This window comes from Streptomyces sp. NPDC091289, from assembly GCF_044757365.1.
Lineage (GTDB): Bacteria > Actinomycetota > Actinomycetes > Streptomycetales > Streptomycetaceae > Streptomyces.
In genome coordinates, this window is sequence record NZ_JBIVUT010000011.1 from 114,215 (window position 1) to 226,336 (window position 112,122).

Sequence of the window (112,122 nt, forward strand, 5' to 3'; positions counted from 1 at the left end):
CGTCGGTGCGCCGATCACCCCGTCCGTCGTGGTCACCGCTCTGCGGGACCTGGGGATCGCGCCGCTGAGGCAGGCGGTGAAGGAGATGGGGGATGCGGGGGCGGCGATGCTCGGGCCGATCCGGATTGCCGGATGCGGCGTAGAGGTCGATGTCACCCTTCCCTCCGGCGTTGCTACCGACGAAGTGCAAAAGCGCCGGCGGAAGCTCGCGGAGAACCTGAACCGGCACGAGCACGAGGTGTTCATCACCATTGCGCAGGCCGCCCGCACGGTCCGGCTGTGGATCGCGGACAGCGGCGCGCTGGACGAGCCGATCGGCCCGTCCCCGCTGATGACGGACACCACCCTGACCGCCGACTACGCCAAGGGAAAGGCCCCGTGGGGCCAGGACCTGCGCGGGGACGCCGCCCTGATCAGCCTCTACCAGCGGCACATGCTCATCACCGGCCTGTCCAACCAGGGCAAGACCGCCGCCCTGCGCGCACTGGCCCTCTGGCTCGCCCTCGACCCGCGCGTCGAGTTCCGGGTGGCGGACCTGAAGGGTGTTGGGGACTGGGGCATGTTCGACGGGCTTGCCACTGTGCTGATCCAGGGGCCTACCGATGACCATGTCATCGAGGCGACCGAGATGCTGGAAGACCTGGTCGACGAGATGGAGCGCCGCATCCAGGCACCCCCGGGCACCGTCTTCACGCCGTTGATCGGCATTGTCGACGAAGCGCAGGTCGCGTTCATGTGCCCCGTGGTCGACGGGGAGAAGCGTCCCTACGGCGGGACCCGGGCCACGTCCCGGTACTTCATGGCCGCACGGAAGATCCACAACCAGGGCCGGGCGGTGGACGTGCTGCTCTTCCAGGGCACGCAGGACCCCACCGACCAGAACCTCCCCAAGCTGGTCCGTGAAGGCGCCCACACTCGCGCGTCCCTCGCGCTCGGCACCGAGTCGCAGGCCCGCATGGCGCTCGGGGACAAGGCGGTCGACGGCGGGGCCGCGCCGAACCTGCTGCGGCCGGGCCTGGACAAGGGCACGGTCGTCGTCGCGTCCGACGGGATCAAGATTCCGACCGGGCAGGCCGCCTTGACGGTGCGGACGCACTACATCAGCACCGACGACGCCGCCGAGATCGCGGAGCGGGCCAAGGCTCTGCGTGACGGCGTCACCACCCTCCACACCGACGACCGTGGTGAGGAGCGCGACCCGCTCATGGACGTCATGACCGTCCTGGGAGACGCGTCCCGCGTCCTCACGACGGACGTCCTGAAGCGGCTGACTGCGCTGAGCGAGGACGCCTACGGGAAGTGGTCGCACCTGGACCTCAAGCGGGTCCTGGACGGCACCGGGGCCGAGCCCTACAAGTCCGACGGCCGCATGGTCATCGCCCGGGACCGGCTCTTCCGCCACCTCGCCAACCGCGACACCGACGGTTCCGCTTCCGCCGCCGAGTAACAGGGAGCCGACCCCACCGGGGTCAGGGAGGCAGGGAGAAGTCCCTGACCCCCTCCCTGACCCGCCTCCCTGACCCTGACCAGCCAAGACGACCTGTCAGGGAGGCAGGGAGGCACCGCAGGTCAGACCCCCGAAACCCCCTCCACACGCACCCCCACAGGGGGTGCCCACGCCTCCCTGCCACATCGGCGGCAGGGATTCCGCTTCTGCCTCGACAGGAGAGAGCGACAGCATGCCGCGACTGCGTATCCAGCTCCGAGGATGGGCCCGCCGGACCCTGATCCTGACCGACACCCCCGACCCCGACTGCCCCCGCTGTGACGGCGAGGGTGGGTTCGCCTACGACTACGGCGACCACGAAGGGGAGTACGCCGGCACCGAGTGGGACCCCTGCACCTGCTGGGACGAAACCCGCTACTGGATCCTTCTGCGGCTCCCGCGCCTTCCTCGCCGCCGCCGGGACGTACCCGACCCGTGGAGCGACGAACCGCCCTTCTGACCGAGGAGCACCCCATGGCCGTACGCCGATGCGTGTGCTGGGTCGCTGTCTGCGACATCTGCGGCACCACCACCGACACCGACGAGTACACCCCCCACTTCGACACCCCCGGACAGGCCGTCACCAACGCCACCCACCGGGGCGACCCCACCACCGGCTGGACCCTCACCCCCGACGGCCGTCTCATCTGCACCGAGGACGACCCCGCCCACCGGGCCGCGACCGGGCACCTGCCCGGCCCGGACGCCATGACCATCACCTACGCCTGACGCATGGAGGCCGCGGGCGCCTCAGGCCGATGCCACAACAGGCGCCCCTCCCTGCTAGGAGGTGGCTACCGGGACGCGGCTGGCGGGAATGGTCACGCTCTCGGTCCAGTGCTGGCGCCAGTGGGCAGCGAGCCAGACCTCGTGCTCAGGCCGCAGACTGACCAGGGGAACCTTGCCGTGCAGTTCGGCGTACGCCGGATAGCCCAGGAGCTCGTCGTCGACCTCGATGCACCCGGTGTCGGGGTTGACGCCGATCTGGCCGCGGTCGAAGAGGCTGTGGACGTCATTGCGCAGGAGCAGACCACCCCATTCGTGGTGCTCTTCCTCGTCGGCATAGCTGTACAGATGTGCCGCCTGAAGAGCCCCAGCCGGCGCGGGTCCGGTGAACGCGCACACCTGGCCGTAGTCGTCCAGCAGTTGCTGCCGGAAGGGCCCCTGCCCCACGCGAGCACGGACCTTCGAGATGCGGTGCCCACCCGCAATCTTCCTCCGCTCCCTGCCGCCTGCCGGGTTCCCGCGGTCGCCCTCGTTCTCGTCATCGTCCAAGCTCAGGTCGCTGAAGTCGACTCCGTCGAGCGCGAGGAGGGCATCGCGCAGCTTCACCCAGCGGGCGGGGCGCATGCTCAGCTGGGAGTCGGGCGAGTCACACAAGGCCCGCAACTGCTTGCCGTCAAGCAGGCCCCGTCCGTCCATCCATACCTCGCCGTGGCGCGACCGGTACGTGACCACACGCTTCTGCTTGCTGCCGGGTTCCTCGAACATGGCGGGGCACTTGTTGCAGCGCCACGTCGGCTTCAGCCGCTTGCGCCGCTTGAAGTCGGCCTTCTTGCACTCCGGGCAGAAGTAAAGCGTCTTGATCTCGCTCCCGGTCTCAATCCCGGAAATCACTCCGAGACCGAGCAACTGCTTCTTGTCCCACAGCGCGATCACGTCCCCCACAGCGATACGCGCGTGGTTGGGGACCGTGTCGTCCCAGCTGTAGTGCTGCGACGGGTCGTCGTCATACCCGTCATTGCCCCCGTGCTGCCGGTCCTCGTCGCCCACAGCCAGCACCAGCCATGCCGTCGTCACTGCGCCCCCTTCACGTCCCAATGAGCCGGGGGCAGCCGCCCCTCTCACCAAAGAAACGCGGCTGCCCCACACCCCCAGCCCACTCAACAGAACTGGAGAACACCAGGATGCCGTACCCCACTGACACCCGGGCCCGAACAAGGCCCAAGCCGCGGTTACTCGACCTGTTCTGCTGCCAGGGCGGCGCGGCCAAAGGCTACGCCGATGCCGGCCTCGACGTCACCGGCGTCGACACCGCACCGCAGCCCCGCTACCCCTTCCGGTTCGTCCAGGCCGACGCCATCGCCTACGTGCTGCAGCACGGCGCGGAGTTCGACGTCATCCACGCCTCCCCGCCGTGCCAGCACGACAGCGACTGCCAGCGCCTCCAGGGCAACACCCACCCCGACCTCATCGCCCCCACCCGCGCCGCCCTGAAGACCACCGGGCGGCCATGGGTGATGGAGAACGTACGCGGGGCGGTGCCGAAGCTGGACCGCCCGGTGATGCTGTGCGGGCCGATGTTCGGGGTGGAGACCTACCGGCACCGGTACTTCGAGACCGGCGGCGGCCTCACCCTCAACCAGCCCCACCACCCCGCCCACCTGGTGCCGCAGGCGAAGATGGGCCGCCCCATCCCGCCTGGCCACTACGGCCAGTTCGTCGGGAACTTCTCCGGCGTCGACCTGGCCCGCCGGGTGATGGGGGTGCCGTGGATGAACCGCGAAGGCATCCGCGAATGCATCCCCCCGGCCTACACCCAGTTCATCGGCACCCAGGCTCTTGCCCTGCTGGCCGCGTCCGGGCTGGGGGTGGCCGCGTGAACGCGCGTGTGCTGCCGTTGCGCAAGCCGAACGGGCTGCGTGTGCTGGACCTGTGCTGCGGGGCCGGTGGCCTGTCCATGGGCTACTACCTCGCCGGATACGACGTCACCGGTGTGGACGTGCACCCGCAGCCCCGCTACCCGTTCACCTTCCTCCAGGCCGACGCCCTGACCTTCCCCCTCGACGGGTATGACCTGGTCCACGCCTCCTGGCCCTGCCAGCACTTCGCCCGCGTCACCGCCTGGCGCGGCACCCAGAACAACCATCCTGACCTCCTCGCCCCCGGCCGCGAACGCCTCCAGGCGTCCGGCATCCCCTACGTGATGGAGAACGTCCCCGAAGCGCCGCTGCGCCCGGACTACCTGCTGTGCGGGTCCCAGTTCGGGCTGAACGTGCGCCGGCACCGGGCCTTCGAGACCTCCTGGGGCGGCGGCGGTGACCTGGTCCCGCCCTGCTGGCACCACAAAGGGCTGCTCGCCTTCGAGCACAAGGGCGAGCGGGCCTACGCGGACGCCATGGGCTGCACCTGGATGACCAACGTCGAAGCCCGCCAGGCCGTACCTCCCGCCTACACCCAGTGGATCGGCCACCAGTTCCTCACCCACGAAAGGACGGCCGCAGCATGAACACACCCCATCTCACCGCCGCCCTCGACCTGGCGAACCGGTCCGTTCCCGTCCTGCCCCTGCGGGCGGGCAAGGTCCCGTTCGGGAACTGCCCGGACTGCCGGGACAACGCCTGCGGCGGCCGGCCGAACATGAAGACCCCCGGCCCCTGCACCTGCCCCCGCCCCTGCCACGCCTGGGCCGCCGCCACCACCGACCCCGCCATCCTCACCGGGCCCACCTGGTCGACGGCGTGGAAGCAGGCGGCGGCCGTGGCCTACCACCCCGGCGGGATCGGGCTCACCGTCGTCGACCTAGACCACGCCGACGCTGTCGCGTGGGCCCGTCGGACGCTGCCCGCCACGCGGACCGTGGCGACGACGCGGGGCGAGCACTGGATTTACCGGGGCGCGATGCCCTCCGTGAACGCGGTCCGCGATGGCGTCGACATCAAGTCCACGATGGCCTACGCCCGGTGGCTCGGCCCCGGCACCGGCACCACGACCACCCTGCCCGACGTGGTGCGAGCCCTGGTCGTCAAGAAGCCGTCGCCGGTCCGGCCCGTCACCGTGCCTCTACCGGCCAGGGGCGGGGACTGTCGTCACCGCACCCCCGCTTACCTGGAGCGCGGTATCGCGATGGCCGAGCAGCGCATCCGTGAGGCGGCCAGCGGGGTGCACGCAACCGTGTATCGCACGTTCCTCGCGGTGCTGTCCGCGCACGGCCGGTGCGGGTGTCTGACGGCTGCCCACGCCGCCCGGTTGTTCGCCGCCGCGCAGGCCAAGGGCGAGAGCGCCCGGCACTGCACGGACGCCTGGACCAACGCCCGCACCGCACTGGGGATGTGAGTCATGTCCGAGGACGAGAAGAACCCGGCACGTGAGGTCATCAGCGACTACGCGCAGTCCCACTTCCGGTACTTCCGCACTGCCGACGGCACCGTCTACGCACAGAAGAACGGCCACCCCGTGGCCCGGCCGATCCGCTCCCAGGGCACGACGGGCAGCCACCGGCAGGAACTCATGGTCGGCATGTTCCGCGACGGGGTCGGCGTCTTCAACGGCACCGCGCTCAAGGAGGCGCTGGACCTGATCGAGGCGCTGGCGATGACCGAGACCACCCAGGCCGTACACATCCGCGTCGCCCCCGGCTTCGACGGGGCCACCTGGCTCGACCTCGGCCGCGCCGACGGGCAGTCGGTCCGTATCCACCCCACCGGGTGGGAGATCACCGTGCCGGACCCGCGAGAGGTGTGCTGGCGGCGCACCCAGCTCACCGGGGAACTGCCCCTGCCGGCCAAGGACACCGACGGCAAGGGCATCGACCTTCTGATGCGGCTGTGCAACTTCGCCAACGCCGAAACCGAATGCCTCGCCATCGCGTGGCTGATCGGCTGCCTGGGGCCGGGCGTGCCCGTCCCCGCACCGTTCCTCACCGGCCCGCAGGGCGCTGGGAAGTCGACCGGGGGGCGGATGCTGGTTCGGATCGTGGAGGGTATGAGCGGGGACCTGCGCCGGGCGCCGAAGGACGAGGAGAACCTGATCGCGGCCGTCGCCGCCGGATGGGTCACCGCCCTGGACAACCTCTCTCATATGACGCCGGACCTGTCCGACGCCATGTGCTGCATCGTCACCGGAGCCGAGAGCGTGAAGCGGGCGCTGTTCACGGACGGGGACGTGCACCGGGCCCGCTACCGCCGGCCGCTCCTCCTGACAGGGATCGACGTGGGGGTCATCCGGCCGGACCTCGCGGAACGGCTTCTGCCGCTGCGGTTGGAGCGGCCCACGGTTCGTAGGACCGAGGCGGAGCTGTGGGCGGAGTACGAAGAGGTACTGCCCATCGTGCTCGGGTCTCTCCTCGATCTCACGGTCAAGGTCCGGGCCGCCGAAGCAGAGACCCCCACCGATCTACGGATGGCGGACTTCGCCCACCTCTGCGCCCAACTCGACGTCGCCACCGGGCTCGGAGCACTGCACGCGTACCGAGTGAGCCTGGACGACCTGAACGACGACGTCATCGAAGGCGACCTGTTGGCGCAGACCGTCCTCCAGCACGCCGAGACCCTCGACCCCGGCCGCGAGCAGCGCATGACGTCCACGGACTGGCTGAACGCCCTGAGCCGCCACTACAGCGGCGAGGAGCTACGGCCCCTGCCTAAAGGGTGGCCGACCACCGGCAAAGTCCTCTCCGACCGCCTCAAGCGCCTTCAACCCACCCTCGCCGCCCGGGGCGTCCTCATCGACACCGGACGCACCAAAGCAGGCCGCTACCTCGAAATGACCCGCCCGGCCGCATCCCCGCCCCCTGAGCAACCAGAGCAGGCGGCGGCGTTCTGACCGCACCGGTCGCCCCGGGGACAAGCAAGAGGAGCACCCCCCGCCACGCCGACGGGTGCTCCTCTTGCTGTTCGGCGGAACGCCGCCCAAAAGGCGTGCCCGAAGGGCCCCTCACTTCGCCTGAAGGATCACCGCCACTACTACAGATACCCCCCTTCCTTTCCTAAGTAGGGAAGGTGTGCGTCACCTGCGTCACCCGGGACAGAAAACGGCCCTTGACCTGCACCGGAAGGGGTGACGCAGACGGCGAATCCTGCGTCACCCCTGCGTCACCCGCGTCACCCCCGCGTCATCCGGTGACGCAGAAGGTGACGCACGGGTGACGCACACCCAATCGGCTGCGTCACCCAAAACCGCAGGTCACACCCCCTAGGTGACGCGGGTGACGCGGTGACGCAGAAATCCACACCTCGGACAACCACGCCGCCCATCGCCGCCCCCTGGAGACCCCGTGGCACCGAAACCCGACCCCCGCGCCACCCTCCGGGGCGGCCTCCCCGACCGCTACCTCACCCCCGAGGACATCGCCGCCCTCCTCTCCGTCCCGCTCGAAACCGTCTACGCCTGGCGCAAGAAGCGCACCGGCCCGCCCGGCTTCCGCATCGGCAAGCACCTCCGCTACGACCCCACCGCCGTCCACGCCTGGATCAACACGCTCACCGAAGCCGACCACGACGCGGCCTGACCCACACCAAAACCACTCGCAGGGGCGCGACCACCGGTCGCGCCCCTGCTGCATCCCCGACAGGAGCCCCCTGTGGCCGGCCACATCCAAGACCGCTGGTACAAAACCGAACCCGGGCCCGACGGAAAGGCCCTCCGCGTCAAGAGCGACCGTTACGGCATCGGACTCCGCTACCGCGCCCGCTACGTCGGCCCCGACGGCACCGAGAAGTCCAAGTCCTTCCCGGACCGACAGAAGCGCCTCGCTGAGAACTGGCTGACCAACGTCGCTTCCGACATGTCCCGAGGCCAGTACATCGACCCGCGCGCAGCCCGGGTCACGTTCAAGGGCTACGCCGAGAAGTGGCTGAAGGCGCACAGCGCGGACCTGTCGAGCCAGATCGTCACCGAGCAGCGGCTACGCCTGCACGCCTTCCCCATCCTCGGGTCGCGCCCGCTCGACTCCTTCCGGCCGGAACACCTTCGCGACCTGGTGAGCGCCCTTGAGTCCAACCCGGGCGTGAGCGGGGCGTACGCGCGCAACATCTACGGCGACGTTCGAGCCGTACTGAGTGCGGCCGTCGACGACGGTCTCCTCCCCCGCAACCCATGCTCCGCGAAGTCCGTGCGCCCGCCATCGGTCGAACGGCGGCGGGTCACCCCGTGGCTGCCCTCACAAGTGCAAGCGGTCCGCCAAGCCCTTCCTGAGCGCTACCGGACCATGGTGGACACAGGCGCTGGCTGCGGGCTCCGGCAGGGGGAAATCGTGGGCCTCGCTGAGGATGCCGTCGATTTCGAGGAGGGCATCCTGCGGGTCGTTCGGCAGGTGAAGCTCATCCAAGGCAAGGCCGTGTTCGCCCCGCCGAAGTGCGGCAAGGAGCGAGACGTCCCGCTCCCGTCCTCGGTGGCCGAAGCCGTGCGAGCGCACATGGACAACTGCAAGCCGGTTGAGGTCACCCTGCCGTGGCGGAAGCCTGACGGCCCGAAGGTGACGGCTCGTCTCCTGTTCACGAACACCGCGTCCGGAGTCGTCTGGCGGAGTAACTTCAACATCCAGGAATGGAAGCCCGCCCTCGCGCTGGCTGGCCTCATCCCGAGCGCCCGGGACGGGAAGTACGAGTCCGCCCGCGAACACGGCATGCACGCGCTTCGGCACTTCTACGCATCGGTGTTGCTGGACGCCGGCGAGAGCATCAAGGCGGTCAGCCAGTACCTTGGGCACACCGACCCCGCACTCACGCTGCGGGTGTACGCGCACCTCATGCCGTCGAGTCAGGAGCGCACCCGGAACGCCATTGACGGGCTGTTCTTGCCCTCCCCCGACGTGGCTGACGGCCCAGAGACGGCCCAGTAGCACGCGAACGGCCCCTGTCGAGCACCAAACGTGCTGGTCAGGGGCCATTCAATGCCGGATCGCCGCCAGTTCTCCGGGCTTAGGCATGGTTCATCCAGTGTCGCAGACAGACGGGTGAGGGCCCGCCGCCCTGTGGACGACGGACCCTCACTCGTAGAACGTGCAGGTGGGACAGGGTGCGGGAGTCCGGGAACGTCAGCCGGATCCGACGAACAGCACCAGCAGCAGCCAGACGACCGGTGCGGTCGGCAGGAGCGAGTCCAGCCGGTCCATGATGCCGCCGTGGCCGGGGAGCAGGGTGCCCATGTCCTTGATCCCGAGGTCCCGCTTGATCATGGACTCGCCCAGGTCGCCGAGGGTGGCGCTGGCGGCGACCGCGAAGCCGAGCAGCAGGCCCTGCCACCAGGCGCCGCCGTCGATCAGGAACTCCATGCACAGCGCGCCGGCGACCATCGCGAAGCCCACGGCTCCGAACAGGCCCTCGCGGGTCTTGCCGGGGCTGATGCGCGGGGCGAGCTTGTGCTTGCCGAACCGCCAGCCGACCGCGTAGGCCCCGGTGTCGCTGACCACGGTGAGAACGAGGAAGGTCAGGACCCGCCACGACCCGTCGTCCGCCGTCAGCAGCAGGGCGACGAACGTGGCCAGGAAGGGGACGTAGAACGCCGCGAAGACCCCGGCCGTGACGTCCTTGAGATACCCGTCCGGCGGCTCGGTCATCCGCCAGACCAGCACCGCGAGGGCGGTCAGGGCCATCGCGATCCAGGCCCCCTCGGGACCCCGTGCGTAACCGGCGACGACCATCGCGGCTCCGCCGACGGCCAGCGGCACCAGGGGCGCCTTGATGCCCTTGCTCTCCTGGAGGCGGGAGGTCAGCTCCCACAGGCCGACGACGACGGCGATCACTATCACGCCGATGAAGACGGCCTTCACGATGAACAGCGAGAGGCCGATGACGGCGCCGAGACCCACACCGACCCCTATGGCGGCGCGCAGATCACGCCCCGCACGCTTCTTCTGCGGCGGGGGCGGCAGCGGGGTGGACATGGGCTCCTGCGGCATCTCGTCACGGAACAGGGGGCCGCTGACGTGAGCGGCATCCCTGTCCCGGTCGTCGCGGTCGGCTGCGTCTCTACCTGCGTCGGGAACGTCCGGCACGTTGGGCATGGGCCGAGTCTGCTGGGCGTCACGCACATCGTGGGCAGGACCCGCCGGGGCAGCGCTCATCTCGGGCGTGCCCCAGTAACCGGCTCCTTGCGGGGCGCCCCAGGAAGAGTCGTTCATCAGACTTCGAGCAGCTCGGCTTCCTTGTGCTTGAGCAGCTCGTCCACCTGCGCGACGTACTTCGCGGTGGTGTCGTCGAGCTCCTTCTCGGCGCGGCGCACCTCGTCCTCGCCGGACTCCTTGTCCTTGACGAGCTTGTCGAGGGTCTCCTTGGCCTTGCGGCGGATGGAGCGGATCGAGATCTTGGAGTCCTCGGCCTTGGTCTTGGCGACCTTGATGTACTCCTTGCGGCGGTCCTGGGTGAGCTCGGGGAACGTCACCCGGATGATGTTGCCGTCGTTGCTCGGGTTGACGCCGAGGTCGGAGTCGCGGATCGCCTGCTCGATGTTGCGCAGCGCGGTCTTGTCGAACGGCGTCACCACGGCCATCCGCGCCTCGGGAACCGAGAACGAGGCCAGCTGGTTGATCGGGGTCAGCGCGCCGTAGTAGTCGGCGACGATCTTGTTGAACATCGCCGGGTGCGCACGGCCGGTACGGATCGCGGCGAAGTCCTCTTTCGCGACGACAACGGCCTTCTCCATCTTCTCCTCGGCCTCGAGGAGGATTTCTTCGATCACCACGTGCTCCTGCGTGTCTTGAGTGGGTCCGGCGTCGTCATCGCCGAGCCCTGCGGGTCCTGCGTCGCGTCCTCACCTGCACGGTGTCCGACCGGCAGGCCGTTGTCCATCCTGGGGGCCGTCAGGCCCGGGTGCTCACGTCGCCCACGAGCGAGCCGATCTTCTCACCCTTGACCGCGCGAGCGATATTGCCCTCGACGGTCAGCTCGAAGACGAGGATCGGGAGCTGGTTGTCACGGCAGAGCGTGATGGCGGTGGCGTCCGCGACCTTCAGATCGCGGGTGATCACCTCGCCGTACTCCAGTGCGTCGAACTTCACCGCGTCGGGGTTGGTCTTCGGGTCGGAGTCGTAGACCCCGTCCACGCCGTTCTTCCCCATGAGCAGCGCCTCGGCGTCGATCTCCAGGGCGCGCTGGGCGGCGGTGGTGTCGGTGGAGAAGTACGGCATGCCCATACCGGCGCCGAAGATCACCACGCGCCCCTTCTCCAGGTGCCGTACGGCACGGAGCGGGATGTACGGCTCGGCGACCTGACCCATGGTGATGGCGGTCTGGACGCGCGAGTCGATGCCCTCCTTCTCCAGGAAGTCCTGGAGCGCCAGGCAGTTCATGACGGTGCCGAGCATGCCCATGTAGTCGGACCGGGCCCGGTCCATGCCGCGCTGCTGGAGCTCGGCGCCACGGAAGAAGTTGCCTCCCCCGATGACCACCGCGATCTGGGCGCCGTCGCGTACGACGGCGGCGATCTCGCGCGCGATGGTGTGCACGACGTCGGGGTCGACGCCGAGGCCACCGCCGCCGGCGAACGCCTCACCGGAGAGCTTCAGCATGAAGCGCCCGGAACCCTTGTCGTCGTGCTTGCCGTCGGCCTGAATGGCGTCCGCGCCCTTGTCCATGGAAATTCTCCTCGTGCACATACGAAGAAGGCCATTGCCGGTGGGTCTGGTGTCCCTACAGCGGCAATGGCCTCCTCGTCAGATCTGCGGTCGTCCGGCGTGGGTGCGGCCGTCGACTGCACCAGACCCTATCGGGTCCGGTGCTGTTCGCCTGGACGGACTCAGATGCCGACCTTGATGCGCGAGAAGCGCTTCAGGGTGACACCGGCCTCGTCCAGGACCTTCTGGACCGACTTCTTGGCGTCCAGCGCGTACGGCTGGCCGAGGAGCGTGGCCTCCTTGAAGAAGCCGTTGACGCGACCCTCGACGATCTTCGGGAGCGCGGCCTCGGGCTTGCCCTCGGCGCGCGTGGTCTCCTCGGCGACGCGGCGCTCGGCCTCGACGACCTCGGCCGGGACGTCCTCGCGGGAGAGGTACTTCGGGGCGAAGGCGGCGATGTGCTGCGCGATGCCCTTGGCCAGCTCGGCGTCGGCCTTGTCCAGCTCGACCAGAACACCGATCTGCGGGGGCAGGTCGGGCATGGTGCGGTGCATGTACACACCGACGAAGGCGCCGGTGAACTGCGCGAAGCGGTCCAGGACGATCTTCTCGCCGAGGTTGGCGTTGGCCTCGTCGACGTACGCCTGAACGGTCTTGCCGGCCTCGATCTCGGAGGCGAGCAGCGCCTCGATGTCGGCCGGGGAGGTGGCAGCGACGTGCGCGGCGAGCGTGTTGGCGACGGTCTGGAACTTGTCACCCTTGGCGACGAAGTCCGTCTCGCACTTCAGCTCGAGGATGACGCCGGACGTCTGGTCCTCGGAGATGAGGGAGACGACGGCACCGTTCTCGGCAGAGCGGCCCTCGCGCTTGGCGACGCCCTTCTGGCCCTTGATACGGAGCGCCTCGACGGCCTTGTCGACGTTGCCGTCGGCCTCGTCGAGCGCCTTCTTGCAGTCCATCATGCCGGCGCCGGTGAGCTCGCGGAGCTTCTTGACGTCAGCGGCGGTGTAGTTCGCCATGAGTCTTTATGTCTCTCTCGAAGTCTGAGATCTACGGGTGAACGGCGGGGGCGACGCTTGTGGCGTCAGCCCCCGCCGTCAGCAGCCGTGACGGGTGTCAGGCCTGCTCGGCGTCCGCGTCGGCGGCCGGGGCGTCGGCGGCCGGAGCCTCGACAGCGGCCTCGGCCTCGGCGACGGCCTCGGCCGGCTTCTCGGCGTCGGCGACCTTCTCGGTCTCGGCGGAGGACTGGACCTCGGCGGCAGCCGCGGTCTCGTCCTTCTTGTCGCCCTCGAGCAGGTCGCGCTCCCACTCGGCCAGCGGCTCGCCGGCGGCCTTCTCGCCCGGCTTCGAGTCACCGGTGGCGGCACCGGAGCGGGCGATGAGGCCCTCGGCGACGGCGTCGGCGATCACGCGGGTGAGCAGGGTGACGGAGCGGATCGCGTCGTCGTTGCCCGGAATCTTGTAGTCGACCTCGTCGGGGTCGCAGTTGGTGTCGAGGATCGCGACGACCGGGATGTGGAGCTTGCGCGCCTCACCGACGGCGATGTGCTCCTTCTTGGTGTCGACGATCCAGACGGCGCTGGGCACCTTCTGCATCTCGCGGATACCACCGAGGGTCTTCTCCAGCTTGGCCTTCTCACGCGAGAGGACCAGGAGCTCCTTCTTGGTGAGGCCGGAGGCGGCCACGTCCTCGAAGTCGATGAGCTCGAGCTCCTTCAGACGCTGAAGGCGCTTGTAGACGGTGGAGAAGTTGGTGAGCATGCCACCGAGCCAACGCTGGTTGACGTACGGCATGCCGACGCGCGTCGCCTGCTCGGCGATGGCCTCCTGGGCCTGCTTCTTCGTACCCACGAACATGATGGAGCCGCCGTGGGCGACGGTCTCCTTGACGAACTCGTAGGCGCGGTCGATGTACGACAGCGACTGGAGCAGGTCGATGATGTAGATGCCGTTGCGCTCGGTGAAGATGAAGCGCTTCATCTTCGGGTTCCAGCGACGGGTCTGGTGACCGAAGTGGACGCCGCTTTCCAGCAGCTCCCGCATCGTGACGACGGCCATGGCCGTACTCCTTGAGGTGCTCGGTTATCGCGACCGCAGGTTTGCGTTCGCGCCTGACGCCCCGACGCGCCGTGCCACGAGGGACCGAGGAGCGCGGCCACCTCCGAGAAGAGGGAGGTGGCGGGGCGTGCGAAGTCGACCCGGTGACCCGGATCGCCGTAAGAAGTGTACGGGACCGGCTGAGTGCCGGGTGACCGCGATGTCCACAACCGGCGAGTAGTCCACAGGAACGGGCCGTGATCCCCGGAATCCCGACCTCCGGGACATCGTGGCGGGCATGCGCCATCAGCCCGGCCCACGCCGCTCCCCCGCTCTCCGCGCCCTGTCCCTGCTGCTCCTGCTGCTCCTGCTGTACGTGCTGTTCCCAGCCGGGCCGTCCGTGCCGGTCGGGGCCATCGTGCCCGGCGGAGCCGTCGCCCCGACCGGGGCAGTGGCCTCCGTGCCGGGGCCGGTGGCCGGGACGGGGGCGGGGGCGGACACCGATGCCGACGACGACGGCGGGCGGAGCTGGCCGCTGGCGGGGAGACCCGCGGTGTTACGGGGATGGGAGCCGCCCGCCGGTCCGTACGGACCCGGTCATCGCGGCGTGGACCTCGCGGCGGGGCCGGGCGCGCGGGTGCTGGCGGCGGCCGACGGCCGGGTGTCGTTCGCGGGGCGGGTGGCGGGACGCGGGGTGCTGGTCATCGAGGTGTCCGGCAGCGGTTCGCCGCCGCTGCGCACCACGTACGAACCGGTGCGGGCACGGGTCGAGAAGGGCGCGACCGTCCGGGCCGGACAGCCGGTCGGGGTGCTGGAGGACGGACCGTTCCACTGTGCGGAGGGCTGCCTGCACTGGGGGCTGCGGCGCGGGGAGGCCTATCTGGACCCCCTCTCGCTGCTGCCGCCCGCACTGCTGCGCGGAGGCCCCTCACGGCTGCTGCCGGTGTTCGGGGTACCCGAGCCGCCGGAGCCGGACGCCGTCCGGGTCAGCCGCTCAGGCCGCCGCTCACACCGCGCAGGACCATCGCGACGACGGTGTCCGCGATGACGCCCGGCTCCTCCGCGACTCCCAGCTCGATACGGCGCACGGCGGCGTCGACCGAACCCTGCAGGAGCATGGCGGCCAGCCTCGGCTGCGCGTTGCCGAGATCGCCCAGCGCTTCGACGATCATGGCGATCAGCCCGCCGTGCGCGGCCCGGATCTTCTCCCGGGCTCCCGCGTCCAGCTCGCTCGCGGAGATCGCGACGACCGCGCGGTGGCGGCGGTCCCCGACGAGGTCGAGCTGCCGGCGCACATACGCCTCGATCTTCGCCTCGGGCGTCTCGGCGCGCTCCATGGCGTTCTCGACCTCGGCCGCCCAGACGGGGAAGTCGACGGCGCACAGCTCCTCGACGACGGCGGCACGGGAGCGGAAGTACTCGTACACGGAGGACCGGGCGAGGCCCGTGCGCTCGGCGAGTGCGGGGAAGGTCAACGCCTCCGTACCGCCCTCGGACAGCAGGGAGCGCGCGGCGTCCAGGAGGGCGCCGCGCTGCATGGTCCGGTGCTCGGCCACGGAGGCCGCTCGAATCCTGGGCACGTATCCACTCTACGGCGGCAGACGCGCGAGGGAAGGGCACGGCCTCCGACCGGTTGGCCGGAGAGAGCCGGGAAGAACGCAGGAGGGGGACGGGAGGGGGGCAGGAAGGGTGCGTCAGCGGCCCGCGTCGGCCAGCTTCGCCCGGAGCTGCAGCACGGACTTGGTGTGGATCTGGCTGACCCGGCTCTCGGTCACCCCGAGGACGTTGCCGATCTCCGCGAGGGTGAGGCCCTCGTAGTAGTAGAGGGTCACCACGGTCTTCTCGCGGTCGGGGAGGGTGTTGATGGCCCGCGCGAGCAGTCTTCTCAGCTCGCGGTCCTCGGCGACCTCCACCGGATTGTCGGCGGCGGTGTCCTCCAGGGTGTCCATCAGGCTCAGCCGGTCGCCGCCTTCGCCGCCGACGTGCAGCAACTCCTCCAGGGCGACCACGTTCGCCAGCGACAACTGGCTGAAAACAGCGTGCAGTTCCTCCAGCGCGATACCCATCTCCGAGGCGACCTCGGCCTCCGACGGCGTGCGCCGGAACTGCGCCTCCAGCGTGGCGTACGCGCGCTCCACGTTCCGTGCTTTCTGTCGCACGGACCGCGGGATCCAGTCCAGCGCCCGGAGTTCGTCGATCATCGCGCCGCGGATCCGGGTGATCGCGTACGTCTCGAACTTGATGGCCCGTTCGATGTCGAACTTCTCGATGGCGTCGATCAGTCCGAAGACCCCGGAGGAGACGAAGTCGGCCTGCTCGACGTTGGACGGCAGCCCCACGCTCACCCGGCCCGCGACGTACTTCACGAGCGGCGAGTAGTGCAGGATCAGCTGCTCCCGCAGCCGCTCGTCGCCCGTGGTCTTGTAGGAACGCCACAACTCGTCGAGGGAGGAGGGAGCGGGAGGGCGCACAGTGCCACGCGCAACCGGTGGTACTGCCGCGCGGTCAGACCCGGAGGTGTGCTGGGGCATGTGGTGCCTTGAGCCGTTCTGCCGTGAAGTGCTGGGGGACTTTTGTCTGGGGCGGAATCCTTGTGAGCGTAGCGTGACTGCGGCGTCGCAGTCCGCGCAGGACGGGAGATCCATGCCGCGTGATTACGTGTCGCCGTTCAGGCTGTCCGCGCCCGCCGGGGGCCGGGGCCGCGGGCGCGGGCCCCGGGCAGGTCACCGATCGATCGTGCGAGGTCATCGGCTTACCTTTTCACCCGAATGCTCCAGGTCAAGTATCGCCTCGCCGCGCGTCGTCGTTGCGTGCCGAAGGAAGCGTCAACCGCCAGCCGTCGCCTTCCCGTTCGACGAACCCCAGTGAGTGCAGTTCGTACAGTCGACCGAGCGTTTCGTCGGCGGACGTCCCCGCGGTGCGGGCGAGGTCACGGGGGTGGGTGACACCGTGGTAGGGAAGCGCTTCGAGGACTCTCGCGGTGACCGCGTCCAGCTGGTCCCTGGGCAGCACCGGGCCGCGCCGGACCGGCGGGAGGTCGCCGATGTCCCCGACCAGCTCGACGACTTCGTCGGCATCGGTGACGAGCACGCCCTCGCCGCGCAGCAGCTCGTGGACCCCTGCCGACAGGCCGCTGGTGGCGGGTCCTGGCACCCCCATCGCGAAGCGGCCGAGCCGTTGCGCCTGGCGGGCGGTGACCAGCGAACCGCTGCGGTATTCGGCCTCGACCACGACCGTTCCCCTGGTCAGTGCGGCGATGACGCGGTTGCGCAGAACGAATCTGCTGCGGGTGGGGTGGGAGGACGGCGGCAACTCGGCGACGACGAGCCCTTGTTGGGCCAGCCGCCCGAGCAACTCGGCGTGCCCGCGCGGGTAGGGCACGTCGACACCGCAGGCCAGCACGGCGGTCGTCGCCCCGCCCGCCGCGAGCGCGCCCCGGTGGGCGGCCCCGTCCACCCCGAACGCCGCACCCGACACCACCACCCAGCCGCGCTCCGCCAGCCCGGAGCCGAGGGTCGCCGCCATGTGCGCCCCGTACGGAGTGCAAGCCCTCGCGCCGACCACCGCGACCGAGCGCAGGGACCACAGCCGCAGGTCGGGCCGCCCCCGCACCCAGAGCCCGATGGGCCGCGCGTCGCCCAGGTCGTCGAGCTGGCTCGGCCACTCCCGGTCCCCCGGGCAGACGAAGCGCCCACCCACCGCGGCGACCGCGGCCAGGTCCCGCGCCGGCTCCACGACGGCCGCACGCAACCGGTAGCCGCCGAGCCGCTGGGCGGTCATCCCCGGCAGCCGCTCGGCGGACCCGTCCTCGACGGTGAGCCTCCGCAGCAGCTCCACCGGACCGGTCAGCCGGAGCCAGCGCCCGGCCCGCTCGTCCCCCGGCTCCATCACCCGCGTCAACGCGGCCCTGGCCAAACGCTCCCGCTCCCGGTCCTCGCCTGGGCCGCCGCCGAAGTCCTCGCCCCGGTCGCGGCCCACGCCCCGGTCGCCGTCCCCGTCCCCGTCATCCGGGCCGGGCGCGTGCCCCCGGCCCGGACGCCCACAGCGACCACGGTCCGGGGCGGGCTCCGGCGTGTGCCCCCACAGCGGCTCCGGCAGGCACGCCTGCTCCACCTCCGGCACACGCACCCGCGCCGGCTCCGCCCCGCACTCCCGGTCCGCCTCCGCGCTACTCTCTCGTCCCGGTCCGCGCCCCGACTCGTGCTCCCGCCCCGGGTCCGCCCCGCACTCCCGGTCAAACCCGTGCTCCCGGCCCACATCACGTTCCCCGTCCCGTTCCGGCCCGTGCCATCGCTCCCCCAGCACGCCGGTCACCGCTCCCCCGCCCCCATCGGCACCCCGCGCTGGATCCCCGTCCGCAGCTCCAGGGCGACTGCCACGTCGGAGGCGTCCGGGCGGTCAGCGCCCCGCAGGTCCGCCACGGTCCACGCCACCCTCAGCACCCGGTCCAGGCCCCGGGCCGTGAGCATGCCGCGCTCCAGGTCCCGCTCCGCCGCCGCCAGCGCGCCCGGGGCCGCGAGCAGCCGGGTCCGCAGCTCATGGCCGGGCACCTCGCTGTTCGTGGTCCACGGGGTGCCGGCCAGCCGCTGGGCCGCCCGCGCCCTGGCCTCCCGTACCCGTGCGGCGACGACGGCCGTCGACTCGCCCCGGTCGCCCTGCCCCAGGAGGTCCGCCCGGTCGACCGGCTCCACCTCGACCCGCAGGTCCACCCGGTCGAGCAGCGGCCCGGACAGGCGCGCCTGGTAGCGGCGGACCACCGAGGGCGGGCACTCGCAGCCCGCGCCGGTGAGGGTGTGCCGGCCGCAGGGGCACGGGTTGGCGGCCAGCACCATCAGGAACCGGGCGGGCAGCCGCACCACTCCCGCCGCCCGCGCGACCACCACATGACCGGACTCCAGGGGCTGGCGCAGCGCGTCGAGCGCCTTGCCCGAGAACTCCGGCGCCTCGTCCAGGAAGAGCACCCCGCGGTGGGCCAGGGACACCGCTCCGGGCCTCGGCATCCCGTTGCCCCCGCCGACCAGGGACTGCATGGTCGCCGAGTGGTGCGGCGCGCAATAAGGCGCCCGGGAGACGAGCGGTTCACCCGGGGGGAGGATGCCCGCCACGGAGTGGACCGCCGTCACTTCGAGGGATTCCTGCCGGGTCAGCGGCGGCAGGATCGCCGACAGCCGCTCGGCCAGCATGGTCTTGCCCGCTCCCGGCGGGCCCGAGAACAGCAGATGGTGTCCTCCGGCCGCGGCCACCTCCAGGGCCTGGCGCGGGCGCGGCTGCCCCGCGACGTCCGCCAGGTCCGGCCGGTGGGCGTCGCCCCGCGCGGCCGTCGGGGCGAGCCCCGCGCCGAGGCCCGTGCCGGGGATCATGAGCCCGGCCAGCATGGCGTCGGGGCGTCCCTGGTCGTCCGCGGGCTCATCGGGCACCGGTTCGTCGCACAGGACGGCGATGAGCTGGCGCAGGCTCCGGACCCCGAGGACCGAGACGCCCGGCACCAGGGCCGCCTCCCCGGCCGACTGCTCAGGGACGACGACCTGCTCGTACCCCGCTTCGGCCGCCGCCAGGACGGCCGGCAGCACGCCCCGTACCGGACGGACGCGGCCGTCCAGACCCAGTTCGCCGATCATCACCACATCGGCGATCGTGGCGGGGTCGATCCGCTCGGCCGCGCCGAGGACCGCACACGCTACGGCGAGATCGAAGCCCGAGCCGCTCTTCGGCACGGAGGCCGGGGAGAGCCCGACCGTGAGCTTCTTCTGCGGCCACTCGGCCCCCGAGTTGACCACGGCGGCCCGCACCCGGTCCCGGCTCTCGACCAGGCTCTTGTCCGGCAGTCCGACCAGGGTGAAGGCCGCCACTCCCGGCTCCAGGTCCGCCTGGACCTCCACCACCACGCCCTCGACGCCGACCAGCGCCACGGAACACGCTCGCGCGAAACCCATCAGGACACCCCCCGGGCGTGCTCCGTGACCGGGGCTCCGCGCCGGGGCACGATCACCCCGATCAGGTCGATGCGGACCCCGCCGGACGGTGGCCCGCCGTGCCGGTCGAGCCAGATCTCGGCGAGCCGTCGCAGCCGGCCCGCCTTGACCGGGCCGACTGCCGCCATGGGGTGTTCGAAAGCGTCCGACCTGCGGGTCTTCACCTCGCAGAAGACCAGTGCGTCGCCGTCCCTGGCCACGATGTCGATCTCTCCGGCGCGACAGCGCCAGTTGCGCTCGACCACCGCCATCCCGGCTTCGGCCAGCAGCCGCGCCGCCAGATCCTCGCCGTACCGCCCGAGTGCCCCCCGTGCGTTCATATCGGCACCACCTCCGGCACCGACTGTGACCCGGCCCGGCCAAAGATGTGGATCTTGGTGGACAACTTCGCGGATGTGGAAAACCCGGTCACCCACACGGGTGACCGGGTCGCTCACTGCAACGCGCGTATCGGCGGCCCGGCGGCACGGGCCGCGCGGGGTCAGCCTCCCGGAAGTTCCAGATCGCTCTTGTTGAGCTCTTCGATGTTGACGTCCTTGAAGGTCAGCACGCGGACCTGCTTGACGAACCTCGCGGGCCGGTACATGTCCCAGACCCAGGCGTCCGCCATGGACACCTCGAAGAAAACCTCACCCTGGACGGAGTGCACCTGCATCTCGTAGTCGTTGGTGAGGTAGAAGCGCCGTTCGGTCTCGATCACATATTTGAACAGACCGACGACATCGCGGTACTCCCGGTAGAGCTTCAGCTCCATCTCGGTCTCGTACTTCTCGAGGTCCTCGGCGCTCATGGCATGTTTCCCCTTCAGCCGTGCGTGCCCCCCATTGTGCGTCAGCCTCCGGCACCCCTGGACGATTAGACGATTTCGGGGGCCAGAACCAACGGATCACGCGGGGGACCCTCGTCGAGAAGCGTGCGCAGCAGCTCGGCGAGTCTGGTCGGGTACACCGTCTCACGCGTCGCGAGCAGTTCGGCGGAAGTCCACCACCTCAGACCGGCGACGCTGCGCAGCTCCAGGTCGGTGAGGCCCTGCGGGGCGGTCGCGGTCTGCGCCGTACGGGCCAGGTAGTACCACTCGTCCTGGTCCCAGCGGCGTCCGTCGAACGGGAAGGAGCAGATCCGGGTCCAGAGCAGCGGGCCCAGCTCGATGTCCGTGATGCCGGTCTCCTCGGCGAGCTCGCGGCGGGCCGCCTGCTCCCGGGTCTCGTCGCCTTCCAGGCCGCCACCCGGGGTGAACCACCAGGTGTCGGCCGGATCGTCCGGCTCATGGCCGTGCAGCAGCAGAACGCGGTCGTCGGGGTCCAGGAGGACCACCCGGGCGACCCTGCGGGCCTCCGAGGTCATCGGGCCCCTCCGGCGGTCGTCTTCCGGCGGGCGAGGCGCGCCGCCACGGGCCCGTACACCGCGCCGCCGAGGATCAGTACGACGCCCACCAGGATCGCGCCCAGCTGGAGCGGCAGCGGGCCGGCGGAGGACACCCCGCCGGGCAGTGCGGCGAACGAGGAGGGCCGGTCGATCATGCCGTTCATCGGCCAGGCCACCGCGTCCACCCGGGCCTGCACGGCGCTCAGCGGTACGGACCCATCGCCACCGTCCTGGAGGTGGACCCGGGAGTCCAGGGAGGTGGCCCGTTCGTCGCCGAGCAGGAAGATCTGGCCCTGGGGCACGGTGGCGGAGAAGTCCTGGGGCGAGGCGGGCGCCTCCTTGCCCGGGGCGGCGGTGCTCCGGTCGAGGTACGGCTCGTCGACGGGGATCCCGTTGACGGTGAGCCGCCCTTCCTCGCCGCAGCAGGCCACCTTGTCGCCGCCGATCCCGACGACGCGCTTCACCATGGGGACGGCGCCCCAGACCTGGTCGGTGAAGACCACCACATCGCCGCGCCGGACGTCGGCGCCGTCTATCCGCTCGGCGAGCACCCGGTCGCCGGGGTTCACCGTGGGGGCCATGGAGTCGGTCGGGACCGTGTACGGCTGGTAGACCACCGCCGCCCAGACGAAACCGCCGAGGAAGAGCACACAGCCGACGGCCACGGCCAGCCCCGACACCATGGCGCCGAGCCGGCCGCGGCCGTCTTCCTTGCGTCCTGTACCGCTCATCCCAGCGTTCCCCCGTCGGAGATCGACAATCGCTGATCCGAGTCGGCACCCTACCCGGCGGTACGCCCGGCGGTCAGCCTCCGGCGGCGCCACAACACGAGGGGCACCGCTCCGGCTACGCCCAGTGCCGCCGGCGCCATCGCGGCGGCCGCGTTCAGACCGGGCTGGTCGAAGGTGTCGGGGACCGGCAGGGTCGCCCAGCGGCCCAGCGGCCAGGCGACGACGACGGCGCGGCCGACGACCTCGTCCGTGGAGACCGTGCCCTCGCCCGGGAGCTCCTGGTGGTAGCGCGAGTCCAGGGAGTTCTGCCGGTGGTCGCCCATGACGAAGATCCGGCCGTCCGGCACCTTGATCGGGCCGAAGGGCTTGTCGTTGCACGGGGTGTTCCCCGGGAAGATGAACGACTTCTCGTCCAGGCTCTTCCCGTTGACCGTGACCGGCCCGTTCTCCTTGCACTCCACGGTGTCGCCGCCGACCGCGATGACCCGCTTGATCAGGTCCTTCTCCTCGGAGGACGGCATCAGGCCGATGAAGCTCAGGAACTTCTGCACCGCGTTGGGCTCCGGGGTCACGGTGTCCTCCAGCCAGCCGCCCGGGTCGTGGAAGACCACGACCTCGCCGCGCTCCGGCTCCGAGCCGAACCACGGGGTCAGCTTGTCGACCAGCACCCGGTCGCCCCGCTGCAGAGTGTTCTGCATGGAGTCCGAGGGGATCGAGAACGCCTGGACCAGGAACGTCTTGATCAGCAGCGCCAGAACCAGGGCGATGCCGACGAGCAGCGGCAGCTCCAGCCAGAAGGAACGTTGCCTCCTGGGGGGCCTGCCACCGTCGTCGCCCGGGGTGTCGCCCGGGGTGTCGCTCTCACCCTCCGGCGGGACCGCCGCCCCGCCCGCGGGAGACTCGTCGCGCTCCGGCCGGTCCTCGGGTTCGTCGTGTCCGGATCGTGCGCCGACCGCCAAATCCCCCACATCCACTCCTCAGTACGTGCCACTGCCCGCGCCCGATCCGGTGCAGGCCCACCACTCCCATAACGAGCGGGAGTTCCGCAGGGGTCGGGAGCCGGACCATTCCATCGCGATCCGGAGGTGCCACACTATTCGACGGTGCCGGAACCGCTGCCTCCGATGCGCGCGCGTCCGGGACCGCGGTGAAGGCGTCGCGCTGCTCCAGGGTGCTCCAGTGGCCGAACGGCCAGGCGATCACGACGGCCCGCCCCACGACCTCCTCCTCGGAGACCGTGCCCCGGTCGGGTTCGTCGAGGTGGAAGCGGGAGTCGGCGGAGTCGGACCGGTGGTCCCCCATCACGAACAGCCGCCCCTCGGGCACCTTCACCTCGAACGAGATGGTCGAGGGCCGGTCGTCGGGGTGGAGGTACGTCTCGGCCAGCGGTACGCCGTTGACGGTGACCCGGCCGTCCTCCCCGCAGCACTTCACGGTGTCGCCGCCGACCGCGATGACCCGCTTGATCAGGTCCTGCTCGTCGTCGGACGGCAGCAGCCCGATGAAGGTCAGCAGCTCGGTGACCTGCTTGACGCCGATCGGCGGGTCCTTCTTCTCTCCGGGGTTCTCCTGCTGGAGCCAGCCGCCGGGATCCTTGAACACCACGACGTCGCCGCGCTGCGGCGTCGATCCGAACCACGGGGTCAGCTTGTCCACCAGCACCCGGTCGCCGATCCGGATGGTCTGCTCCATCGAACCGGACGGGATGACGAACGCCTGGACCAGGAACGTCTTCAGGACGAGCGCGATCAGCAGCGCCACGACGACGAGGACGGGTATCTCCTTCACCGCGGACCTGCGGCGCTTGCGCCGGACCTTCTTGGCGAGCCGGCGGCGCTCCGCCCGGGTGGGCAGCGAGCGCGGCCCGGTGGGCCTGGTCCCGGTCGGCAGGGACGCGTCGGGGTCGGGTGCGCCGCGCGGACGTCCGCGGTTACCCATGCGCCCCGCCGGGCGCCCGTACGCCGTCGAAGGCGCCGGTCCCCTCCAGCGGGCCCGTCCGGGCCGGCGGCCAGCCCAGCCAGTCCACCCGGCCGGTCACCCGCTCGACGGGGACCATCCCGCCGCCGGGCGATCCGAGATGGTCCCGGGAGTCGCTGGAGCGGCTGCGGTGGTCGCCCATCATCCACAGGGAGCCGGCGGACACCACGATGTCGAAGGGCGCCCGGGAAGCGGTGTCACCGGGGTACAGATACGGCTCGTCCACCGTTGTGCCGTTGACCGCGAGCCTCCCCCGCGCGTCGCAGCAGACGACGCGGTCGCCGCCCACGCCCACCACCCGCTTCACGAAGTCGGTGTCGGCGGGCTCCGCGAGCCCCAGGGAGGCCGCCGCCCCGCGCACCAGACCGGTCAGCGGGTTCGCGTCGAGGTCCTCCCGTACGAACGATCCCGTGCCGTCGAAGACCACCACGTCGCCGCGCTCGGGCTCGGCGCCGAAACGGTACGCCAGCTTGTTGACCAGGACCCGGTCCCCGACCTGCAGCGTGGGCTCCATCGAGCGGCTGGGGATCAGGAAGGGCTGGACCACATAGGAGCTGAACAGCAGCAGGGCGACGGTGGCCAGGACCGCCCCGGCGAACACCCGTCGCCAGGACAGCACGGAGACGAGGCGCTCCCGCGTACGCGAAAAGCGCGACCTCTCCCCGGACCCCGCGTCGGGTTCCGAGGAGCGGTCGCGCTCCGAGTGCTGTGCTTGCGTGTCCATCGCGGCCGAAGCTTATCCGGCCGCGCTGTGAACGCGGGAAGCAGCTCAGTTGTCGCGCTTCTCCTTGATCTTCGCGGCCTTGCCGCGCAGCTCACGGAGGAAGTACAGCTTGGCGCGACGGACGTCACCGCGGGTGACCAGCTCGATCTTCTCGAAGATCGGGCTGTGCACCGGGAAGGTGCGCTCGACGCCGACGCTGAAGGAGACCTTGCGGACCGTGAAGGTCTCGCTGACGCCCGAGCCCTGGCGGCGGATGACAATGCCCTTGAACTGCTGGATACGGGAGCGGTTGCCCTCGATCACGCGCACGTGGACGTTGACGGTGTCACCGGCGCGGAACGCCGGGAGGTCCGTACGGACGGAGGCGGCGTTGACGCCATCGAGCAGGGAGGTCATGGTTTCTGCTTTCTTCGCCGATGCCACAGGTCATCGACGGGATGTCGTTGAAGAGTTCGGAGTGCCGATCACGTCGGGCGGGCGTCTGTCCCCCTGTGGCAGGGGCGCACACCGGACGTACGGCAGCGGCCTATTCTTCCACGGCGGTGGGCCTGCGCCAAAATCGGCCGCCGGGCTCCGGCGCGAAGCCGAGGATGGAGAGGATCTCGCGGTCCTTCTTGTCGAAGGCGCTCGCCTCGCACCGCTCGATCAGGTCGGGCCGGTTGAGGGCGGTACGGGCGAAGGCCTGGTCGCGCCGCCAGCGGGCGATCTTTCCGTGGTGGCCGCTGAGCAGGACGTCCGGGATGGACCGGCCGCGCCACTCGGGCGGCTTGGTGTAGACGGGTCCCTCCAGGAGGTTCGCCATCGCGCCGGGGGCGAAGGAGTCGTCCCGATGGGACTCGGCGTTGCCGAGGACGCCGGGCAGCAGCCGGGCCACGGCCTCCGTGATCACCAGGACGGCCGCTTCCCCGCCGGCCAGTACGTAGTCCCCGATGGAGACCTCGACGACCCGCAGCCGGGTGGCGTACTCGTCGATCACCCGGCGGTCGATGCCCTCGTACCGCGCCGGGGTGAAGACCAGCCAGGGCGCGGCGGAGAGTTCGACGGCCAGTTCCTGGGTGAACGGGCGGCCGCTGGGCGTGGGCACGACGAGCACCGGGGCGTGCGCCCCGGCCTCGTAGCCGTCGGCCAGGGCCTCGTCCAGCGCCTCGCCCCAGGGTTCGGTCTTCATGACCATGCCGGGGCCGCCGCCGTAGGGGGTGTCATCGACCGTGTTGTGCCGGTCGTACGTCCACTCCCGCAGATCGTGGACATGGACGTCCAGCACGCCGCGGGCGCGGGCCTTGCCGACGAGGGAGACGTTCAGCGGTTCCAGGTACTCCGGGAAGATCGTGACGACGTCGAGCCGCATCAGGCGTCGCCCTTCGGCGCCTCGCCCGCGTCCCCGGCGGCCTCGGCCGTGGTGGCCTCCTCGTCGCGCGAGGAGGCCACCACGGCCTCGCTCTCGTCGATCAGGCCGGGCGGCGGGGTGATGACCGCGCGCTGCTCCTCCAGATCGATCTCGGTGACGATCTCCTCCACGAAGGGGATCATCACCTCACTGCCGTCGGGACGCTCCACGATGAACAGGTCCTGCGAGGGCAGGTGGGAGATCTCGGTGATCCGGCCGATCTCGGTGCCGTCGGCGAGCACCACGTCGAGGTCGATCAGCTGGTGGTCGTAGAACTCGTCCTCGTCCTCGGGGAGCTCCTCCGGGTCCACCTCGGCGATCAGCAGGGTGTTGCGCAGGGCCTCGGCGCCCGTGCGGTCGCGCACGCCCTCGAAGCGCAGCAGCAGCCTGCCGCTGTGGACCCGGCCGGTCTCGATCGTCAGCGGACCCGTCTCCGCCGGTTCGGTGGCCAGGACGGCGCCGGGTCCGAGCCGCAGCTCCGGCTCGTCCGTTCGTACCTCGACGGTGACCTCGCCCTTGATGCCGTGGGCGCGGCCGATCCGCGCGACTACCAACTGCACGCTGTTCTCCGATTGATGGGGTGCGGGACGCCGGCCGGTCGCGGAAACGTCCGGGTGGCCGACGACAAAGGCCGGGGACGGCCCGAAGGCCCTCCCCGGCCCTGGCCGGTGTTCAACTCGCTTATCAGCGAACCTGGTCCACATCGACGAGGTCGACGCGGATCCCACGGCCGCCGATGGCACCCACGACCGTACGCAGAGCGCGAGCGGTGCGGCCGTTACGGCCGATCACCTTGCCGAGGTCGTCGGGGTGTACCCGGACCTCCAGCACGCGCCCGCGACGCAGGGTGCGCTCGGCAACCTGCACGTCGTCGGGGTTGTCGACGATGCCCTTCACGAGGTGCTCGAGAGCCTCCTCGAGCATGCTCAGGCCTCGGTCGACTCGGTGGACGCGGGGGCCTCAGCCGCCTCGTCCGCCTTCTTGTCGGCCTTCTTGGCCTTGGGGGTGATGGCCTCACCCTTGGCCTCGTCGCCGTCCGAGGTCAGCGCCTCGAACAGCGCGCGCTTGTCAGCCTTGGGCTCCGGCTGCAGCAGCGGCGCGGGGGCCGGAAGGCCCTTGTGGGCCTGCCAGTCACCGGTGAGCTTCAGGATCGCGAGGACCGGCTCGGTCGGCTGGGCGCCGACGGACAGCCAGTACTGCGCGCGCTCTGCGTTGACCTCGATGCGCGAGGGGTTCTGCACCGGGTGGTACAGGCCGATCTCCTCGATGGCCCGGCCATCACGGCGGGTACGGGAGTCGGCGACGACGATGCGGTAGTGAGGCGAACGGATCTTGCCCAGACGCTTCAGCTTGATCTTGACTGCCACGGAAGTGGTGTCTCCTGGTCTATGACGTGGTTGGGCACAACTAGATGCCACGTGGGGTTGCGGTACTCGGAGTGCCCGATGGACGCGTCAGCCGGAGGAGAGAGGGGTCCTGTGCGACTGTCGAGTACAGCTAGCCATTGTGCCACACGCCATCGGCTCACCCCACCGCGACCGCTTCCGGGATCCGGAACGGCTTGCCGCAGCCGCCGCAGACGATCGGCGCCTGCGCCAGGACCGACGGGACGACGCGGACGTTGCGTCCGCAGTCGCAGACGGCCTTGACCCGCACACCGCCCCCGGAGGAACCGTGCCGGGCGGCAGGTCCGCGGAAGGAGCGCTTGGTGTCGGCGGCGGTGGCGACGGTGTGCGCCTTGAGGGCGCGCTGCAGCCGTTCGGTGGTCGGACGGTACCGGCGCTTGGCTTCCGGATTCAGCGTGACCAGCGAGAATCCGCTGCTGGGGTGGGGTTCCTCGGCATGATCGAGGCCCAGCTCCTCGGCGATCGCGAGGAAGCGTCGGTTGTGGTAGCGGCCGGCGCGGGAGGTGTCTCGGACTCCTCTCGCGGCGGCGATGCCGTGGACTGCCTCATGGAGCAGTCGCTCGAAGGAGAGCTCGGCGCCACAGGCGGACGAGGACTCTCCGATCAGGGACTCGGGCGCGGCAAGATCGGGCAGCTCGGGGTGGTACCGCTGAATGTCGGCCCACGCCTGTGCCAGCTCTGCGGCAAGTACAGGTGGTGTCGTGCTCACGTCGTGACAACGAGCCCGAGGGCCCCGGTGTTCCTATTCCGGGGCATCCCAAATAATTTGCACGTACCAGTCAGTTGCCGTTGATGCGTCCGGACGAGGGCGGGTACGCAGAACTGCGGAGAAGACGCACAGCTCACACCAAGGTGGTGCACAGCGCGCGGGTGCGCCCGGCGCTTCGGATGTGAGGTGCGCGGGCGGCCCGCGCACCTGACGAATCCGCCCGAGAGACTACCCGCCGCCGCGCTCGACGTGCCCGGCGCGGGTGTACGGGTAAGACTGGTCGGAGAGCAGACGCGGGACGGGGCGCACGACCGGTGCACGCAAGCACTGCTCCACAACCCCTGGACGGAACGGCGGATGCGCAGTTCTCTGGCTACGGGGGTGCGGAACATACGCACACGGGGGACGTCCACTCGGGCACGACCGACCTCTTGGCGGATTGGGGCACTTTCCATGACACCAACGCTCGTCCGGAACCACCTGGACGCGGATGCCTCCGCGCCGGCGGACGCCGGTACCCGCGCACGCGACTGGGCCGAGATCCAGGAACGCATGCTCGCGCCGCTGTACGAGGCGGTGTACGACCGGATGGAGGTCGGGGCCGCCACCCGGATGCTGTCCCTCGGCTGCGGCTCGGGCCTCGCGATGCTCGTCGCGGCGGCCCGGGGGGCGCACGTCACGGGTGTGGACTCCGACCGGGAGCGACTGGCGCTGGCCCGCGCGCGGCTGCTGCCCGACGCCGACCGGGACGACGCGCCCGCGCACTCCCCGCACCCGGCCCGCCGTCGGGCCCGGCTGCTGGAGGACGGGCGGCCCGCGCCCGCCGGCGCGGACGGCGCTCCGTACAACCTGATCACGGTCTTCGAGCCGATCGGCTGCGCGGCCGGGGACTCCGAGGGGCTGGTGCCCGCGCTGCGGTCGGCCGTGCCCCTGGCCGTCCGGGGCGCCACGGTGGTGCTGACCGGCTGGGGCCCGCCGGAGCGGTGCGCCACGGCGGCGGTGCTGCGGGTGGCCGCCCGGCTCACGGAGTCCGCGCGTCCGCCGCGCACCGAGCCCGGCAGGTGGCGGCCCACGCTCCGGGACGATCTGGAGGACGTGGCGGCGCGGGCCGGGCTGAAGCCGGACGGTTCGGGGCGGGTGTCCTGCCCGTTCGGCTACGCGGACGTGCGCAGCGCGGTGCGCGGGCTGCTGTCCACGGGGCTCTTCGACGCCGCCGTACGGGCCACGGACCGCTCCCAGGTGGAGAAGGAGGTCGCGGAGGCCCTGCATCCGCACCGGCGGCAGGACGGCACCGTGTGGATGCCGAACGTCTTCCGCTATCTGGTCTGCGTGACCTGAGCGGCACCCTTCAAGGACGTACGCCGTCAGGACATGCGTAAGGGGCGCCCTCTCTCAAGGGCGCCCCTTACGCATGTCTCGTGCGGTGCCGCTTACATGAACTTCTTGAACTCGTCCGGCAGCTCGAAGTTCTTGTCCTCCTGGGCGGGCAGACCGAACGCGCCGCCGCTCTGCGCCGCCTGCTCGCGACGCTCCGCGGCGGCGGCCTCCTCGGCTTTGCGCTTCATGGGGTTGCCGCTCTTGCGCTTGCCCTTGGCCTGCTTGACCTGCTTCTTCTGACGGCCGGGGCCGCCGCCCATGCCGGGCATCCCCGGCATCCCGGGCATGCCGCCGCCCTGGGCCATCTTCGACATCATCTTGCGGGCCTCGAAGAAACGCTCCACCAGGCTCTTGACCGCGGAGACCTCGACGCCCGAACCCTTGGCGATACGGGCCCGGCGCGAGCCGTTGATGAGCGTCGGCTCGGCGCGCTCCTTCGGGGTCATCGACTTGATGATCGCGGCGGTGCGGTCGATGTCGCGCTCGTCGATGTTGTTGATCTGGTCCTTGATCTGCCCCATGCCGGGCAGCATCCCGAGCAGCTTGGAGATGGAGCCCATCTTGCGGACCTGCTCCATCTGGGCCAGGAAGTCGTCAAGGGTGAAGTCCTTGCCGCCCTTGCTCGACTGGAGCTTCGAGGCCATTTTGGCGGCCTCTTCCTGGGTGAACGTCTTCTCCGCCTGCTCGATCAGGGTGAGCAGGTCACCCATGTCGAGGATGCGGGAGGCCATCCGGTCCGGGTGGAACGCGTCGAAGTCCTCCAGCTTCTCGCCGTTCGACGCGAACATGACCTGCTTGCCCGTGACATGGGCGATCGACAGGGCGGCGCCACCGCGGGCGTCGCCGTCGAGCTTGGAGAGCACCACGCCGTCGAAGCCGACGCCGTCGCGGAAGGCCTCGGCGGTGTTGACCGCGTCCTGACCGATCATCGCGTCGACGACGAAGAGGATCTCGTCGGGGCTGACGGCGTCGCGGATGTCCGCGGCCTGCCGCATCAGCTCCTGGTCGATGCCGAGGCGTCCGGCGGTGTCGACGATGACGATGTCGTGGACCTTGGCCTTGGCGAACTCGATGGAGTCCTTGGCGACCTGGACCGGGTCGCCGACGCCGTTGCCCGGCTCGGGGGCGTACACCGCGACGCCGGCGCGCTCGGCGACGACGCTCAGCTGGTTGACGGCGTTGGGGCGCTGGAGGTCGCAGGCGACGAGCAGCGGGGAGTGGCCCTGGCCCTTGAGCCAGAGGCCGAGCTTTCCGGCCAGCGTCGTCTTACCGGCGCCCTGGAGGCCGGCGAGCATGATCACGGTGGGCGCGGTCTTGGCGAACCGCAGCCGCCGGGTCTCGCCGCCGAGGATGGAGACGAGCTCCTCGTTGACGATCTTGACGACCTGCTGGGCGGGGTTCAGCGCCTGGGAGACCTCGACGCCGCGCGCCCGCTCCTTCACGTTGGCGATGAAGGCCCGGACCACGGGCAGGGCGACGTCGGCTTCCAGCAGGGCGATACGGATCTCGCGTGCCGTGGCGTCGATGTCCGCCTCGGACAAGCGGCCCTTGCCCCTGAGGTTCTTGAAAGTCGCGCTAAGGCGGTCGGAGAGAGTATCGAACACGGCGCTCGTCGGTCCTCAGGGTCGGGGGCGGGGCAGGTCAGTCGCCCTCCAGGGTATCCGTCCCCCGGAGAACACCAAGCCCTCGCCCGGATCCGGTGCCGGGCGAGGGCTTCAAAAAGCGTCCCGCACGTCAGCCGAGGGCCTTCTCGACCTCCCGGGCGACCTCGGCGGCCCGGGTCGGGGACAGGGGTTCGCCGTCGGTCCCGGTGACGTAGAAGGCGTCCACGGCGTTGGCGCCGAGGGTGGAGACATGGGCGCTCCGCACCCGTACCGCGCTCTGTTCCAGGGCTCGGCCGATGCGGTGCAGCAGGCCGGGGGCGTCCTGGGCGCGGACCTCGATGACGGTGGCGCGGCGGGAGCCGGCGGCGGCCACGGTCACCCGGGGCGGCGGGGCCTTCACGCCGCGCCGGCGCGGGTAGGCGGCCTCCCGCTCGGCGAGCCTCGCCCGGATGTCCAGGGAGCCGTCCAGGGCCCGTACGAGGTCGGCGCGGAGCCGGGCGGCCTGCGGGAGGGACCCGTACTCGGCGGCGACCCGCCAGCTGAGCAGCAGCAGGTCCGCCCGCTCCCCCAGCTCGTTCGGCAGCTCCACCGCGCGCAGGTCGGCGGCGCGCACGGTGAGGCGGTGCAGGGCGAGGACTCCGGCGGCGGCGGGCAGGACGCCGGGGCGGTCGGGCAGGGCGATGAGGAGCTCGACGCCGACGGGTTCCACTTCGCCGTCCCCGGCGGGCTCCTCGGGCTGGGTGTGCAGGGCGAGGACGGGTTCGCCGGTGCGCAGGGCCTCGATGGCGAGGCGTTCGTGCTCGGCGCTGGGCGCGGTCTCCTCGGGCTCCTCGGGGAGCTCCCCGGCGAGGACGGCGGCGACGCGCTTGACCAGGTCGGTGACGAGGGAGGCGCGCCAGGAGCTCCAGGCGGCGGGCCCGGTGGCGAGCGCGTCGGCCTCGGTGAGGGCGTGCAGCAGTTCCAGGGTGGAGGCGCTGGAGACGGCTTCGGCCACCGACCGCACGGTGGCGGGGTCGTCGAGGTCGCGCCGGGTGGCGGTGTCGACGAGCAGCAGATGGTGGCGTACGAGGGTGGCGATGACGCCCACGTCGTGCTTGTCGAAGCCGATCCGGGTGGCCATGTCCCGGGCGATGACCTCGCCGGCCACGGAGTGGTCGCCGGGCCAGCCCTTGCCGATGTCGTGGAGGAGCGCGGCGACCAGGAGGAGGTCGGGGCGGTGGACGCGGCGGGTGAGGGAGGCGGCGCGGACGGCGGTCTCCACGAGGTGCCGGTCGACGGTCCAGGTGTGGACGGCGTTGCGCTGGGGGCGGCAGTGGACGCGTTCCCAGTCGGGCAGCAGCCGGGTGATGATCCCTTCCGCTTCGAGCGCCTCCCAGACGCCGACGGTGGCCTCGCCCGCGCCGAGCAGCGTGACGAGTTCCTCGCGGGCCTCGGGGGGCCACGGGACCGGCAGCGGCCGGGCGGTGGTCGCCAGGTGGCGTACGAGGTGGCGGGAGAGCGGGAGCCCGGCCTCGGCGGCGGCCGCGGCGGCGCGCAGGGTGAGGACCGGGTCGCGTTCGGGGCGGGCGGCGCGGGCGAGGACCACTTCGCCGTCCGCGTCGACCACGCCGTCGGCGAGCGGGGTGCGCTCGGGGGCGGGCTTGGCGGAGACGCGGCCGCCGCTGAGCATCGCGCGGAGCTTCGGGCGGACCGAGCGGGCGCGCAGGACCCGGTTGACCTCGCGCCAGGTGACATCGGTGGCGTACGAGACGGTGCGGGCGGCCTCGTAGACCTTGCGGAGCAGGACGTCGGCGTCGAGGAGGCCGAGGGCCTCGGCGACCTGGTCCTGTTCCTGGAGGGCGAGCCGGTCGGTGGCGCGCCCGGTGGTGAGGTGGAGGGCGTCGCGGGCGTCGAGGAGGACCCTGCGGGCCTCGGCGAGTCCTTCGCGGGGGGCGTCGGCGACCCAGGACGCGGCCACGGCACGCAGGGCGGTGGCGTCGCGGAGGCCGCCGCGGGCCTCCTTGAGGTCGGGTTCCAGGAGGAACTGGAGCTCGCCCATCCGTTCCGCGCGTTCCTGGCAGAGCTCGTGGAGGGCGGGGAGGCGTTTGGGCGCTTGGTTGCGCCAGTCGGCGAGGACCGCGGTGCGCAGGGAGGCGACCAGGCCGAGGTCGCCGGCGACCGGGCGGGCGTCCAACAGGCCGAGCTGGACCTTGAGGTCCTCGCCGGCCGTCCTCCGGGCCTCGCCGGGGGTGCGTACGGAGTGGTCGAGGGCCAGGCCCAGGTCCCAGACCGGGTACCAGAGGGAGTCGGCGAGGGCGGCGAGGGCCGCCGCGGCGGCGCTGCCGTCGTGCAGGAGGAGCAGGTCGAGGTCGCTGCGCGGGGAGAGCTCGCCGCGGCCGTAGCCGCCGACGGCGACGAGGGCGGCGCCCCGCACCCCGGCGCGGGTCGCGGCGGCGGTGAACAGGCCGGTGAGCCAGTCGTCGGTGAGACGGGCGAGGGCCGCACGGCGCGGCGGCCCGGACCGCGCCTCCTGCTGGAGGAGGCGCAGCCGGGCCGCCGCGTAGCCGCTGGGTCCCGAGCCTTCGGTTTCGGTGGTCACTTCGGTACTCGTCACCCAGCTGCCTTCCGTTGCGGGCCGTCGGTCAGAGGGCGTCCGGGCCGCGCTCGCCGGTCCGTACGCGGACGGCGGTCTCGACCGGGACGCTCCAGACCTTGCCGTCACCGATCTTGCCGGTACGGGCGGCCTTGACGACGACCTCGATGAGCTGTTCGGCGTCCTCGTCCTCGACGAGGACCTCGATGCGGATCTTGGGGACCAGGTCGACGGTGTACTCGGCGCCCCGGTAGACCTCGGTGTGGCCGCGCTGCCGCCCGTAACCGCTGGCTTCCGTGACGGTGAGCCCCTGGACGCCGAAGGCCTGGAGGGCCTCCTTGATCTCGTCCAGCCGGTGGGGCTTCACGACCGCGGTGATGAGCTTCATGCGTCCACCTTCTTTGCCTTCGGTGCTGCCGTCGGGTCACTCGCGGGGGCGGTGGTGCGGGAGACCGTACCGCCGCCGGCGCCGCTGAAGTCGTAGGCCGTCTCGGCGTGCTCGACCTGGTCGATGCCGGAGATCTCGTCGTCCTCGGAGACCCGCATCCCGATCGTCTTGTGGAGCAGGAGGGCGATGAGGCCGGAGACGACCAGAGAGTACGCGAGGACCGCGACGACGCCGACGACCTGCTTGCCGAGCTGTTCGACACCGCCGCCGTAGAAGAGGCCCTTGGCGTCGGACTGGACACCGCCGGTGGCGAAGAAGCCGACCAGGAGGGAGCCGATGACGCCGCCGACGAGGTGGACGCCGACGACGTCGAGGGAGTCGTCGTAGCCGAACTTGTACTTCAGGCCGACCGCCATGGCGCACAGGACACCGGCGATGGCGCCGACCGCGATCGCGCCGAGCGGGGAGACGGAACCACCCGCGGGGGTGATGGCGACCAGACCGGAGACCGCGCCGGAGGCGGCGCCGAGGGTGGTGAAGGAGCCGTGGCGCAGCTTCTCGTAGACGAGCCAGCCGAGGACCGCGGCGGCGGTGGCGACCTGGGTGTTCAGGAACATGACCGCGCCGACGCCGTCGTCGTTGCCGAGCCAGGATCCGGCGTTGAAGCCGAACCAGCCGAACCACAGGAGGGCCGCGCCGAGCATGACGAGCGGCAGGCTGTGCGGCCGCATCGGGTCCTTCTTGAAGCCGATGCGCTTGCCGATGACGAAGATCACGCCGAGGGCCGCGGCACCGGCGTTGATGTGGACCGCCGTACCGCCGGCGAAGTCGATGACGCCCATCTCGAAGAGCCAGCCGCCCGAACCCCAGACCCAGTGGGCGACGGGGAAGTAGACGATGGTGACCCACAGGACGATGAACAGCGCCCACGCGGTGAACTTCACGCGGTCGGCGAGCGCACCGCTGATCAGGGCCGGGGTGAGGACGGCGAACATCAGCTGGAAGGCGGCGAAGACGTACACCGGGATGGTGGTGCCGTCCCAGAGCTCGGTGATGCCGATCCCGCTGAGGCCGACGTAGTCGCCGCTCCAGCCGATGACCGAACCGATGTCGGAGCCGAAGGCGAGGCTGAATCCGTAGAGCACCCAGAGGATCGTGACGATCCCGAGGCTGATGAAGCTCATCATCAGCATGTTGAGGGTGCTCTTGACGCGGACCATGCCTCCGTAGAAGAAGGCCAGGCCGGGGGTCATGAGCATCACCAGGGCCGAGCAGATGAGCATGAACCCGGTGTTGGCGGCAGACAGCTCAGGGGCGTCTGCGGCAAGCGTCGTGATGCCTGGGGGCATCGGCGTCTCCTCGTCGTCGGTGCGGCCGCGGCGTGCGGGGGAATGCTGCGGGACCACTGGGGAAAAGGTGCGGGCCGGTTATGAGCCATGAGGTTGACCGAGCGCCGTTTCCGGGGATGCCGCACGATGTTTCGCGAGCGTGACGAAGAGGGATCGCGTGTTACGGCCGAATGAATCCGGGGTGGCGCGTCCGGTGCCCTGCCTACCCTGCGGCGCACGCCGCATACGGTGCGGTTGAAACGCCCGAGGGCCGGAAAACACGAAACCGGCCACGGCACCCCTCCGTGTGACCAGGCAATGGGGGAGCCGAGTCGGGCTGTACGGAAGGGGCGCCGCGGCCGGGGCCGGGGGTGCCGGTCAGACCGCTTCGGCGGTCTCCGGCAGCTGTTCGTGGAGCAGCTCGGTGAGCCGGGCGACGTCGGCGACATCGCCGAAGTCCCTGGCAGCGGTGTCGACGGTCTTGCGCAGCCGGGTGTTCACCCGCTCGGAGCGGACCTTCTTGGCGATCTTCAGGGCGCGGGTGGCGAGCACGGTGGACTCCTCGGGCTCGCGCTGGAGGAGGTGGACGGTGGCCATGCCGATGAGGTTGAGCGCGTAGGAGCGCTGGTGCTCGTCGTCCTCGCCGAACAGCTCGACGGCCTTGTCCATGACGGGCTGGGCGAGCGAGGCGTAGGTGGGGCTGCGGCCGGCGACATAGGCCAGGTCACGGTAGGAGTGGGCGTTCTCGCCGTTCAGCTCGGCCTCGGAGAAGAAGCGGATCCAGTCGGGCTCGGGCTCGCCGTCGAGTCCGGCGTCCTGGAAGGTGTCCTCGGCCATCCGGACGGCCCGCTTGCACTTGCTGGGCTGGCCCATGTTGGCGTAGGCGCGGGCCTCCATCGCATACAGCATGGCCTGCGTACGGGAGGTGGCGCAGTCGCGGCTGCCGTACTGCGCGAGGTGGATCAGCTCCAGGGCGTCGTCGGGGCGGCCCAGGTGGATCATCTGGCGGCTCATGCTGGAGAGGATGTAGCTGCCGAGCGGCTTGTCCCCGGCCTCCTTGGCGGCGTGCAGGGCGAGCACGAAGTACTTCTGGGCGGTGGGCTGGAGGCCGACGTCATAGCTCATCCAGCCCGCCAGCTCGGCCAGTTCGGCGGCGCAGCGGAAGAGCCGCTGGGCGGTGGCTCCGGGCTGGGGCTCCTGGAGCAGGTCGGTGACCTCGTGCAGCTGCCCGACGACGGCCTTGCGGCGCAGTCCGCCGCCGCACTGGGCGTCCCACTGCCGGAACATCGCGGTGGTCGACTCCAGCAGGTCCAGCTCGGGCCGGGAGAGCCGGGAGGGGCGGTGGGCGGCGGCCGGGGACTCCGGCTCGCCGGGGCCCTGGGCGGGGACGGGCACCAGCCAGCGCTGCATCGGCTCGATGAGGGCGGGCCCGGCGGCCAGCGCCAGCGAGCTGCCGAGGAAGCCGCGCCGGGCGAGCATCAGGTCGCTGCGGGAGAACTCACTGAGCAGGGCGACGGTCTGGGGGCCGGCCCAGGGCAGGTCGACCCCGGCCACCGAGGGTGACTGGTGGGCGGTGCGCAGCCCGAGCTGCTCGACGGCGACGACGGCGCCGAAGCGCTCCGAGAACAGCTCGGAGAGGATGCGCGGGATCGGCTCCCGCGGCTGCTCCCCGTCGAGCCAGCGCCGCACCCGGGAGGTGTCGGTGCTGATGTGGTGGGCGCCCATCTGCCGCGCCCGCCGGTTCACCTGGCGCGCCAGCTCGCCCTTGGACCAGCCACTGCGCACGAACCACGACCCCAACTGCCCGTTGGGACGCTTGCCCGCATCCGTGTCGCCTGCGCCGCTGCCACTCACTGGAACGCCCCCATCCCGCTGAAACCTCATCGCGCGAACCATTATCAGAATGCCGTGCATCGGTGCTGTCCGTCCGGGAGTTGGCCCCCGTCGACATCACGACTTCACCGACATCGTCGAACAGGAAATCGGGTTGCCCATGGCATACCCGTGGGTGCACATACTCCCAGGGTTCGTGTACCGACGGTAATCCTACGATCACCCCTCCCGCGAGGGGGATTGAGGAAACGCCACCATTCGCCACCCCTTCGAATGAACCCGACTGCCGCCGGGCGCGCTTGACTTGAGCGACCAGGACCGAGGGCGAGCGAACGGAAGCACTCGGGGGCGCGCACACCGTGTCGCACTCCCTTTCGCACTACCGCGCACGCCACTCGATCGAGTTTCAGCGACGGAGGGTTACCCGAGCGACGCGGGTCGTAACCACCGGCGAGCCGGACCCGTTGGAGGGGGCATGGGCTTCACGATCGGCGGCATCCGGGAGATGCGATCCGGTGCGCGGCGACGCCACCGCGGCACCGAGGGCACGGCGGTGGCCGAGTACACAGGGCTGTGGGGCTGGGCGGTGACGCCCGGGGCACGGGCCGAGGCCGGCTCCTGCTCGTGCGGCGAGCCGGCCTGTCCGGCGCCGGGGGCCCACCCGCTGGGCTTCGCCCGGGAGGTCCCGGCGGGCACCGGCCTGGACCGCGCGTCGGACGCCTGGGCCGAGACGCCGGGCGCGGCGATGCTGCTGCCGGTGGGCCGCTCCTTCGACGTCCTGGAGGTCGCGGAGCAGGCCGGGCGGCGGGCGCTGGTGCGGATGGAGCGGATGGGGCTGCCGTCGGGGCCGGTCGCGGTGACGCCGACCGGGCGGGCACAGTTCTTCGTCGCCCCCGGGGCCGCCGCCGGGCTGCCCGAGCTGCTCTACCGGATGGGCTGGGACGACGCCGCCCTCGATCTGCGCGCCCTCGGCCCGGGGACGCACATCACCGCCCCGCCCTCCGACCTCGGCGGCCTCGGCCCGGTCCGCTGGCTGCGGCCCCCGGTGCTGGACACGGCGGCCGCTCCCCCGCAGGCGCGGCTGCTGCTGGGCACGCTGGCGTACGTCTGCCACCGCTCGTAGGGCGCGGAGCGGGCCCGGAAACGGCGGACGGGCGGCAGGCTCCTCGCAGGAGCCGCCGCCCGTCCGCCGTTCGCGATACGGGTGGGTCAGTCGCCGATCAGGGCGTCCACGAAGGCGCCCGGCTCGAACGGGGCGAGGTCGTCCGCCCCCTCGCCGAGACCGATCAGCTTCACCGGTACGCCCAGCTCGCGCTGGACCGCGATGACGATGCCGCCCTTGGCGGTGCCGTCGAGCTTGGTGAGGACGATGCCGGTGATGTCCACGACCTCCGCGAACACCCGGGCCTGGACGAGGCCGTTCTGTCCGGTGGTGGCGTCGAGGACGAGCAGGATCTCGTCCAGCGGGCCGTGCTTCTCCACGACGCGCTTGACCTTGCCGAGCTCGTCCATGAGGCCGGTCTTGGTGTGCAGCCGGCCGGCGGTGTCGATGAGGACGACGTCCGCGCCCTCGGCGATGCCTTCCTTGACCGCGTCGTAGGCGATCGACGCCGGGTCGCCGCCCTCGGGCCCGCGGACCGTACGGGCGCCGACACGCTCGCCCCAGGTCTGGAGCTGGTCGGCGGCGGCGGCGCGGAAGGTGTCGGCCGCGCCGAGCACCACGCTGCGACCGTCGGCGACGAGCACCCGGGCCAGCTTGCCGGTGGTGGTGGTCTTGCCGGTGCCGTTGACGCCGACGACCATGACGACGCCGGGGGTCTCGACGCCGCCCTCGGTCTTGACCTCGCGGTCGAAGTCCGGGCCGAGCAGGGTGATCAGCTCCTCGCGGAGCAGGGTGCGCAGCTCCTCGGGGCTGCGGGTGCCGAGCACGCGGACGCGCTCGCGGAGCCGCTCGACGAGTTCCTGGGTGGGGGCGACGCCGACGTCGGCGGTGAGGAGGGTGTCCTCGATCTCCTCCCAGGTGTCCTCGTCGAGGTTGTCCCGGGAGAGCAGGGTGAGGAGCCCCTTACCCAGGGAGTTCTGCGAGCGGGCGAGCCGGGCCCGCAGGCGGACGAGCCGGCCGGCGGTGGGCTCGGGGATCTCCAGCGCGGGCGGCGCGGGGGCCTCGGCGACCGGGGCCTCCTCCACGGGCGCGGTGGCGTCCGGGAGGCCGACTTCGTCGATGGTGCGCCGCGCTTCGTCGCGCGGCGTCTCGGCCTCCTCGCCGACCTGCGGTTCGGCGGGAGGAGTGATGGTCGGCGTGCTCGGCGGCGGGGGCGGCAGCTTCTTCTTCTTGCGGCTGCCGACCACGAGCCCGCCGACCAGGCCGACAGCGACCAGGGCGATGACTACAGCGAGGATGACGATTTCGACGAGTTCCATAACCCGTCCAGTATCGGCCACGGCCGTGCCGCGGGCGCTGGTCCGGCCGGACCCCGGCGATCCATCGGGCCCCTATGCACCTTTTGGCCGTAATTCGAACACCGCCCTCTACACTTCTGACGCCACGTCAGCTACGGTGCCGCCGCCCGCCCGATTGCCCGCCTGCCCGCCTGCCCGCCTCGGCGAAGGGACGCCTTCGATGGCCTTCACAGTGGTCCGGTTCAATCTCGTCGATCCCGAAGCCGAACCCGTATCGCTCTCGGCCCGCTATCGCGCCGCCCTGGAGATGGCGGCGTACGCGGACGAGCACGGCGTCGACACGGTGCAGACCGAGGAGCACCACGGAGTGGCGAATGCGTGGCTGCCGTCCCCGTTCACCTTGGCCGGAGCGGTCTTCGGCGCCACCCGCCGGATCGCGGTGACCGTCTCGGCGATCATCGGGCCGCTGCACGACCCGCTGCGGCTCGCGGAGGACATCGCGGTGCTGGACCTGCTGAGCGCGGGCCGGCTGGTGACGGTCGCGGGGATCGGTTACCGGCCCGAGGAGTACGAGCGGGCCGGGGTCGAGTGGGGGCGGCGCGGCAGGCTCCAGGACGAGCTGCTGGAGACGCTGCTGGCGGCGTGGACCGGGGAGCCGTTCACGTACCGGGGCCGTACGGTACGCGTCACCCCGCGCCCGTACACGCGGCCCCACCCGATGCTGCTGGTCGGCGGCAGCTCGCGGGCGGCGGCGCGGCGGGCGGCCCGGCTGGGGCTGCCGCTGTTCCCGAGCGCGCATCTGCCGGAGCTGGAGGCGTACTACCACGAGCAGCGCGCGGAGCACGGGACGGAGGGCTTCTGCATGATGCCCGCGGCCGAGACCCCGCTGCTGCATGTGTCCGAGGACCCGGACCGTACGTGGGCCGAGTACGGCGAGCACTTCCTGCACGAGGCGCGGACGTACGCCTCCTGGCAGTCCAAGGACATCCGCTCGGCGGTGCGCTCCTCGGCGACGACGGTGGCGGAGCTGCGCGAGGAGGGGGTCTACCGGATCGTGACGCCGGACGAGCTGGCGGGACTGGAGGCGGATTCGCTGGTGCTGCATCCGCTGTGCGGCGGGATGCCGGTGGAGGAGGGGTGGCGGAGCCTGCGGCTGTTCTGCGAGGCGACCGCCTGAGACAGCACTGCCCCGACTCGGGTGAGCCGGGGCAGCACGGTTGTCGAGGAGAGGGGCAGCGGGGATCAGCCCATCTCCTCCAGCGCCTTGCCCTTGGTCTCCTTCACGAATTTCAGCACGAAGGGGATCGAGAGCACGGCGAAGCAGGCGTAGATGATGTACGTCCCCGAGAGGTTCCAGTCGGCCAGGCTCGGGAAGCTGGCGGTGATCGCCCAGTTGGCGATCCACTGCGCGAAGACGGCGACGCCGAGAGCGGCGGCGCGCAGGCGGTTCGGGAACATCTCGCCCAGGAAGACCCAGACGACGACACCCCACGACAGGGCGAAGAAGAGCACGAAGGTGTGGGCGGCGATCAGGGCCACGGCGCCCTGGGTCTCGGGCAGCTTGCCGTCGACCAGGTCGGCGGAGAAGGCCCAGGCCTCGACGGCCAGCGCGACCGCCATGCCGACGGAGCCGACGAGCGCGAGCGGCCTGCGGCCCACCCGGTCCACGAGCACCATCGCGATCACCGTGCCGATGATGTTGATGATCGAGGTGGTGAACGAGTAGAAGAACGAGTCGGTCGGGTCGATGCCGACGGACTGCCACAGGGTCGCCGAGTAGTAGAACGCCACGTTGATGCCGACGAGCTGCTGGAACATCGACAGGCCGATGCCGACCCAGACGATGGGCAGGAAGAAGAAGCGGTTGCCGAGCAGGTCCTTGAAGGAGGACTTGTGCTCGCGGTGCATCGCGGTCTCGATCTCGGCCACCCGGGCGTCGAGGTCGATGTTCTTGCCCTCGACCTCTTCGAGGATCTTGCGGGCCTCGACCTTCCTGCCGACCGAGATGAGGAAGCGCGGGGACTCGGGGATGGCGAAGGAGAGCAGCCCGTACAGGATGGCCGGGAGGACCATCACGCCGAGCATCCACTGCCAGGCCTCCAGGCCCAGGATCTCGCCGCGCTGGTCGCCGTCGGCGATCTGCAGGACGGCGTAGTTGACCAGCTGGGAGATGGCGATGCCGATGACGATCGCGGCCTGCTGGAAGGAGCCGAGCCGGCCCCGGTAGGCGGGCGGCGAGACCTCGGCGATGTAGGCCGGGCCGATCACGGAGGCCATGCCGATGGCGAAGCCGCCGATGATCCGCCACATCGCCAGGTCCCAGAGGGCGAACGGCAGTGCGGAGCCGATCGCGCTGGCCGTGAAGAGCACCGAGGCGATCTGCATGCAGCGGATGCGGCCGATCCGGTCCGCGATGCGGCCCGCGGTGGCGGCGCCGATCGCGCAGCCGATCAGCGCGATGGCGATGACCTGGGCGAGCGTTCCGGATCCGATGTCGTACCGGTCGCGGATCGCCTCGACGGCCCCGTTGATGACGGAGCTGTCGTAGCCGAAGAGGAAGCCGCCCATCGCCGCGGCCGCGGTGATGAAGATGACATGGCCGAGGTGGTCCGGATGGGCCGCCCGGGCCCCGGACTCGGGTCCGTTCGCTGTGCTGGTCACGTGCAACTCCTGATGCCTGGCCGCAGGTCAGACGTGGGGGGTGAGCCTTCCCAGTGGGGCACAACATCCGGCCCGCCACCACTTGAAGGCGAAATCAACTTTGCAGAGGTTATGCGTTCAAGAAGCGAAGTCAAACAGGGGGTCCGTCATCGACCCACCCACGTCTACCCAGGAGCAGACAAAAGGTGCGTTGAACTTCTGATGATTCGGCAAAGAGTCAGCGCAGCCGCTGGCTGATGACCTTCGAGACCCCGTCGCCCTGCATGGACACGCCGTACAGCGCGTCGGCGACCTCCATCGTCCGCTTCTGGTGCGTGATCACGATCAGCTGGGAGCTCTCCTGGAGCTCCGCCATGATCCGGATCAGCCGCTGCAGATTGGTGTCGTCGAGCGCGGCCTCGACCTCGTCCATCACATAGAACGGACTGGGCCTGGCCTTGAAGATCGCGACCAGCAACGCCACGGCCGTCAGGGACCGCTCGCCGCCCGACAGCAGGGAGAGCCGCTTCACCTTCTTGCCCGGCGGGCGCGCCTCGACGTCCACGCCGGTGGCGAGCATGTTGTCCGGATCGGTCAGGACGAGCCGCCCCTCCCCGCCGGGGAAGAGCCGCGAGAAGACGCCCTCGAACTCCCGGGCGGTGTCCCGGTAGGCCTCCGTGAAGACCTGCTCGACCCGCTCGTCGACCTCCTTGATCACCTGAAGCAGATCGGCCCGGGTCTTCTTCAGGTCTTCAAGCTGCTCGGACAGGAACTTGTGCCGTTCCTCCAGCGCCGAGAACTCCTCCAGGGCGAGCGGATTCACCTTCCCGAGTTGCTGGTACGCCCGTTCGGCGGCCCGCAGCCGCTTCTCCTGCTCGGGCCGCCGGTACGCCTTCGGCTGGTTGCGCGGGTCCTCCGGGTCCTCCGGCAGTTCCTCGCCCTCCGCGGCGGGCGACGGCGGCACGAGCTGGTCGGGGCCGTACTCGGAGACCAGCCCCGCGGGCTCCACGCCCAGCTCCTCCAGGGCCTTCGTCTCCAGCTGCTCGATCCGCAGCCGCTTCTCCGCGCCCAGCACCTCGCCCCGGTGGACGGAGTCGGTGAGCTTGTCCAACTCCCCCTTCAGCGCGCGGCCCCGGTCCCGCTCGACGGCCAGCTCGCGCTCCCGCTCGCCCTTCGCCACCTCGGCCGACGTCCGCTCCTGATCCGCCCGTACGAGGGACACCTCGACGTGCGCCAGCAGCTGACGGGCCCCGGAGGCCACGGCGGAGGCGACCTCGGCCTCGTACCGCAGCCGGGCCCGGCGCTGTTCGGCACGGGTGCGCGCCTCCCGTTCGGCGCGGGCGGCCCGGTCCAGGGAATCGGCGCGCCCGGCCAGCGCCTTGACCCGCTCCTCGTGCGTACGGGCCTGGAGCCGGGCCTCCATCTCGGTCTGGCGCGCGTTGGCCCCGTCGGCGGCGAGCCGGTCCCGTACCGAGGTGTCGGGCTCCTCCTCGGCGGGGGCCTCCTCGGCGACCAGCAGCCGCTCCGCCAGCTCCTCGGCCTCCTCCGTCGCCCGCTCCAGGGCCTCCTGGGCTCGGGCGGCGGACGCGGTCATGCGCTCGGCCTCGCCCGCCGCGCCCCTGGCCTGCCCGGCGAGCCGCCCGAGCTGCTGGGCGAAGCCGGACTTCTCCCGCTCGGCCGCCCGGCGGCGCTCCCCCAGCTCCTCGACGAGCGCGGTCCGCTCCGTGCGCCGCTCCCCCGCCAGCCGCTGGGCCGCGGCGAGCTCCTCGCACCGTACGGCGAGGTCGGCCAGCTCGGCGGCGGCCTCGTCGACGGAGGCCTGCACCTCCAGGAGGCTGGGCGCCCCGGCCGACCCGCCGTGCGCGAAGTGGGCGGAGAGCACGTCCCCTTCACCGGTCACCGCGGTCAGCCCGGGGTGCGCGGCGACCAGTTCCTCGGCGTCCTCCAGCGTCCCGACGACCACCATGTCCGCCACGAGGCGGCGTACGGCCCCGACCAGCGCGGCGGGCCCGCGCACCAGGTCGGCGACGGCGGGCGCGGCGAGGGTGGTGGCCGTCTCGGCGCGGCCGTTCGGGAGGGCGGCGACGTCCGGGCCGCCGTGCCGCGCGACGGGTGCGGGTTCCGTTTCGTTGTGGGTGCCCCCCTGCGCGGGCAGCACGGTGGGCGCGGCGGGCGTGGGGTGCACGGTGGGCGCGGGGTGCGCGGCGGGCGCGGCCGTCTCCCGTACGTGTACCTGCTCCGGTACGTGGTGGGGCCGGGCGTCGTCGGCGGCGTTCGCGGGGTCCGCGCCCAGCAGCATCGCCGCGCGCCCCGCGTCCCGTTCGCGCAGCAGCCGGATCGCGTCGGCGGCCGTGGCCGGGTCCGTGACGGCCACCGCGTCCGCCGCCGTGCCGAGGGCGGCCGCGACCGGGATCTCGTACCCGGGCTCGACGGTCAGCAGTTCGGCGGCCGGGCCGAGGAGGCCGGCCAGCCGGTCGCGGGCCCCGAGCAGCGCGCCGGTGCCGTCCTTGCGGCGCAGCCCCAGGGCCAGCGCCTCGTGCCGGGCCGCGACCGCCGCCCGCCTGCGCTCGGCGGCCGTGGCCTCCTCGCGGGCCGTGCTGTGCGCGGCCTGGGCCTCGGCGAGCGCCTTCTTGGCCGCCTCGTGCCGCGCGGCCAGCTCCTGGTCGTCCGCGTCCAGTCCGTCGACCTCGGCCTTGAGCTGCTCGTACTCCTCCTGGGCGCTCACCGCGCGCTCCTGCGCCTCGTCCCGGGAGGCGGCCAGCCGGTCGATCTCGGCCTGTGCCGAACCGGCCCGGCCACGGGCCGCGTTGACCTGGCCGTTCAGCCGGGCGAGCCCTTCGCGCCGGTCCGCGATGGCGCGGGCGGCGTCCTTGAGCCGGCGCTCCTCGGCGGCCAGCTCGCGTTCCAGGTCGGCGCGGTGCGCGACGGTGTCCTCCAGCGCGTGTTCGGCCGCCTCCAGGGCCGCCGTCAGCTCCGCCTCCTGCTCCCGGATCCGGGCGGCCTCGCGCTCCAGGTCCTCGGGGTCGCGGCCGCGGCGCTCCTCGGCGGGGGCCTCGGAGGCGCTGCGGACCCGGGCGTCGGCCAGCGAGATCGTGCCGCGGACCCGCTCGGCCAGCTGCGACAGCTCGTACCAGGTCTGCTGGGCGCGCTGGAGCCGGGGCGCGAGCCGGCACACCTCGCCCTCCAGCTCGGCCTCGCGGGCGAGCGCCGTACTCAGCTCGGCCTCGGCCGCGTCCTTGCGCTTCTTCAGCTCCGCCTCGTCGGCGATCTCGTCGCGCAGCGCGTCCCGCAGGGTCACCAGGTCGTCCGCGAGGATGCGGAGCCGGGCGTCGCGCAGGTCGGCCTGGATGACGGCGGCCCGGCGGGCGACGGCGGCCTGCCGGCCGAGCGGTTTGAGCTGGCGACGCAGTTCGTCGGTGAGGTCCTGGACGCGGGCCAGGTTGGCGCCCATCGCGTCCAGCTTCCGCAGCGCCTTCTCTTTCCGCTTGCGGTGCTTGAGCACGCCCGCGGCCTCCTCGATGAAGGCCCGGCGGCCCATCGGGTCGGCGTGCAGCACGGAGTCCAACTGGCCCTGGCCGACGATGACGTGCATCTCGCGGCCGATGCCGGAGTCGGAGAGGAGTTCCTGGATGTCCAGCAGCCGACAGGTGTCTCCATTGATCTGGTATTCGCTGCCGCCATTGCGGAACATGATCCGAGTGATCGTCACTTCGGCGTACTCGATGGGCAATGCGCCGTCGGAATTGTCGATGGTCAGCGACACCTCGGCGCGGCCGAGCGGCGGCCGCCCGGTCGTCCCGGCGAAGATCACGTCTTCCATCTTGCCGCCGCGCAGGGATTTGGCGCCCTGTTCCCCCATGACCCAGGAGAGCGCGTCCACCACATTGGACTTTCCGGACCCATTGGGTCCGACAACGCAGGTGATCCCCGGTTCGAACCGCAGGGTGGTGGCGGACGCGAACGATTTGAAACCACGCAGGGTCAGGGCCTTGAGGTGCACGCCGCCGGACTCTACCTTTCGCTCTCGGTTTCGCTGATGAAGGTGCAGGGCACATCAGACGGTAAGCGAAGCCCGGTACGTCCGGGGTGGGGGCCGGGCAAAGAAAAAAGGGACGCCGAAGCGTCCCTGTGAATCTTGCTGGTGTCGCTCTGTGAATCCAGCTGCGGTCCTGCGCGGTGCATCGCAGAACGACCGGACATCGACATCCCCGGTGCTACGGGGACCCCGGTGTTCGGGGACGGCGATCCGTTACGCAGGACGAATCAGAGGTGTTCCGAGGCTACTGAGCGTGCCCGGCCCGACCGGCCCGAGGGGCCGACGTGGTCAGGTCAGCGCAGGCTCGCCCTGGGGTACGTCGATGTCGATGCTGTCGAGCAGCGACTCTTGGTGCTGGGCGGCGGCGTTGAGCGCGTCGTTCTCGTCCTGGATCCGGTTGAGCTCGGATTCCAGGTCCTGGACGCGCTGCTGGAGCCGTCGCATCTCGGCGAGGAGTCGCGGGTCGGAACCGCCGACGTAACCGAGAAGCGCCTTTGCCATGATGGATGGTCCTCCACAATGAGTGACCGACCGATGCGGTGTGGGTCGTCAGGGGATCGCACCCGCGGTGCTCGGCAGGGCTCTGTCACCACTGCGGTTCTGCTGCTTATCAGCTCTACCGAACAGCTAAGGTGCGCGGGGTTTTCAGCGTCTCACCAAAAAGTTTGACGGTCAACACGATCACACCCTGTGTACCCGGGTGTCCCGGGGGCGCGCGGCCGGACGATCATGCGGCGCGACTCTCCTGCGGGACCCCGAGGGGTGCGCGGATCTTCGTCAATGCCGCAGCCTTGCACGACATCCCGCATCTGGCAACCATCGGCTGCCGCCGGGTCCCGTCGCAGGTCATTTCGGGTGCGGGGCCCGGGCCGGCGTTCCGGTGACCGTTCGGCGCGCGGCGTCGGCCGGGCGGATCCGAGAGGCCGCGCGGGGGTGGGATCAGCGGATGGCGAATCCGTCATATCCGCCGCGCGGGGTGTCCCAGATCTCAGTGACTCCGTCCACGCGCCCGGGTGTGTCGTCGGACCGCAGCCAGTCCAGCAGACGGTGGCAATTGTCACGTGGCCCTTCGGCCACGATCTGCACCCTGCCGTCGTCGAGATTGAGGGCGAACCCGATGAGCCCACCGATCTCCAAAGCATTTGCCCTGGTGAACCAGCGGAAGCCTACTTGCTGTACTCGGCCGCGTACCCAGACGACGAGGCGCGCTTCTTCGTTCATGCCCGAACGCTAACCGGCCCATTGCTCTCGAAGCACGTCGCCCCGTTTCGCCCATGGGCTACAGTCCCGTCGCAACAGCCTCACTCGATCGGGTGAGTATCGGACGCGTGTCGACGGAAAGACGGAAAGTCGATCAAGCGGGACTCACTCCGCGTCCGACGGCATTCGATCAACGAGGCGGCAACGGGGCAGTCGAGCGACGTCGCAACGGCGTCCGGAGTATCAGGAAGGCACAGCGCATGGGACGCCACCGACGATCCGCCGCAGGCCCCGCCGCTGAAGAACCCGCGGCCGGGGCCGCTTCCCGGCACCGGGGCACGCGTCGGAAGAAGTCCGCCGTGCCCATCCGTACCGGGCTCCTCGGTGTCTCGGCGGCCGTGGCCGTCGGCGCGGTGGCCGTCGCCTCCGGCCTGCTCCCCGGTGGTGACACCTACACCTCGGGCAACACCACCGCCGCCGACCAGGTGCGCACCGGCGGCGCTCCGGACCTGCTGACGCAGGGCGGCGGCACCACCGCACCGGCCGACCGGTCCTCCTCCCCCGCCGACCGGGGCAGCGAGCGCCCGGAGGCGCCGAGCAAGAGCCCGTCGAAGACCCCGTCCACGACGTCGTCCAAGACGCCCTCCGCCTCGGCCTCGCCCTCGAAGACGCCGTCGAAGTCGGCCGCCGCCTCGAAGACCCCGTCGAAGAAGCCGGCCGCCACCCCGTCCGAGAAGGCGAAGGCGCCCACCTCGTCCCCGGAGAAGAGCACCGCTCCGGCGAGCAGGGCCCCGGCCCCGCCGAAGACCTCCGCCGCCCCGCCGCCCAGCAAGAAGCCGAGTCCTTCCCCCACCGACGCCTCCGCACGCACCGCGGTGCTGGCCCTGGTGAACGAGGAGCGGGCGAAGGTCGGCTGCTCCCCGCTGACCACCAGCGCCCCGCTGACGTCCCTCGCGCAGAACTTCAGCGAGGACATGGCGGCCCGGGGCTTCTTCGACCACACGGACCCGGACGGCGACACTCCCTGGGACCGGGCCGCGCAGGCCGGTGTGCAGGGGCTCGCCGCGGAGAACATCGCGCGCGGCCAGGCGGACGCCCAGGCCGTGATGGAGGGCTGGATGAACAGCGAAGGCCACCGCGCGAACATTCTCAACTGCGACTACAAGACCATCGGCATCGGCGTCCACGAGGGCTCCGGCGGCCCGTGGTGGGTCCAGAACTTCGGCTTCTGAACCCATCCCCCAGGTCTACTTACTCCCGTACAGCGCTCCCTCGGGGTGAGCACTGTGCGGGAGTAAGCTTTTGGTATGGCCAGCGATACGGGTACGGACAGCACGAGTACGGACAGCTTCGACAGCCTCGCGTTCGACGTCTTCTCCCGCGCGTGCCCCTCGCGCTCGACGCTGGAGCATGTCACCGGCCGCTGGGGCGGTCTGACGCTCGGCGCGCTGTACGAGGAGAGCCTCCGCTTCAACGAGCTGCGCCGCCGGGTCGACGGGGTCAGCGAGAAGATGCTCTCCCAGACCCTGCACGCGCTGGAGCGCGACGGGCTCGTCCTGCGGGAGGCCCAGCCGGTCAACCCGCCGCGCGTGGACTACGAGCTCACTCCGTTCGGCCGCGAGGTCACGGAGAAGCTCCTCGGGCTGATCCACCTCGTGGAGGGGCGGATGGGCGAGGTGCTCGCCGCCCGTGCGCGTTACGACGAGGCGCGCGGCGGCCGCTGACAGCGCGGGCAGTAGTAGCTGGAGCGGTTCATCCAGGCGCGGCGGCGCATCGGGGTGGAGCACCGGTGGCAGGGCTCGCCCTCCCGGCCGTACGCATCGAGCGACCGGTCGAAGTAGCCGGACTCGCCGTTCACGTTGACGTACAGGCTGTCGAAGCTGGTGCCGCCCTGGGCGAGGGCCGCGTTCATGACGTCGCGGGCGTGGCCGAGCAGCTCGGCGGACTTGGGGCGGGTCAGGGTCGCGGTGGGCCGGTCGTAGTGCAGCTTGGCGCGCCAGAGCGCCTCGTCCGCGTAGATGTTGCCGACGCCGCTGATCAGCGACTGGTCGAGCAGGGCCCGCTTGACCGTCGTACGGCGCAGGCGCAGCGCGGTGTGGAACGCGGCGTCGTCGAAGAGCGGGTCGAGGGGGTCCCGGGCGATGTGCGCGATGGTGTCCGGCAGGCCGTCGGGGGTGTTGTCATGGAGCGAGAGCCCGCCGAAGGTGCGCTGGTCGACGAAGCGCAGCTCGGTGCCGAGCGCGTCGTCGAACCGCATCCGGACCCGCAGGTGCTTCTCGTCGGGGGCGTCCGCGGGCTGCACCAGCAGTTGTCCGCTCATGCCGAGGTGGCCCAGCAGGGAGGCGGAGGCCTCCTCGATCGGCACCCAGAGGTACTTGCCGCGGCGCATCGCCGCCCCGAAGCGGGCTCCGCGCAGCCGGGCGGCGAAGTCGACGCCGCCCGCGAGGTGCCGGCGGACCGAGCGCGGGTGCAGGACCTCGACCTCGGTGACGGTGCGGCCGCTGACCCAGCGCTCCAGGCCCCGGCGTACGACTTCGACCTCGGGCAGCTCGGGCACGATGCACTACTCCAGACACGTCGACGGTAGTACGGGAGCGGGTCGGGCGAGAACCGCGGAACCGCTCCCCGGGACAGGGAAAACCCCCCGGTGCGCATGGCACCGAGGGGTTCCCGTTCTGCTTCAGGCCGGAGCGGCGTCCGTGTTCGGCGACGGGTCGGCAGGGGTGTCGGCGGCCCCTCCGTCGGCCGCGGACTTCTCCGCGGCCTGCCGTGCCTCTGCGGCGGCGCTGATCTCACGCCAGGCGGACTCGGCCGCCTGCTGCTCCGCTTCCTTCTTGCTACGGCCGGTGCCGGTGCCGTACGAGACACCACCGACGCGAGCGGCAGCAGTGAAGGTCTTCTCGTGATCCGGGCCGGTCTCCGTGACGAGGTACTCGGGGACTCCGAGGCTCTCGCTCGCGGTGAGCTCCTGGAGGCTGGTCTTCCAGTCCAGGCCGGCACCGAGGTTCGAGGACCTGTCGATCAGCGGGTCGAAGAGCCGGTGGACCAGCTCCGAGGCCGCGCTGAGGCCCTGGTCGAGATAGACCGCGCCGATCACTGCTTCCAGTGTGTCGGCGAGGATGGAAGCCTTGTCCCGGCCCCCCGTGCCCTCTTCACCGCGGCCGAGCCGGATGAAGGAGCCGAGTTCGAGGCCGCGGCCCACTTCCGCAAGTGCACGCGAGTTGACCACCGCGGCCCGCAACTTGGCCAGCTGGCCTTCGGGCAGGTCGGGGTGGGTGCGGTACAGCGTGTCCGTGACCACCAGGCCGAGCACCGAATCCCCGAGGAATTCGAGCCGCTCGTTGGTGGGCAGACCGCCGTTCTCGTATGCGTACGAACGGTGGGTCAGCGCACGCACCAGAAGGGCGGACTCGAGGTGATACCCGAGCCGCCCTTCCAGAAGCGTGTGGGACGAGGCTGTGTTGACGTTGTCTGCCTGCTTCTTGGCGCTGGACAACTCAGACATCGGGCCTCTCACCAGCCGCTCAGACCTCGAGGACCTGGCGCTTGTTGTAGGTGCCGCAGCTCGGGCACGCAATGTGCTGGAGCTTGGGCTCCTGGCAACGCTCGCACGAAACCAGGGTGGGGACCGCAGCCTTCCACTGCGACCGGCGGTGGCGCGTGTTGCTGCGCGACATCTTCCGCTTCGGAACAGCCACGGCTACTTCTCCTGCTTCTCGTCGACGCCCGGTTCGGCGCCGCCCATGTTGTCCTTCTCGCCGTCCTGAACGGTCTCGGCGAGTCCTTGCAATGCCGCCCAACGAATGTCGAGGGCATCGTGGTGATGGTCCGGATTCTCGTCCAGCCTGATTCCGCATTCGGAACACAGACCGGCGCAGGTCTCCTTGCACACCGGCTGCATGGGCAGTGCGAGCACTACCGCGTCACGCAGCATTGACTCGAGGTCGAACAAGCCGTCCTCGAGGAAGAACCTGTCCTCGTCGTCCTCGGCGTCGTCGGCCGGTTCCGCCGCACTGCTGCGGCCCCGGTCATCGGCGTCAGGGTACGAGAACATTTCCTGGAAGTCCGCGTCGACCTCTACGGTCAGCGGCTCCAGACACCTTACGCACTCCCCCTCGGCGGTTGCACGGGCGGTGCCTGTGACAAGCACCCCTTCCATGACCGATTCGAGGCGGAGGTCCAGCTCCACGGGTGCGCCTTCCGGCACGCCGATGACGCCGTCGATGCCCAGGATCGGTGAACCGGGTGCGTCCACCGAGCGGGTCAGCCGCTTCAGGGCACCGGGACGCCGACCCAGCTCGTGCGTATCGAACACGAGAGGGTTTCGGTGGTCGAGGTGGCCGTTCAGGGCTTTTCCCGCTTTCGAATCATGGGTGTCGTGTTGCTAAGGGAGGGTCGTCTGTGGTCCGGGGACGAACCGTCTCCGTCTCGCAGACGAAACGGGCAGCCGAGATCGCGGACCTATGTGCGACCGAGGATTCAGGATACTGGACGGACCGCTCAGCACCCAATCGGGGCGGCCCGCCCCGGGGTCAGCGGCCCTGTTCGTACCGGCGCAGCTGTTCCAGGTCGATCATGCTGGTGTCGAAGAGGCTGGTCTCGTCCAGCGCTCCCCCGCCCTGCTGGTCGGGCGCCTGGGCCTGCGGCTGCTGCTGGGACTGCTGCTGCCAGCCGTAGTCCGGCTGGGTCTCCGGCTGGGGCGGGTAGCCGTTCGGGTCGTAGCCCCCCTGCTGCTGGTACGCCGCGTACGGGTCGGGCTGCTGCTGGTAGCCGTACGCGTCCTGGACGCCCTGCTGGAGCGGCTGCTCCTGGTAGCCGTACGTCGCCTGCGCGTAACTCGGCTCGCCCTGCGGCTGTGCGGGGTACTGGGGCTGCTGCGGCGGCTGCTGCTGGGGCGCCTGCTGCGGTTCCGGGGCGAGCTCGGCGAGGCCGGCCAGGTAGTCGGCGTCGCTGGTGTGGCCCTGGCCGCCGGCGGCGTCCTGGGCGGCCATGTGCGCGCCGAGGTCGTCGCTGGCGACCCGGCCGTGCAGCTTCTGCCGGCCGCGGCCGACCGCCTCCAGCGTCTTGGCGAGGACCGCTTCGAAGGCGCCGAACTTGGCGTCCACATACGCGTCGGCCCGCTGCTTCAGCGTCTCCGGGTCGGCGCTGCGCTCGGGGGCCTCGGCGAAGTCGGGGTCCTGGTAACCCTGCTCGTCCAGGCCCTGGCCACGGCCGAGGAGCTTCTCGCGGCCCCGGTCCACGGAGCCGATGGTCTTGGTGAGGACGACCTCGAAGTTCGCGAGCTTGCTGTCGACGTAGTCGTCGGCCTCGGCCCTGACCTCCTCGGCCTCGCGGCGGGCCTCGGACAGGATCCGGTCGGCCTCGCTCTGCGACCGGCGGGCGATCTCGGTCTCGGAGATCAGCGAGCCGCGCTGGGCGTGGGCGGACTCGATGATCCGCTCGGCCTCCTGCCGGGCCTGCTCGGCGAGCTGCTCATGGCCGCCGATCAGCTCCTGGGCCTGGGCGAGGGAGCCGGGCAGGGCCTGGCGTACCTCTTCGAGCATGGCGAGCAGCTCGGCGCGGTTGACCACGCACGAGGCCGACATGGGCATGGATCGGGCGCTCCCGACCGCTTCGACGATCTCGTCGAGCTTCTTCTGCACGTCCACCGTGTGCTCGCCACTCTCTGCTGCTCTGTTGAAGCTGCTGCTCCGTTGGAGACGGACGGGACGACTTTAAGGCCAGTCGGCCGCCGCCCGACACCTGGTGACGGCCCGTCAGTGACTCAGCGTTGGCCGAGGCGCTCCACGAGTGCCTCGTGGACGGTCGGCGGCAGCAGGTGGGAGACGTCGCCGCCCCAGGTCGCCACCTCCTTGACCAGCGAGGACGACAGGAAGCTGTACGTCGGGTTGGTCGGCACGAAGAGCGTCTCGACGCCCGAGAGGCCGTTGTTCATCTGGGCCATCTGCAGCTCGTAGTCGAAGTCGCTGACGGCCCGCAGGCCCTTCACGATCGCCGGGATCTCCCGCTGCTTGCAGAAGTCGACCAGCAGTCCGTGGAAGGACTCCACCTCGACGTTGCCGAAGTCGGCGGTGACCTCGCGGATCAGCTCGATCCGCTCGTCCACGGTGAACAGCCCCTTCTTGGACTGGTTGATCATCACCGCCACATGCACCACGTCGTACAGCTTCGAGGCTCGGCCAATGATGTCGAGATGTCCGTTGGTGATGGGGTCGAACGACCCCGGACAGACGGCGCGGCGCACTGTGATTCCCTCGCTCTCCGGTCCGGTCATCGTGCGTCTTCGCACGTAGCGGCGGCGCGACCGTACCAAAGCGTTCCCTCGCCGTAGCGACGGGCCCGCAGTGGCTCGAATCCGGCGGGCCAGCCGAATTCTCCGCCCCGGGTGCTGCGTTCCACCGTGACGAGCACATCGGCTGTGAGCCACCCCTGAGCACGGAGTGTGAGCAGGATCTCGCGAAGATCGTCGTCGGTGACGGCGTACGGCGGGTCCAGGAAGACGATGTCGTACGGGTCCGAGGGCGCCGGTCCTGTCACGATCTGCTCGGCTTTGCCGGTACGGACCTCGGCGCCGGGGAGGCCGAGGGCGCGGACGTTGTCGCGGACGGTGCGGACCGCCTTCGGGTCGGCCTCGACGAGCAGGGCGTGGACCGCGCCCCGGGAGAGCGCTTCGAGGCCGACGGCGCCGGATCCGGCGTACAGATCGGCGACACGGCTGCCTTCGAGGGTGCCGAGCAGCGCTTCCCAGGTGGAGAAGAGGCCCTCGCGCGCACGGTCGGATGTGGGGCGGGTGCCGGTGCCGGGCGGGACGGCCAGGCGGCGTCCGCCGGCCGAGCCGGCGATCACGCGGGTCATGGGTGTCGGGTCCTCGGGGTCGGGGGCGAAGCAGAAGGGCTCGCGCTGGGCGCGGGCCGTGCGTCCACGATATGGCGTACGGCCCGCACCGGCCCGACCGGCGGGTCGGCCCCCGCTCCCTCACCCCTTGTCGAGATACTCCTCGCGGTCCTTGTCGAGCAGGGCGGCCAGCACCGTGCGCAGCTCGGGCAGATGCTCGAGATCCGGGTCGGCGGCGACGACCGCGACGGCCTCCTCGCGGGCGGCGGCGATCACTTCCTCGTCGTCGATGACCGTGAGCATCCGCAGCGAGGAACGCACTCCGGACTGCGCCTGGCCCAGCACATCGCCCTCGCGACGCTGTTCGAGGTCGATACGGGAGAGCTCGAAGCCGTCGAGGGTGGCGGCGACGGCGGAGAGCCGGGCGCGGGCGGGGCTCGCCTCGTGGGCCTCGCTGACCAGCAGGCAGAGCCCGGGGGCTGAGCCACGGCCGACGCGGCCGCGCAGCTGGTGGAGCTGGGAGACGCCGAAGCGGTCGGCGTCCATGATCACCATGGCGGTGGCGTTGGGGACGTTGACGCCGACCTCGATGACGGTGGTGGCGACCAGGACGTCCACGGCCCCGGCGGCGAACCGGCGCATGACGTCGTCCTTCTCGTCGGGGTGCATCCTGCCGTGCAGCACCTCGACGCTCAGCCCGGCCAGCGCGCCCTTGCGCAGCTCGTCGGCGATCTCCAGGACGGCGAGCGGCGGGCGCTTGTCCCCGTCCTCCTCGGGAGCCACCTTCTTCGCCTTCGCCTTCTTCCCGCCCTTGCCCTCAGCCTCCTCCGCGTCGTCGCCGATGCGGGGGCAGACGACGTACGCCTGGTGGCCGTTCTCCACCTCCTCGCGCACGCGCTCCCAGGCGCGGGCGAGGAAGTGGGGCTTGTCCTTGGCGGGGACGACGTGGCTGGCGATCGGGGAGCGGCCGGCCGGGAGCTGGTCCAGGACGGAGGTCTCCAGGTCGCCGAAGACCGTCATCGCGACCGTACGGGGAATGGGTGTGGCGGTCATGACGAGGAGGTGGGGCGGTTGCTTCCCCTTGGACCGGAGGGCGTCGCGCTGTTCGACGCCGAAGCGGTGCTGTTCGTCCACGACGACCAGGCCCAGGTCGTGGAACTGCACCTTGTCCTCGATGAGGGCGTGGGTGCCGATGACGATGCCGGCCTCGCCGGTGACCAGGTCGAGCAGGGCCTGGCGACGGGCTGCCATGCCCATGGAGCCGGTGAGCAGGACGACCTTGGTGCCCCGGTCCGAGCCGCCGAGCATGCCGCCCTCGGCCAGCTCGCCCATCATCTCGGTGATGGAGCGGTGGTGCTGCTGGGCGAGGACCTCGGTGGGGGCGAGCATCGCGGCCTGGCCGCCCGCGTCGACCACGGTGAGCATGGCGCGCAGGGCCACCATCGTGTTGTGCGTGACCGTGAAGTGGTCCGTGATGTAGGCGTGGCTCGGATGAGCGACGCTGATGCACTGGACAGGCTTCCTGCCCACATGCTCCACACCGCGGATTCCGCGGCGGAAGGTGTTGTATTCGGGCCGAGGCCGCACTCGCTCCGCCTTGCGGGTCAGCCGGAAAGGAGCAAATTCATCAGGCAGTGCGATCGAGACGTTGAAGGCATTCTTCCTCGGCAGCACTCGCGCGCGGCCTCCCAGCGAGCGCACGATCCAGGCCACGTCTTCCGCAAGCCTGAGCGACGCGGAGCAGAAGGAAACGCTCAGCCCGTCCGCCTGGATCGTCCCGTCCGTATCCAGCAAGCCCTGCAGCAGGGCCAGCCGATTCTTGATCGAGGTGTTCTTGAAGAAGGCCGGAACGAACTTGTCGTGGGAGGTCAAGCCCCAAAGGCCCAGGTCACGGAGTACCTGGATCACTGGGTTCCGCATGCCTCCGGTCCGTTCGGCCAGTTGGATCGTGTAGTCGCAGGGAGACCCGGTCACAGGAGCCAGATGGCACTCCGGTGAGACCGCCGCCCCTACCGCGGCGTGAATCTCGTCGTCGACCGTGGACAGCCGCAGGTTGTGCCGGAATGACCCGTCGCCCAACAGCAGGCCGAGCAGGTAGGGATCGAGCGGAAGGGCGCCATCGTCTCCCAGATCGACGGGCGTCGCCACGGGGATGTACCACTTGGACGATCCGTTGGCCTTGAAGGTATCGAGGCGGATCTCCCGCGTCGTCATCACCTTGGGAGGCTGACCGCGATGCCACCCACAGCTGGTGCCGACGATCCAGAGATGCTCGTCGTCGCACTCGACGGAGCTGCCGTCGGAGAGGAGCAGACGCCACACCTCACGCTCACCCTGCGGAAACACTCCATCGACGATGGCGACCTCGCCGGCGGGCACGACGACCTCGTCTCCGACCCGGAGCTCTCCCATCGGCTTGAATCCGCCGGGTGTCAGAACCAGCGAGTCGAGGGGCTGGGCCTTGCCCGAACCCACCTCTCCCTGGAGGAGGCGGTGCATGGGGTGTTCGGTGGCCAGGTCGTCGAAGATCTCCTTGCTGACTTTCTCCTGGCCCTCGGTGAGGGTGAAGGGCAGCTTGGCGTCGAAGGCGTCCAGCAGGCCGTCCGCGACGGGGCGGCGGGCGACGGCGGGGAGCTGGGTGTCGGCGTACCGGCGGCGGGCCAGGGCGACCTGGAGGACGAAGGCCTCGTCCCACTTGAGCCGGGCCCTGGCGTCCTCGATGTCCGCCTTCGTCTGCGGGCGGTGCACCTTCAGCAGGGCCTCGGGCAGCGGAGTGAAGCCCCGGCCTTCGCGGAGAGAGGCGGGCAGCGGGTCCACCGCGTCCCGCGCGCTGGGCAGGACGGCGTCGACGGCCTTGGCGATCCGCCAGGAGTCGAGCTGCTTGCAGGCGGGGTAGATCGGCAGCAGCCGTCCGGCGAAGGCGTCCACGGCCTCGGTCGCCTCGTCCGTGTCGGAGGCGTCGAGCAGTTGGTACGTGGGGTGGGCCAGCTGCATCTTGCGGTTGAAGACGGAGACCTTGCCCGCGAACATCGCCTGGCGGCCCGGCAGCAGCTCCTTGTGCGGCTTGTGGACGCCGTGGCCGAAGAAGACCAGCTGGAGGCGGCCGCTGCCGTCGGTCAGAGTGACCTCCAGGCGTTTGCCCCGGCCGTTGTTGAACGTCAGGATCCGGGCGTCGGCGACCTGGGCGAGCACCGTGACGTGCTCGTCCAGCGGGAGGTCGGCCAGCGCGGTCAGCTTGCCGCGCTCCTCGTACCGCCGCGGGTAGTGGTGCAGCAGATCACCGACCGTGTGCAGGTCGAGGTGTTCGGCCATCACCTTCGCGGTGGCTCCGCCGAGCAGCTTCTTGAGAGGTTCATCGAACGAGGACACGCGATCCATTGCACACCACGGCACTGACAGCTGTCCGCCGGGCGCGACCGCGCAGCGGATACCGGCGCTACTCGACGCCGATCAGCAGGGGTGCGCGCTGGTGCCCGCCCCGGTAGACCACGGTGTCCACGGCGAGGTGGCCCTCGCGCACATGCGCCTCCAGCGCGTCGGCCAGCGAGTCGGGGACGTCCTCGCCGAGGACGAGGGTGACCAGTTCGCCGCCGGCCGCCAGCATCCGGTCGAGCACGGTGCGGGCGGTGGCCGGGACGTCGGCGCCGATCACGGCCACGTCGCCGTCGATCAGGCCGAGGATGTCCCCGGCCTGGCAGATCCCGGCCATGGTCCACGACTGGCGTTCCGCGACGGCCAGTTCGGCGTAGCGGGTGGCGCCGGCGGCGGCGGTCATGGCGACCACGTCCTCGTCGAAGCCGCGGTCGGGCTCGTGGACGGCGAGGGCGGCGATGCCCTGGACGGCGGCGCGGGTGGGGACGAGGGCGACCCGGACCCCCTCGGTCCTGGCCTGTTCGGCGGCGGCCGCCGCGGTGTGGCGCAGGGCCGCGTCGTTGGGCAGGAGCACCACCTCGCGGGCGTGGGCGCGGCGGATGGCGTCGACCAGTTCGCCGCTGGCGGGCGGTTCGCCGGGCCGGGCGATCACGGTGGTGGCGCCGGCCTCGGTGCAGAGCCCGGCCAGTCCGTCGCCGGGGACCACGACGACGACGGCGCGCTGGGCGGGTTCGGCCTGGACGCGGAGGTCGTGGCCGCTCTCGGTGGCGAAGTGGGTGATCCGGATCCGGTACGGCCGGCCAGCCTCGACGCCCGCCTCCACGGCGGCCCCGGCGTCGTCGACGTGCACGTGGACGTGCCAGAGCCCGTCGCCGCCGACCACGACCAGGGAGTCGCCCAGGGCGTCGAGCCGGGCGCGCAGCCGGGCCACCTGTTCGTCACGGGCCTCCAGGAGGTAGATCACCTCGAACGCGGGCCCGCCGCCGTCCGCGTCCTCGGGGCAGTCGAGCGGGCCCTCCCCCGGGGAAACACCGCCCCCGGGGACACCACCACCCGGAACGCCGCCCGCCGGGAAGCCCCCCTCCGTGACGCCCTCGACCGGGGTGCCGCCCACCGGAAGGCCCACCACGGACCCGCCGTCCACGGGCGCGGGCGCCTTCCCGGGGCCGCTGCGGGGCCCACGTACCGGAGCCTGCCCGGTCACCGTCTCCACCAGTGCGCCCAGGACCGCCACCAGCCCCCGCCCCCCGGCGTCGACCACGCCCGCCCGGCCGAGGACGGCGAGCTGTTCCGGGGTCCTGGCGAGGGCCGCGAGCGCCCCCGCGTACGCGGCGTTCACGACGGCCCGCAGGTCGGGGTCCTCCCCCCGGGCGGCCTCGGCGGCCGCGGCGGCGACGGTGAGCACGGTGCCCTCGACGGGGTGGGCGACGGCCTGCCGGGCGGCGTCGGCGGCGCTCGTGAGGGCGAGGCGCAGATGGGCCGCGTCGCCGCCGTCGGCGAGCACTCCGGCCATGCCGCGCAGCAGCTGGGCCAGGATCGTGCCGGAGTTGCCGCGGGCCCCGATCAGGGCGCCGTGCGCCATGGCGCGTACGGCGTCGGCGGTGGCGGGCACGGTGGCGCCGGTCTCATGGGCGGCGAACACCGCTTCGACGGCCGCGGCGGCGGACTCGACGGTCAGATAGAGGTTGGTGCCGGTGTCCCCGTCGGCGATGGGGTAGACGTTGATCGCGTCGATCTCCGCGCGCTCCCGGCCCAGGGCCTCCAGGGCCAGTGAGCACCACGTGCGCACCGCGACGGCGTCCAGATCGTCGGGGAGCTGCGGCACCGATGGTCCTCCTCGATCGGCCGTGGCAACGGGCTGCACCGCAGGTTAGCCCGGTTGCCGGGGTTCCGGCCCGGACAGGGGGCGGGAGGGCGGGCGGCCGACCCGTGGTAGTTTCGTATCTCCGAAGCAGGCGTTGTATGCTGCTCCGGTTGCCCGATGAGAGTCGGGCCCATTCCTCCGGTGTCGCCACTTCAGTCACATGAATCCGGCGCGCCGGAATTCACTGTAAGTGCATCTGAAGTCTTTGGAGTGACCCGTGGCTGCCAACTGCGACGTTTGCGGCAAGGGGCCGAGCTTCGGCAACAGCATTTCGCACTCGCACCGCCGTACGTCCCGTCGCTGGAATCCCAACATCCAGCGCGTGCGTGCCGTGGTCGGTCGGACGCCGAAGCGGCTCAACGTCTGCACCTCGTGCATCAAGGCCGGCAAGGTCGCGCGCTGACGTCCCCGTCGTAGCGCAGCCTTCCGGTTGCCCAAAAAGCCGGTCCACCTCGGTGGACCGGCTTTTTGACGTGCTCAGACGGCCGTCCGGGTCAGCCAGCCGTGGTCGACCGGGCCGATGCCGCCGCCGAGCGGGAAGCCGGCCTCGATCGCGCCGGTGACGTACGTCTTCGCGTCCCGTACCGCCGTGGGCACGTCCCTGCCGAGCGCGAGCCCGGAGGCGATGGCGGAGGCCAGCGTGCAGCCGGTGCCGTGGGTGTGGCGGTTGTCGTGCCGGGGGGCGCGCAGCCAGTGTTCCGCGCTCCCGTCGGTGAGCAGGTCCACCGCCTCGCCGGGCAGGTGGCCGCCCTTGATGACGACCCAGCGCGGCCCGAAGGCGAGGATCTCCTCGGCGGCCCGGCGCATATCGCTCTCGTCGGTGACCCGGACCCCCGTGAGCTGGGCCACTTCGTCGAGGTTCGGGGTGGCGACGGTGGCGACGGGCAGCAGCTTCGTCCGTACGGAATCGAGGGCCTCGGCGGCGAGCAGCGCGTCGCCGTGCTTGGAGACCCCGACCGGGTCGACGACGACGGGGGCGTCGGTCCCGGCGAGGAGTTCGGCGACGGTCTCCACGAGGGCGGCCGAGGCGAGCATGCCGGTCTTCACGGCCTGGACGCCGATGTCGTCGACGACGCTGCGGTACTGGGCGCGTACGGCGTCCGCCGGAAGCTCCCACGCGCCCTGGACGCCGAGGGAGTTCTGTGCGGTGACGGCGGTGAGCACGCTCATGCCGTGCACGCCGAGAGCGAGCATGGTCTTCAGATCGGCCTGGATCCCCGCACCGCCGCCGGAGTCGGATCCGGCGACGGTGAGCACACGGGGCGGTACAGCGGTACGTATGGGCATACGCAGCAATCTAACGCTCACGCGCGCGGCTGGGTGTCCTCGATGGAGCCGAAGTGGTCCCAGCCGCCCTTGCTGGTCCAGGGCGCGCCGTCGACGGTGACCTGGGGCAGGGCGGAGGGGTTGAGGACCTCGCCGATGACCTTCCAGCGGGCGGGCAGTTTCACGTCCGGCGGGAAGGTCGCCACGATCGCGTGGTCCTCTCCCCCGGTCAGCACCCACTGGAGCGGGTCGACGCCGACGGCCTGGCCGATGTCGGACATCTGCGAGGGGATGTCGATGAGGCCGGAGCGCAGGTCGATGCGGACCTTGCTGGACTCCGCGATGTGCCCGAGGTCCGCGACGAGGCCGTCGCTGACGTCGGTCATCGCGGTGGCGCCGAGTCCGGCGGCCGCGGGGCCCGCGTGGTACGGCGGTTCGGGGCGGCGGTGGGCCTCGACGAAGGCGCGGGGCGAGCGGAAGCCGCGGGAGAGCACGGCGTATCCGGCGGCGGACCAGCCGAGCCAGCCGGTGACCGCGACGACGTCGCCGGGGCGGGCGCCGCCCCGGGTGACCGGTTCGTGGTTGCGCAGATCGCCGAGCGCGGTGATCGCGACGGTGATCGTGTCGCCGCCGACCACATCGCCGCCGACCACGGCCGCGCCCGCCACCTGGCACTCGTCGCGCAGCCCGTCCATCAGCTCGGCGGCCCAGGTGACGGGAAGGTCCGCGGGGACGACGAGGCCGAGGAGCAGTGCGGTGGGCACGGCGCCCATCGCCGCGATGTCGGCGAGGTTCTGGGCGGCGGCCTTGCGGCCGACGTCGTACGCCGTCGACCAGTCGCGGCGGAAGTGCCGCCCTTCCAGCAGGATGTCCGTACTGGCCACGACCCTGCGGTCGGGGGCGGCCACGACCGCGGCGTCGTCGCCGGGCCCCAGCCGTACCGCCGGAGTGGTGGTGAGCCGGGACGTGAGCTCTCTGATGAGCCCGAACTCCCCCAACTCGCCCACGGTTCCCTTCACCGAGTCTCACCTCTCCTTTATCGCCCCGGACACCCGTCCGGGCCCCCGGTCGCGAGCCGTCTGTGCTGTCGGTACCGTCAAGAGATACGTCAACTTCTGCGCCCTGTACGCCACGCTGTGGACGTCATCCGGCCCGTAGGTCTCCCCGTGGCCCTCGGCGACGCGATAACGTGGCGTCCCTTTCCCCCACATGATCCTCGTGGCCGCCCTGGAGGTTCCGTGGTACAGGCGTACATCCTCATCCAGACCGAGGTGGGCAAGGCGTCGATCGTCGCCGAGACCATTTCCAAGATTCCGGGAGTCATCCAGGCAGAGGACGTCACCGGTCCGTACGACGTGATCGTGCGGGCCCAGGCAGACACGGTCGATGAACTCGGCCGCATGGTGGTCGCCAAAGTGCAGCAGGTGGACGGCATCACACGAACCCTGACCTGCCCGGTCGTCCACCTCTGACCCCCGTCTAGGCTGGGCCGGTGACGTCATCCGCCCGCCGTTCCCCCCACTCGATATTCCTCGGTCCGTCCGCTGCCGTGCTCGTGCTGGCCGCGGCGGGCTGTTCTCTCAGCGACGCGCAGCCCTCGATCACGGTTCCCACACCGTCCTCGGAGGCCGCCGCGTACTGCGCGGCCCTGTACGAGGAACTGCCGAAGGCCGTCCTCGAACTGGAACGCAGCGACCCCTCCCCGGATTCGGAGCTGACCGCCGGCTGGGGGGACGGGGCGATCGTACTGCGCTGCGGGGTCCCCCGGCCCGCGAAGATGGACGACCCCCAGTCACAGGGCGTCGAGGCGGACGGGGTGAAGTGGATGCTGGAGGAGCCCGAGGACTCCGGTCCGCGGTTCACCACCACGTACCGCAAGGCGTACGTCGAGGTCACGCTCTCCTCGGCGTACGCCCATGACATCACGCCGCTGGCCTCGTTCGCCGGTCCGGTCTCGAAGACGGTCCCGAGCCGGTTCTGAGGCCCGCGGGCAGGTGCGTCAGCGCAGTCCGGTGGAGCGGTTCAACGCGGCCTGGATCAGCCGGTCGACCAGCTCCGGGTAGCTGACACCGCTCTCCTGCCACATGCGCGGGTACATCGAGATCGGGGTGAAGCCCGGCAGGGTGTTGATCTCGTTGATGACGAAGCCGCCGTCCTCCGTGAGGAAGAAGTCGGCGCGCACCAGGCCCTCGCAGGAGACGGCGTCGAACGCGGCGACGGCGAGCCGCCGCACCTCGGCGGTCTGCTCCTCGGTGAGCGGTGCGGGCACCAGACCGGCGGCCGAGTCGATGTACTTGGCCTCGAAGTCGTAGAAGTCGTGCGCGGTGACCGGCGGGATCTCGGCGGGCACGCTGGCGCGCGGGCCGTCCTCGAACTCCAGCACCCCGCACTCGATCTCCCGGCCGCGCAGCAGCGACTCGACGAGGAACTTCGGGTCGTGGCGGCGGGCCTCCTCGATCGCCTCGTCGAGTCCTTCGAGCCCGTCGACCTTGGTGATGCCCATCGAGGAGCCGCCGCGGGCGGGCTTGATGAACAGCGGCCAGCCGTGCTCGCCGGCGAAGTCCACGATCCGCTTGCGGGCGGCGGCGGGGTCGTTGTCCCACTCGCGGGGGCGGACGACCTCGTACGGTCCGACGGGCAGCCCGAAGGAGAGGAAGACCCGCTTCATGTACTCCTTGTCCTGGCCGACGGCGGAGGCGAGGACGCCCGCGCCGACGTAGGGCACACCGGAGAGTTCCAGGAGCCCCTGGAGGGTGCCGTCCTCGCCGTACGGGCCGTGCAGCACGGGGAAGACGACGTCGACCTCGCCCAGCGCCTTGGGCACCGAGCCGGGTTCGCTGTAGAGGACCTCGCGGCTGCCGGGGTCCACGGAGAGCGTGACGCTGCCCTCGGCGGACTCGGCGAGGCCGTCCACGTCGGGGACCTTGCGGTCGGCGATGGCCATGCGTTCGGGCTCGTCCGCGGTGAGCGCCCAGCGGCCGTCCGTCGTGATGCCGATCGGCAGGACGTCGTACTTCGTCCGGTCGATGGCCTTCATGACGGCGCCGGCCGTGACGACCGAGATGCCGTGTTCGGAGCTGCGGCCGCCGAACACGACCGCCACACGGGGCTTGCGGCGCTGCTGCTCAGGGCTCTCGCGGCGCTCAGGGCTCTGGGGGAGGTTCTCGCTGCTCATATCGCGATGAGCGTACCTGCTGGTAAGGGAGACGTCAGCGTCGCTCGGCCTTGGCGCTCCGCGACATCAGCTCCTTGACCGCGACGACCGGCGACTTGCCCTCGTGGACGATGGAGACGACGGTCTCGGTGATGGGCATGTCGACGCCGTGCCTGCGGGCCAGGTCGAGGACCGATTCGCAGGACTTGACGCCCTCGGCGGTCTGCTTGGTGACGGCGATCGTCTCCTGGAGCGTCATGCCGCGGCCGAGGTTGGTGCCGAAGGTGTGGTTGCGCGAGAGCGGCGAGGAGCAGGTGGCCACCAGGTCGCCCAGGCCCGCGAGTCCGGAGAACGTCAACGGGTCCGCGCCCATGGCCAGACCCAGACGGGTGGTCTCGGCGAGGCCCCGGGTGATGAGGGAGCCCTTGGTGTTGTCGCCGAGGCCCATGCCGTCCGCGATGCCGACGGCGAGGCCGATGACGTTCTTCACGGCGCCGCCGAGCTCGCAGCCGACCACGTCGGTGTTGGTGTACGGCCGGAAGTACGCGGTGTGGCAGGCGGCCTGGAGGCGCTGGGCGACGGACTCGTCGGCGCAGGCGACGACGGCCGCGGCGGGGCGGCGCTCGGCGATCTCCTTGGCCAGGTTGGGTCCGGAGACGACGGCGATGCGGTCGGCGGAGACCTTGGTGACGTCCGCGATCACCTCGCTCATCAGCTCGGCGGTGCCCAGCTCGACGCCCTTCATCAGGGAGACCAGGACGGTGTCCGGCTCCAGGTGCGGGGCCCAGTCGGCGAGGTTGGCGCGCAGCGTCTGGGAGGGCACGACGAGGAAGGCGAACTCCGCGCCGCGCAGGGCCTCGGCGGCGTCGGTGGTGGCGCGGATGGAGTCGGGGAGCGTGATGCCCGGGAGGTAGTCCGGGTTGGTGCGGGTGGTGTTGATGGTCTCGGCGACCTCGGCGCGGCGGCCCCAGAGGGTGACCTCACAGCCCGCGTCGGCGAGGATCACGGCGAAGGCCGTACCCCATGAGCCGGTTCCGAAGACGGCTGCTTTTACGGGGTGCGTCACGTGGGTCCCTTTCCCTGGGCCCTGCGCCGTTGTTCAGCACGGGCTTTGCGGTGATCGTAGAGCTCGGCGGGCGCCTTCTCGCCGCGCAGGTCCTCCAGCTGGCGGGTGACCGCCGCCATGATGACCTCGGTCGCCTCGCGCAGCACCTCGGGCGTCGGCTCCAGACCGTAGAAGCGGTCGAGGTCGACGGGCGGTCCGGCCTGCACCTGGAGCGTCTTGCGGGGGAACAGCCGGAACTTGTTCTCCTTGGCGTACGGCGGCATCGCGAGGTTGGCGCCCCACTGCGCGACGGGGATGACGGGCACCTTGGTCATCAGGGCGACCCGGGCCGCCCCGGTCTTGCCGGCCATCGGCCACATGTCGGGGTCCCGCGTGAGGGTGCCCTCGGGGTAGAAGGCGACGCACTCGCCGCGCTCGATGGCCTCCACGGCGGCCCGGAAGGCGTCCAGGGCGTTGGTGGTCTCGCGGTAGACGGGGATCTGGCCGGTGCCGCGCAGCATCATCCCGACGAACGGGGTGCGGAAGAGGCCGGCCTTCGCCAGGAGCCGCGGCACCCGCCCGGTGTTGTACTGGAAGTGGCCGTAGGAGAGCGGGTCCAGATAGGAGTTGTGATTGACGGCGGTGATGAATCCGCCGTCGGCCGGAATGTGTTCCATCCCCCGCCAGTCGCGCTTGAACAGAACCACCAATGGCGGCTTGGCGATAACCGCCGCCAGGCGGTACCAAAAGCCGATTCTGCGGCGGGACACTCGGACACCTTCCTTAGGGACTTCGACCTGCTGGCTGGCCACTGACGGTCAAGTCTCGCCCCAGGCCCCTGCTCTGTCGAGAACACCGTACGCCTCACGTTGCGTAGGGGGCCTCCGGGTTGTCGTACCGGCAGGCGAGAATAAGTGCTGACGCGTACGGAGGGGGAGATCGCCACGAACACCGATCCGGCCGGGCCCTGGTCCCTGGTCGTTCCGCTGAAGCCGCTCGCACGGGCCAAGAGCCGCCTGGGGCGGGCGGCGGGCGAGGCTGCGCGGCCCCGGCTGGCCCTGGCGTTCGCCCAGGACACGGTGGCGGCGGCGCTGGCCTGTGCCCGGGTGCGGGATGTGGTGGTCGTCACGGACGACGCCGTGGCCGCGGCGGCCCTTTCCGCGCTCGGGGCGCGGATCGTGCCGGACGCTCCGGGGGCGGGTCTCAACGCGGCGCTCGCGCACGGCGCCCGCTCCGTGCGGGCCGTGCGGCCCGCCGCCGCGGTGGCCGCGCTCAACGCGGATCTGCCCGCGCTGCGCACCGCCGAATTGGCGCGGGTGCTCGATTTTGCTTCCGCTTTTCCCAGCGCATTTCTCCGGGACGCGGCGGGAATCGGGACGACATTTCTGGCCGCCGCGAGCGGTGCGGAATTCCGTCCGGCTTTCGGTGGTCCGTCCGGGGCCCGGCACCTGGCGTCGGGGGCGGCGGAAATAGCGCTGTCCGGTGTCGACTCGGTGCGCCGGGACGTGGATACGGGCGAGGATCTGCGGGTCGCGCTGGCCCTGGGGGTGGGGCCGCACACGGCGCGGATCGCGGCCGTGCCCGCCCCGGTGTCCGACCGATAGGCTGCCGCCCATGCAGGCGACCTCGTACACGTACGACCCCGAGACCCGGTGCGGCAGCGTGCTGCTGGACGACGGCACCCCGGTGGAGTTCGACGCCCCGGCCTTCGACGCGGGCGGCCTGCTGCTGCTGCGTCCGGGGCAGCGGGTGCGGATCGAGGGCGAGGGCGTGGGGGCGGACCTGCGGATCACGCTGGTGACTCTGCAGACGTTCTAGTCACAGTCGTTCCCGGAGTGTCCGCTGGGCCGAACGGGGCCCGGACAGCCCGCGGGCCGGGCTCCCCCGGAGGGGAGCCCGGCCCGGCGCGTTGTGAGGTGCGAGCGGGTGCCCGGTCTCACTTCTTGCGTGCGGTGGCCTTCTTGGCCGTGGTGGTGCGCGCCGTGGTCTTCTTCGCGGGCGCCTTCTTCGCCGTGGTCTTCTTGGCGGGCGCGGTCTTGCTGGCGACGGCCTTCTTGGCGGTCGTCGCGGCCTTCTTCGCCGGGGTCGCCTTCTTCGCGGCCGCGGAGGCCTTCTTGGCCGTCGCGGTGGTCTTCTTCGCGGTGACCTTCTTGGCTGCGGCGGTGGTCTTCTTCGCCGGAGTCGCCTTCTTGGCGGTGGTCTTCTTCGCGGTGGCCTTCTTGGCGGCCGACTTCTTGGCGGCGGCGGCCTTCACCGTCGTACGGGCGGCGGAAGATCCGCCCGAGAGGCTGCCCTTGGGGGCCTTCTTGACGGCCACGTCGTTCTTGGGGAGCTTCTTCGAGCCGCTCACCAGGTCCTTGAAGCCCTGACCCGCGCGGAAGCGGGGCACCGAGGTCTTCTTGACCCGGACGCGCTCACCCGTCTGCGGGTTGCGGGCGTACCGGGCGGGGCGGTCGACCTTCTCGAACGAGCCGAAGCCGGTGACCGAGACACGGTCCCCGGCGACAACGGCACGGACGATCGCGTCGAGTACCGCGTCGACAGCGTCTGCGGCCTGCTGACGGCCGCCGACCTTGTCGGCAATCGCTTCTACGAGCTGCGCCTTGTTCACGTCTTCCCCTTCGGAGACATTGCCAGAACGAAAGTGTTCAAGCTTTTTCGCACGTTAGGCAGATATATACCGCAAATCAAACACGAAACGGGCTAATCACCCTAGTGCCGCAACGAAGTCGACCGATGCGCAGTTCCACGTGTCAGTCACCTTCGGGGAATCGGCCCTCATCGAGGTCCTTCATCATCCGGTCCAGACGCCTTGCCGCGTCCGGGAGATCGTGCTTCGCCGCGGCCGTGACGACCAGCAGCTTCCGGGTCAGCGCCATCCGTACGCCCTCCGGGACTTGCAGTGCACGCACCTTCGCGTGCGCTTCCTTCAATCGGTCGGCGACTTGGCCATAGAGCTTGAGTTGGCTGTCGCGTTCCATGCACCGATTGTGCCATCTGGGGCGAGTTGTCGCCCGACGGGGTCTCAACAAGCGACTGCGCCCCCTGCCGGGAGGCAGGGGGCGCAGTCCTGGAAAAGCGCTGCTCAGGCGGCAATGGTACGCGGCTTGAAGACCGGCCTTGCCGCCTCGTACGTCGCGATGTCCGCTTCGTTCTGAAGGGTGAGGCTGATGTCGTCGAGGCCGTTCAGCAGCCGCCAGCGGGCGTTCTCGTCGAGTTCGAAGTCGGCGGTGATGCCCTCGGCGCGGACCTGGCGGGCCTCCAGGTCGACGGTCACCTCGGCGGTCGGGTCGGCCTCCGTCAGCTCCCAGAGGGCGTCCACGACCTTCTGCTCCAGAACCACCGTGAGCAGGCCGTTCTTCAGCGAGTTGCCGCGGAAGATGTCGGCGAAGCGGGAGGAGACGACGGCCTTGAAGCCGAAGTTCTGCAGGGCCCAGACCGCGTGTTCGCGGGAGGAGCCCGTACCGAAGTCGGGACCGGCGACCAGGACCGAGGCGCCCTGGCGCTCGGGGCGGTTGAGGACGAAGTTCTCGTCCTTGCGCCAGGCTTCGAAGAGGCCGTCCTCGAACCCGTCGCGGGTGACCTTCTTCAGCCAGTGGGCGGGGATGATCTGGTCGGTGTCGACGTTGCTGCGGCGCAGCGGAACGGCCCGGCCGGTGTGCGTGGTGAATGCTTCCATGGCTATCGGACTCCGGCGGGGGTACGGGCGTCGGACAGGTCGGCGGGCGAGGCCAGATGGCCCAGCACCGCGGTGGCGGCGGCGACCTGGGGCGAGACCAGGTGGGTGCGGCCGCCCTTGCCCTGCCGGCCCTCGAAGTTGCGGTTCGAGGTGGAGGCGGAGCGCTCGCCGGGGGCCAGCTGGTCGGGGTTCATGCCGAGGCACATCGAGCAACCCGCGTGCCGCCATTCGGCGCCGGCCTCGGTGAAGACCTTGTCCAGGCCCTCGGAGACGGCCTGGAGGGCGACCCGGACCGAGCCGGGGACGACCAGCATCCGTACGCCTCTCGCGACTTTGCGGCCGTCCAGGATCGAGGCCGCGTTGCGCAGGTCCTCGATGCGGCCGTTGGTGCACGAACCTACGAAGACGGTGTCGACGTTGATGTCACGCAGCGGCTGCCCGGCGGTCAACCCCATGTACTCCAGGGCCTTTTCGGCGGCGAAGCGCTCCGAGGCGTCCTCGTACGAGGCCGGGTCGGGGACGTTGGCCGACAGGGGCGCGCCCTGGCCGGGGTTGGTGCCCCAGGTGACGAACGGGGCGAGTTCGGTGGCGTCGATGACGACCTCGGCGTCGAACACCGCGTCGTCGTCGGAGCGCAGCGTCTTCCAGTACGCGACGGCCGCGTCCCAGTCCTCGCCCACGGGAGCGTGGTCGCGGCCCTCGAGGTAGTCGAAGGTGGTGGCGTCCGGGGCGATCATGCCCGCGCGGGCGCCGGCCTCGATCGACATGTTGCAGATGGTCATCCGGGCCTCCATCGAGAGCTTCTCGATGGCGGAGCCGCGGTATTCGAGGATGTAGCCCTGGCCGCCGCCGGTGCCGATCCGGGCGATGATGGCCAGGATCAGGTCCTTGGCGGTGACCTCGTCGGGCAGTTCGCCCTCGACCGTGATGGCCATGGTCTTCGGGCGGGCCAGCGGCAGCGTCTGGGTGGCCAGGACGTGCTCCACCTGGCTGGTGCCGATGCCGAACGCCAGCGCGCCGAACGCGCCGTGCGTGGAGGTGTGGGAGTCGCCGCAGACCACGGTGGTGCCCGGCTGGGTCAGCCCCAGCTGCGGGCCCACCACGTGGACGACGCCCTGCTCGACGTCGCCCAGCGGGTGCAGCCGTACGCCGAAGTCCGCGCAGTTCTTGCGCAGGGTCTCCAGCTGGGCGCGCGAGACGGGGTCCGCGATCGGCTTGTCGATGTCGAGGGTCGGGGTGTTGTGGTCCTCGGTGGCGATGGTGAGGTCGAGGCGCCGTACCGGACGTCCGGCCTGGCGCAGACCGTCGAAGGCCTGCGGGCTGGTCACCTCGTGCAGCAGGTGCAGATCGATGAAGAGAAGGTCGGGCTCGCCCTCCGCGCGCCGGACGACATGGTCGTCCCAGACCTTCTCCGCGAGTGTCCTACCCATCGCTTTCCCTCCGGCCGGCGTCTTCGCCGGCCCAACTAGAGATCGGTGTGCCTCCGTCCGGACCCCCGTGCGGGGCGGTGGCTACGAGCCGTTGTGCGGCCGCCCCTACAGGTTCGCAACTTCCGCCGAAAATTGAACTTGCGTTTCACAGAGTGAGACGGGAGTATCGTCGTATGGACAACTCTAGCGGCGTCGGCGTTCTCGACAAGGCAGCTCTGGTATTGAGCGCCCTGGAGTCCGGTCCGGCCACCCTCGCCGGGCTGGTCGCGGCGACAGGGCTCGCACGGCCCACGGCCCATCGACTGGCCGTGGCACTGGAACACCACCGGATGGTGGCGAGGGATATGCAGGGCCGGTTCATTCTCGGCCCCCGGCTGTCGGAACTGGCAGCCGCGGCGGGCGAGGACCGCCTGCTGGCCACGGCCGGACCGGTACTCACCCACCTGCGCGACATCACCGGCGAGAGCGCGCAGCTCTACCGCCGGCAGGGCGACATGCGCATCTGCGTGGCAGCGGCGGAACGGCTGTCCGGACTCCGGGACACGGTGCCGGTCGGCTCCACGCTCACGATGAAGGCGGGTTCCTCCGCCCAGATCCTGATGGCCTGGGAGGAGCCGGAGCGCCTGCACCGGGGCCTCCAGGGCGCCCGGTTCACGGCGACGGCGCTCTCCGGCGTACGGCGACGGGGCTGGGCCCAGTCGATCGGTGAGCGGGAGCCGGGCGTCGCCTCGGTCTCCGCCCCGGTGCGCGGCCCCTCGAACCGGGTGGTCGCCGCGGTCTCGGTCTCCGGGCCGATCGAGCGCCTGACCCGTCACCCGGGCCGGATGCACGCCCAGGCCGTCATCGACTCGGCAGCGCGGCTGAGCGAGGCCCTGCGCCGCACGGGCTGACCTCCCGCCCGCACGACTTCTCCCCCCTCTTCCGGAAGGCCGCCCCAGCGCCGTGGCGGCCCTTTTCTTTTCCCGGCCGCCCCCGCCGCCCCCGGCCGCCACCCCAACCACCGTGGAGCGCGGGAGAGTTGCCTCCCCCACATCTCTTGCCGGGACACGGAGAAGGCCCTCCACCGAAGTGAAGGGCCTTCCCGTACCGCTCTGTTGTACCCCCGACCGGATTCGAACCGGCGCTACTGCCGTGAGAGGGCAGCGTGCTAGGCCGCTACACAACGGGGGCGTGGTTACTGCTGACTTGCGCTGGGCTACCAGGACTCGAACCTAGAATGACGGTACCAGAAACCGTAGTGTTGCCAATTACACCATAGCCCATGGTGAGACAAGTACCCCCGACCGGATTCGAACCGGCGCTACTGCCGTGAGAGGGCAGCGTGCTAGGCCGCTACACAACGGGGGCCCTAGCGATCCTGCATCAAGAACGTGGGTGCGACCCAGATGTTCTCGCGGGAAGGATCTGTACCCCCGACCGGATTCGAACCGGCGCTACTGCCGTGAGAGGGCAGCGTGCTAGGCCGCTACACAACGGGGGCTTGTCCTGCTGATCGTGCTCGTACTGCTTGGTCTTGCGCTGGGCTACCAGGACTCGAACCTAGAATGACGGTACCAGAAACCGTAGTGTTGCCAATTACACCATAGCCCACTGAAATGCAACCCCTGGTGGGGGCTTCACTTCTGTCTGCGCTTCCCGGCCGGATCTTTCGGCCCGCTCGGGCGGCGCAGAAAGAACATTACCCGAAGGTGTCCGGCGCTCCAAAACGGGTATTGCCCGCCAGCAGGCCGGGCAGCTGGTCGAGCCCGGTGATCGTCACGAGATCCGGCCTCCCGCCCCTCCCCCGCCGGTCGAGCCAGATCCCCGTGAGCCCGGCGGCCACGGCCCCGCTCGCGTCGATGTCGGGTTCGTCGCCCACGTACGCCACCTCGTGCGGCTCCAGCGCGAGCGCCTCGCAGGCGGCGTGGAAGGCGCCGGCCTCCGGCTTGGAGATGCCGAGCTCCACGGCGCAGACCATCGACTCGAAGCGGTCCCGGACGCCGAGGGCGGTGAGTTTGTGGTGCTGGTGGTGGGTGTTGGCATTGGAGAGGATCCCGTGCCGGTAGCCGGGGTCCAGCAGGTCGAGTACGGGCAGCACGTCCGGGAAGAGCGCCCAGGCGGATTCGTAGTGAGCGGCGTGGCGTCCGAACCACGCCTCGGCCTCGGCGTCCGCCAGCTCCTGCGAGAGGAACTCCCGCACCCGGTCCCGCCGCTGTCCGGGGAAGTCCGTCTCTCCGGCGACCATGCGCGCCCAGTGCCTCACGCTCAGCGCCCGCCAGGCGTCGAGGGCCACGTCCACCGAAGCGTATGCCTCGGGCAGGCCCTCGCGCTCCAGGTGCCGGCGCATACCGGTGCGGTCGGCCCCCGAGTAGTCGAAGATCGTGTCGTCGATGTCCCAGAGCACGGCGCGGATCGGCATGGATCTCACGGTAGCCGTCGGCGGGCGGCCGCGGAGGGGGAAAATGGAGGAGGGCCGCAGCCGGTCGGCCGCGGCCCTCCTCGGGGCGTTCTGTCGCTGCGTTACGCGGTCAGCTTCGCCAGCGCCGCGTCCACGCGGGCCAGGCTCTTCTCGCGGCCCAGGATCTGCAGGGACTCGAAGAGCGGCAGGCCGACGGTGCGGCCGGTGACGGCGACGCGGACCGGGGCCTGCGCCTTGCCGAGCTTGAGGCCGTGGGCCTCACCGGCGGTGAGGACGGCGTTCTTCAGGGACTCCGGGTCGCTCCAGTCGGCCGCTTCCAGGTGGGCGCGGGCCGTGGTCAGGAGCGCGGCCGGGTCGCCCTTCATCGCCTTGGTCCAGGACGCCTCGTCCTCGACCGGCTCGTCGAGGAAGAGGAAGTCGACGTTGTCGGTGATGTCGGAGAGGACCGTGACGCGGGTCTGGGCGTACGGGGCGATCGCCGTCCACTTCTCCGCGTCGAAGGCCTCGGGGGCCCAGGGCGCGAAGGGTGCCTGCAGCCAGGGGCCGCAGGCCTCGGCGAAGGCCTTCACATCCAGCTTGCGGATGTGCTCGGCGTTGATGTGCTCGCACTTCTTGAGGTCGAAGCGGGCCGGGTTGGCGTTGACGTCCTCGATGTCGAACGCCGCGATCAGCTCGTCCATCGAGAAGATGTCGCGGTCCTCGGCGATCGACCAGCCGAGCAGCGAGAGGTAGTTCAGCAGTCCCTCGGGGAGGAAACCGCGCTCCCGGTAGAGGTTGAGGGAGGCCTGCGGGTCGCGCTTGGAGAGCTTCTTGTTGCCCTCGCCCATGACGTACGGCAGGTGACCGAAGGCGGGGGTGCCCTTGGCGATGCCCAGCTCGATGAGCGCCCGGTACAGGGCGATCTGGCGCGGGGTGGAGGAGAGCAGGTCCTCGCCGCGCAGGACGTGGGTGATCTCCATCAGGGCGTCGTCGACCGGGTTGACCAGGGTGTAGAGCGGGGCCCCGTTGGCGCGGACGATGCCGTAGTCCGGGACGTTCTCCGGCTGGACGGTGATGTCGCCGCGGACCAGGTCGGTGAAGGTGATGGCCTCGTCGGGCATCCGGAAGCGGACGATCGAGCTGCGGCCCTCGGCCTCGTACGCGGCCTTCTGCTCGGCGGTGAGGTCGCGGCAGTGGCCGTCGTAGCCGGACGGCTTCCCGGCGGCGCGGGCGGCGTCGCGGCGGGTGTCCAGCTCCTCGGTGGTGCAGTAGCAGGGGTAGGCGTACCCGGCGGCGAGGAGCTTCTCGGCGACGTCCTTGTACAGGTCCATCCGCTGCGACTGGCGGTAGGGGGCGTGCGGACCGCCGATCTCGGGGCCCTCGTCCCAGTCCAGGCCCAGCCAGCGCATCGAGTCGAGCAGCTGCTGGTAGGACTCCTCCGAGTCGCGCGCCGCGTCGGTGTCCTCGATCCGGAAGACCAGGGTGCCCTGGTGGTGCCGGGCGAAGGCCCAGTTGAAGAGCGCCGTCCGGACCAGGCCCACGTGCGGGTTGCCGGTCGGGGAGGGACAGAAACGGACGCGGACAGGTGCCGCTGGTGCGTTAGCCACGCTTGATCACCTTGTTGGTGAGAGTGCCGATGCCTTCGATGGTGACGGCGACCTCGTCGCCGACGTGCAGGGGTCCGACCCCTGCGGGGGTGCCCGTGAGGATCACGTCGCCCGGGAGGAGGGTCATGGCCTCCGTGATGTGGACGATCAGGTCCTCGATGGAGCGGACCATGTCGCTCGTGCGGCCGAGCTGCCGCTGCTCGCCGTTGACCGTGGCCTGGATGGTGAGGTCGTGGGGGTCCACGTCGGTCTCCACCCAGGGGCCCAGCGGGCAGGAGGTGTCGAAGCCCTTGGCGCGGGCCCACTGCTTCTCGCGCTGCTGCACATCGCGGGCGGTGACGTCGTTGGCGCAGGTGTAGCCGAGGATGACGTCCTTGACGCGCTCGCGGGGGACCTCGCGGCACATGCGGCCGATGACCACGGCCAGCTCGGCCTCGTGGTGCAGCTCGTTGGAGAAGGAGGGGTACTCGATCGCGTCGCCGGAGCCGATCACCGAGGTGGTGGGCTTGAAGAAGGTGATCGGCGCGTCGGGGACCTCGTGGCCGAGTTCGGCGGCGTGCTCCGCGTAGTTGCGGCCGATGGCCACGACCTTGTTGGGGAGCACGGGGGGCAGCAGCCGGACCTTGTTCAGCGGGACCTTGGTGCCCGAGAGCTCGAAGTCGGCGTACGGAATGCCCTTGATGATGTCGAGGACGAGGTCACCGGATTCCACGGTGCCCTGTCCCTCGACGGCGCCGAAGGCGACATTGCCGTCGATGGAGAACCTGGCGATGCGCACGGGATGCTGTCGCCCCTCACTTGCTGGCTGGCTGAAGACTGACGCTCCAGGCTAGCGCGCATGAGGGGGACGGCCGTGCGTACGACGGGGGTACTACTGGGCCGCCGCGACCGGGGCTTCCATCAGGATGGTGCGGCGCGGGTTGGCCGTCACGGTCGGCAGGTCGGCGGCGTGCTCCGGCGTCAGGGGCGTCTGCAGCGCTGCGGCGTCCTCGAGGTGCGCCAGCGTGGTGCGCCGGGGGTTGGCAATGTTGCGGAACATCGTCGTCGTCTTCATCTGCCGTCAGGACCCTTGTCGGTGTGGGCGCCGCTCGTCGCGGCGCCGGCTTGTCGGATTCGCCATCCCTGTAAAGCGTCAGGCTAAACATCCGATTCCCCGCCGGAGCCGGGATGAGGCGACGATCATCATGTGAGTTTGCTCACGAACTAATGGACAATTCACCCATTGCGGACAGTCGACTCCGGTCCAGAAAACGGACATTGCATCACTGAATCCACCATTCCGCTCCTGATCATCGCGACTGGGACACCCCCCACCCCTAGGTGACTCCTCCCCAATGGTCCGCTTTACCCACGATCACTCTGCACTGCTTGTTACTCGTTCATCACAACGTGTCACCCAGGTCACAGCCCGGTACATGGGCCTTGTTGGAGATCCTGCACTGTGCTGGAATTCCACGCACCGCCGCGGGTTTCAAGGCCGGCGCGCAGGGGCGCAACGCAGCGCCGAGTGGCGGCGGGAGGGGGAAGTTCGCCGGTCACTCACACGACCACCATGGGGCGCGTCCAGCGCCCCACGAAGCCGACACCGTTCTGGTCCGCACACGCGGGCGGGACGCCTGGTCCAGAGGTTGCGACGCTAGTGCAGGGACGTTTCAAGAGGGATGGCAGCGCTCCGGCGGAACAGGAGCCGCGCGGCGGGACCGACCGCGGTTCCTCGCCCCAGCACGCCCAGAACCCCGGGCCGGCCGGTGCCGGCGACAACAGCGACCGTGCGCAGCGCCCGGGCTCCACGACGAGCAGCGGTGCGGAGCCGAACGCGCCCGCACAGCCGCGCGGCCCGGTCGACACGGGTTCGCGAATAGCGCTCCGTAACTGGCGCATCAGCACGCGACTGGTCTCGCTCCTCGCCCTCCCCGTGGTCGCCGCGACCAGCCTGGGCGGTCTGAGGATCAACGAGTCCATGACCGACATGCAGCAGCTGGAGCACATGCAGCTGCTGACGAAGATGACCAAGCAGGCGACCTCGCTCGCCCAGGCGCTCCAGGTGGAGCGCGACCAGTCGGCCGGTCCGCTGTCGAACAAGTCCAAGCCCACCGACTACAAGGTCACCGGGCCCCGGGACAAGACCGACCGGGCCAAGGACGCCTTCCTCGACGAGACCGACTCGATCGGCGACTCCGAGGGCGACGAGGCGCTCGACAGCATCCACGCGAGCATCTCGCAGATCGCCTCCCAGCTCGGCACCATCCGTACGATCCGCAAGACGGCGTACGAAGAGGGCGCACCGAGTCTCAACACGGTCGACCAGTACAACCAGCTGATCACCTCGCTGCTGAGCCTCTCGCAGGACATGGCGCAGGCGACCAGCAACCCGGACATGATCAAGCGGACCCGGGCCCTGGCGGCGTTCTCCTCCGCCAAGGAGTACGCCTCGGTCCAGCGCGCGATCATCGCCGCGGCGCTGCCCGGCGGTTCGGTCACGAAGCCGCACCTCAACCCGAACGACCGGCAGTTCGGCTCCAACGCGCTCGCCAAGGAGTCCCGGGCCCTCACCTCGTTCAAGACGATCTACGGGACGACCGGGGAGAGCGCCGAGGAGCTCATGGCTCCCCTGGACAACGGCAACCCGGAGATCAACGCCGGGAACATGTACGCCAAGCGGATCCTGGACACCACGAACGGGATCGAGGGCAAGCAGGTCCGGTCGTACCTGGACTGGTACGACCAGAGCACCATCAAGATCAAGGCCATGGAGACGATCGAGGCCACCCTCCTCAGCGACATGGAGGCCAAGGCCCGCGAGCTGCGCCAGGCCTCCCAGCGCGACGCGATCATCAACGGTGCGGTCATCTTCATCGTGCTCGGCGTCTCGCTCGTCGGCGCCTTCGTGGTGGCCCGCTCCATGATCCGTTCGCTGCGGCGTCTGCAGGACACCGCCACCCGGGTCGCCCAGGACCGGCTGCCCGAGCTCGTCAAGCAGCTCTCCGAGACCGACCCGCAGGACGTCGACACCTCCGTCGAGTCCGTCGGTGTGCACTCCCGGGACGAGATCGGCCAGGTGGCCGCGGCCTTCGACGACGTGCACCGCGAGGCCGTCCGCCTCGCCGCCGAGCAGGCCCTCCTCCGGGGCAACGTCAACGCGATGTTCACCAACCTCTCGCGCCGCTCCCAGGGCCTCATCCAGCGCCAGCTCTCGCTCATCTCCGAGCTGGAGTCCCGCGAGGCCGACCCGGACCAGCTGTCCTCGCTCTTCAAGCTCGACCACCTCGCGACCCGTATGCGCCGTAACGGCGAGAACCTCCTCGTCCTCGCGGGCGAGGAGCCGGGCCGCCGGTGGACCCGCCCCGTCCCGCTGGTCGACGTGCTCCGTGCCGCCGCCTCCGAGGTGGAGCAGTACGAGCGCATCGAGCTGTCCGCGGTGCCCGCCACCGAGGTCGCCGGCCGGGTCGTCAACGACCTCGTGCACCTGCTCGCCGAGCTGCTGGAGAACGCCACGTCGTTCTCCTCGCCGCAGACGAAGGTCCGGGTCACCGGTCACGCGCTGCCCGACGGGCGGGTGCTCGTCGAGATCCACGACACCGGCATCGGCCTCTCCCCCGAGGACCTCGCCGCGATCAACGAGCGGCTCGCGCAGCCGCCGACGGTGGACGTCTCCGTCTCCCGCCGCATGGGTCTGTTCGTGGTCGGCCGGCTGTCGCTGCGTCACGGCATCCGGATCCAGCTGCGCCCCTCCGACTCCGGTGGTACGACCGCACTGGTCATGCTGCCCGTCGACGTCGCGCACGGCGGCAAGCAGCCGCCGTCCAAGCAGGGTCCGGGGCAGCAGCAGCCCGGCGCCCCGGGCGGTCTGCTCGCGGGCAGCGGGAACGGCGCGGGCAACGGCCAGCGTGCGGGTCTCGGCAGCGGTCCCGGCGGACCGGGCGCCAAGAGCCTCGGCGGTGGACCCGGCGCACAGCGCGGCCAGGTCGGCGCCGGCGCGGGTCCCCGGGCGGCGCTGCCGGCCCGGGACAGCGCGGCGGGCCGTCCGCAGGGCCCGGGTTCCGACGGCCGGCCGAACAACGGCGGGCCGGGCCAGGACTTCCCGGCCCAGGGCCAGGGTCAGGCCCCCCAGCGGCAGGGCAACGGCGGCCTCTCCGGCGCCTTCGGCAACAGTGCCCGGCTCGGTGCCCGCGGTGCCCAGGGCGGCCCCCAGGGCGACGCGCCCGGCCGCGGCGACTCGGGGCAGCCCAACCTGTTCGGGCACGGCGCTCCGCCCTCCCCCGGGCAGAACGGCCGCCCGGGCCAGTTCGCACCGCCGAACCAGCAGAACCAGCAGAGCCCGTCCGGCTGGCAGAACCAGCAGGGTCAGCAGGGCCAGTCGAACCAGCAGGGTCAGCAGGGTCCCGGGGCGCAGCAGCCCCAGGGCCGTCAGGAGCAGAACGGTCCCGCCCAGGGCTGTTTCCAGCAGTCCGGCGGCCCCGGCCGTCAGCTGCCGCCGCCCGGTGGACCGCGTGCCGAGCTGCCCGGGGGCAACCCGCAGCCGCAGCGGCCGGCGGCCACCAGCTGGGGCGCCGACACCCCGCGCGGTCACGAGGAGCACGACGCGACCGGGCAGTTCGCCCGTCCGGCGGGCCCCGGCCAGGACCCGGCGTTCAACGCCCCGCTGAACCAGCGGCCGTCGGACGACCGCCAGGGCCCCGGCGCGACCTCCGAGTTCGCCCGGCCCGACTTCTCGGCGCCGGCGGCTCCCCAGGACGGTTCGTACCCGCAGCAGGCTCCGCAGGGCCAGGACCCGGCGAGCACCGCGCAGTTCGCCCGGCCCGACTTCGGTGTCCCGCAGCAGCCGAACCAGAACCAGCAGGGTCTGGGCCAGCACGGCCAGAACCAGCAGGGCCAGGGCCAGTACGACCAGGGTCAGCAGCTGCCCGCGCCGCGTCAGCGCGGCCTGGACGGCAACGACTTCGGTGCGCCGCGTCCGGCACTGCCCCAGCAGCCCCAGCAGCCGGAGGCCCTGCCGCCGGCCGGTCCGGGGGACGGCCGTACGCCGCTGTACGACACCCTGGAGACGAACTGGTTCCACGGTCCGGGCCAGGGCGGCCAGCAGCCGCCCGCCGAACCGCAGGCGCCGGCCGCTCCGGAGCCCACCGGTGTGCCCGTTCCGCCCATGCCCCAGCGTGGTGCGGCCGACACCTCGGTCACCAGTTCCTGGCGGGCCTCGCCCAACGACGAACTCGTACGCCAGGCCGAGCGGGTCAAGAAGCCCGCGGCCGGTGGTATCACCACTTCCGGGCTGCCCCGCCGTGTTCCCCGCGCCAATTTGGTTCCGGGGACCGCACAGCAGCAGAATCACCAGTCCGGACCTCAGGTTTCGCGCGCGCCCGATGACGTGCGCGGTCGTCTGACCAATCTCCGCCGGGGCATCCAGCAGGGTCGGCAGGCCAACAACGGCCCGCAGACCGGCAGTATCCATCTCGGCCCCACTCACCAGCAGGAGCGTTAGTTGAGCCCCATGAGTCAGGCCGCGCAGAATCTGAACTGGCTGATCACCAACTTCGTGGACAACACCCCAGGGGTGTCCCACACGGTGGTGGTCTCCGCGGATGGCCTGCTGCTGGCGATGTCCGAAGGATTCCCGCGCGACCGCGCCGACCAGCTCGCCGCTGTCGCGTCCGGTCTCACCTCGCTGACCGCGGGCGCGTCCCGGATCTTCGAGGGCGGCGCCGTCAGTCAGACGGTCGTGGAGATGGAGCGGGGATTTCTCTTCCTCATGTCCATCTCCGACGGTTCGTCACTGGCCGTTCTGGCCCACCCGGACGCCGACATCGGTCTGGTCGGGTACGAAATGGCCCTCCTGGTCGACCGTGCGGGCACCGTCCTCACGCCCGACCTCCGCGCCGAGCTCCAAGGCAGTCTGCTCCATTAGGCGGCCATCCAGCGGATTCACGACACGATCCCCCCAGGTAATGCCCACAACCCTCACCCGTCAGGCCGCTTTAGTCCCCTCACCGGCCCCTTGCAGACGGCAAGCCGAGAACCTGCTGTCACGCCCGGAGGATTCATGACCCCGCCACCCGCCTCACCCGATCCGTACGGCGCACTGCACCACGCGTCGTACGACGGGGAAGGCGACCAGCCGCTGGTTCGTCCTTATGCCATGACCGGCGGCCGGACCCGGCCGCGCTACCAGCTCGCGATAGAGGCTCTGGTCAGTACGACGGCAGACCCGGCGCATCTGGGGACCCTGCTCCCCGAGCACCAGCGGATCTGCCACCTCTGCCGTGAGGTCAAGTCGGTGGCGGAGGTGTCGGCACTGCTGTCGATGCCGCTCGGCGTCGCCCGGATCCTGGTGGCGGACCTGGCGGAAGCCGGCATGGTGGCCATCCACCAGCCGGGCAACGGAGAGGCCGGCGGCGCGCCGGATGTGACACTGCTCGAAAGGGTGCTCAGTGGACTTCGCAAGCTCTAGTGGCGGCACGGGCCGCGCCACCACCTCGGCGAAGATCGTGGTGGCGGGCGGCTTCGGCGTGGGCAAGACCACGTTCGTCGGCGCCGTTTCGGAGATCAACCCGCTGCGCACCGAGGCCGTCATGACGTCCGCGTCCGCGGGCATCGACGATCTGACCCACACCGGGGACAAGACGACGACCACCGTCGCCATGGACTTCGGCCGCATCACGCTCGACCAGGACCTGATCCTGTACCTCTTCGGTACGCCGGGTCAGGACCGCTTCTGGTTCATGTGGGACGACCTGGTCCGCGGCGCCATCGGCGCCGTCGTCCTCGTCGACACCCGCCGTCTCGCCGACTGCTTCCCCGCGGTCGACTACTTCGAGAACAGCGGTCTCCCCTTCGTCATCGCCCTCAACGGCTTCGACGGACACCAGCCCTACACGCCCGACGAGGTGCGCGAGGCGCTCCAGATCGGTCCCGACGCGCCCATCATCACGACGGACGCCCGGCACCGGGCGGACGCCAAGAGCGGCCTGATCACGCTGGTCGAGCACGCACTGATGGCACGTCTGAAGTAGTTCTTCCACCAGGCGTAAGTCGTTATCGGCATACGGACATTGCAGTAGTCATGCGGGGGCGGCCTGTGTCGTTTGACACGATCCGCCCCCGCGTTCATAACGTTTCGACAGAGAATTGACTCCACGCCGCCACCCGATGCATCCATTCGGTGCCACTGCGCTCACATGAGCCCCGCCTTTTGACGGGGCTCGCTCTTTATGCCCGTTTTATCTGAGGCCTGGGCCACTCGGAATCGGTGATTCCGAGTGTTTGGAACGGGGCCGGTCCCCGTGCTGCAATTCGACGAACTCCCCAGTAGTACGGCCCTGAACGAATAATCCGGCACAGCGTAGGTGCCGACGCCGAGAGGTTGTTGGTCGAGTGAGGCGAAGCAACGAGGGCTCCGCGACGCAGCCCGAGCGGGGCAACTTCACCCCGCCGTCGCGCGCTGCGGCGCCCCCTGCGGATGTGCCCGGTCCGGAGCCCGTCGAGAGCGGCAGCACCAGCCGGATGTCCCCGCGCAACTGGCGCGTGGCCACCCGGCTGAACGCGATCCTCCTGATCCCGGTGCTGGTCGGCCTGGTCATGGGCGGCTTCCAGGTGAAGGGCTCCATCGACACCTGGAGCGAGGCGCAGGACGCCGAGAAGATCGCGGTCGTCGTGCGCGCCGCGTCCGAATACGGACAGGCGCTCCTGAACGAGCGGGACCTCACCGCACAGCCGCTGCTCTCGGGCGACCGTGACGCCGATGTGGTCGAGCAGACCCGGGCCACCACGGACGAGGCGGCCCGCAAGTTCGACACCGCGGTCAAGGACATGCCGTCGAAGCCGGGCCTGGAGCGCCGGCTGAAGCTCTTCAAGAGCGAGGAGCCCAAGCTCCCCGAGCTGCGCAAGGCCGCCTACTCGCAGGCGCTGGACCCGGTGAAGACCGAAGAGGGCTACGTCCAGGTCCAGCACTCGCTGATGGAGTTCTCCAACGAGCTCGGCCTCGGCACCGGCAACATCACCAGCTACGGCCGTACCGTCTACGCGATCGAGCTGTCCAAGGCTGCAGAATCGCTTCAGCGCTCGATCGGCATGCATCTGCTGGTGCGCCCGAGCCAGAAGCCGGGTACGTACAACGACCAGGTCAAGGCCTTCGGCTCGTACAACTACCTGGAGCAGATCGCGCTCGGCGAGTTCAACTCCGGCGGCACCCAGGCCGACGTCGACCGCCTCAAGCAGGTCATGGCCGGCAAGGCCGCCGAGGGCGCCAGGCAGCTCAAGGCCGCCAAGGAGCAGGCCGAGGCCGCGGGCAAGCCCTTCGTGGCCCCGCCGAGCATCGACGGTTCGGTATTCGACGGCATGGCCCAGGAGATCGGCAAGGGCCAGGACCCGAAGGACCTGGCCGCCAAGGGCATCACGCCCGAGACCTGGATGGCGGCGGCGACCGCGAAGTTCGAGGGGTACGCCACCGTCGAGGACGATCTCGTCACCAAGGCGGTGGACGAGGCCGCGAACATCTCCTCGGACGCCAAGACCGACGCCATCGTCAACGGCCTCATCGTCGTCATCGCCCTGCTGGCCGCGTTCATCCTGGCCGGGCTCATGGCCCGCCAGATGAGCCGCTCGATGCGCCAGCTGCGTACCGCCGCCTTCGGTATCGCCGAGCAGCGGCTGCCCTCCCTCGTCGACCAGCTCTCGCGCACCGACCCGGGCCGGGTCGACACCCGGGTGCAGCCGATCCCCATCACCACGCAGGACGAGATCGGCGAGGTCGCCCGCGCCTTCGACCAGGTGCACCGCGAGGCCGTCCGGCTCGCCGCCGAGCAGGCCATGCTGCGGGGCAACGTCAACGCGATCTTCACGAACCTCTCGCGCCGTAACCAGTCGCTCATCGAGGGCCAGCTGACCCTCATCACCGACCTGGAGAACAACGAGGCCGACCCGGACCAGCTGGAGAGCCTCTTCAAGCTGGACCACCTGGCGACCCGTATGCGCCGCAACGGCGAGAACCTCCTCGTCCTCGCGGGCGAGGAGCCCGGCCGCCGCTGGAACCAGCCGGTTCCGCTGGTCGACGTCCTGCGGGCGGCCTCCTCCGAGGTGGAGTCCTACGAGCGCATCCAGCTGACCGGCGTGCCGGAGAGCGAGATCCACGGCCAGGCCGTCACCGACCTCGTGCACCTGCTGGCCGAGCTGCTGGAGAACGCCACCACGTTCTCCTCGCCGCAGACCAAGGTCAAGGTCACCGCGACCCGGCTGCCCGACGGCCGCGTCATGGTCGAGATCCACGACAAGGGCATCGGCCTCACCGCCGAGGACTTCGCCGACATCAACCACAAGCTGGCCAACCCGCCGACCGTGGACGCCGCGGTGTCCCAGCGCATGGGCCTGTTCGTGGTCGGCCGGCTGGCCGACCGGCACGGGATCCGGGTCCAGCTGCGCCCCTCGGGCGAGCAGGCCGGGACCACCTCGCTGGTCATGCTGCCGGACGCCATCACCCATGGTGGCGGTGGCGAACCGGGCGGCGGCCAGGACGACTTCACCGTCTCCTCGATCATCCCCGAGCAGCAGCAGGCCTTCGAGCCGGCGCCGCAGCAGGCCCCGATGCGTACGGCGGCGGAGCTCGGCTTCGACGACTCGCGCTACGAGGTCCCGGCGGACCCGGGCCAGCTGGACCCGGTCAACCGCTCGCTGATGCGCGAGGAGCGCAGGGCGGCCCTGGAGGCCCAGACGGGCACCGGCGGCCCGTTCGGGGACAACTCCCAGGAGCAGCAGGGCTACGCACCGGAACCGTACGCGGGCGACCCGTACGGCGGTCAGCAGCAGCCGCAGCAGCAGGGGTACGCCGACGAGCACTACGGCCAGGACCAGTACGGGCAGCAGCCGCATCAGCCGCAGCAGCAGGATCCGTACCAGGGGTCGTACGAACAGCAACAGTACGGCGCCGAGAACGGTTACCAGCAGCAGGACCAGCAGCCGCAGCAGGGGCAGTACGCCGACCCGTACGCGGTTCCGGCGGACCAGTCCCACCAGGATGATTGGCCTGTTCAGAGCGGTTTCCAGAACGCTTATGAGCCGATTGCTCCCGCTGAATCGGAATCTGTTCCGAGCACGCCCGCGGAGCCTTCGGAGCGCGTAGGCTTCGAGCGTCCGGGACCCACCCCGAACGTCGGCCACGAGCTGACCGAAGCCGGTCTGCCGCGCCGCGGCGGTCAGCAGCACTGGCAGCCCGGCCCCGGCGGCCGCGGCAACGACCAGCCCGCTCCGACTCCTCAGCGGCAGCCGCAGCAGGAACAGCGGCAGGACCCGCAGACGGACGGGGACGGCACCGACGACTGGCGCTCGACGAACGACGAGCGCTGGGAGCGGGCCGAGAAGCTCCGTGAGCCGAAGGCGGGCGGAATAACCCCCTCCGGTCTCCCCCGGCGCGTACCCAAGGCCAACCTGGTCGAGGGCACGGCGGAGCAGACCCAGCAGGGCGGCCCACAGGTCTCCCGCGCCCCCGAGGACGTCCGCGGCAGGTTGAGCAACCTGCGGCGGGGGATCCAGCGGGGACGCAGCGCGGGGTCGGACACCAGTACCACCTACAACCAGGAGCGTTAGTGTGAGCCCGATGAGCCAGGCGGCGCAGAATCTCAACTGGTTGATCACCAATTTCGTGGACAACACCCCCGGGGTGTCGCACACGGTGGTGGTCTCCGCCGACGGACTCCTGCTGGCGATGTCCGAAGGTTTCCCGCGCGACCGCGCCGACCAGCTGGCGGCCGTCGCCTCCGGTCTGACGTCGCTGACCGCGGGCGCCTCGCGGATCTTCGAGGGCGGCGCCGTGAATCAGACCGTTGTGGAGATGGAGCGAGGATTCCTCTTCATCATGTCCATTTCCGACGGATCTTCGCTCGCCGTTCTGGCCCACCCGGACGCCGATATCGGTCTGGTTGGGTACGAAATGGCCCTTCTGGTCGACCGCGCGGGCAGTGTCCTGACTCCGGACCTCCGCGCCGAACTTCAGGGAAGTCTTCTTAACTAGTAGACAGACAGTGCGTTTCTCGCCACCGCGCCATAAAGTGCGGTGGCGCGGCCCCACTGGGATCGGCGACCGGCAGTCGGAGGAGGAAACGTGGCAGCACCCACAGGCGGGCACCCATACAACGGTGACCAGAGGGTTCCGGGTGAGCACGGTGACAACCGTTTCGGCTTCCCTGCCGCACCCGGCGGGCAGGGCCCCGGGCAGTATCAGCCATACCAGCAGCCGCAGCAGCAACAGCCGCAGCAGGGTGCTCACGGTTCACAGGGGTCCGAGTGGCCCCCGCAGCAGCCGGGGTCGGGGTGGCCGCAGCAACCGCAGCAGCCCCAGCGGTACGACGCGCCCCAGCAGCCGCGTATTCAGCCGGTGCAGCAGCGGCGGGCTCCCGAGCCCGCCAAGCCCGCCGCGCACAACCCGCTGGTCCGTCCGTACGCCATGACCGGCGGCCGGACCCGACCGCGTTACCAGCTCGCCATCGAGGCGCTGGTCAGCACCACGGCCGATCCGTCCCGGCTGCAAGGGCAGTTGCCCGAGCACCAGCGGATCTGCCGGCTCTGCATCGAGATCAAGTCGGTCGCCGAGATCTCGGCCCTTCTCTCGATCCCCCTCGGCGTTGCCCGGATCCTCGTCGCCGACCTGGCCGAGGCCGGACTCGTCGCTATCCATCAGCCCGGCGGCGACGAGGCCGCCGGCGGCCAGCCAGATGTGACACTGCTCGAAAGGGTGCTCAGTGGACTTCGCAAGCTCTAGCGGCGGAGCGGCCCGCTCCACTACCTCGGCGAAGATCGTGGTGGCAGGGGGCTTCGGCGTGGGTAAGACCACGTTTGTCGGTGCCGTTTCGGAGATCAATCCGCTGCGCACCGAAGCCGTGATGACGTCCGCCTCGGCGGGCATCGACGATTTGACCCACACCGGGGACAAGACCACCACGACGGTGGCCATGGACTTCGGACGCATCACCCTGGACCAGGACCTGATCCTGTACCTCTTCGGTACGCCGGGTCAGGACCGCTTCTGGTTCATGTGGGACGACCTGGTCCGCGGCGCCATCGGCGCCGTCGTCCTCGTCGACACCCGCCGTCTCGCCGACTGCTTCCCCGCGGTCGACTACTTCGAGAACAGCGGACTGCCCTTCGTCATCGCCCTCAACGGCTTCGACGGACACCAGCCCTACACGCCCGACGAGGTGCGCGAGGCGCTGCAGATCGGGCCGGACACCCCGATCCTGACGACGGACGCCCGCCACCGTGCGGATGCCAAGAGCGCGCTCATCACGCTGGTCGAGCACGCGCTGATGGCACGCCTGCGCTGAGGCTCCGGTACGTACGAGGCCTCCGGTACGTACGAGAAGGGCCCCGCACTCCTGAGGAGTGCGGGGCCCTTCTCCGTAAGCCCGTGTGGGCGGGCGGGTCAGCCCTGCCAGCTGTGCGGGGCGCGGAAGCCCGGCGTGCGCTCCAGGCGGCGCCAGCCGGCGGTGTCCCGGCCCCGGTGGGCGGGGGCGGGCGGCTGGGCGGCGGCGCGGGCCATCAGGACGGCGGTGATGGCCGCCAGCTCCTCGGGGTCGGCGTGACCCTTCTCGACGCGCAGGACGGACTCGGCGGACGTCAGGCTCATGGTGGGGTGTCTCCGTCTTCTCGGCAGGATGTCGTGGACCGTGCGGCGGATCGCGCCGCTGCGGAGGACGGCTACTGCGGGGGGTTGCCGTGCTTGCGGGACGGCAGGTCGGCGTGCTTGTTGCGGAGCATGGCGAGCGAGGCGATGAGCACCTCGCGGGTCTCGGCGGGGTCGATGACGTCGTCGACGAGGCCGCGCTCGGCCGCGTAGTAGGGGTGCATCAGCTCGGCCTTGTACTCCTTGACCATGCGGGTGCGCATGGCCTCGGGGTCCTCGGCGTCCGCGATCTGGCGGCGGAAGATGACGTTGGCCGCGCCCTCGGCGCCCATGACCGCGATCTCGTTGGTGGGCCAGGCGTAGGTGAGGTCGGCCCCGATGGACTGGCTGTCCATGACGATGTACGCGCCTCCGTAGGCCTTCCGCAGGATCAGCGAGATCCGCGGCACGGTGGCGTTGCAGTAGGCGTACAGCAGCTTCGCGCCGTGGCGGATGATCCCACCGTGCTCCTGGTCCACGCCCGGCAGGAAGCCGGGGACGTCCAGAAGGGTGATGATCGGGATGTTGAAAGCGTCGCACATCTGGACAAAACGTGCGGCCTTCTCGGAGGCCTCGATGTCCAGGACCCCCGCCAGCGCCTGCGGCTGGTTGGCGACGATGCCGACGACCTGGCCGTCGAGGCGGGCCATGGCGCAGATGATGTTGCGGGCCCAGCGCTCGTGGATCTCCAGGTAGTCGCCGTCGTCGACGAGCTCCTCGATCACCTTGTGCATGTCGTAGGGGCGGTTGCCGTCGGCCGGGACCAGGTCCAGCAGGACGTCGCCGCGCCGGTCGGCGGGGTCGTCGCTCTCGACGGTCGGCGGGTTCTCACGGTTGTTGGAGGGCAGCATCCCGATGAGGTAGCGGACCTCGGCGATGCAGGTCTCCTCGTCGTCGTACGCGAAGTGCGCGACGCCCGACGTCTCGGCGTGGACGTCCGCGCCGCCGAGACCGTTCTGCGTGATCTCCTCGCCGGTCACCGCCTTCACGACGTCCGGCCCGGTGATGAACATCTGCGAGGTCTCACGGACCATGAACACGAAGTCCGTCAGCGCCGGGCTGTAGGCCGCACCGCCCGCACACGGGCCGAGCATCACACTGATCTGCGGGATGACACCGGAGGCCCGGGTGTTGCGCTGGAAGATGCCGCCGTAGCCGGCGAGCGCCGAGACGCCCTCCTGGATACGGGCCCCGGCGCCGTCGTTCAACGACACCAGCGGAGCCCCCGCCGAAATGGCCATGTCCATGATCTTGTGGATCTTCGTGGCGTGGGCCTCGCCCAGCGCCCCGCCGAAGATCCGGAAGTCGTGCGCGTAGACGAAGACGGTGCGACCCTCGACCGTGCCCCACCCGGTGATGACACCGTCGGTGTACGGCTTCTTCGCCTCCAGGCCGAAGCCGGTGGCCCGGTGCCGGCGGAGCTGCTCGACCTCCTTGAACGAACCCGCGTCCAGCAGCAGCTCGATGCGCTCCCGCGCGGTCAGCTTCCCCTTGGCGTGCTGCGCCTCGGTCGCCCGCTCGCTCGGTCCGCGCCGCGCCTGCTCGCGCAGGGCCAGCAGTTCGGCCACCCGGCCTCGGGCGTCGTTCGGCTCACCCTGGGTTTCGTCCACAACGGTCATGTACTGACCCTACGAACCCCGACCCAGAAATCGTGCCGTCGACTCCGAACAGTCTCCTGCCCGGTTTCGTGGTGGGAGTGAACAGAACCACGGCATCGTGCAGGCGATCCACCAGCGAAACGCCGCCTCCGGTTGTGGAGACTCCACAAGTGGAGGGTGTGCCGTGGGCCACATGCCCCTGAGGGGGCCCGAAGGCCCCCTCAGTATCGCGCGGCACCGTTCTCCTGATGTCCACCGCGCCCGGCAAACCGTTCGGCAGGTGTTCAACTTCCGCAGTGGAAGCGGGCGTTGCCCCAGTCGGCGTGGTCGTTGCCATTGCCGTCGCCGCCGTCCTGGACGACCAGCTCGACGTACTTCGCGCCGGTGACGTCGGCGGTGAGCTTCCAGGCGGGGTCGGCCGCCCCCAGTACGGGCGACTCCACCTTCTCCGTGCCGTCGGCGGTGACCGAGAACCGCACACTGCCCCGGGTGGCCTGGACGTCGTCCACGCCCACCTCAGCGGTGAAGGAGGTGCACTTCCCGCCCAGGTAGTAGCGGATCTTCGCCGGGGCGTGCGTGCCCAGGCCCTTGGCGTAGTCGGTGCCGCCGATCTTCAGCGGGCCGCCGTCACCGGTCCCGGCCTCTCCGTTGGACTGATCGCGCTCGACCGGGCCCCAGCCGTTGTCCGATGCGGTCCAGTCGAGATCACTGGCCCAGCTGTCCTCGGTGGGCGGCGGCGGGAGCGTACGGACGGAGGTTCCCGCGCCGAGCGTGCGCGCGGCTCCCCCGACGGCGTACGTGGCCTCCACGTCCAGCGCGTACGTGTCGTACGGGGCGTCGACCGGCGGGGTGACCCGCCAGCTGCCCGTCACCTGCGCGCCCGGGGCGACCGAGTCGAAGGCGACCGCGCCCACCGGCTCGGCCCCCCAGCCCTCGGGGACGGTCAGTGCGAGCTTCACACCGGTGGCGGCACTCGCCTCGTCGTTGCCGAAGGTCGCCTTCACCGTGTTCGGGGCTCCCGGCTCCAGGGTCTCGGCGTCGGCGGCCACACCGAGCGTGCCGCAGACGGCCTCCTGTCCGGCGGGGGCCGGTCCGAGGTCGGTCACGGTGAATCCGTCGAGGACGAAGTCCGCGCCCTCGGGTGCTCCGGACAGCTTGCGCAGCCCGGTCCAGGTGTCGCCGCAGCCCGCGGTGAGCGTCCGGTCGAAGTGCCCGGTGGTGCGCTGCTGCCCGATCGGGGTGGCCCTGGTCTCGGTCGAGGAGGCCTTGCCGTCGGCGACCCGGTCGTAGCCCTCGACCCAGCTGTAGGCCCCCGCGTGGCTGGACTGGTAGTCGAACTCGACCTGGTACCGGTGGCCGTCCTTCATCGGGACGGTCCAGGGGGCGGTGCGGTAGACGAGGCCGGTGTTCTCCTCGTGGGCCTTCAGGGACTCCTTCCCGTCGAGCACGTCGTCGATCAGCTTCCCGTTCCAGCCGGACTGGGTGTACGGGGCGTTCAGCTGCGAAATGCTGGTGCGGGGGTCGGTGGAGCCGCCCGCGTTGCCCTTGAGGAAGGGGCCCCAGCCCTGGTCGACGGCCTCGAAGTCCTCGTACGCCACCGTGCCGGCGCGGGTCGCCGGGGCGTTCTCCACGATCCGTACGTCATCGGCGCGGACCTTCGCCGTGCTGCCGGCCGCCGCCTCGATGCGCAGGGTGGTGCGGCCGTCGGCGGGGGCGGTGAAGTTGACCTTGGCGCGCTGGAAGGAGGTGCCGTGCCAGTCGGACGCGGCGACGAAGTCCTCGGCCGTGGAACGCTCGACGGCCACGGACTTCCCGCCCGCGCTCAGCACCGTACGACGGCTCTCGCCGGGCTCGACCTCGATCAGGGCGGAGGCGGTGTAGCGCTTGCCGGGTGTGAGGCCGGTGACGGTCTGGGAGAGCGAGGCCTCGGCGGAGCCGGAGAGCTCGGCGCTGTTGCGGCCCTGCTCGTCGGTGTCGCGGACGGCGGTGCCGGTCTTCGTCCAGCCCGTCAGGTCACGGTCGTTGAAGCCGGGGTCCGTGAGCTTGGTCCCCTTCCCCCAGTCGGCGGAGGCCTCCTTCGGCGCCCGGTCGGGGTACAGGACGTAGGCCTGTCCGGCGGTGGCGGTCAGCGTGATCTTCCCGTTCGCGGGGCGGACCGTGGCGACCTTCTCCCGCCCGTTGTCGCTGAGCTCATAGACCGTGTACGGGCCCTTGCCGGGCACCTCCCAGGTGCTGGTGCCCCCGGTCTCGCTGTAGTGGTAGAGCTTCTTGCCGCCGTCCCACGGGAGCAGGTAGTCGGTGCCGCTGAGCACCTTGCGGCCCTGGTCGTAGAAGGTCCTCCGGCCGTCCTCGACCGTGCCGCGCACGCCACCGGTGAAGGTGATGTCGTTGCCGTCCCAGCGGGTGATCTGCTGCTGCTGGAGATACTTCGCGGGCAGGTTCTTCTGCCAGATGTTGGCCGTGAAGGCGTTCCAGTCGGTCTCACCGGTCCAGCCCTCGAAGTCCTCCAGGGCGGTCTGGCCGAGGACAGGGTCGTTGTTCCAGATGTCCTTCTCGCCGTTGCGGATGAACCGGATGATCTGCGAGTTCAGGCCCTTGTTGGTGGCTCCGCCGTAGTTGAGGTCGTTGGCCCAGTGCGACCAGAGCGAGGCGCGCTCGAACTTGTCGGCCCACTCGGTGCCGACGGTCCAGCCCTGCTTCTGCACGGCCTGGATCGTCTTGTCGGCGATCCAGCCGTGGCTGTAGTAGACGTCGATGTAGAGGAAGTCGAGGTTCTTGTCGGTCTCGTCGCGCAGTTGCTGGAAGCGCTCGGCCAGGTCGCCGCTGTTGATGTCGCGGCGCTGGTCGATGTAGTAGCTCTGGTTGAGCCAGTTCCAGCCGGGCTTGGTCTTGTCGACGAGCTGCTCGGAGAAGGCGTTGGCCTCCGGGTAGGACTCGGTGGCGTTGACGTGGACGCCGAAGTCGGCGCCCCACTTCTTGCCGTCCTTGAGCAGGGCGTTGAGGTCCTTCAGCCCGCCGGCCCGCTTGTTGTAGTTGCCGCCGTAGTCCGGGTGGGCGGAGTCGTGGCCCTCGGAGCCGTACCCCTTGAGGACGGCGAGCTGGCCGAGGCCGTCGGTGGCCTTCGAGATCCGCTTGACGTCGTCGAGGGTGCGCAGGAAGGGGTGGGTGGCCTGGCTGGCGAAGTTGAACGGGATGTGGGTGACGACCCGCTTCGCGGTCTCCTCGCTGCCGGGCGCGGTGACGCCGATGGAGCGGAAGGCGATCGCCCCGTCCTGCCAGTCGACGGCTTTGTCGCCGTTGGCGTCCGGGGTGACGACGACCTTGGCCCACGGCAGGTTCTCGCCGCTCTCGGGCTTCGGGGCGCCCTCGCCCCGGTAGGTCCACTGGCCGGACCAGACACCGACGCGGACGCCGCCGTCCTCCTCGGTGCGCGCCTGGTGCCAGAAGCGGGCGTCGTCGCCGCCGGTGGCCCCGGCGGGCTTGTCGTACGAGGAGTTGGACTCGACGGCCGCGGCGAGCGAGCCGTTGTTGAGGATCGCGTAACTGGCCCCGACCGGCGCTGCGTCGGGCTTCGTCTCCCCGTCGACCTTGCCGAAGACGTCGGCGGTGCGGGTGGAGTCCGGGTCGAGCGTGGTGAACGCGGTGGCGGCCCCGGCCTCGGCCGACCCGACGGAGATCAGGTCGTGCCCCGGGATGTCGATGGTGCCCACCCGGAAGGCCTCGGTGTCGCGGACGGCGGTCACCTTGAACGTGGTGGCCCGCCCGGAGACGGTGAGCGAGGCGTCGATCTCGACGCCGGGCAGGGAGTCGAAGGCGAGGGTGTAGCGGGCGGCGGAGCGGGTGACCTTCGGCGCGCTCTTGAGCTTCACCGGGTGGGCGGTCCCGTTGAGGGTGACGGCGGTGACCGGCCGGGTGGAGCCGAGCAGTTGCTCGCCGCTCGCCCGGTCGGTGTACGACAGGACGCGCGGGAAGTCGTCGGCGACGGCGACGGCGAGCCGGTCGGACCCGATGACGGCGGAGCCGTCGGCCTCCGCCGCCCCGGTCGGGGAGGGGAACGGATCGGCGGCTGCGGCGGGGAGCGCGGTCCCCGCGAGCGCCAGGACGGCTGCGGAGGCCGCGGCGACCAGGCCGGGGCGAGGGAATCTTGGCGACATGGCCCCTGAGTAGTCGCCGTGTCCGGACACCGTCAACGAACTTCGGCGCCGGGGGCCGACTCCGTCCAACAACCACGGTGCGTTAGTCCAAGTCAGGGGGAGTGCGGGGGCACCCCCGACCTCTGTTCACCTCCATCCACCTCTGTTCGCCTCTGTTCACCTCTTGGCCGGAAGCTCCCCCGTACGGTCACGGTTCGCACCGGCTCGGTTCCGGCAAGTACCGGTTCGGGGCGTCGAGTTGTGAAGACTCCGAATTTTTGAGAGCGCTCTCAGTCACAAGTCTTGACGCTCGTGCCGGGCCTCGCGAGAGTGGTGCGCACCGCAGGCACCCCCACGGTCCTGACCCTCCTCGCGTCATCCCCCACCACCCGTCTGCGGCCCCCACACACCTCGGGAGTCCCCTCGTGATTTCGCGCAGAATGTTCCTGACCGGCGCTGCCGCCTCGGCCGCGGCGCTGACGTACCCCGCCTGGGGCACCGCACTGAGCCCCCGCGCGTCGGCGGCCCCGGCCACCTGTGAACTGGCCCTGGAGAACAAGTCGTTGCCGGGCACGGTGCACGCGTATGTGACCGGCCACGAGCTGGGCACCGACCGCTGGGTGCTGCTCCGGCCGAACGGCGAGGTCTACCGCCCCGACTCCCCCGGCGCCCCGCAGACCCCGCTCCCGGTGGACTGCGCGATCCCGCTCAACGGCGCGGGCCAGGCCCCGGTGGTGCTGACCCTGCCGCAGATGTACGGGGCACGGGTCTACTTCGTCCGCGACGACAAGCTGGACTTCTTCCTCAACCCGGGCCCGTCCCTGGTGGAGCCCGCGTTCGCGACGCCGACGGACCCGAACTACGGGCGCACCTGGGCGTTCGCCGAGTTCACCTTCAACACCGAGCAGCTGTACTCCAACATCAGCTACGTGGACCTGATCACCGCGCTCCCGATCGGCATCACGCTGGAGGGGGACGGCACCCACGTCGTGGCCCCGCACCCCGAGGGCGCGGCGGAGCGGATCGCGGAGGACCTCGCCGCCCAGGCCGCCGCCGACGGGCAGCCGTGGGACAAGCTGATCACCCGGGGCGACGACGGCAGCGTCCTGCGGGTCGTCTCACCGCAGAACATCATGGCGCCGTACTTCGACCGGCCCGCCGAGATGCCGTTCCGGGATCTGTTCACGGCCCAGATCGACGAGGTCTGGGAGAAGTACCGCTCCGAGGACCTGCGGATCGACCTCCAGGGCGGCCGGGGCACGCTGGCCGGCCGGGTCAGCGGTGACACGCTGACCTTCGAGGGCGGCCACACCTTCGTCAAGCCGGAGACGAAGGACATCTTCACCTGCAACCACGGCCCGTTCACCAACAACCCGGGCGACTCCGACGACAAGAAGGCGATCCTGGCCCGGCTGGCGGCGGGCTTCAACCGCTCGATCATGCTGAGCCACCCGAGCCAGCCGAACGGCACGTCCACCTCGGACTACTACAAGGGATCGGTCACCAACCACTGGTCCCGGGTGGTCCACGCGAACAGCCCGATCGGTTACGCGTTCCCGTACGACGACGTCCGCCCGGACGGTGAGCCGGACGTCTCGGGCGCGGCGCACGACGGGAATCCGCGCCGCTTCACGGTGAGCGTGGGCTCCTGACGCCTGCCGGACGGACATGCGTGTGCCCCCGCCGGTCCGGCGGGGGCACACGCGTGTCCGGACTCCGGCCCGCCCGGCATCCGATACCTCATCAATTGACACGATGTGCGGCGTTCTTGACTTCGCCCCGGCACCCCGGGACGGTTCCGTATGCGATTGAACCGACTCCCCCGCCGCATGCTCGCGGCGGTCGCCGCCGGATTCCTGCTGACCGCAGCGGCTCCGGCGCACGCGGACCCCGCCCCACCCCCGTCACCCGCCCCGCAGGCCCCCGGCGCGCACGGCCTGCCCGCCTTCCAGGAGAGCTACGGCCTGCCGCCGACCGGCCGGCTGGACACGGCCACCGCCCATCTGCTCAAGACCGCCCCGGACAGCGAACTGCGGGCGTTCTTCGCCGCCCCGTCCGACCTCGGCCCGGAACAGCTCGCCCACGCCCGGACGGTCATCGGCGTCGGGAAGGGGGCGGAGCTCTCCGAGGAGGCGCAGATCATCGCCCTGATGACGGCCATGCAGGAGTCGAAGTTCGTCAACTACACGTCCGCGGTCGACCACGACTCGCTCGGCGTCTTCCAGCAGCGCCCCAGCATGGGCTGGGGCACCCCGGCGCAGATCACCCACGTACCGACGGCGTCCAAGTCCTTCTACGGGCTGCCCTCGCCGAGCGCCAACCCGGGGCTGCTCCAGATCGACGGCTGGGAGTCGATGGACCCGGGCGACGTGTGCCAGGCGGTGCAGCGGTCCGCGCACCCGGACCGGTACGCGCAGTGGGAGGACTTCGCCCGGGAGTTGCTGGAGCAGGAGGGCCCGGACGCCGACCCGATCCCGTAACGCGTCGAGGGGCCGCCCCAGGCGTCGGGCGGCCCGGCTCACCCCTCCGCGGCGCACCGCTGTGGAGCACCTTGCCGTAGGGGTGTGGGTGCTCACGGGGGTGTCGCTCTCCTGGCTGGGCTTTCTGGTCGGTATGACGACGTTGTGGTCCCTGGCGGAGGGCGCACCGGTGGGCGGTTTCCTGGTGCCGTGCTCCGCCGGCCTGTTCGGTGGTGTGGCCGCGCTCGTCGCGGTCAGCCGGGCACCGGGGGTGCGGCGCATGTCCGCCGACGCGCGCAGCCTCCTGCTGGCAGCCCTGGCCTGCCCGGTCCCCCTGGTCCTGGCGATTGCGGCGTGGTTCGCCACCCTGTGACCGACTCCGCGACGCGCCCCGGCCGGGGCGCGTCGCGGAGTCGTACGGCTGCTGCTGCTGCTGCTGCTGCTGCTGCTGCTCAGCAACCGCCGCAGTTGTAGTACGTCACGTCCCAGTGGTTGCCCTCGTCGGCATAGATGTTGCCGGAGCCGGACTGGTACTGGCGCGCCCCGTCGCCCCGGGTGCCGATGTAGGTGAAGACGCCGGTGACGTAGTTGTTCAGGCAGGTGCTCTTGGCGAAGTCCAGCTTGTAGCCGTTCCAGTGGGAGTACGTACCGCCGGCGTGCCCGGTCTCGGTGCCTCCGGTGATCCTGAGCGCGCAGCCGGTGGCGCTCTTGAGGGTCTGCGCGCCCTGGGCGCTCTCCAGGTTGAGCTGGTCGAAGGACGTGCAGGTGGGGACGTTCCGGTTGGAGCAGCCACCCGAGGACGACCAGGTGATCCCGGACGAGCTGAACCGGGAGGTCGCCTGCGCGTGGGTCAGCTTGGTCACGGCGTGCGCCTCGGTGGCGCCGCTGCCGAGGGCGCCGATGCCGGGCACGAAGAGGGCGCCGAGGACGAGGGCCAGGGCGGTGAGGGCGGAGCGGAGTCGTGGACGGGTCACCATGGGGGGATTCCTCCTGCTCATGACAAATCAGGGGGCGTACGGGCACGGGGCCGCGAACGCCGGGCAGGGAGATAGTGCCCGAGTTCTACGCGCGTCCGCCAGAGGGCGACGGGGAGCGGCGGGGTTCTACGGGGTTCGACGGGGTTCGACGGCGGCTAGATGTTGAACTTTGAACTAGATAGCGCTACAGTCGAACTCGTTGAAGGTTAAACAACAACTTCGACGTCGCTGGACCCCCGTCCCCCGCAGCGCATCCCCGAGGAGGAGCCATGGCTCTGTTCACCCGCAAGTCGACCGCCGCCGCCACCGTCACCGAGGCCCCCGCGGTGGACCCGGCGCTTGCCGCCCTGACCGGCACATACACCCTGGACCCCGCACACAGCAGCATCGGCTTCACCGTGCGCCACGCGATGGTCACGAACGTGCGCGGCTCCTTCGGCGAGCACGAGGGCACCCTCGTGGTGGACGGCACGGACCCGGCGAACTCGACCGCCTCCATCGACGTGAAGATCGCCAGCGTCGACACCGGCATCGCCGACCGCGACGGCCACCTGGTCAGCGGCGACTTCTTCGACGCGGAGAAGTTCCCGCTCATGACGTTCCGCTCGACGAAGGCCGAGCAGCTGGGCGGCGACGCGTACCGGATCACCGGCGACCTGACCATCAAGGACGTCACGCGCCCCCTCGCCATCGACCTGGAGTTCAACGGCTCCGCCACCGACGTCTACGGCAACGAGCGCGTCGGCTTCGAGGGCAGCGCCGACATCCTGCGCTCCGACTGGGGCCTGACCTGGAACGCGGCGCTGGAGACCGGCGGCGTGATGGTCAGCGACAAGGTGAAGCTGACCTTCGACATCTCCGCGATCAAGGCCGCGGCCCCGGGGGCCTGACCTGGACCGTAGAGTCGGAGCGGGCGGCCGAAGCCAGTTGCGTTGGCTTCGGCCGCCCGTCCGTCGTCCCGGACCCGCCGGCCGTCAGACCAGCCGACGCCGCAGCCACAGTGCGCTGAAGCCCGCCAGGATCCCGGTCAGGACCAGGAAGACGGCCGTTTCGATCCACTGGAACGTCCAGTAGCGGTCGGCCGGCTGGTAGGCCACCTCCACATGGAGGTCCGATGCGGCGAAGCAGCGCATCGGTTCGATCTCGCGGCGGGCGCAGCCCTCGCTGCCACCGACCTCCTTGCCGGACCTGTCGAGGACCGGGCCGATCCCGGACACGACCCACGCACCCGGCTTCGCCAGCCCCACCTTCACCCGGGCGTCGTCGCCGTCGCCCGACAACAGGATCTGCGTCGCGCTCCAGCCGGCCGCGGGCGCGAGCGGTTCGCCGTCCTCACCGGCCGACGCCATGCCGACGGAGCTGAGCGCCACGTCCGCGCGGTCCGGCGTGAGGAGGTGCGGCCGGAGCGCGTAGGGCACCAGCACCTGGACCACGACGAAGAGCACGAGGGTGGCCGCCATCGCCGGGACCGTCCGACGGATCAGGAGGCCGGCGCAGGTCCCGAGGGTGAAGGCGAAGGCCGCGTAACCGAGCGGCACGATGCCCCGGCCGTCGAACAGCAGCGGGGTGAAGCGGTCCTCGTTGACCCGGTCGATCGGGGCGGCCCACCAGGTCACCAGGAGGCTGAGCAGTCCGGTGACGACGACGGCCGCCAGCCCGACGACCGCGAGCCTGACCGCGAGCCAGCGGGTGCGGCTGATGCTCTGGTTCCAGATCAGCCGGTGGGTGCCGGTCTCCAGTTCCCGGGCGATCAGGGGTGCTCCCCAGAAGATCCCGATGATGCCGGGCACGGCGATCAGGAGGCCGGTGACGAAGTAGGACAGGGTGTTGTACTGGACGACGAAGGCGTTCTTCGCCGCGCCGCAGTCGTTGCCGCAGTCGGCGACGCCGCTGTCGTAGGCGCTGCGTATCTGCAGGCCGGTGACGACGAGGACGGCCGTGATCACGGCCAGGGCGACGAGCGCCACCAGGGTCTGGACGCGGTACTGACGCCAGGTGAGCCAGATCATCGCTGTGTCTCCTGTACGGGTCGGCGTGCCGGGCCTGCCGGGCCCTCGGCCATGTAGGTGAGGACCAGGTCCTCCAGGCCGAGGGGTTCCAGGACCCCGCCGGGATCCTGGCCGGGGGTGTCCGCCCGCACGATGAAGGTGCTCTGCCGTTCGGTGTGGGTGGCCTGGAGGACGTGCATCCCTCCGGGCAGGTCCGCCGCGTCCCGGCGCGCGGTGGTGAGCCGGAAGTGGCTGCCGAGGAGGTCGTCCACGTCCCCGGCGATCTGGACCCGGGAGGCGACCAGCGAAATGAGGTGGTCGCAGACCCGCTCCAGGTCGGAGACCAGGTGCGAGGAGAGGATCACCGTGGTGCCGTGCTCGGCTACGTACTCCATGAGCCCCTGGAGGAACTCCCGCCGGGCCAGCGGGTCGAGGGCGGCCACGGGCTCGTCCAGGATCAGGAGATCGGGGCGTTTGGACACGGCCAGGGTCAGGGCGACCTGGGCGCGCTGACCGCCGGAGAGCCGGCCGACGCGCTGACCGGGGTCCAGTCCGAGGTCGCGTATCCGCCCTTCCGCCAGACGCGCGTCCCAGGTCGGGTTGAGCCGCGCCCCCAATCGCAGATGGTCGGCGACGGAGAGAGCGGCGTAGGTCGGGGTGTCCTGGGCGACGAAGCCGACCCTGGCCAGCTGCGCCGCGCTGGACGCGGGGCGTCCGCCGAGGACTTCGATGGTGCCGGAGGTCGGGGTGAGCAGCCCGCAGGCCAGTTGTAACAGGGTGGACTTTCCGGCTCCGTTGGGGCCGACGAGTCCGACGACGCGGCCGGGCGGCACGCTGAGTGTGCAGTCGGTGAGGGCCTGGCGGCGGCCGTACCGCTTGCTCAGGCCTCTGGCTTCGAGAAGGGCGGTCGATGGTGCGGTCATTGCTCCTCTTCGGTGGATGAGGGCCCGGAGTGCGTACGGAAGGTGGCCAGGAACAGCGCCTCGATGCTCTCCTCGTCGAGCCCGGCGCTGCGGGCCCGCTCCAGCCAGCGGACCAGCTCCCGCCGCAGGGGCTCGTGCTCGGACAGCGAGGCATCGCTGAGGGTGCTGGACACGAACGTGCCGACACCGGGCTTCTTGGCGACCAGCCCCTCGTACTCCAGCTCGCGATAGGCCTTGAGCACGGTGTTGGGGTTGATCGCCACCTTGGCCGCGACCTCCTTGACCGTGGGCAGCCGGTCGCCCTCGAACAGCAGGCCCAGGCGCATGGCCCGGCGTACCTGGTGGACGAGTTGCAGGTACGGCGCGACGCCGGACCGGGCGTCGAGGTGGAACTCGATCACCATTTCCTCTATTCATCTAGGGTCCTAGCACTATAGGACTCTGGCGGTGGGTGCGGTGTCAATGGCCGGCCGGAAAGTGGGCGGACGCGGGGGGGGTAGTCCGGGCATGCGAGAAGGGCGGCACGTGTGTGCCGCCCTTCCGTGTACCGCTCTGCGCCCCGGCGTTCGCCGGGAGCGGGTGTCCCGTGCTGTTACTTCGCGACCTTCTCCGCGAAGAGCGGGACGACCTTGTCCAGTGCGTACGAGACGGACAGGACCGAGTCCGTGGCGAACGCCTGCGAGATGCCCTGGTCGTCGAAGACCAGGTCGTTGCCCGCCTTCACCGACGGGACGGCCTTGTACAGCGGGTCGTTGCTGATGTCGGTGGCCGGGATGCCGATCGGGGTCATGACCGTCAGGTCGGCGTCGAGCAGGTCCAGGTTCTCCTTGGAGACCGAGATGGAGAAGCTCTCGCCGGCCTTGGCCTCGGCCTTCGGGTTGTTCTTGAAGCCGAGCCGCTCGACGAAGTCGATGCGTCCGGTGCCGCCGACGTAGATGCCGAAGCCCTCCGAGGTGCGCGAGCCGACGGTGATGGTCTTGTCCTTGAACTCCGGGTGGGCCTTCGCGGCGGCCTCGAACTTCTTGCCGGTCTCCGCGATCAGCTCCTTGCCCTTCTCCGGCACGCCCATGGCGGCGGCGATCATCGTGGTCTGCTGCTCCCACGAGAGCTTGTACTGGTCGCCGCCCTTGGGCACGCCCACGGTCGGGGCGATCTTCTTGAGCGTGTCGTAACGGGTCTGGTCGCCGCTGGACTTGGTGTCCAGGATCAGGTCGGGCTGGAGGGAGGCGATCTTCTCGAACTCCGGCTCCATCGTGCCGATGATCTCCGGCTTCTTGTCGTACATGCCCTTGGCCCAGGGGCCGACGCCCTCGCCGCCGAACGGCAGCCAGTCACTGGCCCCGACCGGCTGACCGCCGAGCGCGAGCACGGTCTCGGCGTCGCCCCAGCCGAGCGCGACGATGCGCTTCGGCTGCTTGTCGACGGTGACCTCACCGAACTTCGTCGCCACCTTGGCCGGGAACGCCCCTTCGGACGCGCCGCCGGAGGCGGAGGAGGACGCGGAGCTGTCGGAGTCGTCCGACGAGCCACAGGCCGAGAGGCCGACGAGCAGAGCGGCGACGGCACCGGCCGCGAGGACGGTGGTGCGGCGGGGGCGCCGGGCGCGAGGAGCGGAAGCGTTCATACCCTTTAGGTTAGCCTCACCTAATGACAACGGTGCCATCGGGTTGACCCGAAGGGCTGCTCCCCCGTACGTACGCGGCTCAGGCGGCCGGGTCCTTCACATGGTGGCGGCCCAGCGGCACGACCATCGGGGTGGCCGACGCCGGGTCCTCGATCACCGAGCAGCGCATGCCGAAGACCTCGCCGACCAGCTCCTCCGTCACGATGTCGACCGGCCGCCCCTCCGCGACGATCCGCCCCGCCTTCATCGCGATCATGTGGTCCGCGTACCGGCAGGCCAGGTTCAGGTCGTGCAGCACGGCGACCATGGTGACGCCCCGCTCGCGGTTGAGGTCGGTGAGCAGGTCCAGGACGTCCAGCTGGTGGCTGGCGTCCAGGAAGGTCGTCGGCTCGTCGAGCAGCAGGATGTCCGTGCGCTGGGCCAGTGCCATCGCGATCCACACCCGCTGGCGCTGACCGCCCGACAGCTCGTCCACGGAACGGTCGGCGAGTTCGAGGACGTCCGTCGACAGCAGCGCCCGCGCGACCGCCTCGTCGTCCTCGGCGCTCCAGCGGCGGAACCAGCCCTGGTGCGGGTAGCGCCCGCGCCCGACCAGGTCGGAGACGGTGATGCCCTCCGGGGCGGTGGGGCTCTGCGGCAGGATGCCGAGCACGGAGGCGACCTCCTTGGTCGGCATCTCCTGGATGGACCGGCCGTCCAGCAGCACCGCCCCGGCGGAGGGGGCCAGCAGCCGGGCCATCGCCCGCAGCAGGGTCGACTTCCCGCAGGCGTTGGGGCCCACGATGACCGTGATCTTCCCGGGCGGCACGGCCACGCTCAGACCGGGGACGATCTCGCGTTCGCCGTAGCCGAGCCGGACGTCCCGGGCTTCCAGAGTGTGATCGGCCACGACAGGGCCACGCCTTTCGTCGTCCTTCTGAACCATCTGCTTCTCCATGTCAGCCCCCGCTGCCCACGCGGTTGGCGCGGGCCAGGAGCAGGAGCAGATACGGGGCGCCGATGATGCTGGTGACCACGCCCACCGGTAGCTGCACCGGGAACAGTTGCTGCGCCGCGAAGTCGGCGACCAGGACCAGCAGCGCCCCGGTCAGGGCCGCCTGCGGCAGGGCCGCGCCCCGGCCCGGGACCAGGCGGCGGGCGATCGGGGCGGCGACGAACGCCACGAACCCGACGGGTCCGGCGGCGGCGGTCGCGACCCCGGCGAGCGCGGTCGCACAGCCCAGCAGCGCGAGCCGGCCGCCCTCGACCTTCGCGCCGAGCCCGGCGGCGGCGTCGTCCCCGAGCTGGAGGGGGCGCAGCGCGTGGGCGGCGAGGACGGTCAGCGGGGCGAGGACGCCGACGGCGATGAGCAGCGGCCACACCTGCTCCCAGGAGCGGCCGTTGAGGCTGCCCGCGAGCCAGCGGTACGCCTCCTGCGCGTCGGCGACCTCGGAGCGGGCCATCACGTACCAGACGATGCTGGAGAGCCCCAGGCCGACGCCGATGCCGACGAGGACCAGCCGCTGGCCTGCGATGCCCTGCCGCCAGGCGAGCAGGTAGATGGCCGCTCCGGCGGCCAGTGAACCGGTGAGGGCGCTCGCGGAGAGGGCGAGTCCGCTGACCTGGAAGACCAGTGCGGCGGTGACGGCGACCGCGCTGGCCCCGGCGCTGATGCCGATGAGGTCGGGGCTGGCGAGCGGGTTGCGCAGCACGGTCTGGAAGAGGGCGCCGGAGAGCCCGAAGGCGGTGCCGACGAGGATCGCGAGGAGGGCCCGGGGCAGCCGCAGGTCCAGGACGACGAACCGGGATCCGCCGTCGCCACCGCCGAACAGGGTGGCCACGACCTTGTCGATCGGCGTCACCATGTCGCCGAAGCTGAGCGAGACGCCGAACATGACGATCACGGCGGCCAGCAGGCCGGCGCCGACGAGGACGGAGCGGCGCAGGCTCCGGCCGCGTACGGCGGCGACCTGGCGTACGGCGTCGGCGAGCCGGGCGTCGGACGCGGACCCGGTCCCCTTGAGCCGGGACCCGGTCACCGGGCCGGCGGGCACCGGACTGCCGGGCACCGGACTGTCGGGGCGGGGCGCGGACGCGGGTCCAGCACCGTCGGGGCGGGGCGCGGTCACAGCTCCACCAGCTTCCTGCGCCGGACCAGCCAGATGAACGGGATGCAGCCGATGGCAGCGGTGATCACACCGACCTGCACCTCACCGGGGCGGGCGATGACCCGGCCGACGATGTCGGCGACGAGGAGCATGACCGGGGCGAGCACCATGCTGTACGGGAGCACCCAGCGGTAGTCGGGTCCGGTGATGAGGCGGGCGGCGTGCGGTACGGCGAGCCCGACGAAGCCGATGGGCCCGGCGACGACAGTGGCGGCCCCGCAGAGGATCACCACGGCGAGGGCGGACACCATCCGGATGGCCCCGACCCGCTGGCCGAGGCCGCGGGCCAGGTCGTCGCCGAGGGAGAGGGCGTTGAGCTGCGGTCCGAGGGCCAGGGCGAGGACGACGCCGACCGCGATGAACGGCGAGACCTGCCAGAGCACCTCGGAGCCGCGGGCGTTCAGCGCGCCGAGCTGCCAGAACCGGAACTGGTCGTAGCTGCCCCGGTCCTGGAGCAGGATCGCGCTGGTCACCGAGGTGAGGACGGCGGCGGTCGCGGCTCCCGCCAGGGCCAGTTTCACCGGGGTCGCGCCTTCCCGCCCGAGCGATCCGACCCCGTACACGAGGAGGGCGGCGAGCAGCGCGCCGAGGAAGCCGAACCAGATGAACTGGGTGGCGACGGTGAACCCGAGCAGGGTGATCGAGCACACGACGGCGACGGACGCGCCGGCGTTGATGCCGAGGAGCTGGGGGTCGGCGAGCGGGTTACGGGCGACGCCCTGCATCACCGTGCCCGCGAGGCCGAGTGCGACACCCGCCAGCAGCCCCGCGACGGTGCGCGGGATGCGGACCTCCTGGACGATGAGCTGCCCCTTGACGGAGACGTCCGGGTCGAGGACCCCGTCGACGACGTCCCGGAAGGGCACGTCGCCCGAGCCGATGGCGAGGCTGGCGACCACGGTGAGGAACAGCACGGCGAGGGCGGCGAGGAGCCCGAGGGCGAGCACGGGCCGGCTGCGCTTGCGCCGCGTCTCCTTGCCGCCGCCCGGCGGCCTCTGCTTCGCCAGGAGGGCCGAGCCGCTCACGACCCGGCCGCCGGGGCAGCCGGAATGCGGTGGTGCACTGTTCTGGTTCCTCACGCTGGTTCGTCGGCGCCGGGGGCACCCCTGGGCGCACGGGAGACGCCCTCGTCGACCGGTCGCCCCCGGACGGGGAACACAAGGGGGCCCAAAGTAAGGTCACCCTAACAGCGCCTGTTCGACCGTGCGCTGCCGCACCCCCATCAGTTCGGAGCCCCTCCCTTGTCGTACGCCGCCCCCGACGCCGACACCACCACCCCCGCCACCGGTCCGCTGGCCGGGGCCGTGCCCCTGGGCTCGGCGGACGAACTGCGCGAGCTGCTGGGCACCCCGCACCCGATCGTCATCGACAAGGTCCACGACCGGCTCACCGACGACGACCTGGCCCTGCTGGCCCGCTCCCCGCTGTGCGTCATGGCCACGTCCGACGCGACCGGCGACTGCGACGCCACCCCGCGCGGCGACACCCCCGGCTTCACCCATGTCCTGGACCCGGGCACCATCGCCCTGCCCGACCGCCCGGGCAACCGCCGCGCGGACAGCTTCCACAACATCCTGGCGAACCCGCGCGTGGGCCTGCTCTATCTGATACCCGGCGCGATGGACGTCCTGCGCATCAACGGGCGGGCCCGCATCCTCACGGACGCCCCGTTCTTCGACGCGATGACACTGAAGGGCCAGCGCCCGAAGCTCGCCCTGGTCGTCGAGATCGACGAGATCTTCCGCCACTGCCCGGCGTCGCTGAAGCGGTCGGGGGTATGGGCGCCGGAGACGTGGGCGGGGGCCCCGCTCGACGGACAGTGAGGGCCTCGGTCGCGGCCAGGTGGACCGGTGCGGCATGTCGCCGTTGCCCCGTGCGTAAAGTTTTGGCAAACTCGCACGCAACACCCCTGTGCCGCAAAGGACTTGCACCGCCACATCGCACTGCCTCGGCGCGGGGGTGAGTTCTATCCGACGCACGAGAGGAACAGCATGCGGAAGATGAAGGCCACCCGACGCGCCACGGCCGTAACGGCCGTGGTCGTTGCAGCGCTGTCGGGCTTCGCCCTCACCGCCCCCACCGCGCACGCGGCTCCCAAACTCACGTGGAAGAGCGAAAGCCTCAAGGACAAGAACGACCGGCTCCTCAGGCTCTATCACGGCATCGAGGACATCGGGACCGTGTTCTGGTCCAACGACCTCGCGCCGGGCAGCCATCTCGGAGACACGCTGTACCTGAACGATTTCGTCAGCGACGGATATGCCATTCGCGGCCAGGTGAAGCAGGTGTCCACCGGCAAGATCGTCATCGACATCAGCACCGCGGGGAAGAAGGCTCCCGCCAGTAAGCAGAAGACGAAGAATCTCAAGGAGAATTCGAAACTTCTGGTGCGCGGATGTGTCATGAAGGGGAAGAAGAGCTACGGGTGCACGTCCTGGTACAGCGCCCGCGCCTGACGTAGCTGACGCAGTTGACGACGTAGCTCCTGGTGGACGGGGTCTCGACCGAGATCACCGACCCGGCCCACCGGGAGCTTCACCTACCCGCGACGCCCGCACGGCACCCGAGGCGGGGCGGGCGCGCATCGCCCTCGGATCGCCCTCGGCAGGCCGGTCATGACCACGTCCGGGTGGACAGCACCAGCAGGTAGCCGTCCGGGTCCTGGAGCGTGACGCCCCAGGTGCCCCAGTACGGATTGTGCGCGGGCACCCTCGTGCCGCCGTGCTGTTCGAGCCGCTCCACGAGGGCGTCCGGCACCTCTTCGCCTAGGTAGACCACCAGCAGGTCCTCGGGCGTCGGGCGCGGTTCCACGGGGGCCGCCGGGTCGTGGACGAGCTCCAGGTGCCAGGCGGCGCCGGGCCAGCCGACCATGAGCAGCGAGTGGCGGCCGGGCGTGCCGTCCGCCTCGTGGCGGTACTGGATGTCGAGGCCGAGCCCCGCGACCCAGAAGCGTTCCGCCGCCGCGAGGTCGCGGGACGGGCGGGCGATGCGCACATGAGCCGTGGCGTCTGCCGGCATCGCGCAACCTCCTTGTCTCCGTGGACCGGCCGGTCTTCGACGACCGGCCGCCCGTCCACGGATCCTAGAGAGGAAACGATCATGCGCGCATCGGCCGCTCGTCCTAGGACCGCAGCCGTCGGCGGCTCGCGCCCCGCATCCGCGCGCCGTGGCACACCTCCGGGCGCTCACCCGAACGCCACGTTCCCTCGCCCCGGCCATGTCGTTGTCGGGATGTGACAGCAGAAGTCTCGCGGAGGAATGCGGAGGAATGCAGCGCCCCATGAATGAAGAACACATCCTGCTCAGGGACTTCCTCGCCACGATGAACCGCCTCCAGGCGGACTTCGAGCGGCGACTCGACGGCATCGAGCGCGACACCCTGCCGGGGACACCGGCGTACGGCCACCCCCATGAGTCGACCGACTCCTGGCAGCCGTGGAGGAGCCGGGACATGCACCGCACCCTCGGACTGGAGGCTATCTGGACCGACGCCCGCCGTTCGTCGGACGAGCACGCGCGAGGCGAGGAGAAACCATTCTCCATCCCACTCCCCCACCACCCGGCCGCGCCGCAGGACCAACCGCCGGTGACCAGCACCGCTGACCAGTACCTCTGACCAGCGGCCCTGACCAGCACCTCTCGAAAGAAACGTTTCCTTCCCATGGTGGTGGCCCGCACAGCGATCGGTGGCTGCATGATCACGGCGCTAAAATGGCCGAGCATCGGCGGGCCGACGGGCCGACGGGGGAGCGAGAGATCATAGTGCGCTACTTGAAACTCGCAGCGTTCGGAGCGGCTTCTGTCCTGCTCTTCGGCTGTTCCGGCGAGCAGACAGAATACGACCACTCGATTCCCGAGAAGCTCTGCGGCATCGATGTCCGGCCATTGAACATGAAGCCGCTGCTACCTCCCGGAAAGTCCGTCAAGGAGTCCTTCCGAGAGATACGGCAGCGCTCCGGCGAGCATGTCAATTGTGGTGTGGTGGTAGACAAAGGCGTCGATCTGTCGGTCTCCTTCTCCCGTCAGACCGGAGAGCTCGACATCGCGCGAGAGGCCGCCGACAAGTACACCGACCTGCAACGGATTTCGCTCGGCCGAGGTGTCAGCAGTGCGGCGGTGGGCGATGACGGAGCCGTCGCCTGGATGGCCTGCCTGCCTAAGCCGCACCAGCCTCAGTACGAGATGCCGGAGACCAGGTCCGGAAAGTTCGACCATGTGGCCCTGGAAATCCGCACCGGAAAGGTGGAGGACTCCGGAAAGGTCGAGGAACGACGTACGCACATCGAGAACTTTCTGCGCGCGTACGCACCGGGAGTCGCCGAGGCCTGGTGCACATGAGTGCACATGACGGCCGAACGTCGGTGCCGTGCCCCTCTACGAAGCGTCGACGGCCCGCGGCTCGCGCCGCATGACCCACAACAGCGGCCCACCTCCCGGCAGTCGCGCCTCGCCGAGCACGGTAAAGCCGAAGTGCTCGTAGAACGGCAGGTTGTCCGGCTTGGAGGACTCCAGGTAGACCGGCAGGCCCGCCGCGTCGGCCTTGGCCAGTCCGGAACGCAGCAGCGCCGCCCCGTGCCCCTGGCCCCGGGCGGCCGGGTCCGCGCCGACGACCGCGAGGTACCAGTGCGGCTCCTTGGGGCCCTGCTCGGCGGCCGCCGCGACCGCTTCCCGGAACAGCGGCGCCCGGTCGCCGAGGATCTGCTCCAGCTCCGCGACCGTCTCCGCGTCGGGAACGGTCTTCTCCTGCCCCTCCGGCGCCACCCAGAACGCGGCCGCCGACGCGGTGCGCTCACACACCCCGTGGCGGCCGTACTGCCGGGTGAAGATCGTGGTGAAGTACCGGACCAGGTCGGGCTCGCGCGAGGCCCCGCCGGGGAAGAACCACTCCATCATCGGGTCGTCGGCGAAGGCTCGGGCCAGGGTCCGGCTGATCGAGGCGGCATCGTCGAGCGTGGCCGCCTGCGGCGTGTTCGTTATCGACATACAGGTCATTCTGCACGTTGATGATCTTGAGCGATGAGCGGGGTGCCGGGTCTCCGCGCCCCGCGTATAGCCTCGCCGGATGGATCGGCGACTGGCCGCGTACGCGGTGTGCATCGAGGACGGACGGGTGCTGCTCGCCCAGGCCGTGGAGCCGGGCGGCGAGCGGACGTGGACCCTCCCGGGCGGCGGGGTCGAGCACGCGGAGGACCCGTTCGACGCCGTGATCCGGGAAGTCGCCGAGGAGACCGGCCTGGAGGCCGTGGTCGAGCGCCTGCTCGGCGTGGACTCACGGGTGATTCCGGCGGGCGAGCGCCGCCGGCCCGGTGCGCCCGGGCTGCAGAACGTCGGCGTCTTCTACCGCGTCCGCGTCACCGGCGGCCGGCTCCGCCCCGAACCGAACGGCGACACCGCCGAGTCGGTGTGGACCCCACTGCCCGACGTCGCCCGCCTGCGCCGGTCGTCGCTGGTGGACATCGGGATCGACCTCGCGCGGACGCTTCCGCCCTCGGGGCACGTGGGCCCCGTCCCGGTCGGCGGCCTGGTCCAGCACTGAGAAGGACCGGGCGGCGGTGGCGCGTGCCACGGAATCCCCGCCCGCCCGGATCAGTGGCGGCTGGACACCCAGGCCCAGACCGCCGCCACCACCACGCCCAGCAGGATCGCGCCCGCCACGACCGCCAGCAGCACCGTCAGCCCGCAGCCTCCCGCGATACCGGCGTGCACCTTCGCCTTGAGCGCCTCGGCCTCGGCGTCCGGGTTCCACTCGGACGCCTCGCCGCCGTACCAGTCGTATCGCTGCATCGTCGCCCCCCCTGGGATCGCGGCCAGCCTAGAACCGGCGACCGAAACGGCCTCCTCCGGCCCCCGGTACGCGGGCGACCGAACGAGGAACGCGCCGCAGGCCCTCACCCGTCGGCCGACGGGTGAGGGCCTGCATGTCGTACGGCCCGGAAGCGGGCAGCGGCCCAGGGGTTTCAGGCCTTGCGCTGCATCGACGAGCGCGCCGGGTTGCCCTGCTCCCCCGCCTTCGGGTCCTTCTCGCCAGCCTTCGCCCGTACGCCCTGCTCGATGCGCTTGCCGAGCGTGGCGTCGACGTTCGACCAGTACTGGAACGCCCGCTGGAGGATCGGCTCGGTCACCCCGTTGAGGAGGTGGCCCACGACGTTGTCCACCAGCCGGTCCCGCGCCGCGTCGTCCAGGACCTCGCGGACCATCGTGCCCGCCTGGCCCCAGTCGTCGTCCTCGGCGTGGTCGACGTAGGCCGCACGGGTGATGTCACCGTCGGCGTACCAGCTCGGCGGGGTGCCGTAGCGTGCCGTGTCCGCCTCCGGGCCGCCCTTGGAGTTCGGGGCGTAGACCGGGTCGCTGGTCTTGCGGTACGCCATCGCCCCGTCCTTCGAGTACGTGTGCACCGGGGCGACGGGGGCGTTCACCGGCAGCTGCTGGTAGTTGCCGCCGATGCGGTGGCGGTGCGCGTCGGCGTAGCTGAACAGCCGGCCCAGCAGCATCCGGTCCGGGCTCGGGCCGATACCGGGGACGAAGTTGTTCGGCTGGAAGGCCGCCTGCTCGATCTCGGCGTGGTTGTCCGTGGGGTTGCGGTTCAGCGTCATCCGGCCGACCTCGATCAGCGGGTAGTCGCCGTGCGGCCACACCTTGGTCAGGTCGAACGGGTTGAACCGGTAGTCCTTCGCTTCCTCGTACGGCATGACCTGGACCTTCAGCGTCCAGCTCGGGTACTCCCCGTCGCGGATGTGCTCGAAGAGATCACGCGTGTGGTAGTCGGTGTCCGCGGAGGCCATCTGGTCGGCCTCGTCCTGCGTGAACGTCTCGACGCCCTGGTCGGTCTTGAAGTGGTACTTCACCCAGAACCGCTGGCCCGCCTCGTTGATCCACATGTACGTGTGCGAGGTGTAGCCGTTCATGTGGCGCCAGGTACGCGGGATGCCCCGGTCGCCCATCAGCCAGGTGACCTGGTGGGCCGACTCCGGCGAGAGCGTCCAGAAGTCCCACTGCATGTCGTGGTCGCGGAGGTTGTTGTCCGCCCGGCGTTTCTGGGACCGGATGAAGTGCTGGAACTTCATCGGGTCCTTCACGAAGAACACGGGGGTGTTGTTGCCCACCATGTCGTAGTTGCCTTCGCTGGTGTAGAACTTCACCGCGAAGCCGCGCGGGTCCCGCCAGGTGTCCGGACTGCCCCGCTCCCCGGCGACGGTGGAGAAGCGGATGACCAGGTCGGTGGTGACGCCCGGCTGGAACAGCGCGGCCTTCGTGTACGCGGAGACGTCCGCGGTCACCTCGAACTTCCCGAACGCGCCGCTGCCCTTGGCATGCGGCTGGCGTTCGGGGATGCGTTCGCGGTTGAACTGGGCCATCTGCTCGATCAGATAGGAGTCCTGGAGCAGAATCGGCCCGCCCGGGCCGACGGTGAGCGAATGCTCGTCGCTCTCCACCGGGGCTCCGGAGTCGGAGGTGGTCGGCTTGCGCGAGGTGTCGGTCATGTCGTCGTTTCCTCTTGTTTGTCTTCCGCAGACGCGTCGGCGATGGCTCCTACTACGGCTGCCCTACTGACCCTCTGCCAATGTAGGCAAACAAGAACAAATGCACTCGCCGAGGAAGCCCGCGCCCAGAACCCCGGGCGGGCCCCGGGCGTCACTCCGGGGCTCCGTCATCCGCCTGCCTGCGTTACGCCGGACGGGAACGGGCGAGGGCACATGCGGGGGGGGGCGAGGGGTGCGAGCCGGCGGCGGCCTCGCCGACTGAGTACTTTCCCCCACCTCGCTGAGTACGGCACCGCCTCCGCCGACCGGCCCCGACCGTGCGATTCTTCACCCCACGGAGCCGGGGGGCTCCGGTCACCGGGCTTCGGTGATGGGGTGGGACGGGAGCAAGCCGTGGATCTGTTCGATGCCGAGCTGGGCGGGCGGGACGAGCCCGATGCCGGGGACGGGGGCGGTTGCTCCTGGGTCACCGTGGTGATCATCGGGATCTTCGTGTTGGTGGCGGTGCTGATACACAAGTTCTTCGGGTGGACGGGCGACCTCCTCTCCGCCCTGTTCTCGTAACTCGTCACGTTGCCCGATCAGCCGCGCCGCCGGGCCTCCACCGCGTCACGGGTGTCCTCCGCGATCAGGTCGCCGTTGACCGCGCCCGCCGCCATGAGGCCCGCCGCGGCGGCGCCGATGACCTGTTCGGTGAGGCGGGTGACGTTGCCCGCCGCCCAGACGCCGGGGACCTCCGTCGCGCCGGTCGGGTCGGTGGGGATGTACGAGCCGATCACCTCACCGCCCATCTCCTGCGCGACCGGGACCAGGCCCAGCGATTCGAGTACGGCCGAGCGGGCGGTGAAGCGGGCCTGGACCACCAGCGCCTCGCGCGGGATGACCCGGCCGCCGGCCAGCCGTACGCCGGTGAACCGGTCGTCCGCGACCTCCAGGCCCACCACCTCACCGTCCACGACCGCGACGCCACGGGCCGCCAGCTGCTCGTACTCCTCCCCCGACGGCTCGGGACCCGTGTGGAGGAAGAGGGTCACGTCCTCGCTCCACTGCCGCCACATCAGCGCCTGATGTACGGCGAGGGGGCCGGTGGCCAGCACGCCGATCGGGCGGTCCGCCACCTCGCGGCCGTGGCAGTACGGGCAGTGCAGCACCTCCCGTCCCCAGCGCTCCGCCAGGCCGGGCACGGGCGGCAGTTCGTCGACGAGCCCCGTCGTCACCAGCAGCCGCCGCGCTTCTACGCTCCGGCCGTCCTCCGTCACCACCCGGAAGCCCCGCGCCCCCTCCCCCGGCAGCCGCTCGGCCGAGGCCACCCGGCCCTCGACGATCTCCGCCCCGTACCCGGCCGCCTCGCCGCGTCCGATCGCCAGCAGCTCGCCGGGCGGGGTCGACTCGCGGCCGAGGTAGTTGTGCACGTGCGAGGCGGGCGCGTTACGGGGCTCGCCCGCGTCGATCACCAGGACCGAGCGCCGAGCCCGCGCCAGGGTCAGCGCCCCGCTGAGGCCGGCCGCCCCGCCGCCCACGATCACCACGTCGTACCGCTGCTGCTTCATGTCGCTCCTCCTTCGTCACGCGGCTGCGGATCACATCGGCCCGCCTCCGCTCGATGACGAGAGTGCGCCCGTGCGGCCGAAACGACAAACATCCTTGCCGGAACAGCAAGTCACTCAATGCTGAACTCGCACCACACGACCTTGCCGGGGTTCCGCTCGGCCACCCCCCATTTGTCCGCCACCGCCGCGACCAGCAGCAGCCCGCGCCCGCCCTCCTCGTCGGCCCCCGGCACCCCGTCCGCCGGCCGCACCTCGCCGTCGCCGCTGTCGTGCAGCTCGACACGGATCATGTTCTCGACCCGCTCCAGGTAGATGTGGACCTTGAAGCCACGCCCCGGCGGCACACCGTGACGGAGGGCGTTGGTCGCCAGCTCGGTTACGCAGAGCAGCACATCGTCGGCGCGCGCTTCACACTCCCACTCGACCAGAGCCTTGCGGGTGAACTTCCGTACGACCGGGATCGACCTGCGCTCACGGCAGTAGAAGGCGGCGCGGCAGTGCGGGAGTTGAGTTGTCTCGTTCATGC

The 112,122-nt window shown here is 70.7% G+C and carries 111 protein-coding genes and 5 tRNA genes (1 of these 116 running past the window's edge); 39 read left to right on the plus strand and 77 right to left on the minus strand.

Translation table 11 applies throughout. The features are described 5' to 3' along the window. The 3 genes from ACIQPT_RS16555 to ACIQPT_RS16565 all read left to right on the plus strand — a co-directional run. Window positions 1-1,447: the 3' portion of an FtsK/SpoIIIE domain-containing protein gene (locus tag ACIQPT_RS16555; protein ID WP_401156716.1), read on the plus strand. It extends 695 nt beyond the left edge of the window; 1,447 of the gene's 2,142 nt are visible here — the last part of the coding sequence; the start codon falls outside the window, past its left edge; the stop codon is at window positions 1,445-1,447. Window positions 1,448-1,679: 232 nt separating this feature from the next. Continuing rightward, window positions 1,680-1,946, plus strand: coding sequence for a hypothetical protein (locus ACIQPT_RS16560; RefSeq protein ID WP_401156521.1), 267 nt, complete (start codon window positions 1,680-1,682; stop codon window positions 1,944-1,946). Between the two features lie 14 nt (window positions 1,947-1,960). Next, a complete protein-coding gene (locus ACIQPT_RS16565; RefSeq protein WP_401156523.1) occupies window positions 1,961-2,215 on the plus strand; it encodes a hypothetical protein in 255 nt (84 codons plus the stop codon). A gap of 54 nt (window positions 2,216-2,269) precedes the next feature. Here the strand turns inward: ACIQPT_RS16565 and ACIQPT_RS16570 are convergent, their stop codons facing one another. Then, window positions 2,270-3,286, minus strand: a complete 1,017-nt coding sequence (locus tag ACIQPT_RS16570; RefSeq protein WP_401156525.1) for an HNH endonuclease — start codon at window positions 3,284-3,286, stop codon at window positions 2,270-2,272. A 107-nt stretch (window positions 3,287-3,393) separates the two neighbouring features. Here ACIQPT_RS16570 and ACIQPT_RS16575 point away from each other — a divergent pair, with 107 nt between their 5' ends. From ACIQPT_RS16575 to ACIQPT_RS16600, 6 genes are all read left to right on the plus strand, one after another. Beyond that, on the plus strand, window positions 3,394-4,089 hold the full coding sequence (locus ACIQPT_RS16575; protein ID WP_401156526.1) for an SAM-dependent methyltransferase: 696 nt from the start codon (window positions 3,394-3,396) through the stop codon (window positions 4,087-4,089). Next, window positions 4,086-4,715 (plus strand): class I SAM-dependent methyltransferase, encoded by a 630-nt coding sequence (locus ACIQPT_RS16580; protein ID WP_401156528.1) that lies wholly within the window; start codon window positions 4,086-4,088, stop codon window positions 4,713-4,715. The genes ACIQPT_RS16575 and ACIQPT_RS16580 overlap by 4 nt, the downstream gene beginning before the upstream one ends. Then, window positions 4,712-5,542, plus strand: coding sequence for a DNA primase (locus ACIQPT_RS16585; protein WP_401156530.1), 831 nt, complete (start codon window positions 4,712-4,714; stop codon window positions 5,540-5,542). Before ACIQPT_RS16580 ends, ACIQPT_RS16585 begins: the two co-directional genes overlap by 4 nt. 3 nt (window positions 5,543-5,545) lie before the next feature. Then, on the plus strand, window positions 5,546-7,030 hold the full coding sequence (locus ACIQPT_RS16590; RefSeq protein WP_401156532.1) for an ATP-binding protein: 1,485 nt from the start codon (window positions 5,546-5,548) through the stop codon (window positions 7,028-7,030). Window positions 7,031-7,481: 451 nt separating this feature from the next. After that, window positions 7,482-7,715 (plus strand): AlpA family transcriptional regulator, encoded by a 234-nt coding sequence (locus ACIQPT_RS16595; RefSeq protein ID WP_030085099.1) that lies wholly within the window; start codon window positions 7,482-7,484, stop codon window positions 7,713-7,715. A 72-nt stretch (window positions 7,716-7,787) separates the two neighbouring features. After that, the gene (locus tag ACIQPT_RS16600; RefSeq protein ID WP_401156534.1) at window positions 7,788-9,047 is read left to right on the plus strand and encodes a tyrosine-type recombinase/integrase; all 1,260 of its coding nucleotides are present in this window, start codon (window positions 7,788-7,790) and stop codon (window positions 9,045-9,047) included. 195 nt (window positions 9,048-9,242) lie between these two features. Here ACIQPT_RS16600 and ACIQPT_RS16605 read toward each other — a convergent pair whose 3' ends face one another. From ACIQPT_RS16605 to rpsB, 5 genes are all read right to left on the minus strand, one after another. Further along, the gene (locus ACIQPT_RS16605; protein WP_401156536.1) at window positions 9,243-10,328 is read right to left on the minus strand and encodes a phosphatidate cytidylyltransferase; all 1,086 of its coding nucleotides are present in this window, start codon (window positions 10,326-10,328) and stop codon (window positions 9,243-9,245) included. After that, the gene (frr, locus tag ACIQPT_RS16610; RefSeq protein ID WP_018960718.1) at window positions 10,328-10,885 is read right to left on the minus strand and encodes a ribosome recycling factor; all 558 of its coding nucleotides are present in this window, start codon (window positions 10,883-10,885) and stop codon (window positions 10,328-10,330) included. The genes ACIQPT_RS16605 and frr overlap by 1 nt, the downstream gene beginning before the upstream one ends. A 121-nt stretch (window positions 10,886-11,006) precedes the next feature. Then, the gene (gene pyrH, locus ACIQPT_RS16615) at window positions 11,007-11,780 is read right to left on the minus strand and encodes a UMP kinase (RefSeq protein WP_401156538.1); all 774 of its coding nucleotides are present in this window, start codon (window positions 11,778-11,780) and stop codon (window positions 11,007-11,009) included. A 161-nt stretch (window positions 11,781-11,941) separates the two neighbouring features. Then, window positions 11,942-12,778 carry a translation elongation factor Ts gene (gene tsf, locus ACIQPT_RS16620; protein ID WP_401156539.1) on the minus strand — a complete coding sequence of 279 codons (837 nt, stop codon included), beginning with the start codon at window positions 12,776-12,778 and terminating at the stop codon, window positions 11,942-11,944. Between the two features lie 97 nt (window positions 12,779-12,875). Further along, window positions 12,876-13,817, minus strand: a complete 942-nt coding sequence (gene rpsB, locus ACIQPT_RS16625; protein WP_030629544.1) for a 30S ribosomal protein S2 — start codon at window positions 13,815-13,817, stop codon at window positions 12,876-12,878. A 277-nt stretch (window positions 13,818-14,094) separates the two neighbouring features. Between rpsB and ACIQPT_RS16630 the strand changes: the two genes are divergently transcribed. Then, a complete protein-coding gene (locus ACIQPT_RS16630) occupies window positions 14,095-14,844 on the plus strand; it encodes a murein hydrolase activator EnvC family protein (RefSeq protein WP_401156541.1) in 750 nt (249 codons plus the stop codon). Here the strand turns inward: ACIQPT_RS16630 and ACIQPT_RS16635 are convergent. From ACIQPT_RS16635 to ACIQPT_RS16715, 17 genes are all read right to left on the minus strand, one after another. Continuing rightward, window positions 14,783-15,352 (minus strand): TetR/AcrR family transcriptional regulator, encoded by a 570-nt coding sequence (locus ACIQPT_RS16635; RefSeq protein ID WP_401156717.1) that lies wholly within the window; start codon window positions 15,350-15,352, stop codon window positions 14,783-14,785. The genes ACIQPT_RS16630 and ACIQPT_RS16635 overlap by 62 nt on opposite strands. A 138-nt stretch (window positions 15,353-15,490) precedes the next feature. Next, on the minus strand, window positions 15,491-16,327 hold the full coding sequence (gene whiG, locus ACIQPT_RS16640) for an RNA polymerase sigma factor WhiG (protein ID WP_003965944.1): 837 nt from the start codon (window positions 16,325-16,327) through the stop codon (window positions 15,491-15,493). 247 nt (window positions 16,328-16,574) lie between these two features. Then, window positions 16,575-17,687 carry a DNA-processing protein DprA gene (gene dprA, locus ACIQPT_RS16645; RefSeq protein WP_401156718.1) on the minus strand — a complete coding sequence of 371 codons (1,113 nt, stop codon included), beginning with the start codon at window positions 17,685-17,687 and terminating at the stop codon, window positions 16,575-16,577. Between the two features lie 419 nt (window positions 17,688-18,106). Beyond that, window positions 18,107-19,729, minus strand: a complete 1,623-nt coding sequence (locus ACIQPT_RS16650) for a YifB family Mg chelatase-like AAA ATPase (RefSeq protein ID WP_401156543.1) — start codon at window positions 19,727-19,729, stop codon at window positions 18,107-18,109. Next, window positions 19,729-20,088, minus strand: coding sequence for a YraN family protein (locus ACIQPT_RS16655; RefSeq protein WP_401156544.1), 360 nt, complete (start codon window positions 20,086-20,088; stop codon window positions 19,729-19,731). Before ACIQPT_RS16655 ends, ACIQPT_RS16650 begins: the two co-directional genes overlap by 1 nt. Before the next feature lie 161 nt (window positions 20,089-20,249). After that, on the minus strand, window positions 20,250-20,558 hold the full coding sequence (locus tag ACIQPT_RS16660) for a DUF2469 domain-containing protein (protein ID WP_003965949.1): 309 nt from the start codon (window positions 20,556-20,558) through the stop codon (window positions 20,250-20,252). 65 nt (window positions 20,559-20,623) lie between these two features. Continuing rightward, window positions 20,624-21,112, minus strand: a complete 489-nt coding sequence (locus ACIQPT_RS16665) for an NUDIX hydrolase (RefSeq protein WP_401156546.1) — start codon at window positions 21,110-21,112, stop codon at window positions 20,624-20,626. Next, entirely contained in the window at window positions 21,109-21,864 is a 756-nt protein-coding gene (gene lepB, locus ACIQPT_RS16670; protein ID WP_401156548.1) for a signal peptidase I, read from the minus strand. The genes ACIQPT_RS16665 and lepB (ACIQPT_RS16670) overlap by 4 nt, the downstream gene beginning before the upstream one ends. 50 nt (window positions 21,865-21,914) lie before the next feature. After that, window positions 21,915-22,823 carry a signal peptidase I gene (lepB, locus tag ACIQPT_RS16675; protein WP_401156720.1) on the minus strand — a complete coding sequence of 303 codons (909 nt, stop codon included), beginning with the start codon at window positions 22,821-22,823 and terminating at the stop codon, window positions 21,915-21,917. Further along, window positions 22,726-23,802, minus strand: a complete 1,077-nt coding sequence (gene lepB, locus ACIQPT_RS16680; RefSeq protein ID WP_401156549.1) for a signal peptidase I — start codon at window positions 23,800-23,802, stop codon at window positions 22,726-22,728. Before lepB (ACIQPT_RS16680) ends, lepB (ACIQPT_RS16675) begins: the two co-directional genes overlap by 98 nt. Then, complete coding sequence (gene lepB / locus ACIQPT_RS16685; protein WP_401156551.1) at window positions 23,795-24,565, minus strand: signal peptidase I; 771 nt, start codon at window positions 24,563-24,565, stop codon at window positions 23,795-23,797. Before lepB (ACIQPT_RS16685) ends, lepB (ACIQPT_RS16680) begins: the two co-directional genes overlap by 8 nt. A gap of 45 nt (window positions 24,566-24,610) precedes the next feature. Next, on the minus strand, window positions 24,611-24,961 hold the full coding sequence (rplS, locus tag ACIQPT_RS16690; RefSeq protein ID WP_030589358.1) for a 50S ribosomal protein L19: 351 nt from the start codon (window positions 24,959-24,961) through the stop codon (window positions 24,611-24,613). A 130-nt stretch (window positions 24,962-25,091) separates the two neighbouring features. Next, window positions 25,092-25,913 (minus strand): tRNA (guanosine(37)-N1)-methyltransferase TrmD, encoded by an 822-nt coding sequence (gene trmD, locus ACIQPT_RS16695; RefSeq protein ID WP_401156553.1) that lies wholly within the window; start codon window positions 25,911-25,913, stop codon window positions 25,092-25,094. Then, complete coding sequence (gene rimM, locus ACIQPT_RS16700; RefSeq protein ID WP_401156555.1) at window positions 25,913-26,512, minus strand: ribosome maturation factor RimM; 600 nt, start codon at window positions 26,510-26,512, stop codon at window positions 25,913-25,915. Before rimM ends, trmD begins: the two co-directional genes overlap by 1 nt. 124 nt (window positions 26,513-26,636) lie before the next feature. Then, window positions 26,637-26,876 (minus strand): RNA-binding protein, encoded by a 240-nt coding sequence (locus tag ACIQPT_RS16705; protein WP_003965959.1) that lies wholly within the window; start codon window positions 26,874-26,876, stop codon window positions 26,637-26,639. Window positions 26,877-26,878: 2 nt separating this feature from the next. Further along, window positions 26,879-27,319 carry a 30S ribosomal protein S16 gene (rpsP, locus tag ACIQPT_RS16710; protein ID WP_401156557.1) on the minus strand — a complete coding sequence of 147 codons (441 nt, stop codon included), beginning with the start codon at window positions 27,317-27,319 and terminating at the stop codon, window positions 26,879-26,881. Window positions 27,320-27,476: 157 nt separating this feature from the next. After that, window positions 27,477-28,067 carry a hypothetical protein gene (locus ACIQPT_RS16715; RefSeq protein ID WP_030587823.1) on the minus strand — a complete coding sequence of 197 codons (591 nt, stop codon included), beginning with the start codon at window positions 28,065-28,067 and terminating at the stop codon, window positions 27,477-27,479. Between the two features lie 453 nt (window positions 28,068-28,520). Here ACIQPT_RS16715 and ACIQPT_RS16720 point away from each other — a divergent pair, with 453 nt between their 5' ends. After that, window positions 28,521-29,405 (plus strand): methyltransferase domain-containing protein, encoded by an 885-nt coding sequence (locus tag ACIQPT_RS16720; RefSeq protein WP_401156559.1) that lies wholly within the window; start codon window positions 28,521-28,523, stop codon window positions 29,403-29,405. A 92-nt stretch (window positions 29,406-29,497) separates the two neighbouring features. Here the strand turns inward: ACIQPT_RS16720 and ffh are convergent, their stop codons facing one another. The 5 genes from ffh to ACIQPT_RS16745 form a co-directional block, all read right to left on the minus strand. Continuing rightward, on the minus strand, window positions 29,498-31,048 hold the full coding sequence (gene ffh, locus ACIQPT_RS16725) for a signal recognition particle protein (RefSeq protein WP_401156560.1): 1,551 nt from the start codon (window positions 31,046-31,048) through the stop codon (window positions 29,498-29,500). Between the two features lie 130 nt (window positions 31,049-31,178). Beyond that, window positions 31,179-33,641, minus strand: coding sequence for a [protein-PII] uridylyltransferase (locus ACIQPT_RS16730; RefSeq protein ID WP_401156562.1), 2,463 nt, complete (start codon window positions 33,639-33,641; stop codon window positions 31,179-31,181). Window positions 33,642-33,669: 28 nt separating this feature from the next. Further along, window positions 33,670-34,008: a P-II family nitrogen regulator gene (locus ACIQPT_RS16735; RefSeq protein ID WP_003965965.1), complete on the minus strand. Its 339-nt coding sequence runs from the start codon at window positions 34,006-34,008 to the stop codon at window positions 33,670-33,672. Then, entirely contained in the window at window positions 34,005-35,357 is a 1,353-nt protein-coding gene (locus ACIQPT_RS16740) for an ammonium transporter (protein WP_401156563.1), read from the minus strand. Before ACIQPT_RS16740 ends, ACIQPT_RS16735 begins: the two co-directional genes overlap by 4 nt. Window positions 35,358-35,714: 357 nt before the next feature. Then, window positions 35,715-37,190, minus strand: coding sequence for a hypothetical protein (locus tag ACIQPT_RS16745; protein WP_401156565.1), 1,476 nt, complete (start codon window positions 37,188-37,190; stop codon window positions 35,715-35,717). Between the two features lie 454 nt (window positions 37,191-37,644). Here ACIQPT_RS16745 and ACIQPT_RS16750 point away from each other — a divergent pair, with 454 nt between their 5' ends. Beyond that, on the plus strand, window positions 37,645-38,292 hold the full coding sequence (locus ACIQPT_RS16750; RefSeq protein ID WP_401156567.1) for a bifunctional DNA primase/polymerase: 648 nt from the start codon (window positions 37,645-37,647) through the stop codon (window positions 38,290-38,292). Between the two features lie 86 nt (window positions 38,293-38,378). Here the strand turns inward: ACIQPT_RS16750 and ftsY are convergent, their stop codons facing one another. Continuing rightward, entirely contained in the window at window positions 38,379-39,590 is a 1,212-nt protein-coding gene (gene ftsY, locus ACIQPT_RS16755) for a signal recognition particle-docking protein FtsY (RefSeq protein ID WP_401156569.1), read from the minus strand. A gap of 199 nt (window positions 39,591-39,789) precedes the next feature. Here ftsY and ACIQPT_RS16760 point away from each other — a divergent pair, with 199 nt between their 5' ends. Continuing rightward, complete coding sequence (locus ACIQPT_RS16760; RefSeq protein WP_401156571.1) at window positions 39,790-40,746, plus strand: LLM class flavin-dependent oxidoreductase; 957 nt, start codon at window positions 39,790-39,792, stop codon at window positions 40,744-40,746. 65 nt (window positions 40,747-40,811) lie between these two features. Here the strand turns inward: ACIQPT_RS16760 and ACIQPT_RS16765 are convergent, their stop codons facing one another. The 4 genes from ACIQPT_RS16765 to ACIQPT_RS16780 all read right to left on the minus strand — a co-directional run bounded on the left by ACIQPT_RS16765 (window position 40,812) and on the right by ACIQPT_RS16780 (window position 47,466). After that, entirely contained in the window at window positions 40,812-42,230 is a 1,419-nt protein-coding gene (locus ACIQPT_RS16765) for a sugar porter family MFS transporter (RefSeq protein ID WP_401156573.1), read from the minus strand. Between the two features lie 217 nt (window positions 42,231-42,447). Then, window positions 42,448-46,209, minus strand: coding sequence for an AAA family ATPase (locus ACIQPT_RS16770; RefSeq protein WP_401156574.1), 3,762 nt, complete (start codon window positions 46,207-46,209; stop codon window positions 42,448-42,450). 324 nt (window positions 46,210-46,533) lie between these two features. Next, entirely contained in the window at window positions 46,534-46,746 is a 213-nt protein-coding gene (locus ACIQPT_RS16775; RefSeq protein WP_003965973.1) for a hypothetical protein, read from the minus strand. Between the two features lie 438 nt (window positions 46,747-47,184). Continuing rightward, window positions 47,185-47,466: an acylphosphatase gene (locus ACIQPT_RS16780; RefSeq protein WP_003965974.1), complete on the minus strand. Its 282-nt coding sequence runs from the start codon at window positions 47,464-47,466 to the stop codon at window positions 47,185-47,187. Between the two features lie 239 nt (window positions 47,467-47,705). Here ACIQPT_RS16780 and ACIQPT_RS16785 point away from each other — a divergent pair, with 239 nt between their 5' ends. Together ACIQPT_RS16785 and ACIQPT_RS16790 are read left to right on the plus strand one after the other, a co-directional pair. Next, window positions 47,706-48,677, plus strand: a complete 972-nt coding sequence (locus ACIQPT_RS16785) for a CAP domain-containing protein (RefSeq protein WP_401156576.1) — start codon at window positions 47,706-47,708, stop codon at window positions 48,675-48,677. 75 nt (window positions 48,678-48,752) lie between these two features. Then, a complete protein-coding gene (locus ACIQPT_RS16790; protein ID WP_401156577.1) occupies window positions 48,753-49,169 on the plus strand; it encodes a winged helix-turn-helix transcriptional regulator in 417 nt (138 codons plus the stop codon). Here the strand turns inward: ACIQPT_RS16790 and mutM are convergent. From mutM to ACIQPT_RS16835, 9 genes are all read right to left on the minus strand, one after another. Further along, window positions 49,142-50,002, minus strand: a complete 861-nt coding sequence (gene mutM, locus ACIQPT_RS16795) for a bifunctional DNA-formamidopyrimidine glycosylase/DNA-(apurinic or apyrimidinic site) lyase (protein ID WP_401156578.1) — start codon at window positions 50,000-50,002, stop codon at window positions 49,142-49,144. The two genes, ACIQPT_RS16790 and mutM, sit on opposite strands and share 28 nt — an antisense overlap. 123 nt (window positions 50,003-50,125) lie before the next feature. Further along, window positions 50,126-50,950 carry a ribonuclease III gene (gene rnc / locus ACIQPT_RS16800; RefSeq protein WP_003965979.1) on the minus strand — a complete coding sequence of 275 codons (825 nt, stop codon included), beginning with the start codon at window positions 50,948-50,950 and terminating at the stop codon, window positions 50,126-50,128. 19 nt (window positions 50,951-50,969) lie between these two features. Beyond that, on the minus strand, window positions 50,970-51,143 hold the full coding sequence (rpmF, locus tag ACIQPT_RS16805) for a 50S ribosomal protein L32 (RefSeq protein ID WP_003965982.1): 174 nt from the start codon (window positions 51,141-51,143) through the stop codon (window positions 50,970-50,972). Between the two features lie 2 nt (window positions 51,144-51,145). Then, window positions 51,146-51,760: a DUF177 domain-containing protein gene (locus ACIQPT_RS16810; protein WP_073739577.1), complete on the minus strand. Its 615-nt coding sequence runs from the start codon at window positions 51,758-51,760 to the stop codon at window positions 51,146-51,148. 217 nt (window positions 51,761-51,977) lie between these two features. Beyond that, a complete protein-coding gene (locus ACIQPT_RS16815) occupies window positions 51,978-53,093 on the minus strand; it encodes an ATP synthase F0 subunit B (protein WP_401156580.1) in 1,116 nt (371 codons plus the stop codon). A 116-nt stretch (window positions 53,094-53,209) separates the two neighbouring features. After that, window positions 53,210-53,689: a pantetheine-phosphate adenylyltransferase gene (coaD, locus tag ACIQPT_RS16820; RefSeq protein ID WP_179892251.1), complete on the minus strand. Its 480-nt coding sequence runs from the start codon at window positions 53,687-53,689 to the stop codon at window positions 53,210-53,212. Between the two features lie 26 nt (window positions 53,690-53,715). Next, the gene (gene rsmD / locus ACIQPT_RS16825) at window positions 53,716-54,300 is read right to left on the minus strand and encodes a 16S rRNA (guanine(966)-N(2))-methyltransferase RsmD (protein ID WP_401156582.1); all 585 of its coding nucleotides are present in this window, start codon (window positions 54,298-54,300) and stop codon (window positions 53,716-53,718) included. A 120-nt stretch (window positions 54,301-54,420) separates the two neighbouring features. Next, a complete protein-coding gene (locus tag ACIQPT_RS16830) occupies window positions 54,421-57,657 on the minus strand; it encodes a helicase-related protein (RefSeq protein ID WP_401156584.1) in 3,237 nt (1,078 codons plus the stop codon). A gap of 58 nt (window positions 57,658-57,715) precedes the next feature. Beyond that, entirely contained in the window at window positions 57,716-59,476 is a 1,761-nt protein-coding gene (locus ACIQPT_RS16835) for a DAK2 domain-containing protein (protein ID WP_401156586.1), read from the minus strand. A 256-nt stretch (window positions 59,477-59,732) separates the two neighbouring features. Between ACIQPT_RS16835 and rpmB the strand changes: the two genes are divergently transcribed. Then, window positions 59,733-59,918, plus strand: a complete 186-nt coding sequence (gene rpmB / locus ACIQPT_RS16840) for a 50S ribosomal protein L28 (RefSeq protein ID WP_003965989.1) — start codon at window positions 59,733-59,735, stop codon at window positions 59,916-59,918. Window positions 59,919-59,992: 74 nt separating this feature from the next. Here the strand turns inward: rpmB and thiD are convergent, their stop codons facing one another. Then, window positions 59,993-60,802, minus strand: coding sequence for a bifunctional hydroxymethylpyrimidine kinase/phosphomethylpyrimidine kinase (thiD, locus tag ACIQPT_RS16845; protein WP_401156588.1), 810 nt, complete (start codon window positions 60,800-60,802; stop codon window positions 59,993-59,995). 17 nt (window positions 60,803-60,819) lie between these two features. Continuing rightward, the gene (locus ACIQPT_RS16850) at window positions 60,820-61,800 is read right to left on the minus strand and encodes a thiamine-phosphate kinase (RefSeq protein ID WP_401156590.1); all 981 of its coding nucleotides are present in this window, start codon (window positions 61,798-61,800) and stop codon (window positions 60,820-60,822) included. A 219-nt stretch (window positions 61,801-62,019) separates the two neighbouring features. Here ACIQPT_RS16850 and ACIQPT_RS16855 point away from each other — a divergent pair, with 219 nt between their 5' ends. Continuing rightward, window positions 62,020-62,253 (plus strand): Lrp/AsnC family transcriptional regulator, encoded by a 234-nt coding sequence (locus ACIQPT_RS16855; RefSeq protein ID WP_006127869.1) that lies wholly within the window; start codon window positions 62,020-62,022, stop codon window positions 62,251-62,253. A gap of 20 nt (window positions 62,254-62,273) precedes the next feature. Next, complete coding sequence (locus ACIQPT_RS16860; protein WP_401156592.1) at window positions 62,274-62,762, plus strand: DUF3515 domain-containing protein; 489 nt, start codon at window positions 62,274-62,276, stop codon at window positions 62,760-62,762. Between the two features lie 18 nt (window positions 62,763-62,780). Here the strand turns inward: ACIQPT_RS16860 and ACIQPT_RS16865 are convergent, their stop codons facing one another. Genes ACIQPT_RS16865 through ACIQPT_RS16875 form a run of 3 tightly spaced genes read right to left on the minus strand, consistent with a single transcriptional unit; the run spans window position 62,781 to window position 65,750 of the window. Beyond that, on the minus strand, window positions 62,781-63,956 hold the full coding sequence (locus ACIQPT_RS16865; protein ID WP_401156594.1) for a D-alanine--D-alanine ligase family protein: 1,176 nt from the start codon (window positions 63,954-63,956) through the stop codon (window positions 62,781-62,783). A 34-nt stretch (window positions 63,957-63,990) separates the two neighbouring features. After that, entirely contained in the window at window positions 63,991-65,001 is a 1,011-nt protein-coding gene (locus ACIQPT_RS16870; RefSeq protein WP_401156596.1) for an NAD(P)H-dependent glycerol-3-phosphate dehydrogenase, read from the minus strand. After that, complete coding sequence (locus ACIQPT_RS16875) at window positions 64,998-65,750, minus strand: lysophospholipid acyltransferase family protein (RefSeq protein WP_401156598.1); 753 nt, start codon at window positions 65,748-65,750, stop codon at window positions 64,998-65,000. The genes ACIQPT_RS16870 and ACIQPT_RS16875 overlap by 4 nt, the downstream gene beginning before the upstream one ends. Before the next feature lie 147 nt (window positions 65,751-65,897). On the opposite strand from ACIQPT_RS16875, the gene cofC reads away from it, so the two are divergent. Together cofC and ACIQPT_RS16885 are read left to right on the plus strand one after the other, a co-directional pair. Beyond that, a complete protein-coding gene (cofC, locus tag ACIQPT_RS16880; RefSeq protein WP_401156722.1) occupies window positions 65,898-66,584 on the plus strand; it encodes a 2-phospho-L-lactate guanylyltransferase in 687 nt (228 codons plus the stop codon). Window positions 66,585-66,594: 10 nt separating this feature from the next. Then, the gene (locus ACIQPT_RS16885; protein WP_401156600.1) at window positions 66,595-66,798 is read left to right on the plus strand and encodes a hypothetical protein; all 204 of its coding nucleotides are present in this window, start codon (window positions 66,595-66,597) and stop codon (window positions 66,796-66,798) included. A 118-nt stretch (window positions 66,799-66,916) separates the two neighbouring features. Here ACIQPT_RS16885 and ACIQPT_RS16890 read toward each other — a convergent pair whose 3' ends face one another. From ACIQPT_RS16890 to leuC, 4 genes are all read right to left on the minus strand, one after another. Next, window positions 66,917-67,591: an HU family DNA-binding protein gene (locus tag ACIQPT_RS16890; protein WP_286023555.1), complete on the minus strand. Its 675-nt coding sequence runs from the start codon at window positions 67,589-67,591 to the stop codon at window positions 66,917-66,919. A gap of 142 nt (window positions 67,592-67,733) precedes the next feature. After that, complete coding sequence (locus ACIQPT_RS16895) at window positions 67,734-67,961, minus strand: hypothetical protein (RefSeq protein ID WP_030589444.1); 228 nt, start codon at window positions 67,959-67,961, stop codon at window positions 67,734-67,736. 104 nt (window positions 67,962-68,065) lie between these two features. Further along, window positions 68,066-68,659 (minus strand): 3-isopropylmalate dehydratase small subunit, encoded by a 594-nt coding sequence (gene leuD / locus ACIQPT_RS16900; protein ID WP_401156602.1) that lies wholly within the window; start codon window positions 68,657-68,659, stop codon window positions 68,066-68,068. 2 nt (window positions 68,660-68,661) lie between these two features. After that, entirely contained in the window at window positions 68,662-70,089 is a 1,428-nt protein-coding gene (leuC, locus tag ACIQPT_RS16905) for a 3-isopropylmalate dehydratase large subunit (protein ID WP_401156603.1), read from the minus strand. A gap of 173 nt (window positions 70,090-70,262) precedes the next feature. On the opposite strand from leuC, the gene ndgR reads away from it, so the two are divergent. After that, on the plus strand, window positions 70,263-70,979 hold the full coding sequence (gene ndgR / locus ACIQPT_RS16910; protein ID WP_003966003.1) for an IclR family transcriptional regulator NdgR: 717 nt from the start codon (window positions 70,263-70,265) through the stop codon (window positions 70,977-70,979). A 207-nt stretch (window positions 70,980-71,186) separates the two neighbouring features. Here ndgR and ACIQPT_RS16915 read toward each other — a convergent pair. From ACIQPT_RS16915 to ACIQPT_RS16955, 9 genes are all read right to left on the minus strand, one after another. Continuing rightward, window positions 71,187-71,259, minus strand: a tRNA-Glu gene (locus ACIQPT_RS16915). 20 nt (window positions 71,260-71,279) lie between these two features. Then, window positions 71,280-71,351, minus strand: a tRNA-Gln gene (locus ACIQPT_RS16920). 12 nt (window positions 71,352-71,363) lie between these two features. Next, window positions 71,364-71,436, minus strand: a tRNA-Glu gene (locus ACIQPT_RS16925). A gap of 60 nt (window positions 71,437-71,496) precedes the next feature. Next, window positions 71,497-71,569: transfer RNA gene (locus ACIQPT_RS16930), tRNA-Glu, on the minus strand. Between the two features lie 38 nt (window positions 71,570-71,607). Beyond that, window positions 71,608-71,679: transfer RNA gene (locus ACIQPT_RS16935), tRNA-Gln, on the minus strand. A gap of 88 nt (window positions 71,680-71,767) precedes the next feature. Further along, complete coding sequence (locus tag ACIQPT_RS16940; protein ID WP_401156606.1) at window positions 71,768-72,487, minus strand: HAD family hydrolase; 720 nt, start codon at window positions 72,485-72,487, stop codon at window positions 71,768-71,770. Between the two features lie 101 nt (window positions 72,488-72,588). Beyond that, window positions 72,589-74,073 carry a glutamate--tRNA ligase gene (gene gltX / locus ACIQPT_RS16945; RefSeq protein WP_401156608.1) on the minus strand — a complete coding sequence of 495 codons (1,485 nt, stop codon included), beginning with the start codon at window positions 74,071-74,073 and terminating at the stop codon, window positions 72,589-72,591. Beyond that, window positions 74,066-74,851 (minus strand): fumarylacetoacetate hydrolase family protein, encoded by a 786-nt coding sequence (locus ACIQPT_RS16950; protein ID WP_401156610.1) that lies wholly within the window; start codon window positions 74,849-74,851, stop codon window positions 74,066-74,068. The genes gltX and ACIQPT_RS16950 overlap by 8 nt, the downstream gene beginning before the upstream one ends. Window positions 74,852-74,944: 93 nt before the next feature. Beyond that, window positions 74,945-75,127: a hypothetical protein gene (locus ACIQPT_RS16955; protein ID WP_401156611.1), complete on the minus strand. Its 183-nt coding sequence runs from the start codon at window positions 75,125-75,127 to the stop codon at window positions 74,945-74,947. 585 nt (window positions 75,128-75,712) lie between these two features. On the opposite strand from ACIQPT_RS16955, the gene ACIQPT_RS16960 reads away from it, so the two are divergent. From ACIQPT_RS16960 to ACIQPT_RS16995, 8 genes are all read left to right on the plus strand, one after another. Then, window positions 75,713-79,552 (plus strand): nitrate- and nitrite sensing domain-containing protein, encoded by a 3,840-nt coding sequence (locus tag ACIQPT_RS16960; RefSeq protein WP_401156612.1) that lies wholly within the window; start codon window positions 75,713-75,715, stop codon window positions 79,550-79,552. Window positions 79,553-79,561: 9 nt separating this feature from the next. Continuing rightward, window positions 79,562-79,975 carry a roadblock/LC7 domain-containing protein gene (locus tag ACIQPT_RS16965; protein ID WP_006127850.1) on the plus strand — a complete coding sequence of 138 codons (414 nt, stop codon included), beginning with the start codon at window positions 79,562-79,564 and terminating at the stop codon, window positions 79,973-79,975. Between the two features lie 135 nt (window positions 79,976-80,110). After that, window positions 80,111-80,518 carry a DUF742 domain-containing protein gene (locus ACIQPT_RS16970; protein WP_003966010.1) on the plus strand — a complete coding sequence of 136 codons (408 nt, stop codon included), beginning with the start codon at window positions 80,111-80,113 and terminating at the stop codon, window positions 80,516-80,518. After that, window positions 80,499-81,080 carry an ATP/GTP-binding protein gene (locus ACIQPT_RS16975; RefSeq protein ID WP_003966011.1) on the plus strand — a complete coding sequence of 194 codons (582 nt, stop codon included), beginning with the start codon at window positions 80,499-80,501 and terminating at the stop codon, window positions 81,078-81,080. Before ACIQPT_RS16970 ends, ACIQPT_RS16975 begins: the two co-directional genes overlap by 20 nt. Window positions 81,081-81,441: 361 nt before the next feature. Further along, window positions 81,442-84,645, plus strand: coding sequence for a nitrate- and nitrite sensing domain-containing protein (locus ACIQPT_RS16980; RefSeq protein ID WP_401156614.1), 3,204 nt, complete (start codon window positions 81,442-81,444; stop codon window positions 84,643-84,645). Between the two features lie 10 nt (window positions 84,646-84,655). Next, on the plus strand, window positions 84,656-85,069 hold the full coding sequence (locus ACIQPT_RS16985) for a roadblock/LC7 domain-containing protein (protein ID WP_006127847.1): 414 nt from the start codon (window positions 84,656-84,658) through the stop codon (window positions 85,067-85,069). A gap of 90 nt (window positions 85,070-85,159) precedes the next feature. Continuing rightward, window positions 85,160-85,816 (plus strand): DUF742 domain-containing protein, encoded by a 657-nt coding sequence (locus tag ACIQPT_RS16990; RefSeq protein ID WP_401156615.1) that lies wholly within the window; start codon window positions 85,160-85,162, stop codon window positions 85,814-85,816. Continuing rightward, window positions 85,797-86,378, plus strand: coding sequence for an ATP/GTP-binding protein (locus ACIQPT_RS16995; RefSeq protein WP_014048542.1), 582 nt, complete (start codon window positions 85,797-85,799; stop codon window positions 86,376-86,378). Before ACIQPT_RS16990 ends, ACIQPT_RS16995 begins: the two co-directional genes overlap by 20 nt. 98 nt (window positions 86,379-86,476) lie before the next feature. Here ACIQPT_RS16995 and ACIQPT_RS17000 read toward each other — a convergent pair whose 3' ends face one another. From ACIQPT_RS17000 to ACIQPT_RS17010, 3 genes are all read right to left on the minus strand, one after another. Further along, a complete protein-coding gene (locus ACIQPT_RS17000; RefSeq protein ID WP_366706598.1) occupies window positions 86,477-86,680 on the minus strand; it encodes an acyl-CoA carboxylase subunit epsilon in 204 nt (67 codons plus the stop codon). A gap of 71 nt (window positions 86,681-86,751) precedes the next feature. Next, window positions 86,752-88,335 carry an acyl-CoA carboxylase subunit beta gene (locus ACIQPT_RS17005; protein WP_030589479.1) on the minus strand — a complete coding sequence of 528 codons (1,584 nt, stop codon included), beginning with the start codon at window positions 88,333-88,335 and terminating at the stop codon, window positions 86,752-86,754. A 263-nt stretch (window positions 88,336-88,598) separates the two neighbouring features. Beyond that, window positions 88,599-92,468 carry an endo-alpha-N-acetylgalactosaminidase family protein gene (locus ACIQPT_RS17010; RefSeq protein ID WP_401156617.1) on the minus strand — a complete coding sequence of 1,290 codons (3,870 nt, stop codon included), beginning with the start codon at window positions 92,466-92,468 and terminating at the stop codon, window positions 88,599-88,601. Window positions 92,469-92,887: 419 nt separating this feature from the next. Between ACIQPT_RS17010 and ACIQPT_RS17015 the strand changes: the two genes are divergently transcribed. The 3 genes from ACIQPT_RS17015 (at window position 92,888) to ACIQPT_RS17025 (ending at window position 95,279) form a co-directional block, all read left to right on the plus strand. After that, window positions 92,888-94,099, plus strand: coding sequence for a glycoside hydrolase family 64 protein (locus tag ACIQPT_RS17015; RefSeq protein WP_401156724.1), 1,212 nt, complete (start codon window positions 92,888-92,890; stop codon window positions 94,097-94,099). 150 nt (window positions 94,100-94,249) lie between these two features. Then, window positions 94,250-94,927 carry a peptidoglycan-binding protein gene (locus tag ACIQPT_RS17020; protein WP_401156619.1) on the plus strand — a complete coding sequence of 226 codons (678 nt, stop codon included), beginning with the start codon at window positions 94,250-94,252 and terminating at the stop codon, window positions 94,925-94,927. Window positions 94,928-95,015: 88 nt separating this feature from the next. Continuing rightward, entirely contained in the window at window positions 95,016-95,279 is a 264-nt protein-coding gene (locus tag ACIQPT_RS17025; protein ID WP_401156621.1) for a hypothetical protein, read from the plus strand. Window positions 95,280-95,358: 79 nt separating this feature from the next. On the opposite strand, the gene ACIQPT_RS17030 is transcribed toward ACIQPT_RS17025, so the two are convergent. Continuing rightward, window positions 95,359-95,883 carry a hypothetical protein gene (locus ACIQPT_RS17030; protein ID WP_401156623.1) on the minus strand — a complete coding sequence of 175 codons (525 nt, stop codon included), beginning with the start codon at window positions 95,881-95,883 and terminating at the stop codon, window positions 95,359-95,361. Window positions 95,884-96,152: 269 nt separating this feature from the next. On the opposite strand from ACIQPT_RS17030, the gene ACIQPT_RS17035 reads away from it, so the two are divergent. Further along, complete coding sequence (locus tag ACIQPT_RS17035; RefSeq protein ID WP_401156625.1) at window positions 96,153-96,773, plus strand: YceI family protein; 621 nt, start codon at window positions 96,153-96,155, stop codon at window positions 96,771-96,773. A gap of 84 nt (window positions 96,774-96,857) precedes the next feature. Here ACIQPT_RS17035 and ACIQPT_RS17040 read toward each other — a convergent pair whose 3' ends face one another. From ACIQPT_RS17040 to ACIQPT_RS17070, 7 genes are all read right to left on the minus strand, one after another. Next, window positions 96,858-97,892, minus strand: coding sequence for an ABC transporter permease subunit (locus tag ACIQPT_RS17040; RefSeq protein WP_401156627.1), 1,035 nt, complete (start codon window positions 97,890-97,892; stop codon window positions 96,858-96,860). Then, the gene (locus ACIQPT_RS17045) at window positions 97,889-98,794 is read right to left on the minus strand and encodes an ABC transporter ATP-binding protein (protein ID WP_401156628.1); all 906 of its coding nucleotides are present in this window, start codon (window positions 98,792-98,794) and stop codon (window positions 97,889-97,891) included. The genes ACIQPT_RS17040 and ACIQPT_RS17045 overlap by 4 nt, the downstream gene beginning before the upstream one ends. Next, complete coding sequence (locus ACIQPT_RS17050; RefSeq protein WP_401156726.1) at window positions 98,791-99,195, minus strand: GntR family transcriptional regulator; 405 nt, start codon at window positions 99,193-99,195, stop codon at window positions 98,791-98,793. Before ACIQPT_RS17050 ends, ACIQPT_RS17045 begins: the two co-directional genes overlap by 4 nt. Before the next feature lie 191 nt (window positions 99,196-99,386). Beyond that, window positions 99,387-100,418, minus strand: coding sequence for an iron-siderophore ABC transporter substrate-binding protein (locus ACIQPT_RS17055; protein ID WP_401156629.1), 1,032 nt, complete (start codon window positions 100,416-100,418; stop codon window positions 99,387-99,389). 79 nt (window positions 100,419-100,497) lie between these two features. Further along, the gene (locus ACIQPT_RS17060) at window positions 100,498-101,343 is read right to left on the minus strand and encodes an ABC transporter ATP-binding protein (RefSeq protein ID WP_401156631.1); all 846 of its coding nucleotides are present in this window, start codon (window positions 101,341-101,343) and stop codon (window positions 100,498-100,500) included. A gap of 13 nt (window positions 101,344-101,356) precedes the next feature. Then, a complete protein-coding gene (locus ACIQPT_RS17065) occupies window positions 101,357-102,436 on the minus strand; it encodes a FecCD family ABC transporter permease (RefSeq protein ID WP_401156728.1) in 1,080 nt (359 codons plus the stop codon). Window positions 102,437-102,522: 86 nt separating this feature from the next. Continuing rightward, window positions 102,523-103,590, minus strand: a complete 1,068-nt coding sequence (locus ACIQPT_RS17070) for a FecCD family ABC transporter permease (RefSeq protein WP_401156633.1) — start codon at window positions 103,588-103,590, stop codon at window positions 102,523-102,525. A gap of 216 nt (window positions 103,591-103,806) precedes the next feature. Here ACIQPT_RS17070 and ACIQPT_RS17075 point away from each other — a divergent pair, with 216 nt between their 5' ends. Further along, window positions 103,807-104,388, plus strand: coding sequence for an MSMEG_1061 family FMN-dependent PPOX-type flavoprotein (locus ACIQPT_RS17075; RefSeq protein ID WP_401156635.1), 582 nt, complete (start codon window positions 103,807-103,809; stop codon window positions 104,386-104,388). 177 nt (window positions 104,389-104,565) lie between these two features. Then, window positions 104,566-105,021, plus strand: a complete 456-nt coding sequence (locus ACIQPT_RS17080) for a hypothetical protein (RefSeq protein ID WP_401156637.1) — start codon at window positions 104,566-104,568, stop codon at window positions 105,019-105,021. 157 nt (window positions 105,022-105,178) lie between these two features. On the opposite strand, the gene ACIQPT_RS17085 is transcribed toward ACIQPT_RS17080, so the two are convergent. After that, window positions 105,179-105,583: a VOC family protein gene (locus ACIQPT_RS17085; protein ID WP_401156638.1), complete on the minus strand. Its 405-nt coding sequence runs from the start codon at window positions 105,581-105,583 to the stop codon at window positions 105,179-105,181. A 262-nt stretch (window positions 105,584-105,845) separates the two neighbouring features. On the opposite strand from ACIQPT_RS17085, the gene ACIQPT_RS17090 reads away from it, so the two are divergent. Further along, window positions 105,846-106,181, plus strand: coding sequence for a hypothetical protein (locus ACIQPT_RS17090; RefSeq protein WP_401156640.1), 336 nt, complete (start codon window positions 105,846-105,848; stop codon window positions 106,179-106,181). Between the two features lie 155 nt (window positions 106,182-106,336). After that, window positions 106,337-106,903, plus strand: a complete 567-nt coding sequence (locus tag ACIQPT_RS17095) for a hypothetical protein (protein WP_401156641.1) — start codon at window positions 106,337-106,339, stop codon at window positions 106,901-106,903. Window positions 106,904-106,939: 36 nt separating this feature from the next. Here ACIQPT_RS17095 and ACIQPT_RS17100 read toward each other — a convergent pair whose 3' ends face one another. Next, window positions 106,940-107,557 (minus strand): GNAT family N-acetyltransferase, encoded by a 618-nt coding sequence (locus ACIQPT_RS17100; protein ID WP_401156643.1) that lies wholly within the window; start codon window positions 107,555-107,557, stop codon window positions 106,940-106,942. A 70-nt stretch (window positions 107,558-107,627) separates the two neighbouring features. Here ACIQPT_RS17100 and ACIQPT_RS17105 point away from each other — a divergent pair, with 70 nt between their 5' ends. Beyond that, window positions 107,628-108,101 carry an NUDIX hydrolase gene (locus ACIQPT_RS17105; protein WP_401156645.1) on the plus strand — a complete coding sequence of 158 codons (474 nt, stop codon included), beginning with the start codon at window positions 107,628-107,630 and terminating at the stop codon, window positions 108,099-108,101. Window positions 108,102-108,151: 50 nt separating this feature from the next. Here the strand turns inward: ACIQPT_RS17105 and ACIQPT_RS17110 are convergent, their stop codons facing one another. Together ACIQPT_RS17110 and ACIQPT_RS17115 are read right to left on the minus strand one after the other, a co-directional pair. After that, window positions 108,152-108,349, minus strand: a complete 198-nt coding sequence (locus tag ACIQPT_RS17110) for a hypothetical protein (protein WP_401156647.1) — start codon at window positions 108,347-108,349, stop codon at window positions 108,152-108,154. 173 nt (window positions 108,350-108,522) lie between these two features. Then, window positions 108,523-110,046 carry a catalase gene (locus ACIQPT_RS17115; protein WP_401156649.1) on the minus strand — a complete coding sequence of 508 codons (1,524 nt, stop codon included), beginning with the start codon at window positions 110,044-110,046 and terminating at the stop codon, window positions 108,523-108,525. Window positions 110,047-110,439: 393 nt separating this feature from the next. Here ACIQPT_RS17115 and ACIQPT_RS17120 point away from each other — a divergent pair, with 393 nt between their 5' ends. Further along, window positions 110,440-110,610: a hypothetical protein gene (locus tag ACIQPT_RS17120; protein WP_401156651.1), complete on the plus strand. Its 171-nt coding sequence runs from the start codon at window positions 110,440-110,442 to the stop codon at window positions 110,608-110,610. 17 nt (window positions 110,611-110,627) lie between these two features. Here ACIQPT_RS17120 and ACIQPT_RS17125 read toward each other — a convergent pair whose 3' ends face one another. After that, complete coding sequence (locus tag ACIQPT_RS17125; RefSeq protein ID WP_401156652.1) at window positions 110,628-111,596, minus strand: NAD(P)/FAD-dependent oxidoreductase; 969 nt, start codon at window positions 111,594-111,596, stop codon at window positions 110,628-110,630. A 110-nt stretch (window positions 111,597-111,706) separates the two neighbouring features. Beyond that, window positions 111,707-112,120 carry an ATP-binding protein gene (locus ACIQPT_RS17130; protein ID WP_401156654.1) on the minus strand — a complete coding sequence of 138 codons (414 nt, stop codon included), beginning with the start codon at window positions 112,118-112,120 and terminating at the stop codon, window positions 111,707-111,709. Window positions 112,121-112,122 lie beyond the last annotated feature (2 nt).

Coding starts and splice junctions, on each gene's coding strand:
- ACIQPT_RS16985 (WP_006127847.1), top strand. CDS start 84,656: ATGAGCCAGGCGGCGCAGAATCTCAACTGGTTGATCACCAATTTCGTG.
- ACIQPT_RS17020 (WP_401156619.1), top strand. CDS start 94,250: ATGCGATTGAACCGACTCCCCCGCCGCATGCTCGCGGCGGTCGCCGCC.
- ACIQPT_RS17030 (WP_401156623.1), bottom strand. CDS start 95,883: ATGGTGACCCGTCCACGACTCCGCTCCGCCCTCACCGCCCTGGCCCTC.
- ACIQPT_RS16585 (WP_401156530.1), top strand. CDS start 4,712: ATGAACACACCCCATCTCACCGCCGCCCTCGACCTGGCGAACCGGTCC.
- ACIQPT_RS16650 (WP_401156543.1), bottom strand. CDS start 19,729: ATGGGTTTCGCGCGAGCGTGTTCCGTGGCGCTGGTCGGCGTCGAGGGC.
- whiG (WP_003965944.1), bottom strand. CDS start 16,327: ATGCCCCAGCACACCTCCGGGTCTGACCGCGCGGCAGTACCACCGGTT.
- ACIQPT_RS16885 (WP_401156600.1), top strand. CDS start 66,595: ATGCAGGCGACCTCGTACACGTACGACCCCGAGACCCGGTGCGGCAGC.
- ACIQPT_RS17015 (WP_401156724.1), top strand. CDS start 92,888: ATGTTCCTGACCGGCGCTGCCGCCTCGGCCGCGGCGCTGACGTACCCC.
- ACIQPT_RS16940 (WP_401156606.1), bottom strand. CDS start 72,487: ATGCCGATCCGCGCCGTGCTCTGGGACATCGACGACACGATCTTCGAC.
- ACIQPT_RS16790 (WP_401156577.1), top strand. CDS start 48,753: ATGGCCAGCGATACGGGTACGGACAGCACGAGTACGGACAGCTTCGAC.
- ACIQPT_RS16760 (WP_401156571.1), top strand. CDS start 39,790: ATGGCCTTCACAGTGGTCCGGTTCAATCTCGTCGATCCCGAAGCCGAA.
- ACIQPT_RS16705 (WP_003965959.1), bottom strand. CDS start 26,876: ATGCTCGAGGAGGCTCTCGAGCACCTCGTGAAGGGCATCGTCGACAAC.
- ACIQPT_RS16575 (WP_401156526.1), top strand. CDS start 3,394: ATGCCGTACCCCACTGACACCCGGGCCCGAACAAGGCCCAAGCCGCGG.
- pyrH (WP_401156538.1), bottom strand. CDS start 11,780: ATGGACAAGGGCGCGGACGCCATTCAGGCCGACGGCAAGCACGACGAC.
- ACIQPT_RS16955 (WP_401156611.1), bottom strand. CDS start 75,127: ATGAAGACGACGACGATGTTCCGCAACATTGCCAACCCCCGGCGCACC.
- ACIQPT_RS17010 (WP_401156617.1), bottom strand. CDS start 92,468: ATGTCGCCAAGATTCCCTCGCCCCGGCCTGGTCGCCGCGGCCTCCGCA.
- tsf (WP_401156539.1), bottom strand. CDS start 12,778: ATGGCGAACTACACCGCCGCTGACGTCAAGAAGCTCCGCGAGCTCACC.
- ACIQPT_RS17045 (WP_401156628.1), bottom strand. CDS start 98,794: ATGACCGCACCATCGACCGCCCTTCTCGAAGCCAGAGGCCTGAGCAAG.
- ACIQPT_RS16660 (WP_003965949.1), bottom strand. CDS start 20,558: ATGAGCGCCGAGGACCTCGAGAAGTACGAGACCGAGATGGAGCTGAAG.
- ACIQPT_RS16895 (WP_030589444.1), bottom strand. CDS start 67,961: ATGGAACGCGACAGCCAACTCAAGCTCTATGGCCAAGTCGCCGACCGA.
- ACIQPT_RS16605 (WP_401156536.1), bottom strand. CDS start 10,328: ATGAACGACTCTTCCTGGGGCGCCCCGCAAGGAGCCGGTTACTGGGGC.
- ACIQPT_RS16780 (WP_003965974.1), bottom strand. CDS start 47,466: ATGAACGAAGAAGCGCGCCTCGTCGTCTGGGTACGCGGCCGAGTACAG.
- rsmD (WP_401156582.1), bottom strand. CDS start 54,300: ATGACCCGCGTGATCGCCGGCTCGGCCGGCGGACGCCGCCTGGCCGTC.
- ACIQPT_RS16865 (WP_401156594.1), bottom strand. CDS start 63,956: ATGAGCAGCGAGAACCTCCCCCAGAGCCCTGAGCGCCGCGAGAGCCCT.
- ACIQPT_RS16720 (WP_401156559.1), top strand. CDS start 28,521: ATGACACCAACGCTCGTCCGGAACCACCTGGACGCGGATGCCTCCGCG.
- rpsB (WP_030629544.1), bottom strand. CDS start 13,817: ATGGCCGTCGTCACGATGCGGGAGCTGCTGGAAAGCGGCGTCCACTTC.
- lepB (WP_401156551.1), bottom strand. CDS start 24,565: ATGGACACGCAAGCACAGCACTCGGAGCGCGACCGCTCCTCGGAACCC.
- ACIQPT_RS17005 (WP_030589479.1), bottom strand. CDS start 88,335: ATGACCGTTGTGGACGAAACCCAGGGTGAGCCGAACGACGCCCGAGGC.
- ftsY (WP_401156569.1), bottom strand. CDS start 39,590: ATGGAACTCGTCGAAATCGTCATCCTCGCTGTAGTCATCGCCCTGGTC.
- rnc (WP_003965979.1), bottom strand. CDS start 50,950: ATGTCTGAGTTGTCCAGCGCCAAGAAGCAGGCAGACAACGTCAACACA.
- ACIQPT_RS17130 (WP_401156654.1), bottom strand. CDS start 112,120: ATGAACGAGACAACTCAACTCCCGCACTGCCGCGCCGCCTTCTACTGC.
- leuD (WP_401156602.1), bottom strand. CDS start 68,659: ATGGAAGCATTCACCACGCACACCGGCCGGGCCGTTCCGCTGCGCCGC.
- trmD (WP_401156553.1), bottom strand. CDS start 25,913: ATGCGGCTCGACGTCGTCACGATCTTCCCGGAGTACCTGGAACCGCTG.
- ACIQPT_RS17035 (WP_401156625.1), top strand. CDS start 96,153: ATGGCTCTGTTCACCCGCAAGTCGACCGCCGCCGCCACCGTCACCGAG.
- ACIQPT_RS17125 (WP_401156652.1), bottom strand. CDS start 111,596: ATGAAGCAGCAGCGGTACGACGTGGTGATCGTGGGCGGCGGGGCGGCC.
- ACIQPT_RS17110 (WP_401156647.1), bottom strand. CDS start 108,349: ATGCAGCGATACGACTGGTACGGCGGCGAGGCGTCCGAGTGGAACCCG.
- ACIQPT_RS16750 (WP_401156567.1), top strand. CDS start 37,645: ATGGGCTTCACGATCGGCGGCATCCGGGAGATGCGATCCGGTGCGCGG.
- ACIQPT_RS16740 (WP_401156563.1), bottom strand. CDS start 35,357: ATGCCCCCAGGCATCACGACGCTTGCCGCAGACGCCCCTGAGCTGTCT.
- ndgR (WP_003966003.1), top strand. CDS start 70,263: ATGGACAACTCTAGCGGCGTCGGCGTTCTCGACAAGGCAGCTCTGGTA.
- ACIQPT_RS16785 (WP_401156576.1), top strand. CDS start 47,706: ATGGGACGCCACCGACGATCCGCCGCAGGCCCCGCCGCTGAAGAACCC.
- ACIQPT_RS17080 (WP_401156637.1), top strand. CDS start 104,566: ATGAAGGCCACCCGACGCGCCACGGCCGTAACGGCCGTGGTCGTTGCA.
- ACIQPT_RS16560 (WP_401156521.1), top strand. CDS start 1,680: ATGCCGCGACTGCGTATCCAGCTCCGAGGATGGGCCCGCCGGACCCTG.
- rplS (WP_030589358.1), bottom strand. CDS start 24,961: ATGACCTCCCTGCTCGATGGCGTCAACGCCGCCTCCGTCCGTACGGAC.
- ACIQPT_RS16665 (WP_401156546.1), bottom strand. CDS start 21,112: ATGACCTCGGAGGCCCGCAGGGTCGCCCGGGTGGTCCTCCTGGACCCC.
- ACIQPT_RS16830 (WP_401156584.1), bottom strand. CDS start 57,657: ATGGATCGCGTGTCCTCGTTCGATGAACCTCTCAAGAAGCTGCTCGGC.
- leuC (WP_401156603.1), bottom strand. CDS start 70,089: ATGGGTAGGACACTCGCGGAGAAGGTCTGGGACGACCATGTCGTCCGG.
- ACIQPT_RS16655 (WP_401156544.1), bottom strand. CDS start 20,088: ATGAACGCACGGGGGGCACTCGGGCGGTACGGCGAGGATCTGGCGGCG.
- ACIQPT_RS16965 (WP_006127850.1), top strand. CDS start 79,562: ATGAGTCAGGCCGCGCAGAATCTGAACTGGCTGATCACCAACTTCGTG.
- thiD (WP_401156588.1), bottom strand. CDS start 60,802: ATGCCCATACGTACCGCTGTACCGCCCCGTGTGCTCACCGTCGCCGGA.
- ACIQPT_RS17085 (WP_401156638.1), bottom strand. CDS start 105,583: ATGCCGGCAGACGCCACGGCTCATGTGCGCATCGCCCGCCCGTCCCGC.
- ACIQPT_RS17060 (WP_401156631.1), bottom strand. CDS start 101,343: ATGGTTCAGAAGGACGACGAAAGGCGTGGCCCTGTCGTGGCCGATCAC.
- ACIQPT_RS17105 (WP_401156645.1), top strand. CDS start 107,628: ATGGATCGGCGACTGGCCGCGTACGCGGTGTGCATCGAGGACGGACGG.
- lepB (WP_401156548.1), bottom strand. CDS start 21,864: ATGAGCGGTACAGGACGCAAGGAAGACGGCCGCGGCCGGCTCGGCGCC.
- ACIQPT_RS17055 (WP_401156629.1), bottom strand. CDS start 100,418: ATGAACGCTTCCGCTCCTCGCGCCCGGCGCCCCCGCCGCACCACCGTC.
- ACIQPT_RS16565 (WP_401156523.1), top strand. CDS start 1,961: ATGGCCGTACGCCGATGCGTGTGCTGGGTCGCTGTCTGCGACATCTGC.
- ACIQPT_RS17040 (WP_401156627.1), bottom strand. CDS start 97,892: ATGATCTGGCTCACCTGGCGTCAGTACCGCGTCCAGACCCTGGTGGCG.
- lepB (WP_401156549.1), bottom strand. CDS start 23,802: ATGGGTAACCGCGGACGTCCGCGCGGCGCACCCGACCCCGACGCGTCC.
- ACIQPT_RS17000 (WP_366706598.1), bottom strand. CDS start 86,680: ATGAGCCTGACGTCCGCCGAGTCCGTCCTGCGCGTCGAGAAGGGTCAC.
- ACIQPT_RS16590 (WP_401156532.1), top strand. CDS start 5,546: ATGTCCGAGGACGAGAAGAACCCGGCACGTGAGGTCATCAGCGACTAC.
- ACIQPT_RS17115 (WP_401156649.1), bottom strand. CDS start 110,046: ATGACCGACACCTCGCGCAAGCCGACCACCTCCGACTCCGGAGCCCCG.
- ACIQPT_RS16630 (WP_401156541.1), top strand. CDS start 14,095: ATGCGCCATCAGCCCGGCCCACGCCGCTCCCCCGCTCTCCGCGCCCTG.
- ACIQPT_RS16970 (WP_003966010.1), top strand. CDS start 80,111: ATGACCCCGCCACCCGCCTCACCCGATCCGTACGGCGCACTGCACCAC.
- ACIQPT_RS17090 (WP_401156640.1), top strand. CDS start 105,846: ATGAATGAAGAACACATCCTGCTCAGGGACTTCCTCGCCACGATGAAC.
- ACIQPT_RS16735 (WP_003965965.1), bottom strand. CDS start 34,008: ATGAAGCTCATCACCGCGGTCGTGAAGCCCCACCGGCTGGACGAGATC.
- ACIQPT_RS16775 (WP_003965973.1), bottom strand. CDS start 46,746: ATGGCAAAGGCGCTTCTCGGTTACGTCGGCGGTTCCGACCCGCGACTC.
- ACIQPT_RS17100 (WP_401156643.1), bottom strand. CDS start 107,557: ATGACCTGTATGTCGATAACGAACACGCCGCAGGCGGCCACGCTCGAC.